The sequence below is a fragment of the Agrobacterium sp. O3.4 genome, assembly GCF_041414895.1.
Classification (GTDB): Bacteria; Pseudomonadota; Alphaproteobacteria; order Rhizobiales; family Rhizobiaceae; genus Agrobacterium; species Agrobacterium cucumeris.
Window position 1 is genome coordinate 1363116 of the sequence record NZ_JALPZP010000001.1, and the last position, 112898, is coordinate 1476013.

Genomic DNA, 112898 nt, shown 5'->3' on the forward strand with positions numbered 1-112898 from the left:
CGGATCAAACTCCTCCAGCTCATAGAGCTTCATGTTTTTCGCGACCTGCTTGATGAGGTCGACCGATTGCAGGATCTGCACCTGGCTGGAGACGGTCAATTCATCAAGCACCGGCTCGGCCGGCGCATTGGATTGCTGTGAAGCACCGAAAGAGGCCGCGCGGGATTCGATGAGGACACGCGCTTCACCCTTATAGGCGGGCGCCATCATGCTGGCGATCACGAAGGCGGCGCCGCCGGCCAGAAGCGTGACGGCCGCGATCCGGCCCTTGCGCCGCCATATGGCTGCAACAAGCTGTGCCAGATCGATATCCACATCCCTGTCGTCCATGCGATCGCCGTTCATGTGGGCTCCGTAACCGAGACAAACCTCGGGCGCTCAAATATAGATGGCCAATTTTCGCGAATTGTAAGTCTTGGCGGTAACACAACAGTTAATCCCGGCGAATCCGACAAAATAAATCGGATATTGCGACACTCCGGACTGACCGTTTACCGCGCATTAACCCTAACAGAACGATAAGAATGCTCATAGATCGACTCGGAGCCAGATGAGATGCCGCTCGCCGGATCACGACATGTCACCGCACTGACGCTTGCCGTTCTGACGGCCCTTTCCGGTTGCGCGGCATATCAACCCGCGCCGCGCTCGTTCAATGAGGCGGCCTTGCAACCCTATCATGTCGATAGCGGCGACAGGCTGCGCATCAACGTCTTCGAACAGGTGGGGCTGACCAATACCTATACGGTCGATCAGGCCGGTTATGTCGCCTTCCCGCTTGTCGGTCAGGTTCCTGCGCGCGGCAAGACGCTGCCGCAGCTCGAAGCCGCCATTGCCGCGAAATTGCGCCAGGGTTATCTGCGCGATCCAGACGTGACGATCGAGATCGACCGTTATCGCCCCGTCTTCATCATGGGTGAAGTTGGTCGTCCCGGCCAATATTCCTATGTGCCCGGCATGACGGTGCAGAACGCCATCGCCATCGCCGGCGGGTTCACCCCGCGCGCCAATCAGGCCGATGTCGATCTTACCCGCAAGATCAACGCCGAGGTAATGACCGGCCGGATCGGCATCACCGCACCCATTCTTGCGGGCGATACGGTCTATGTACGTGAACGCTTCTTCTGAAAACGGAGTGGCACACGTGTCGGATGACGGCCCTCCCCTGCGCATCATTCACTGTTTCCGCTCCCCCGTCGGCGGTGTCTTCCGCCATGTGCGCGACCTGATAGAAGAACATGTCAAACAGGGTCACAAGGTGGGTATCGTCTGCGACAGTTCGACCGGTGGCGCACATGAGGAACGGCTTTTCGCCCAGATCGCCCCGATGCTGGAGCTGGGGCTTACCCGCCTGCCCATCAGGCGCTCCATCGGCCCGGGTGACCTGCCGGCACTCTGGAGATCCTACAAGCAGATAAAAAGTTTGCGGCCGGACATCTTGCACGGGCATAGCGCCAAGGGTGGCGCTCTTGCCCGGCTGATCGGCTCATTGTTGCGGGCGAACAGGTATCGCGTAGCCCGCCTCTACTCGCCGCATGGCGGCAGCCTGCATTACGACCGCAAGAGCCTGAAGGGGCAGCTGTTCCTGCGGCTCGAAAGGTTTCAGGAACACTTTACCGACGCGCTCTGCTTTGTCTGTAATTTCGAACAGCGAACCTATGAAGCCAAGGTCGGCAAGCCGCGCACCCGAACGGCGATGATCTATAACGGCGTGCAGGAAAGCGAGTTCGAAACCGTGCCGGCCCGCGAGGACGCAGCCCGTTTCCTCTATATCGGCATGTTGCGCGATCTCAAGGGCCCGGATGTCTTCATCAAGGCCTTCGCCAGGATGGAGCGTAGCATCGGCCACCCCATGTCCGGCGTTATCGTCGGTGACGGGCCGGACAGGGACAAATATGCGGCGATGATCGACAAATCAGGGCTTTCCCAGCGGATTGCCATGCATGCCGCCATGCCCGCCAGACAGGCCTTCGAGCTGGCGGAGACCGTGGTGGTGCCCTCGCGCGCCGAAGCCATGCCCTATATCGTGCTTGAGGCGCTGGCGGCGGGCAAGACGGTCATCGCCTCACATGTCGGCGGCATTCCCGAGGTTCTGGGAGAGAACAGCGAGGCGCTGGTTCCGGCCGGAGACGCCGAGGCGCTGGCGAAGATCATGGTCAGGGACGCTGAAGATGGCGATTGGTCAAAGCGGGTGATGCCCCCACCAAACAGCTTTAAGGCGAAGTTTTCAACGCCTGTCATGGCCGATGACATGATGAAGCTGTATCGCGACCTGCTTTCACGCTAAAGCGCGCCTGACGTCTAAAGACATTTTAAAAACACGATTTTTAATTGTATATTCCGCCATCCTGTAGAAAAGCATCATAAACGTTTCTTAGCATGTTTCGGCTAGTTTCCTGCTCGTAGAGCGCGTGTGTCCGTTCGGACGCTACGCAAGGACGCTTTACCACTTTGAAGTTGCGCATCGTTCCCATCGAAAATCGATTTCGATTTTCGGGCCGATCCGCTAGAGGGTGCGGACCAAGTAATGACCAAGGCTGACAAGGACAGACTGCAATTCGATCTGGCGTCGTTGCGCAAGCAAATCTCCGAGCGTGAAGCCGGTGAGCCTTCGCCGTCCGAGACCGTCGTTCTCAATCCTCTTGCGCGGCAGATCGCCAACCAGCTGCGTGCCGGCAACCATTCACCCAACATGGTGATCGGCCAGTTGCGGCTGCTGGAATTCTCGATGCTCGTGGTCATCGCCGCCATCGTCAACGGTATCGCCGCCGATAGGGGTCTCGAAACCTTTCTTTCGGTTTTCAGCGCCGGCGTACTGGGTGCGGCACTCTGTGTGTTCCTGCTGCAGGCGGGCGACTGTTATCAGTTACCGACGCTGCGCACGCCGCTGAAAATGTTTGCCCGCATTCAAGGCGCCGTCTGTCTGTCTTTCGTGGGCGCCGCCTGTTTCCTGCTCGTGGTTTTTCCCAATGCGCTGCATTCCTGGCCGGCTTTCGGCATATGGTATGCGATTGGCGCGGTAGCCATTTTCACCGGACGGCTGATCCTTGGCTTTGCCATTCGCCACTGGGGCCGCAATGGCGTCATGGAACGCCGCGCCGTCATCGTCGGTGGTGGCGATGCTGCCAGAGACCTCATCCGTTCGCTCGAGCAGCAGTCGGACAATGATATCCGCATCTGCGGGATTTTCGACGACCGGAAAAGCGAGCGCTCTCCCGATGTCGTCGCCGGTTATCCCAAGCTCGGCACCTTTGCCGAACTGGTGGAATTTGCCCGCCTGACAAAGCTCGACATGCTGATCATCGCCCTGCCGCTAAGCGCAGAGGCCCGCATTCTCCAGCTCTTGCGCAAACTCTGGGTGCTGCCGGTCGATATTCGCATCGCCGCTCACGCCAATAAATTGCGGTTCCGTCCGCGCGCCTATTCGCATGTGGGCAATGTGCCGATGCTCGATGTGTTCGACAAGCCGATCCGCGACTGGGATTCGGTGGCGAAACGGATATTCGACATCACCTTTAGCCTCCTCGGCATCGCCCTTTTCTGGCCGGTGATGCTGGGCGCCGGGATTGCCGTCAAGGCCACGTCCAAAGGCCCCATCCTCTTCAAGCAGAAGCGTCACGGCTTCAACAATGAGACGATCAACGTCTGGAAGTTCCGTTCCATGTATACGGAACTCAGCGATCCCACCGCCAAGAAGGCCGTCACCAAGAACGACCCGCGCGTCACACCGGTCGGCCGTTTCCTGCGCAAATCGTCGATGGACGAGCTGCCGCAGCTCTTCAACGTTCTCTATGGCGATCTCTCGCTGGTCGGCCCGCGCCCGCACGCAGTCCATGCCCAGACGGGTGATCTGAAATATACCGAAGTGGTGGAGCATTATTTCGCGCGTCACAAGGTCAAGCCCGGCGTGACCGGTTGGGCGCAGATCAATGGCTGGCGCGGTGAAATCGACCATGGCGACAAGATCAAGTTCCGCACCGAATACGATCTTTATTACATCGAGAACTGGTCGCTTTTCCTCGATCTCAAAATCCTGTTCCTGACGCCGATACGGCTGCTCAAATCGGAAAACGCCTATTGACCCACGTCGGTTACCAGCACGCACCGGGTTTTGATGCGCCTCTGGCCGCCATGCGGCTCGTCGGTTCGTTCTTCATTGCCTTCGGCGTGTTCCTCTCCGGCTTCGTCATCTCCGAACCGGCGCCTTACGAACTGATGATGGTCGGGCAAGTGGCCATCTGGTTCCTGCTGGGCCTGCTCCTTTCCCGCACCGTCGTGCTGCTGCTGTGCCTGCTGCTTGCCTTTAATGTCGGCGGTTATCTTTCGCTCACCACCATGGCTGACCTCGACGAGGGGCCGCTTTATCTCGCCGTCTCGACCTTTCTGGCGCTGACCTCGGTTTTTTACGCGGCGATCATCGAGGATAAATATCAGCGGCTGCTGCTGATTTTTCGCGCCTGGCTCGCCGCGGCGCTGATCACCTCGCTGCTCGGTATCATCGGATATTTTCATGCCCTTCCCGGCTTCGAGGTATTCACGCTTTATGATCGCGCCAAGGGTGCGTTTCAGGACCCGAACGTCTTTGGTCCCTTCCTGGTGACACCGTCGCTTTACCTGATCTATGGCCTGCTCACCGGCAAGGCGATGCATGCGCCGTGGCGTATCCTCGGCCTGCTGATCCTGTCGCTTGGCGTGTTCCTGTCATTTTCGCGTGCGGCATGGGGCCTGTTTCTGTTCGCCACCCTGCTGCTCGTCTTCGTCATGCTGCTGAAGGAGCGCACTGCCGCGTTTCGGCTGAAAATTCTCGTGCTGTTTCTCGTTGCGGTCGCGCTCATGGTCGCAGCCGTCATCATCGCGCTGCAATTCAAACAGGTCTCGGACCTGTTCTTCAGCCGCGCCTCTGCGGTGCAATCCTATGATGGCGGGCATCTGGGGCGTTTTGCCCGTCACTATCTTGGTTTCCTGCTGGCGATGGAACATCCACTTGGCATCGGGCCAATGGTGTTCGACAATATCTTTCCCGCCGCCGAACATAATATCTGGCTGAAAAGCCTGACAACGCATGGCTGGTTCGGTTTCGTGATCTATCTGACGCTGATCTGCTGGACGATCGCTGCCGGTTTCAGGCATCTGCTGCGGCCGCGGCCGTGGCAGCCGTTCCTGATCATTTCCTGGGTGACCTTTGTCGGCCACGTCATGATCGGCGCCGTCATCGATACCGATCACTGGCGGCATTTCTTCCTGCTGCTCGGCATATTGTGGGGCTGCATGGCGCTGGAAAAACGTGAAAACCTGCGCCGCCGCACTAGCCACGCCTAAAATACCTGCCCTTACGGAACCCTGCGCGATTTCATGCGTTTAGCCCGCGATTATGATCGTCAAACGGGGAGACATCTTATGACGCAGACCAATAATCTCTATCTCATCATCGGCGCACTCCTGGTGGTCCTTGTTGGCCTTGGGGCCTATGTCTGGCACGAGGAAAGCAAGCCGAAGGGCATCGAGATGAATATCGGCCCGAACGGCGTTTCCGTTCAGGAAAATTAAGGCGCAAGCGTCGCGCAAACTTCCTTCATTAGACCGGGTTCACCCCAAGCCCAAGCGGCGTGGGACGCACCCGGTCTTCTTATGAGAGGAGACGAAAGGCGGGATCAACAATCCGCGCCAAGCCGGTTCGGTACGAATGATGCGTATCGGGCTGATCATGGAAAAGTTATCGAAATGGTCTCCTCCGTCGACCTGTCCACCCGCCTCACCGCCACCAGATTAGCCCTCAAGGCCATCAAGGAGCAGGATGACAACTCCACCGCGACCTCATCTTCCTCGTCGCGGGCAGCGCTGCTTGGCGCCTATGGCGTCGATACGTCTTCTTCTTCCACAAATTCGAGGCTGACACAGCTTCTGGCGCAATATGCGCAGACCTCCGGCGAAGAGACGCAGACCGAGACTACACCTCAGGCTTCATCCGGCGATATTACGCAGGCCGGTTTCATGAAGGATCTGAAGGAGATGCTGGAGGATTTGTCCAAGAACCCGGACAAGGCCTCGCAGGCAAAGGCGATTCTGGAAGCACTGGCCGCCGGCACGCTCACCGTATCCGATCCATCCGAAGGCGCGCAGATCAAGGCGTGGGACGTGAAGGCCGATTCGAAAACCACCTCGAAACCGGCAACCGAGATCGCCACGACGGGCTGGAGCGATTTTCTGAAGGATCACCTCAAACGCGACGGCTCAGCCTATAGCAAGAGCGCCAGCGGCGCTTATGTTGACAGGATCTCCGGCGACAACGCGTTTTTCGGCAGCGTCGGCAGTCGCTATTATTATCTCACCTGGCCGCAGGCTAAATCCGGCACGCTGACCGTCTAAGCGGCCGCTTCCGAACCCATCTGGACAAAACGCTGCGGCATCGATCATGCCGCAGCGTTGTTCTTGCCATTCAAGCGACGGGCGCAGCTGCCTGCGCGGTTTCACCCGACAGAGCTTTTTGCAATTGCGCTTCCTGCTCCGGAGACAGTGAGGTCTTGATGACCCGGCCGCGCAGCCCTTCCAGTTCCGCCAGCACCTTTTCCGGCTGTACCTTGCGGATCAGCACGAACAGTGCCGAAGAGCCATTCGGGATGGTTTCGCCAAGGGATTTGATGAAATCGTCATCGATGCCGAAATCGGTCAGCGAACCCGCCAGCGCGCCCGTGCCGGCACCAATTGCGCCGCCAATTGCAAAGCCCGCCAACGGATTAAGGAACAGCAGGCCGACAAGGCCGCCCCAGAGGCCGCCGGACAGAAAACCGGAACTTGCACCAAGCGCCGTCAGGTTGACGCTCTGCTTCAGATGCACCTTGCCGTTTTCATCACGAACAACGACCACGGCGTCTTCCAGATCGACCAGATATTCCTTTTTCAGGCCGGCAAGCTTCAGAAGAACGCGGTCGGCCTCTTCCGTTCCATCAAAACCAACAACGACGAGTTCGGACATATTTATCTCCCTGAGTTTCAATTCCGCTGCAATTGAACGCTGAAGTTCACCGCAGGTTCCAGCCATGATGGAAAGAGGATGTGTCATGCGTTTGACGGAAGCAACCGGCAGAAAGCGGAACGACAGTCTGTCCCCTGCCCGCCATCCACACCCTTTGTTCCTTTTTTTGAGAAAAGGCGATTTTCCGCTTGCGCCCTAACAGGCTTATATATAAACGGCTTTCAGGTTCGGAGCGTAGCGCAGCCCGGTAGCGCACTTGACTGGGGGTCAAGGGGTCGTGGGTTCGAATCCCGCCGCTCCGACCATAAAAATCAGATAGATAGCCAGTTCCCCCAGAGCTGGCTATATTTGTTTTAGCGACATTGCAGCCCTTGGGTCCACTCTCGCAACTGCGCGTTAGGCTTTGCGTGGTGCTTGGTTCTTCCCGCCCTGACGGCGGGCATTTGATTTGCTGGGGGCTGATTGATTGAGCGCTAGACCAAACTTGTTCTTACCGCCATCGCTGTCCCCCTGACGGTTATCGTGTTGAAGTACGCCCCCAGCACCCTGAAGAAGCCTGAGCCTGAAGGACATAGACATGGCGAAGAAATCAAAAATCGAACACTCCGAATTTTCAGGCGAATTCGAAGATGACGGCATCACGGTCCTCGTCGATATTTACCGAGCCGCCGGCACGCAGCAGGATTGGAAGCTTGAGGTCATAAGCGAAAATGACCTTGTCACCACCTGGGACGAGCCTTTCGCCACCGATAAAGATGCATGGGAAGAATTCCTTGCCACGTGCGAAAAGGACGGCATTCGTAGCTTTCTTGAAGACGAGGATCCCGCAGTCCATTAGGGCTTGCCCACACGAACCACGTCGCAGCATAATTGTGGGGCCACCGACCGTATCACCACCCTGCGGAGGACAAGAGCTTTCGGCGTTAGCGCCTGTCGCAGCTATTACTTCGCCATGGAGTGGTGATTTGCCCCTCGAAACTTATCAAACGCAAAGATCGCCCATTGTGGTGACTACGGGGATTCTGTCGCGGCACTAGCGTTTATAAGTCAACGCATAGCGATGACAGCGAACGGCTGACGGGATCAGAATGATTTTCGAGCGGCAGTCGCTGGAACAGGTGTTTGAGATGAAGGTGCGCGTGAGGCGTCACGAGTGTGTCCGGCGGGCGTTTACGATCCGCTGGTTTCTTTTTCCTTCTTCGCCTGATCGTGATGCCACTTGATGGCGAAGTACATGCCTGTACCCAATACGATAATCTTGAACGGGAAGAAGACTATAGGGAACAAATCCACCCAATTCCAATCCGTCATTTTGAATATTTCCAGTCTATTCTTGACATAATCTCCCGCGACTAGAGCTACGTCAAAACTGCTGTTTCAGCAACTTCATTCATGCACGCAAGCACGGTCTTTTTGACGCAGCCCAGCCCGGTTTGTTTCATCCAGGGCGCTTGCGTAACGCCCCAGCCGCCCCCGCCAATCGCCTTTCGTCAAAGAGAATGATTGCACGCATTGCTTTGTTGACTCTTCGCTAAAATTAGAACATTTAGTGAACAAAAGAGAGGTCAACGAGATGTCCGATGCTGCGAAAACCACCCCCGTACGGCCGGACGACATAGCCGGATACGTCATCCAGTGTCACGATGGCGATGCGAGAGCGGCCGTCGAAACGCTGCTTGGTGAAATCGAGCATTTGCAGGAACAGCTTTCCCTTGCGGTTGCCATCATGGGCAAAGGATATACGCGCGGCTGGACGCCGGATATGGCAGGCGATTGAGTCGGCTGTTTGCTGCTGGATGCGGTTTATCGGATGATGAGACCGTAACTTTGACGGACCATGCCTTTGATGTGGATGGAGCTCGCACCTGCCAGAATCGCCCTCCGGCAAGATATTTCCGACAAGATAGTGCGTTGCGGGTCGCGTCGATTACGGACCGGATCCTGGTCCGCCTTATCACCGCTCCGCCGCTGTTATGGCCTCGCCAATTGAGCAAGCCCGCACCGAGAATTGCGTGCAGCCTGATCACATCGGCAATCAAGACAGAACGCAAATCCCTGTGCCGGGAACGATCCGTGATTTACGCAGGATCAGCTGAAAGCGCCCTCAGAACTCGTTTGAGGCGATGGCGAAGTCGTCCGTGATTGGCATGCGCTCTACATTCTCCCATGTTCTGTCCATGGCATAGGTTGCCGAGAGATAGGGAATGCCGATGTGGCCGTAACGCACCGAAAGCTGGCTTTCCGCCTCCTTTTCACCGAGACGCGCGACGCGGCTGAGGTAAAGAGCGGTGGCGAGGCCTGTCCGGTCAGCGCCGGCCTTGCAATGGATGAGGATCGGTTTCGGCGCATCGCGCATGATCGCGACGAGCTGGTTGACCTGGTCCATGTTGAGTTCCCGGCTGGCCGACATGCCGAAATCGATGTGCTTCAACCCAAGTTCGCGCGCTGTTTCAACCTCGTCCCGGTACCAGGCCTGGGATTCATTCGGTCCGCGCAGGTTGATAACCGTTTTGATGCCGTGATCCCTGGTGTAACGGACAAGCTCTTCATTGCTTGGCTGGTTCGAGCGGTAAAGCTGACCGGCCACCACCTCGTGAAAGTTGCCGAGGAGCTGGATGGCGTAAAGATATCCACCTGCCGCAAGCACAACAAAGCCCATGCCCCCAAAGGAGCACTTCCAAAATCTTCGCATAATAAAACGGTTCCCTTACTCGACAAGAGAACCGATACAGACGGATTCTGACAGCAAGCTGAAAGTTATGCGACAGTATTGTAAGAGTAAAAAAATGCGTTCGATCAACGCACGAAAACGTAAACCGCATAGACCGCGATGAGCGCCGCAGCGGCCGCCGCCGTGATGACGCCGAGACGTTTTTCGATGAAATGGCGCACTGAATCACCATATCTCTGCAGCAATCCGGCAAGGATGAAAAAGCGGGCGCCACGTGTGACGACGGCTGAAAGAATGAAGAGGCCGAGGCTGATATTGGCCGCGCCTGAGAGGATCGTCACCACCTTGATCGGCGGCAGGTGCGCCAGCCCCGATGTCACCAGCAGGAGAACGATGGTTTCGTAGTCCACCGAGTTCTTCAGCTGTTCGAAACTGTCGAGCTTGCCGTAAAATTCGAGGATGGGCCGCGCGATGCTCTCGAAAGCATAATGGCCGAGGAACCAACCGGCGATGCCGCCGAGGACCGAGGCGACCGTCGCCACAAACGCATAAAACATCGCCTTTTTCGGCTTGGCCAACACCATGGGCAGGAAAAGCACATCCGCGGGCACGACGAAGACGGAGCTCTCCACAAAAGCGACGATCGCCAGCCACCATACGGCGGTTTTGCGCGCCGCAAGCGCCATCGTCCAGGCATAGATGTTTTTCAGCATTTCATGTCCCCGGGGAAGAGTGTGGAGCGAAGTCAAGGCGGGAGTGCCGAGGCATCTCAGCGGTGATTGAGGCGATTTACGGCGGCGCGCAGCGGACGGAGAAAAGCCAGCGCCGCAGCAGGATTAGACACAACGCAAGAGAATGGCAAATGTTGGAAGATTTATTTTTGCATCGCGGAAAATGAGAAATCCCAGCAATTCCAGTCCACACCGGCAATCGGTTGCTGCGGTGCAAAATTTCACCCTATGGTAGATAACCTCGCCTTTTTGCTGTAGAATAAAGGCCGTAAGAAGTGGAGGAAGTTATCATGGACTATGTAAACTTCATTACGTCGATCAATCCGGTGATACTCGCCATCCTGCTGGTGGTTCTTCTCGCCGGCGCCTATAGCCACTGGGTCTCGCACTAATAAAGCGAAAGATACGACGAACCATGACGATGCCGATTTCTATCGGCGATAGGCATGTGGCCGGATGAATGTTATCAAACCCGGAGTTAAAACAACTTCCGGGAAGCGGCATGACGAACGAATTCGCATTCACTGATACGTCTGAAAAGCTCAGCACCACGCTGGAGAAGCTTATAGGCAAGCTGCAGGGCCAGACGATCACGTTGCGCGAACTGATGGAAGCAATCGGCGAACAGGGCCTGTTGCTTATCTGCGCAATTGCGTCACTGCCCTTTCTCATTCCGGTCTCCATTCCCGGCGTCAGCACGGTGTTCGGCGCGGCGATCATCCTCGTCAGTCTCGCAATCACGCTGAACCGCCTGCCATGGCTGCCGGCGAAAATCCTCGACCGGCAGATGGAAACGGCAAAGCTGGTACCGGCGCTTCAAAAAGGTGTCGCCATCGTTTCCAAGCTGGATGGATTTATTCGCCCGCGTATACCGGCGCTCACCACCGGCATTGTCGCCAACAGAATAAACGGTCTGGCGCTGATGACGGCAGGCGTGTTGCTGATGATGCCACTCGGCTTCATTCCCTTTTCCAACACCCTGCCCGGTGTCGCCATCCTGCTTTTATCTGCGGGCATGATTCAAAGAGACGGCGTCACCGTGCTCGGCGGTTATCTGTTTCTCGGCCTGACGGCGATTTATTTCGCAGCGCTTGCCTATGCCGCCTTCTGGGCCGGACAGGGCATCAGCAGCTCGATCGGTGGATAAACCTACTGCCCCCTGTTACGACGGGCCTCGCGGCCGTTCTGCCGCGATGCCCACCAGACCGCGAGCCTTCGCCGCCTGCGACGCACCGCCGGCAGATCGTGCGAAAGTACGACAAGACCGAGCGGAATCATCCAGAAACCGAGAACGGGCAAAAACCCCAACGTTCCGCCAACCACCAGAGCGGAGCCGGTTGCGATCCTGCCAACCCGCGAACGCGGCATGGCAAGGCTCCATTTTCCGACATGGAGGCGACCCGTCTTGTGGTTCATTCCGAATTTCATTCCATCCTGCCCTTCAGCGTCTGGCCTGTGGATAATTTTTTGAACGTCGATAAGCCCGGAAAATCGGGGCTTCAGAGGGATAAAACAAGAGGAATGCGTTTTTTTTGAAAAAACCGCTTGGCAAATCGGAAAAGCATTTGTATTACCCCGCTCACACCGCGCCAAGCAGCGCACGTTCCCTGGTAGCTCAGCGGTAGAGCATTCGACTGTTAATCGACAGGTCGCCGGTTCGAATCCGGCCCGGGGAGCCATTTCTCTCAAAAACGTGTTTTGAAGAGCGAAGTGCAGCTGCATTCGCCCGATCCGGTTCGTGGCATTTTTCGCCCACCTGACCGGCGGGCCTTCCAGTAATCAGCTCTTCTTGACCGCGCGCTTCGTTGCCTTTGCGGCGTTGGTGAGCGCCGGCGGATCGCTGGCCGGGAAACTTTCCTCAAGGCTTTCCGTGAGATCGTCGACTTTGTCCTTGCCCGTCGACTTCTGCTCCTTCTCAAGCGATTTTACCGCCGGGGATTTGGCCTTTGCTGCCGGAGCCTTCTTCGCTGGTGTTTTCTTCGCCGGCGCCTTGTCCGTTGATGTCTTGCCTGCCGAGGTCTTGGCAGCTGCGGATTTTTTCACGCCATTCTTGCCCGTCGTCTTTGCGGCTCCGGCACCGGCGGAGACTTCCCGTTCCGCCTCGCTCCAGTGGCGCTCATGATGCCCGTCAGGTCTGCCTTCCTTCTCCCATATTGCGCGCGCTTTTTCACGGATTGCGGCTTCGCGATCATGGCTCATAACAGGCCTCCCTCTTTGCGTTGCACCGGTTTTGATTGTGCCACTGAAAAAACAGAAAAAGCCAGACTTTGTTCCTCGCAGACCGACTGTGAATGAGCATTTCTTCGAAAAAGGGAACCGTCATGGATGCGGGATCGTTTGCCCCGCGGAAACCCCGCAGGAGAATTACTCAATGAGCACCCCGAAAAAGCCGAAGAACGAACCGCTCGATATTCGCGACGAGGATGTGGCGCGTTTCGAAACCGACAGCGAGCTCAAATCGAAAGACGGTGAGATTTATCCGGATGAGACGATGAGCCTGCGCGCCCGTCGGCAGGCAGCCCGCCAGCATGAGGACGCCTTTATCGTTGCCACCGACCTTGAGGATGATGACCAGCGCGACGCCGCACCCGGCACCAGGGAGCAGCCATAGGCCCCTTGAAACGGATAAGGCGGGTCATGGCCCGCCTTTATAAGAATATATGCTGTGTGGTCTTCAACGGCGAACGGAAACGATGGCCTTGCGGTTGAAATTCGATACCTGCACCCGGCCAGACTGGTTACCGCCGAGGATCTGGGCGGTCTTGCCGCTCATGCTCTTCAGAATTCCGGCGTGATAACCGCGACCGTTGCGGATGACGACGATATCACCGGGCTTGGCCTGGCCAACGGGAACGGCGTAACCGAAAGACGTCCAGGACTTCGCAAATCCGTAGGATTTCGGAGACTGCCGGCCGGCCTTGCTGGCGACGGCATGCAGGAAGAGGCCACACCAGGGGGTGCTGCGGGGATTTGCCCCAAGAATATTCTTCAGGCTCTTATTGTTCTTGGACTCATGCAGCCCGGTGTATTTTTCTGCCTGGTTCAGCATGCCGGCAGAGGCCGGCGCCGCGACTGTAAAAGCCAAGGCAGCGGATAGAATTAACGCGGATACTCTCAAACGTCTCGCCCTTATGTTGGAGGGCGTCCGTGTATTGTGACAATTTAGCGACAATTTGACGAGAAATGGGCAGAAATCAGACGCCTATTCATGCGGCCTGATCTGTCATTGCTTTAAAACAGGCTGCCCTGCGCCTCATCGGCGCGGCTGCGACCGGCATTTTCGAGATCCAGCATGCGCAATTTGGTGGTGGTTCCGCCCGGTGCGGAGAAACCGCCCAGCCGGCCGCCGGCCGCCAGAACGCGGTGGCAGGGAATGATGAGCGGCACCGGATTTTTCGCCATCGCCTGGCCGACGTCGCGGGCCTTTTCCATGCCGAGGCCGAGATCCTTCACGATACCGCCATAGGTCGTCGTGCGGCCCCAGCCGATCTGGCGTGCAACATCGTAGACATCGAGAAAAAACCGCTCCTGCCCGGAGAGATCCAGTTCGACGGGGGTAAAATCGATCGCCTCACCAGTGAAATAGCGGGTGATCATCGCGATCACTTCACGCGTGCGTGTGTCGGGAACCGCAATCGTGGACGATGGAACGCGTTTAAGGAGAAGCTTTTCGGTTTCCCCTGCATCAGCAGCGGGCAATTGCAGACGGGCGATGCCGCGCCCCGCCCATGCAAGGCCGCAATGGCCAAGCGCGGTTGGAAAAACAATATAGCCGTAGTGGTTGGTCATCGCATTCATTCATCCGCTTCGGGCGCACACGATGCCATATCCTGCGTCCGAAACAACCCGTTTCCTGATCTTCAAAAAAAACAAGGCCACCCGGTTCGGCGGGTGGCCTTTTCCATGCCAGTCCTGAAAAACAGCTCAGGATGCGATTTTATTCTGCGTCTCCGCCCTGTCCTCCATCAGGCATTGCGCCTGCCGGCTGGCCGCAACGAAGGCCGTGCGGGCAATTTCACCCGCCACATCACCCATCAGCGAGGCGCGGCACAGACGAAGCGCCTGCTCATGCGCCTTGTCGCCGCGTTCTGGCCATTCGTGCTGCAGAAAATCGAAGGCTTCGTAAACGCCGTTGAAAATTCGGGGCGCACCGTTTTCAAGGGAAATGGTAACGGGCTTTTCCCACTTAACGTCTTTCAGCAACATTGATTGCACTTCCATGCTCTATTAACCCGCGACAAACGCCGGCTCCTCCAGTTGGTTCCCTTCACCTGCCGTTTCAAGAGCGAAAAAATAACCCTCGAGAAACCATGTGCCCCATCTTTCCATTCTAGCCGATTTGCGGAACAAAGCGTTTCAACACTCGTTCAAGCGGAAGTGAACCGGGTTCTTTCATGCCGACAACAGCCTCCCCCGTCATCGTCTGGTTCCGCAGGGATCTGCGCCTTTCGGACAATCTTGCCCTCCTCGCAGCTGTGGATCACGGCGGCCCCATCATCCCCGTCTATGTCAGGGAAAAATCCTCTGGTCCGCTGGGCGGTGCGCAGGAGTGGTGGCTTCACCATTCGCTTGCCGCGCTTTCCGCTGTGCTGGAAAAAACGGGCAGCCGCCTTCTGCTTTTAAGTGGTGATGCCGAAAAGATGCTGCGACAGCTGATATCGGCAACCGGCGCAGACTCGGTATTCTGGAACCGCCGGTATGATCCGGCCGGCATGGCCACGGACAGGGCGTTGAAACAGAAGCTTCGCGACGATGGTCTGACGGTTCGCAGCTTTTCCGGCCATCTTCTGCACGAACCCTCCCGGTTGAAGACGAAATCCGGCGGCCCCTACCGGGTCTATACGCCCTTCTGGCGGGCACTGGAGGGTGGCGAGGAGCCGCATGCCCCGGCGGAGGTGCCAAAGAGCCTCAAAGCACCGAAGACATGGCCGACATCGGAAAAGCTTGATGGCTGGAAGCTGCTGCCCGTCAAGCCGGACTGGGCGAAGCATTTCAGCGATATCTGGGCGCCCGGCGAAGACGGCGCGCAGGAGAAACTCGACGACTTCATCGATGGCGCCCTGAAAGGCTATGAAGAAGGCCGCGATTTTCCGGCAAAGGACGCGACCTCGATGCTCTCGCCGCATCTGGCCTTGGGGGAAATATCGCCCGCCACCGTCTGGCACGCGACGAAGGGGCTTTCCCGCCACATCGCCTCAAACGATATCAGCCGTTTTCGCAAAGAAATCGCCTGGCGGGAATTCTGCTATCACCTGCTGTTTCATTTCCCTGAATTGGACGAGAAGAACTGGAACGACAGTTTCGACGCCTTTGGCTGGCGGGACGATCAGAAGTCCTTCAAAGCCTGGACGCGCGGCATGACGGGCTATCCCATCGTCGATGCCGGCATGCGACAATTGTGGCAGCACGGCACCATGCACAACCGGGTGCGCATGATCGTGGCCTCCTTCCTCATCAAACATCTGCTGATCGACTGGCGGAAAGGCGAGAAATGGTTTCGCGATACGCTTGTCGATGCCGACCCGGCCTCCAACGCCGCCAACTGGCAATGGGTGGCGGGTTCCGGGGCGGATGCCTCGCCATTCTTCCGCATCTTCAACCCCATCCTGCAGGGCGAAAAATTCGACGGTGATGGCGACTATGTACGCCACTTCGTGCCGGAGCTGGAAAAGCTCGAGCGGAAATACATCCACAAGCCGTTCGAAGCGCCGAAAGACGTGTTGAAAAAAGCGGGTATCACGCTTGGTGAGACCTATCCATTGCCAATCGTCGACCATGCAAAGGCGCGGGAAAGAGCGCTTGCGGCCTATGCGGCAGTGAAGAACAACGCATAAAACTGGGTATCGGCAAAATTTTGCGTGGCGAAGCCAAAGCCGGGAAGATAATTTCTTGCCTAAAGGCGGTTGTAACGGGACATAACGGCACCTAATTTCCGCTCAGACAAGAAGGCTCAATCATGACCATTCATCCCTCTGCGCTCAGTGCTATCGGCAACACGCCACTCATCCGTCTGAAAGCCGCTTCTGAAGCGACGGGCTGCGAAATCCTCGGCAAGGCGGAATTCCTCAATCCCGGCCAGTCGGTGAAGGATCGCGCCGCGCTCTACATCATTCGCGACGCCGAGCGGCGCGGGCAGCTGCGCCCGGGCGGCACCATCGTCGAAGGCACGGCGGGCAATACCGGCATTGGCCTGTCGCTGGTCGCCAATGCACTCGGCTACAAGACCGTCATCGTCATTCCCGAGACGCAGAGCCAGGAAAAAAAGGACGCGCTGAAGCTGCTTGGCGCCAAGCTGGTCGAAGTTCCGGCCGCCCCCTATTCCAATCCGAATAATTACGTGAAGGTTTCCGGCCGGCTGGCAAAACAGCTTGCCGCAACCGATGAAAACGGCGCGATCTGGGCCAACCAGTTCGACAATATCGCCAACCGTCAGGCCCATATCGAAACCACTGCTCCCGAAATCTGGGACCAGACAGATGGCAAGGTCGATGGTTTCATATGCTCGGTCGGTTCAGGCGGAACACTGGCGGGCGTGGCCGATGGCCTGCGCGATTTCAACCCTGACATCAAGATCGGCCTTGCCGACCCTGAAGGTGCCGCCCTTTACGAATTCTACAAGCACGGCGTCCTGAAGTCCGAAGGTTCTTCCATCACCGAGGGCATTGGGCAGGGCCGCATCACCGCCAATCTGGAAGGTTTTACGCCGGACTTTTCCTATCGGGTCTCGGATGCGGAAGCGCTGCCGGTGCTGTTCGATCTAGTTACGAAGGAAGGGCTTTGCCTCGGCGGTTCTTCCGGCATCAACATTGCCGGCGCAATCCGCCTTGCCCGCGAGCTTGGTCCGGGGCATACAATCGTGACGATACTATGCGATTACGGCAATCGTTATCAGTCGAAGCTGTTCAATCCGGATTTCCTGCGCTCCAAGGGGCTGCCGATTCCGCAATGGCTGGCGACGAAAAGCGAGATTGCGGTTCCGTACGAAACCGTTTGAGGACATGCCGAAATGCCTGTGAATGCCCTGTTCCGTGACGATTTTTATCTCTCAACCGTAGAAGCAATCGTCACGGCGGTGCATGAGGATGGTGGCATAGAATTCGACCAGACCTGCTTTTATGCCACCTCCGGCGGCCAGCCGGGCGATAGCGGGTTTCTCGAGCGGGCGGATGGTTCGCGCATCGACCTCGGCGTCACCAAGAACGGTGCCGACAAGAGCGTCATCATCCATGTGCCGCTCGGAGGCCAGCCTTCTCCCGACGTTGGCGAGAAGCTGACCCTGCATGTGGACTGGCCACGCCGCTACAAGCTGATGCGCATGCACACGGCCTGCCATCTGCTCTCCGTTGTCTGCCAGTGGCCAATTACCGGCGCTGCCGTCGGCGAGGAGGAATCGCGTGTTGATTTCGACATGTCGGAAACCATCGACAAGGATGAGGTGACTGCGAAGCTGATGGAGCTGGTGAAAGCCAACCATCCCGTCTTCCTGCAATGGATTACCGACGAGGAGTTGGCTGCCAATCCGGGCATCGTCAAATCCAAGAATGTGCGCCCGCCGATGGGCCTTGGCCGCGTCAGCCTCGTCTGCATCGGCGAAAATTCCAGCATCGACAGCCAGCCCTGCGGCGGCACCCATGTTTCCGAAACGCAGGAAGTGGGCGATATTCACATTGCCAAGATAGAAAAGAAGGGCAAGGAGAACAGGCGGTTCCGCATTCGTTTCGGCGCGCCTGAAGCTGTTACCTGAGATCGGGAGAGACATCGTGAGCACGGATAAGAGCCGTTTCGTCGTTTCGGCGGACTGGGTGGAAAAACAGCTTGGCACAGCCCGGTTTCGTCTCGTTGATGCCTCGTGGTATCTGCCGGCGCACAAGCGCAATGGCGCGGAGGAATTCGCGGCCGGCCATCTGCCCGGCGCAGTGTTCTTCGATCAGGACAAGATCGCCGATCACACCACCGGTCTGCCGCACTCGCTGCCCTCGCCGGAATTTTTTGCGCAGGAGGCCGGCGAGCTTGGTCTCAGCGAGAATGATACGATCGTGGTCTATGACGGCCCCGGTTTCTTTTCCGCACCGCGCGTCTGGTGGATGCTGCGGGTGATGGGCGTGCGCAAGGCCTATGTGCTGGATGGCGGCCTTGATGGCTGGAAGCGCGAAGGCCGGCCGCTTGAAACCGGTACGCCGGAGATCGAGCCTGCGACCTTTACGCCTGACTTCAACGAGAAACGCGTGACATCGCTGTCGACCATGCGTGGCATTGTCGATAGCGGCGAAAAACAGATTGCCGATGCCCGCGGCGCGGGGCGCTTCACCGGTGATGAAGCCGAACCACGTGCCGGCATGCGGTCGGGCCATATGCCCGGCGCGCGCAGCCTGCCGGCGACAGCCTTTTCGGAGAACGGCCACTTCAAGGACCTGACCGCGATCCGCAAGATGGTGACTGATGCGGGCATCGATCTTGGAAAGCCGGTGGTGACGAGCTGCGGCTCGGGCGTTACCGCCGCCGTCATCACGCTTGCGCTGGAATCGCTCGGCCATCAGGATAATTCGCTCTATGACGGTTCCTGGTCGGAATGGGGCGGGCTGGAAGACACGCCTGTCGCCACCGGCCCCGCCGAGCCTGTCCCCGTTGTGTCGCATGGGCCTTTGAAGGCGCATGTAACGCAGCTGGAAATGACGTCGCCGCCGAAGGTCAGTCTGCCGATCCCCGTCAACATCCAGACGGCACTGATGCGGGTCACCGATATTCCCCTGCACTTCTATCGCTATCTTTACTGGCGGGTGGGGAAACGCTGGCATTGGCAGAAGCGCATGCGCATGAGCGATGCGGAGCTGTCAGCCGTCCTCAAGGACCCGAAGAACAGCGTTACGGTTCTTTATATGAACGGTGCGCCTGCCGGTTTCTTCGAGTTGCACAAGGCGAGCGACGAGGTGACCGAGCTTTCCTATTTCGGCCTGCTCGAAGAGGCGATTGGCGCTGGCGTCGGCAAATGGTTCCTGTTGCAGGCGCTTTACGCGGCCTGGCAGGATAATCCGAAACGGGTGACTGTCACGACCAATACGCTCGATCATCCGCGTGCGTTGCAACTTTACCAGATGATGGGCTTCTCGCCCGTCGGCACCTATGAGGCCTGGGTGGAGCCGCTGTCCGATACCGAGCTTCTGGAAATTTCGCTGCGTAATTGAGTAGCGCCATTGAGAGCAACGCGTGCCATTCGCCGATAGGGAGTGTCTGGTTCCCACTGCCTCATTCCTGTGCTCGTCACAGGAATCCAGTCAGCCCAAGTCCTTGCGCTGAAAAGGACTCTCTCGCCGCGCAGACGCGCATCGGCTGGATTCCTGTGACAAGCACAGGAATGAGGGAGTGAGGGAAATGTCAGCGCAGGAACTGCTGCGCAATGTTGGTGGGGATACCTTTAACGGCGCAGCATTCATGCCCGGTCGATAATCAGATGGGTAGCACCCTCGCCCGCCACCGTTCCTGTGCAGCGATAGCCAAGTGCCGGCAAGTCCAGCCCTTCGAACAGATTTTCGCCCTTGCCGAGAAACACCGGCGCGAGCGCCAGATGCAATTCATCGATCATGCCTTTGGCCATATATTGCCGGATGGTGGAAACGCCGCCGCCGATGCGGACATCCTTGCCATTCGCTGCCACAAGCGCGCCATCGAGGGCCGCCTCGATGCCGTTGGTAACAAAATGGAATACCGTGCCGCCTTTCATGGTAAGGGACGGGCGCGCATGGTGCGTCAGTACGAAAACCGGGACGTGATAAGGCGGTTCCTCGCCCCACCAGCCTTTCCAGCTTTCATCCGGCCATGCGCCGCGGATGGGACCGAACATGTTGCGGCCTAAAATCCATGCGCCGATATTTTCGAAGCTCTTTTCGGAAAAATCCTCATCCGTGCCTGTCGAGCCGCCTTCCTTGCCGAACATGCGATGAAAGGTGCGGGTCTTGAAGGCCCATTGATGCAGCTCTTCGCCGTTCACGCCCAGTGGGTTCTGCAGGCTCTGGTCCAGCCCCGCGCCATATCCATCAAGCGAAATGGAGAAATTGCGAACGACAACCTTGGGCATGGCACTTTCCTCCCGTTCAGGAGGCCAGATCGCCAGCGTCAGGCAATCGACCTCAGATTTCCCGTTCCAGATTGACCGCTGTGGGGATTTGCCCGCCGGCGGCGCCCTTGTCTTCCGTGACGGTGTTCAGCAGATGATCGGCAATCAGCTCCGCCTGGAATTTACCAAGCTCATAACAATAGGTGATCTCACGCTTTTCAGCCGACCAGTAAACATCAGGACGGCCGCAGGTCCTGGCCGTGAGCTTGACGTCACCCTTCAGACCGTAAGCGCCGAAACTGCGACTGATGAGATCGAGAACCTTCGATTCCCTGATCATGATGGCATAGGGTTCAAGCTCGGGATCGCGTGGCGGCATGTAGCTGACGGTGAATTTGGACGGCGTCTGGCTGCGATGCGGGCTCAGAAAATTCTCCCAGGCCGAAGCGACACGCGGATAGGCGGCAGCGCATTTGTCGAATTCGGCATTGTCCAGACCCATCATGGCGGCCAGATCGCCATAACCATCCTTGTCGCGGCCGACCATCAGGCAGGCCATGTTGCGATCACGGCTTTTGTCGGGAATGAGCGCGGAAAAGACTGGTGCTTCGTGCTCTGGCAAGGTTTCCGCCTCGCGTCCCAGATACCAGCTGTCGGTGGCGTTGACGAGCGCGGTATCGAGCCATTCCTCATTGGCCTGAAGAATGAGCGTGCCCGCCAGCTGGTCCGCCGGGGCCTGCGCACTACCGGTCTCCACCGTTCCGAAATCCGAAATCAGCATGCGCGCGCCTTCGTGATACAGCGAGAAGATGGCGTTGCCGATGACGAAGTTGACCGCCTGCTGCAGCTGGTCGTCGGACAGGCCATCGAGACCGGCGGCAGTCTGTGCCTGGGCCGGGGCCGTCAACGAAACGAAAGCCAGCGGAATGGCGGCCAGAAAACGACGCAACATAAAATCAGACCTTCCGGGAACGAGGAGCGTCACTGATTCCCGATGCAAACGAGTCATGCAATGGGCTGGTTGCATCACCTGGCAAGAATCGGGTGGATAGCACTCTGTTTGGAGATCATAGCTGCAAAGAAGCAACGCCGATCCAAACCAGAAAGAACCCGCCATGACCGATCTCGTCTTTATTGCAATGCCGGCTAAGGAAGCCGAAGCCTTCCGGGCAGGCGCTGCCGACGCCTATGGCAATCCGCCCGAACGGCGCTTTTCTCCCGGAGGCATGCCCTGCCGCCACTGTCTTTCCCAGATTGGTGAAGGCGAAGGCATGCTGATCCTTGCCTACAGGCCGTTTCCGTCGCTGCAGCCCTATGCGGAGACGGGACCTGTGTTTCTGCATGCCGAAGCCTGCGAGCGCTATCCGCAAACGGAGACCGTTCCGCCGATGCTCAACAGCCCGGATTACATCGTGCGCGGATATGGCGCCGACAACCGCATCGTTTACGGTACAGGCGCTGTAACGGCGACGAACGAGATCACGTCTCGCGCACGACATCTTCTGGAGCGCACAGACGTTGCTTATGTGCATGTCCGTTCCGCCCGCAACAATTGTTATCAGTGCCGTATCGCCAAAGCATAATCACAGCATTGTCTAGAATTTTAACCGAACAACTAAACCGGTCTCAAACTTTTGCAGCCTATGGTGCTCCTGTCGGAAACAATTGATTTGAGCAGCAAAATGGCAAACAACCTCAATATGGCGACCCGCACCGCGCCGCGCAGCAAGACCAGGATTTTTGCGACCGTGCACTACTTCAGCCAGTCGACCAGAGCCCGTGTCCTTGATCTCTCGGCCACGGGCATGGCGCTGGAGCTGGACGGACCTTTCGCTGCCGCCAAGGGCAGCCGGGTCAAGGTGCAGAGCGAGGATCTGGGCTTCATCGAAGGCGTTGTGCAATGGCAGCACCAGAACCGCCTTGGCCTGCAGCTGAAGCTTTCCACCAACACGCTGGCGCAGCTCTCGTCCTATTTCCGCTTCTTCCATGAAGAAGTGAAGCCGACGCTCGCCCGCTGAGTTGCTTTTCCCCAAAGCCGGAATGGGCTGCCCGGACGAGGCACCTTTTCCGATGTGGAAGCGTGCGCATCACGCTCCAATGACAAAAAATTTATCAAACGGTTGAAAACGGGCCTATCTGTCACCGGCTTGTCATTTTGGTGATGGACTCCTCGGCGATTGCTTCTACCCTGTCCGCTTCTCAAGACAGAGCAAGCTTCATCCGAAGGAGTTCCCATGTCGCCGCTTCTCGCTCTCCACCCCATTACCCGCCGTTCGCTGCTCGGCGGCATTGCGGCCTCTTCGGCGCTGGTGCTGCTGCACCCCTTCGCCGCCCGTGCGGCCGCCAATCAGGCGCATCTGCGCATCATGGAAACGACTGATATCCACGTTCACGTCTTTCCCTATGATTATTACGCCGACAAGCCGAACGACACGATGGGTCTGGCGCGCACTGCCTCGATCATCGGCGCCATCCGCGCGGAGGCCGGAAACTCGATGCTGGTGGATAATGGCGACTTCCTGCAGGGCAACCCGCTCGGCGACTACATCGCCTATGAGCGCGGCATGAAGGCCGGCGACAAGCATCCCGTGATCAATGCCATGAACGTGCTGGGTTATGATTGCGGCACGCTCGGCAACCACGAGTTCAATTACGGTCTCGACTATATGTCGAACACGCTGGCCGGCGCCGGCTTTCCCTTCGTCTGCGCCAACCTCACCAAGGGTCAGCTGGCGTCTGATCCCAAGCAGGACGATCTGTTCTTCAAGCCCTATATCATTCTTGAAAAACAGATCCGCGACGGCGGCGGCGTCATCAGCCCGGTCAAGGTCGGCATCATCGGTTTCGTGCCACCACAGATCATGATGTGGGATTCCAAGAACCTTGAAGGCAAGGCGCAGACGCGCGACATCGTCGAAGCCGCCAAGGCCTGGGTTCCGGCCATGAAGGAAGAAGGGGCCGATATCGTCATTGCGCTTTCTCATTCCGGCATCGATGGCAAGGGCCAGAGCGACCGCATGGAGAACGCCTCGCTTTATCTGGCGGGCGTCGAAGGCATTGACGCCATCTTCACCGGCCACCAGCATCTCGTTTTCCCCGGTCCGAAGACCTGGGACGGTATCGAGGGTGTTGATGCGGTCAAGGGCACGCTCCTGGGCAAGCCGGCGGTCATGGCCGGTTTCTGGGGCTCGCATATGGGCCTCATCGACCTGCTGCTCGAAAAAGACGGCAAGAGCTGGAAGATCGTCGACTTCACCTCCGAAGCACGGCCGATCTATCACCGCGACGAAAACCGCAAGATCGTTGCCGACTTCACGGACAAGCCTGAAGTCATCGCCGCCGCCAAGGCTGATCACGAGGCAGCCCTCGCCTATGTGCGCCGCCCGGTCGGCAAGACCTCCGCGCCGCTTTATTCCTATTTCGCGCTGGTGGCTGACGATCCTTCCGTGCAGATCGTCTCCAACGCCCAGACCTGGTACATCAAGGACATGCTGAAGGAAGGGGAATATAAGGACCTGCCCGTGCTTTCGGCAGCAGCGCCCTTCAAGTCCGGCGGTCGCGGCGGCGCGGATTATTATACCGATGTCCCCGCCGGTGACATTGCCATCAAGAATGTCGCGGACCTCTATCTCTACCCCAATACGGTGCAGGCGGTGCTGATCAATGGCGCGCAGGTGAAGAACTGGCTGGAAATGTCGGCGGGCATGTTCAACACGGTCGAGGCCGGCGCCAAGGATGCACCGCTGCTGAACGCCGATTTCCCGTCCTATAATTTCGACGTCATCGACGGTGTCACCTATCAGATCGACATTTCCAAGCCGGCGAAGTTCGACAAGGACGGCAAGGCGGTCAATCCCGACAGCAACCGCATCGTCAACCTTCAGTTCAATGGCAAACCGATCGATCCCGAGCAGAAATTCGTGGTGGCCACCAATAATTACCGCGCCGGCGGTGGTGGCAAGTTCCCTGACATCGCTGCCGACAAGGTTATCTTCGTGGCGCCCGACACCAACCGCGACGTGATCGTCCGCTATATCGTCGATCAGGGCACCATCAATCCGTCCGCGGATGCCAACTGGTCCTTCGCGCCGGTGGCCAATACCTCGGCAATCTTCGAGACGGGTCCAAAAGGCCGCCATTACGCCGCCGAGATCAAGGGCGCAAAGATCGAAGATGCCGGCGACGGCGCGGAAGGCTTCGCAAAGTTCCGTCTGGTTCTTTGAGGGCTTCGGCCCTCCCGGCGAAACATCGCCGGGAGGGCCGACTTATTCACGACGTCTCCATCAGCTCAACGTCATCCTCGGGCTCGACCCGAGTATCCATCGGCTCCCGTGGGTGTGGATCCTCGGGTCGAGCCCGAGGATGACGTCGAGTGTGATGAAGACTAGTCGCCCCATTGCTGACTATTTCTCAATTACGCCCACCCACAGCGCGCAACAGCAGCGGCAGCTCCATCGGCGGCTTCTGCTCGATGCGTTGGTAATCGCTACCATCGCGGTTGCGGCGGATGAGCTTCAGGCCGACCATGTCGCGACGCAACATCGCGGCATCGCCAAACAGATGCAGATCATTCAGGAAGCTACTAAATTCCCGTTCGGAAAAACTACGCCCGGCGGGAATTTTCGCCCATAGGTACCAGAGGCACAGTTCCTGCTGGGAGCGACGGGCAGGCCATTGCATCAGCCTGCCGGCGACATCAAAAATCCGCGCAGTCTTCAGCACCCTGCCCTCATTGGCAGCCGGCATTATCTGCGGCAACGGAGGGCTACTTTCAGCGGATGATGTGCGTGCGGCGCGCAGATGCTGGAAATTGCGGAACCCGGCGGCCCGGCTGAGAAGATTGAGCATCTCCACATGGCTTGGCTGGCTCTCCAGCCTGCCGATCTGTTCGCGAACGGATTTGGCAAAGGTCGAGAGGTCGGCGATATCAATGGAAAGGATCGAACGTGGCATGACTTATCCTCACGTGCCATTCCGAAGAGGTGTCGCTGATCGCCGGCTTCCGACAAGGCACGGGATAAGTGCTGTCAATTATTCGAGATGCAGGTTTAGCTTCCCTTGCGGGACGGCGATGCCTCGGTGAACTGCTGACCGTGGTTTACGTATAGGCAGACCGTTCGTTGCCGTCAATTGGCCCTATCGTGGTGTAACGCGAGGTTGCCGCCCGTTTCTTCTCCCCGGCGGGGAGAAGGTGGCCCGAAGGGTCGGATGAGGGGGCAACGCCAGCGATAGACCGCACCCTTTCCCCCCATGACCCCGCTGCCGCGACCTTCTCCCCGGCGGGGAGAAGAAGCTCGCGGCACCCGCTCGCTCCACATGCAATAGTCAATGTCACTCTGCGGCGACAGCAATATTCCTCTGCTTGTTCGCTTCCAGCATCCCACTGAAATCCTTGTGGTTCGGGCAGGCCGACAGGCGCTGCTGGAACGCCTCGGCGAGCCACTGACCTGCAGGACCTGCGGGTGAATCCACCCGCCGCAGTGCAAAGAGCGGATATTCGCCCTGTTCATAGGCTTCGAGTTCAAGAGCCTTCAGGCTGCCATTGGTCAGGTCGTTGCGGACGATTGATGCGGGCAGGCCGCCCCAGCCCAGACCTCCCTTGATCAGCTGGTATTTCGTGGCGATATCGCTCACCCGCCATGTCTTGTAGGAGAGCACATTAAAATCGCGTCCTTTCGTGAGGCCGGAGGCATCGGTGACGACGAGCTGGACCTCCTCACGCACATCCGCCAGGGTCAGCGGTCGCTCGATCTGCGCCAGCGGATGATCCGCAGCGACGACCGGCAGCATGAAGGAATGGCCGACTTTTTCGACGACGAGTTCATCATCCTGGCGCATCAGCGCCCCGCCGATGCCGATGCCCGCCTTGCGGGAGAGCACCATCTCCATCACCATACCCAGCTCACCGACATTGAGGCTGAGGGTGACGGTGGGGAACTGCTGGCGAAAATCCCGCAGCACCGCGACGACAGCCTCTGCCGGCACCATGGTGCTAATGGCAACAGAAAGCTCCGCCTCAAGCCCCTGCTTCAGCCCCTTGGCACGGGCGCGCATTTCCTGCAGGCCGGCGACAATGCGCCTTGCATCCTCCAGCATGGCACGGCCCTCATCCGTCAGCTTCGGCTGGCGCACGCCGCTGCGCTCGAACAGGGTGACTTCCAGCTGGGCCTCGAGATTGGCGATGGTGTAGCTGACCACCGACTGGGCGCGATTAAGCGCCCGCGACGCGGCGGAGAAACTGCCGGTCTCGGCAACGGTCAAAAATACCTGCAACTGGTCGAGTGTGGGGTTCGCGTCCATGTCCCATCCATTTCATCGATAGATTACTTCCACATTATCACAGTTTTCTTGATGGCCGTAATTTTTCATATAGGGGCCACGAAAGCGCCCGTAGCTGTTTCACGCCCTCCCAAGGCACCCCGTCAAACCCATTGCATGCAAGGAAAAGACCATGTCCAACATTCTGCTCATCACCTCCAGCCCGCGTGGCGACGAATCGGTTTCGAACAAGTTTTCCGGTGAACTCGCGAACAAGCTGAAGGCCAAGTCGGCGGCGAATACCCTTGTCCACCGCGATCTCGCCGCCGATCCCATTCCGCACCTCGACACCGTCAAGACGGCTGCAATCCGCAAGCCGGCCGACCAGCGCACCGCTGAAGAAGCGGTTGCAGCTGAATATTCCGACAAGCTGGTTGCCGAGCTTATGGCTGCCGACACCGTCGTCATCGGCACCGGCCTCATCAACTTCAACATCTATTCCGGCCTGAAGTCGTGGATCGACAATGTCGCCCGCGCCGGCCAGACCTTCCGCTACACCGAAACCGGTCCGGAAGGCCTCGCCAAGGGCAAGAAGGTCTATATCGTGCTTGCCGCTGCCGGCGTTTATTCCGAAGGCCCTGCCGTATCGATGAACCATGCCGTTCCTTACCTCAAGACCGTTCTCGGTTTCATGGGCATGACCGACGTGGAAGTGATCTATGTCGAAGGTCTGGCATTCGGCCCGGAAGCCGTCGAGAAAGCCATTGCCGCCGCCGGCGCGAAGGTTGCCGAACTGGCACAGGCCGCCTGAGGCATAGAGAATGGCAGGCTGATGCCGGCAGGATGCCGGTCTCAGCCGACCCACATTCCAAAACGGCCGTGGACCTGATCCCGGCCGTTATTTTTTGCCGCATACAGCCGCGCATCGGCTTCCGATAAAAGCGCGCGGAAAAGCTGCCCGTCCTCAAAGGCCGTGGCGACGCCAATGCTGACCGTCAGCGGCGAACCGTCAGGGCGGCGCAGATCCGCCAGGATCGCCACCCGCAGCCCCGCGGAAAAGGCTAGCGCCGCCTCATGTGCCATTGCCGGCAGGAGTGCCACGAATTCCTCGCCACCGAAGCGGTATAGATGTCCATGCGGCTGTACGCTGCGTTTCAGCACGGCGGCGAAGTCCCGCAATATCTCGTCGCCCTGCAGGTGGCCGAAAGTATCGTTGACGGTCTTGAAATGATCGATATCGACGATCAGCACGCTGACCGGCCGCTGTTTCTCCAGGCACTCCACGACGACCGAGGGCGCATCGAGTTCCATGCGGGCGCGGTCCGACACGCCAGTCAGCATGTCGCGACCCGAGCGGGACAGAAGCTCCTCGTAGCGTTCCCTGAAAGTGAGGTCGTTGAAGACATCGGCAACGCTGCGGCGTGTCAGGAAACGCCCCTTGGTCGATGTCAGACCGAGATAGAGGGCGAACAAGACCGAATAGATGCCAACCGCAGCCATCTTCGCCTTCCAGCCATCGTAGAAGACATTGACCGGCGCATCGAACAAATATCGCAACGCCCCGTAAAAAGCCGCCTGATCGAAGCTTAAGATGACGACGCCGCAGATCGCGAAGCGCAGCACGATGTGGCGCTGCAAATACCGCCCCAGCTTTTCGTAAAGCAGGATGATGGCGATGGCATCGACATAAAGAATGCTGGTGCCCCAGACCATCAGCACGCCCATCTCATCAAGAAAGCCGGTATCGACCGACTGCCCGGGGACGATCGCCACCGTCTGATGAAACCGGATGATCTGCGCCATGATGACGGTCAATATATTGCCGAGCAGCAGGCCGTAGATCGGCTGGCGCACGACCGCCGCATCCTCGCGCATATAAAGCATGAGGATCATCATCAATTTGCCGGCAAAAAGGATGGAGGAACCCGGCGAGGCCACGCCGAAAGGCAGGCCGACATAAAAGACGGCGGCCAGATAGGTTTCCATGAAATGCATGACACCCAGCGCGGTGAGAAAAACACCGATGCCGAGAATATGCCGGTAATGAAGGAATGCCGTCATTACCGAAAAATAGACGATGGCCTCCGTAAGGAAGAGGGCCAGATTTGCCCATTGCATCGGCACACGCCCTATCGATCCACATCACGCCGGTCTATCGGCGCAACTCCATGCCCTTCAAGGACGATAGGCCTAAGCAACCAACGGAATCTTAATTTGGAGAGTAAGAAAACGTCATCATTTTCCTGGGAAAAGCGATGAACCGTTCTGGTCGATGATCAGCTTCGCCTTGCGGATCGTGAACTCCACCGCATCATCCATGCTGCTGAAGACATCGGCGCGCACGAATTCATGCACCAGCACTTCCTCGCCAGCCTTTTTCTCGATGCGGCCGGCCAAGCGGAACTGGCCGCCTTCCTTCAATGGCGTCGCATAGATCAGATAGTCGCCATGCGCATGCGGCTCCACCTGCGCCGTCTTCTGCGGTGCGTCGGACGACTGGCCGGAACCGAAGGCCGAAAGGATTTTGGAAAAAAACGATGCCATGGTTTTCACTCCCTGATCTATCTCGCATTTGAAGAGCGGATATGCTCCGCCCTTCCCTGTCGTTCGTCCCCGATCAGATGATCAGGTTCGACAGGATTTCGTTTTCGGTAATATCCTCATAACCAAGGCCTGCGGCCTCGAAGCGCTCCAGAAGCCCTGCGAAATTCTCCTGCGCGTTGGTCTCGATACCGATCAGGATCGAGCCGAAATTGCGGGCCGATTTCTTCAGATATTCGAAGCGGGCGATATCATCGTCCGGGCCGAGCAGATTGAGGAAATCGCGCAGCGCGCCGGGGCGCTGCGGCAGGCGCAGGATGAAATATTTCTTGACGCCGGTGTAACGCATGGCGCGTTCCTTGACATCCGGCAGGCGCTCGAAATCGAAATTGCCGCCGGAAACGACGGCGATGACCGTCTTGCCTTCCAGCCTCTCGCGGCCAAGCTTTTCGAGTGCGGAGATCGCCAGTGCGCCGGCGGGCTCCAGCACCACGCCCTCAAGGTTCAGCATTTCAATGATCGTCACGCAGATGGCATTTTCCGGGATAAGCATGACCTGCTCGGCGGGAAAATCCTTCAACGCCTTGAAATTCAGATCGCCGATGCGGGCGACGGCCGCGCCATCGACAAAATTATCGACCTTGTTCAGCGTCACCGGTTCGCCGCGTTCAAGGCTCTTTTTCAGGCTCGGCGCGCCTTCCGGCTCGCAGAACACGAAGTTCTCCTTACTGACGGTGCCGGCGAGGAAACCCGTGAGGCCGGCCGAAAGCCCGCCGCCGCCAACCGGCATGACGACGATATCCGGCTTCGTGCCTTCCGGAAGCTGATCCATGATCTCGGCGGCGACCGTCGCCTGACCCTCGATAATATCCTCATGGTCAAACGGCGGTACCATGTAACCGTCATTGTCCTGCACATGCTGACGCGCGGCTGCATAACACTGGTCGAATATATCGCCCACCAGCCGGATTTTGATGAATTCTCCGCCGAAGATGCGGGTTTTTTCGATCTTCTGCTGCGGTGTCGTCACCGGCATGAAAACCACGCCGTGAACGCCGAAATGGCGGCAGGCGAAAGCAAAGCCCTGGGCGTGGTTGCCGGCGGACGCACAGACGAAAACCTTGTCCTTGCCGGCCTTGGCCACCGCCTTGCGGAGAAAGTTGAATGCGCCTCTAATCTTGTAGGAACGGACCGGGGACAGATCTTCACGCTTCAGCCAAATCGACGCGCCATACCGACGGCTGAGATGTTCATTCAACTGCAACGGCGTTTCCGGGAATATTTCCCGCACTTCCCGCCGCGCTGCTTCCACAAGCTGCTTGTCCACGATAGTCAATCCATTGAAATTCATAATGGCACCCGCTATGCCATAGGAAGGCGTCGGAGACAAAGACTCATTTCAGCGCGGCCACGAACTCTGGGTTTCATCTCTTGAACAGCAACCTTCTGCGCTCCGTCATCTATGTAGCGTCCATCTTCGGGCTCTACCTTGCAACGGCCATGTTCCTGCCGGCGCTTACCGACCTTTATTACGGCAATGACGACTGGATGGTGTTTGCGCTTTCCGGCTTCATGTGCGGCGGCTTTGCGCTGGCCTGCGCGCTGGCGACCCGCGGACCGATCGCCTCTTTCAACAAACGTTTCGGCTTCCTGCTCGTCAACCTGCTCTGGCTGGTATTTTCGCTGGTGGGGGCCGTGCCGCTTTATCTTTCCAAGCTCGACCTGACGCTCGGTCAGGCGATATTCGAATCCGTCTCCGCCATCACCACCACCGGATCGACCGCGATTTCCGGCCTCGACAATGCGCCGCAGGGCATTCTTCTCTGGCGGTCGCTGCTCTGCTGGCTCGGCGGCGTCGGTATCGTCGCGCTCGGCCTGTTCATCCTGCCGCTGCTGCGCGTCGGTGGCATGACCTTTTTCCGCATGGAATCCTCCGACACCGGTAACGACAGGCCCTTCGCGCGGCTGGCAAGCTTCACCAAGGCTTTCGTGGCGATCTATATCGTCATGACGATTGCCTGCACGGTGGCTTTCGACTTTGCCGGCATGTCGCATTTCGATGCCCTCAACCATGCCATGTCGACCGTCGCGACCGGTGGTTTTTCCACCCATGACGCCTCCTTCGCCTATTTCGACAATACCGCGCTGCTGTGGATCGCCACCATCTTCCTGATCTTCGGCAGCCTGCCCTTTTCTGTCATGATCCTGCTTGCCGTGCGTCGCCGGCTGGAAACGCTGCGCGATCCGCAGATCGCCGTCTTCCTCGGTTATCTCTGTGCGATTTCGATTGCGGTCGGCGTTTATCACCACCTTAGAAACGGCGTGCCGCTGGATGAAGCGCTCAGCCATTCCTTCTTCAACATGACCTCGATCCTGTCGACCGGCGGCTTTGCCAGCGACGATTATACGCTCTGGGGTCCCTTCGTTGTCGTTGTCGCCTTTTTCGCCACCTTCATGGGCGGCTGTTCCGGCTCGACGGCGGGCGGTATCAAGGCCTATCGTTTTCTCATCATCTTCAATGTGGCGCGGGCCGGGCTGAAGAAGCTGATCTACCCGAACGCCGTCTATTCGGTGCGATACGGCCAGCAGGTGGTCGATCCGGAAACAATCCGCACCATCTTCCTGTTCATCAGCTGCTTCATCGCCCTGTGGATCGCCGGCAGCCTTGCCATGAGCCTGATGGGTTATGATTTCCTCACCGCCACTTCGGGTGTTGCAACAGCGCTTGCCAATGTCGGCCCCGGCATCGGCCCGATCATCGGGCCTGTCGGCAATTTCTCCACGATCAGCGACCCGGCGCTTTATCTGCTCTCAGTGATGATGCTGCTCGGACGTCTGGAAATCCTCACCGTTCTGGTGCTGCTGATGCCGATTTTCTGGAAGAGCTGAGATCGCTGCATCAGTGCAAATAAAGCGCTTGACCTTCCCACGTTGGAATAGTCCAGGCTCTCCCTGTTAGAATTCCAAACCATGGAGAACAGCCTATGTGCAATGGCCATCAGCACCACCACGAAACCACCACTGCTGCCCCTGTCGGCGCAGATCTTTCCTTTCACGTTGAAGACATGACCTGTGGTCACTGCGCCGGTGTGATCAAGGGCGCGATCGAAAAGACCGTTCCCGGTGCTGCCGTGCATGCCGATCCTGCAAGCCGCACCGTTGTGGTCGGTGGCGTCTCCGATGTCGCGCGTATCGCCGAAATCATCACCGCTGCGGGCTATACGCCGGAAGCACGCGCCTGAACTGAAAAGAGACCGGCGGCGCTTTATCGCAGCTGCCGCCGGATCGCCCTGCTCGCTTCACGCTGACGTAAGTGATACTTCAAAACGTTCGTCACGCTTACCTCCCCCAGACGGCGGATGCGCTCTCCCTTTTTGATCGAGGGATGACGGTGGAAGTTCTTCAACTTCTGGAAATCGCCTTTTCGCCGCGCATCGGCCATATCGCATCTGACGCTAAGAGCTGCTGTCGCACATGCTTTGAGGCTGCAAATAAGTCCTGCACGAGTGACGATTGAGCGACGCTGCATCATCGGCATGATGACGGAAAGAGTCCTGCATTCGTATCATAATAAAGGCCCGGCTCTTTCGAGCCGGGCTTCTATTTTTCGGCCAAATCCCGCCAACTTACTTTGTCGCCAGATCCTTGGTCATGACGAAGTAGTTGAGCGGATGCGGCTTGTAATTTTCGAGCTTGGCGGAATAGGCGTCGAAGACCGTCTCATGGATAAGGAAGACGGAGACGGCTTCGTCGTAAATCTTCTGCGCCGCTTCGCTGTAAATCTCATAACGCTTGGCGGGTTCGGCCGTCGCGTAGGCGGATTTGATCAGCTTGTCGGTCGCCTCATTGCAATAATGCGAGATGTTATAGCTGCCGCCGCAGGTATAATCGGCATTCAGGAAACCGGCGGGTTCGGCAACATCCGTGGCATAACCGCGCGACAGCAGCGCCATATCGAACTTGCCGGCCAGAAGGTCGGGTTCGATCGCGCTGTAATCGGCAACGCGGACATCAACCTTGATGCCGAGTTCCTGCAACTGCGCCTGAATGATCGCCGCGACATCCTTCAGTTCCGTCTTTGCCGTATAGGCAAGCAGCGTCACCTTTAGGCTGCCGGGTGCAATGCCCGCTTCCTTCAGCAAATCCTTGGCTTTTTCCACGTCATAGGCAGGCTTGCCCTCTTTTGCAGCCCATGGCTCACCCGCGGCAAAGGGCATGACGGCGCCTTTCACCGCACCTTCATAGATGCTGTCGGCGATGCCACCGGTATCGATGGCGGCCTGGATTGCCTGCCGCACCTTGAGATTGTCGAAAGGCGGCCTGGAATTGTTCAGCAACAGCTCCGTGATGCGGGGCGACGGGATGGGCGCGACCTTGACGCCGTCGGTTGATTCGATGGTCTTCACGGTCCATGGCGGAACGAGGCGCGAAATCTGTGCTTCCCCGGTTCTTGCCTGGGTGGCGCGGGTGTCGGCATCGGGCACGAAATTCACGCGGCCACCCGCAAGTTTCGGCATGCCGCCCCAATAATCATGATTGGCGGTCAGCATCATATGCTGGCTCGGATCGACCTCCGTGATCTTGAAAGGTCCGGTACAGGTTCCCACTGGATCGACCTTGCCGTCCTTATAGGCTGATGGCGCGAGAATGGAGGTTGCGGGGCTCGCCATCTGCGCCGGAAGCAACACCGATGGCTCGATCGTCGTTATCTTCACGGTATCATCGCCGGCCGCTTCGACGGCAGCAATCAGCTTGGGTGAAAAGGCACGGGCCGGAACCGGGGCCTGCAAAAGATTGGTAAGCGCATTAACTGCGGCCTTGGCATCGAGCGTTTCGCCGTTCTGGAACTTGACGCCCTTGCGCAGTTTGAATTCCCATACCTTGGGGCCGGTCTGCGCCCAGGATTCAGCCAGACTCGGCTCCAGCTTCATGTCGTAGCCAACACGTATCAGGCTTTCGAAACAACCTGCACGGGAGCCGAGATAGGCATCGTCGGATGCCATCTGCCAGCCGGTCTTCACCCCGAAATTATCGTCATAGGTAATCGTGCCGGCCTTAGCCGCATCGGCTCCAAACGCAGTCACGATGGCGCAAGTCGCCAAAAGTGCGTGCTTCATCATAGAATATTCCCCTTTTATTTTTGATGATAACGCTCACAATTCACTTATTTTCATAAAATTCCCGATTAAACTTTCTCAAGTCAGAAGACAAAAGAATATCCAGTGGATATTCGACGAATATCCATCTGAATATTATTTATTTTAATGCTCTATACTCGGAATTTAATTCCGATATTAAACCTCAGACACACGATTCATCTGTTTTTACCAAAGCACAAAACCGCAACTGCTTCATGTTTCAACCCCATTCACGCCAATGGTGGCAACGGGCGAAATGCGCGCCCGCGACGCCCTCCAGAACCGGCTCTTTTTCACTGCAAATCGGCGTCGCATATTTGCAGCGGGTGTGAAATTTGCAGCCGCTGGGAGGATTGAGCGGGCTGGGCAAATCGCCGTCCAGCAGCATTTCAGGCGCATAAAGGCCGGTTTCATCCAGCATCGATGAAGCGATCAAAGCCTTGGTGTAGGGATGTTTCGGCGCACGAAAGAGCTCTTCCCGGTCGGCGATTTCAACGATCCGGCCGAGATACATCACCGCGATGCGATCGCAGAGATAACGCACCACGCGAAGGTCGTGGGAAATCATCAGAACCGTCAGACCATGGCGGCGTTTCATGTCCATCAGCAGGTTGAGTATCTGCGTGCGCATGGATGCATCGAGCGCCGAGGTCGGTTCGTCGCAGACAAGGAAGCTTGGATTGAGCAGAAGTGCACGCCCGATGACGACGCGCTGCAACTGCCCGCCGGAACACTGGCTCGGATAACGATCGAAAAACGATGCATCGAGACCAACTTCTTCCAGCATCCTGAACACACGCGCCGTGCGTTCTTCACGGGTGCCGATGCCGTGCTGGGCGAGCGGCGCTTCCATGCTTTGCCCGATGCGCATGCGCGGATCGAGCGCGGAATATGGGTCCTGAAACACCAGCTGCACGACCCGGCGCATGCGCCGCAGCGTCTCGCCCTGCATGTGCAATATGTCGTGTTCGCCGATGCTGACCTCGCCTTTGGTCGCGTGGGTCATCCGGGTGATCAGCCCGGCGACGGTGCTTTTACCGCATCCGGATTCGCCGACAAGGCCGAGCACTTCCCCTTCGCCGATGGTCAGGGACACATCGTCGACCGATTTCACCACCCGGTGACCGAGGCCGGATATCGGATAATATTTGCAGAGGTTCTTCGCGACCACATAGGGGCGAGTGTCGCTATCGACCGATGGCGGGGTCTGTTTTACAGCTGTCAATTGCATCATACCCTCCTTCAGCAGACCGCGTGGCTGGTATGGTCGCCGGCATGATCCTCACCGACCGCCCAGCACCGCGCCTTGCGCCCTTCCGGCAATGCATTCAGATCCGGTTCCGACGCCATGCACCGGCTGCCCATACCCTCCGACTTGGCAAGCGCGCAGCGCGGATGAAACCGGCAACCGCAGGACATGTCATGGGCCTGCGAGCTTGATCCGGGGATCGTCAGCAACTGTCCCTCGCTGTCGGTGGTCAGAAGCGAGCAGCTGATCAGCGCCTTTGTATAGGGATGTTGCGGCGCCTTGAGGATCGCCTGTGTCGGCCCCTCCTCGACGATGCGGCCGGCATACATCACCGCAATCCTGTCTGCGAAAGCGGCAACCACCGACAGATCATGGGTGATCAACAGGGTGGCGAGTCGACGCTTGCGGCGTTCGTCATCAAGCAGGCGCAATATCTGTGCCTGGACGGTGACATCAAGAGCCGTCGTCGGCTCATCGGCGATCAGCAGTTGCGGATTGCCCGAGAGTGCCGCGGCAATCATGACACGTTGCGCCATGCCGCCGGAAAGCTCATGCGCGAAACATTGCGCCCGCGCCGATGGGTCTGGAATGCCGACATCCGACAGGAGACCGACGACCCGGTTGAGCGCAGCACTCCGGCTCATCTTGCGATGGACCCACAGCGGCTCGGCAACCTGCGTCTTCACCCGGCTGGTCGGATCAAGCATGGCCTGTGGCTGCTGGAACAGCATGCCTATATCGGCGCCACGCAGCGCATCGAGTTCGGACGATGAAAGCGCGAGGATATCGCGCCCGGCAAAGGAAATGCGACCGGAATTGATTTCCGCGCCCTGCGGCAAAAGCCGCATCAGCGACAGGGCCGTCATGCTCTTGCCGGAACCGGATTCGCCGACGAGTGCGACCACTTCACCGGCATTGACGGAAAGCGTGAGGCCAGAAATGACAAATTTTCGGCCATTTTGCGCCGGCACCGAAACGTGCAGGTCCTCTATTTCCAGAAGCGGTGCGCATTCGGGAGACAGGGCCGTAATGGCATGCGTTTGTCCTTCGATATTCATAAGAGTTCCCCTTATTTTTATTGAATCGGAGGCATTTGCGTATTTTCATGCGGCTTCAGACGATATTACTCTCCTTCCAGTTCCTTTGCCTCAGCTATGTTTGACGATGATCAAGCCGGCCACTACCTGCCGACAGGCGTCAATGACCATTCTGTTTTTTGGTCTCCAGGTTCAGCCCGTGGCCGATCCAGGTCACGCTCAGCGCCGACAGGAAAATCGCCAGACCGGGTGCGATGACGAGAATGGGCATGCGCTCCGCATAGGCCTGTGCATCGGCCAGCATCAGCGCCCAGTCGGCGGCCGGTGGCTGCACGCCGAGACCCAGAAACGACAGGCCGCCCACCGTGATCAGCTTGTGGCCAAAACGCAGGAACGCCACGGCCGCAATCGGCCAGATCGTGTTCGGAATGATATGCCGGAAGATGATGAAGCGCCGCGTGCAGCCAAGCACTTCCGCCGCGCGGATATATTCGCGGGAATTGATCGACAGCGTCAGCCCGCGCGCCAGACGCGCAAAGGGTGTCCAGCCGACAATCGTCAGCGATGCGATCAGGGTTCCATATCCCGGCCCGAATATGGCGACGAGGAAGATGGCAATCACCACGTCCGGAATGGCGATGAGCAGGTCGACCACGCGCATCAGGACTTCGTCGAGGATACCGCGGCTGCGGCCGCTGATGATGCCGACAAAGGTGCCGATGGCGACCGAGAGAATGACGGTGATGGCGGCAATCGTGACCGTGAAACGGCCGCCGATCAGCAACCGGCTGAGCACGTCGCGGCCGAGATGGTCCGTTCCCAGCCAGTAGGTGGCGCCTGGCGCATTCAGCCGCAGGCGAAGGTTCTGCTGTGCGGGATTATAGGGCGATATCCATGGCGCGATGACCAGCAGCAGGATGATGACGAGAAAGATCGCCGAACCCGCATAGAAGGTCCAGTGCCGCCGGCTGATGAAGTCCGTGAACCGGCTGAAGGCCGACGGGCGCTTGGGGGTAGCGGTCATTGGCGTGTTGGTCATGGGCGTATTGCTCAGGGGCGTGTTGCTCAGGGGCAAGGCGGCTACCGGCGCGCTCGGGAACTGGCTAATGGTCATTGTGACCTCGCATTGCTGGATTGATCAGGACATAAAAGCCGTCGGCCAGGGTATTGATCAGGATGGACAGGGCGACGATGCAGATGAAACCACCCTGCAGCATCGGGATGTCGCGATTGACCACGGCGTCATAAAGAAGCCGCCCCATGCCTGGGATGGCAAAGATGACTTCCACGACCACTGAGCCGCCAAGCAGGCCCGCGAGCCACAATGCAAAGAAGGTGACGACGGGCAGCGAGCCGTTGCGGACACCGTGCCGCAGGACCGTGCTATGCATACCGAGACCCCGGCTGCGGGCGGCGGTGATATAGGGCGCGCGCAGAACCTCGGCCATTGCTGCGCGTGTCACCTGCGTGAAGTAAGCGAGCGGGCGCAACGTCAGGGTCAAGGCGGGAAGCACCAGGGAACGCCAGCTGTCCCATCCCGCCGACGGCAACCAGCCGAGATAGAGCGCAAAGACCAGCGCCGACATGGGCGCGAACCAATATTCCGGCGTCGCAACGAAGGTCTGGATCATCAGTGTCGCGAAATTGTCGAGCCGCCCGCCCGGGCGCATCGCCGCCAGCGTGCCGAGCGGCAAGGCAACGGCGACCGCGATTGCCAGCGCCGTCAGCGCCAGCGTTACCGACACGCCGAGGGAGCGCAGAAGCTCACCGGCCACCGGCTGGCTGCTGGTGAAGGAAAAGCCCAGATCGCCGCGCAGCGCGTTTGAGAGCCATGCGAAATATTGCACATAGAGCGGCCGGTCGAGCCCGAGGCTTACTCTCAGCGCCTCGACCGCATGCGGATCTAGCGCGGTATCGCGCATGCGGGAAAACAGGATGGTGCGGGCCGGATCGCCACCCGCCATATAGGGCAAAAGAAACGCGATGACGGAAACGATCGTCAGCATCAGGCACAGAATAAGGAAGCGTTGCAATATCTGTATCCACATGGCCCGGTTTCCTTCACCACAATTGGCATTTGCTGCAATCGACGATCAATTCCCGATGGGAACGGCTGTTTATTTCATGAGACGCGACAATTCCGTCGCCACGCCGGAGGCGCCCTTCAGCATTCCGGAGCGCTTGGGTACAACCGCCACCGGAACAAAATCAGGATCTTCCGATTGCGCCAGATCCTGAATGATCGGGCAATCCGGCTCGCCATTGTCGGGGCAATAGGTTGCGAGATTTCGAAGCGTGTCGGCCATGTCGCGGAGCGAATGCATCTTCGCTTCCAGATCCACGACATGCTCCATGACGATGCGTTTTACATCGCAGGACGCACCACCGGGATCGCGCCACAGCGTCATCAACTGCCTGATCTTTTCGATCGAGAAACCAAGGTCGCGTCCACGCCTGATGAAACGCAGCGTCTCCAGATCATTGGCCGTATAGACCCGATATCCGGAATCCGTGCGGTTTGCCGATTTGATCAGACCGATCATCTCGTAATGACGGATCATCTTCGCAGAAACACCTGAGGCGGTGGCGGCTGTGCCGATATTCATGGATCCTGCTCCTATCTGTCCGGGGTGAAAAACACGTCTGCATGAATGTCGGCGGTGCGCATGCCCCGCGCCACCAGTTGCTGCACGGTTGCCTCGATCATCGCCGGCGGGCCCGCGAGATAGGCTTTCCAGCCGTCAAGGTCGTCAAAATCATCCGCCACCGCGTTGCCGACATAACCGCACCGCATCTGCGCATGTGGCTCATTGGAGAGAACCGGAACGAAACTCAGATTGCCGTGGCGCGCGGTAAGCGCTTCGAAATACTCGACCATATAAAGATCGCGCAGGGCGCGGGCGCCGAAATAGACATGGATGGGGCGATCCCGGCCCGTCATTTCCCCCGTTGCGAGAGCAGCCTCGACAACCGCCTTGACCGGTGCCAGACCCGAGCCGCCGGCAATGCCAAGGATTGGCCCACAATGTTTTTCCCGCAGGAATGACGAGCCGAAAGGCCCCACCAAAGTGACAGGATCGCCCGCCTTGGCCTGCGCGAATATATGGCCGCTTGTCAGGCCGCCCGGCACATGCCGGATGTGGAATTCGATCAACTCTTCGTCGATCCGGCTGGCGATGGAATAGTCGCGCGGCGAACAGTCCGGGTAAAGCAGGCGCACATATTGACCGGGTTTGAAGGTAAACTGCGCGCGATCGCCGAGCCTGATGCGGATGAGCTTGATATCATGTGTCGCATCCACGGCTTCCGCCACCACGCCCTCAAAGCGGCCGGTCGGAATATCGGCAAATTCGTCCTCACCGTTGAGCCAGCCGATCGTCACGTCGCTTAGCGGCACGGCGCGGCAGGCGAGCGTCAGGCCTTCCGCCTTTTCCTCTTCGGTCAATGAAAATGGCGTGTGCTTGAGAAGATCGATCTCGCCCGAAACGAGGTGCGATTTGCAGGCCCCGCAGCGGCCCATGCGACAGCCGTGCGGATAGGTGATGCCTGCCGCAAGCGCGGCCTGAAGCACGGTCTCGCCTTGCGCCGCCATGATGCTGCGTCCGATCTGCGGCAGATAGATTGTGTTGCCAGGCGTCATCATATCCGCCCTCCTATTCGGCCGCTGCGAGCTGCATGCCAGCCGCTTTGTCCACCAGCGGCGCACGGAAGCTTTTCAGGCGCAGCGCATTTGTCAGGACAAATACGCTGGAAAGCGCCATGGCTCCGGCGGCAAGGACAGGCGAGAGCAGAACGCCGTTGACAGGATACAATATTCCGGCCGCGACGGGAACGAGTGCAGCGTTGTAGGCGAAGGCCCAGAACAGGTTCTGGCCGATATTGCGGATGGTCGCCTTGGAGAGCGCGATGGCATTGGCAACGCCGCGAAGATCGCCCGACATCAGCACCACATCGGCGCTTTCAATCGCGACATCCGTGCCCGTGCCGATGGCAAGGCCGACATCGGCCGCAGCAAGCGCCGGCGCATCGTTGATACCATCGCCAACAAAGGCGACGCGTCGCCCGCCAGCGGCCAGTCTCTTCACGGCCTCGACCTTGCCGTCCGGCAGCACTTCCGCCACCACCTCATCGATGCCAAGACGGCGAGCGATGGCTTCGGCAGTGCGGCGGTTGTCGCCGGTAATCATCGTGACCTTGAGACCCAGCGCATGCAGCGCCGCGATTGCTTCCGGCGTCGTCGGCTTTACCGGATCGGCAACAGCAATGATCACGGCCAACCTGCCATCGACGGCGGCATAAAGCGGCGACTGCCCTTCCCTGCCCAGCCGTTCAGCATCGCCGGCGAACATGGAAACATCGTAACCGAGCTTCGTCATGAAGCGATCCGCACCCGCTTCGACCTTGCGGCCATCGACTATCGCCGCCACGCCGAAACCGGGGGTGGCCTCGAAGCCCTCCGCATCGGCAAGCGTCAGGCCGCCATGTTTCGCAGCCTCAACGATTGCCTCAGCGATCGGATGTTCGGAACGGTTTTCGAGTGAAGCAACGAGGCGCAGCACTTCATCCGCGTCGAACCCCTCAGTCGTGGTGAAATGCACCAGTTTCGGCTTGCCGAGCGTCAGCGTGCCGGTCTTGTCGACGGCGATGACATCGGCATCGCGCAGCGTCTGGAGCGCATCGCCGCGCCTGAACAGCACACCCATTTCGGCGGCACGGCCGGTGCCGACCATGATAGAGGTGGGCGTGGCAAGGCCCATGGCGCAGGGACAGGCGATGATGAGGACTGCAACAGCGTTGACAAGCGCGAAGGTCAAAGCAGGGTCCGGCCCGAACACGAACCAGACGATGAATGTGGCGAGTGCAGCCAGCATCACCGCCGGCACGAACCAGTTGGTCACCTTGTCCACCAGCGCCTGAATGGGCAGCTTGTCGGCCTGCGCTTCCTCGACCATGCGGATGATCTGGGCGATCAGCGTATCTGCGCCCACCTTGGTGGCGCGGAAGGTGAAGGAGCCGTTGCGGTTGACCGTGCCGCCGACAACCTCGGAACCTGCGGTTTTCGTCACCGGGATCGGTTCACCCGTTATCATCGATTCATCGACATAAGAGGAGCCATCGATTACCAGGCCATCGACGGGCACCTTTTCGCCCGGACGAACAACGATCACGTCACCGGTCTGTACGTCCTGCAACGGCACATCGACGGTTTCGCCATTGCGCAGGACGCGGGCCGACTTGGCCTGCAGGCCGACCAGCCGCTTTATCGCCTCGCTGGTGCGACCCTTGGCGCGCGCCTCGAGAAAACGGCCGAGCAGGATGAGCGTGACGATAACGGCCGCCGCCTCATAATAGACATTGGCCGTGCCACGCGGCAGAATTTCCGGCAGGAAAGTGGCGACCACCGAAAATCCCCAGGCGGCGGCAGTGCCCAGCACGACAAGCGAATTCATGTCGGGTGCAAGCCGCAGAAGTGCGGGTATGCCCTTTTCGAAGAAGCGCAGACCGGGTCCGAAAAGAACAAGCGTGGTCAGCGCAAATTGCAGATACCAGCTTTCCCGCATGCCGACCGTTTCCATCACGAAATCATGGATGGCGGGAACCAGATGCGAACCCATCTCCAGCACGAAGACCGGCAGTGTCAGGGCAACGGCAACGGCGAGGCTGATTTTCAGACCGCGCAATTCGGCTTCGCGCCGGTCCGGCTCATCACCCTTGGCTTTGTCCGTGGCGATTTCGCTTGCCTTGTAGCCAGCCTGGCTGATTGCTTCCGCCAGTCTGGCGGCAGAGACGGTATTGCCAGCAACGCGGACGGTGGCACGTTCCGTGGCCAGATTGACGCTTGCACCGGAGACACCGGCGACAGCCTTCAGCGCCTTCTCCACGCGTCCGACGCAGGAGGCACAGGTCATGCCCTCAATATCGAGTTCGATGGTTTTTTCGTCGACGCCATAACCCGCATTCCGCACGGCTGCGATGACAGCCATCACATCGGGCGGGCCGGAAAAGGCAATATCGGCGCGCTCGGTAGCGAGATTGACCGAGGCCTTGAGAACCCCCGGCACCCTGGCAATCGCCTTCTCGACACGACCGACGCAGGAGGCGCATGTCATGCCATCGATCGCAATCTGATGGCTTGCCCGGATCTCTGTTTGTGACATGCGTATGACCCCTCTTTTCTTTATATCGAAAAAGATAGGGCTTCCCATCGTGGCAAGGTCAATAGGTTCTTTTTGATGATTTTCAAGAAGAGATGACGCGCACGTGAACGGGCGTTTTTACGCCGGCTCAGGACTTGAGGTAGGGGAATAAATCAAAGGGAAGTTGGTGCGGACGGCGGGACTTGAACCCGCAAGACCAATGGTCGGCAGATTTTAAGTCTGCTGCGTCTACCGATTTCGCCACGTCCGCATTGCCGCGCCGCCTGCCAATCCGGCTCCGGCGCTGCAACTTGCCTCGTCATTACTCGGTGCAGGACTAAAAAGTTCCGATCCCGAATGCCGACAGCGCCTCATCTACACAGGCAGAACGGTTGCGGTCAACGGGGCCTCAGCCACACCAGGACTGATTTTTTGCAGATGCCGGATGTGCCAGTCCTTCGCGTACGAGCTGATCGGCAAAGGAGACACCCGAACGCGAAAGCCGTTTGCGTTCCATGGCTTGCCCGCTGGCACCTGCGGAAGAGGCAACATCGAAGGTGCCGGCATTCAGCATGTCGCGAAGCCTGACCTTGGCGACGAAACCGCGCTGGCGTTCTTCCATGCAGCGCGCCCGGTCGATCTGCGGAACCTCGATGCCGGCGAGCTGCATTTTCACGCCCTTCATCCAGAAGGTGTTGCCATCAGCCACGCAATTGTTAAGCCCGGAGCGGCCACAAAAGGCAAAGGCACCGCTCTTTTCACCGATCGAGATTTTTTCGACCGTGGGACGGGTTTCCGGTAGGATGGCTGCGACCTGGCTCTGCGAAGACGTGGAGGGCATGGCGATGGAGCGTGGTGGCACCGGCCCGTTGCCGGGCGAAACCGGCGATGCAGGCCGAATGCTCGCCACTTTTTCCGGCGCGGCCACTTCGCGTTTTGCTGCGGTTGCAAGTTTTGGAGAACTCGTTGTCGCGGGTGTCGCCTTCGCAACATGGCGTTGCGGCAGGAAACTGTCGCGATATTCGTAAGCCTGAATGCCACCGGCGACGACGCCAAGCATCAGCACCCAGGGCCAGACGCTGCCACCAGCCGATTTCTTCGCCGTGCGGCGTCGCCCTGTCGATTTTCGATTGCTCACGATCGGACTCCTTCTTTACGGAGCCGCATTATCGGCCAAAGGAGTTTCCGAAAGGTTGGCATTTTAGAGCATTCGCGTTTTCCTCGAATCGAGAAAACGCTCTAACTCTTTGTTTTGACGCGTTTCCAGACGGAGAACCGCGGTTCACTTTTCCTGAAAATGCTCGAACAGACCTGTGGATAAACGATCAGCGAACCTGATCGAGAAGTCGCTTGCATTCGAGCAGATCGAACAGGGCTTCCTGAAGCAGCGCCTGATCATCCTTGCCGATGCCCGACTTGCCGACCGATATTTCCGCATCGCTGTTGCCACCACCGAAACCGAAGAAACGACCGCTTGGCTTGGCCTTCGGGCGGCCGACCACCTCGTCCCCATCGGTATCGATGACGCGCGGTTCGGCGACTTCCTTCTCACCACTCGCCGCCATGATGGCTTCCATGGTCGCGAGATCACCCGAGGCAATGGCCGCCACGAAACGGTTGCCATTGGCTTTCAGCAGCTTCTGCACGCCCTTGATGGTATAACCGTGGTCATAAAGAAGATGGCGAATGCCTTTGAGGAGGTCGATATCGTCAGGGCGGTAATAACGGCGGCCCCCGCCCCGTTTCATCGGCTTGATCTGCGGAAAGCGTGTTTCCCAGAAACGCAACACGTGCTGCGGCAGGTTCAGCTCATCCGCCACTTCACTGATGGTCCGAAACGCGTCGGGGCTTTTGTCCAAATTTCCACTCCCATCCGGACCTGGAGCGCCATGCATCCAGCCGGTGCTGAACAGAACGCCTATCACCCGCCGAACATTCAACCGTCGCGAAAACCGTATCCGATCTTCACGCCGATGCCCGTTACGGCAAGATACCAACTACTAAAATTGATTATGATGCGAGTCGACCGGATTTCAACGGCTTGCACGTTGAAATTCAAGCATGTTCACAAGAAGAATGGGGAAAAGGGCTTGCCATATGGCAAAAATGCCGTGCCGCAGCCGGCTTACGCCCCGGCCTTTTGGCCCTTTTGCTTGGCCTTGCGGGCTGTGTGCGCCTTGAGAATGCGCTGCTTCAACACATTCGATGCCTTGAAGGTCATCACCCGGCGCGGCGAAATCGGAACTTCCTCGCCCGTTTTCGGGTTGCGGCCGATACGCTCGTTCTTTTCCCGGATCTGAAAGGTCGCGAAGGACGAAAGCTTGACGACCTCACCACGGGTGATCGCGTTGCAAATCTCGTCGATGATCGTCTCGACCAGTTCTGCGGATTCGGTGCGGGACAGCCCGACTTTACGAAACACAGATTCTGCAAGATCTGCGCGTGTCACTGTCTTCCCGGCCATTTTTCCCCACAAACCGTGTCTGAATTTTTCTCTAGGAGCCGCCGAGATTATTTCCCTTGTGGCGACCGGTCAAGGGATTGTTCCAGATTCATTTGAGGCTTTCGGCAATCAGTGCAAGGGCTTAGGGCGCTTGGTGCAGATTTGCCGCAACGACAGGGTGCTCAGGCGCAACGGATCAGGCCTCGACTGCGAAAAACACAACCGATTTCGCGTCAACGCCTGCCCGCGCAATGAATTTACCGTTACCAGCGCAGCAGCACCGCACCCCAGGTGAAACCGCCGCCCATGGCCTCCAGCATGACCAGATCGCCCTTCTTGATGCGACCGTCGCTTGCCGCAACGGCCAGCGCCAGCGGAATGGATGCGGCCGAGGTGTTGCCATGCTTGTCGACGGTGATGACAACCTTTTCCGGATCGATGTTGAGCTTCTTCGCCGATCCGTCGATGATGCGCTTGTTGGCCTGATGCGGCACGAGCCAGTCGAGATCATCAGCCGTCGTGCCAGTTGCTTCGAAAGCCTGCTCGATGACGTCGGTGATCATGCCGACGGCATGCTTGAATACTTCGCGGCCTTCCATGCGCAGATGGCCGACAGTGCCTGTCGTGGAAGGTCCGCCATCGACATAAAGCTTTTCCTTGTGCGAACCGTCGGACCGCAGCTGCGCGGTCAGGATGCCGCGATCGTCAGAGGTCCCCTCGCCTTCGCCAGCTTCCAGAACAAGCGCGCCGGCGCCATCGCCGAACAGAACGCAGGTGGTGCGGTCTTTCCAGTCGAGAATGCGCGAGAATGTTTCAGAGCCGATGACCAGAACGCGCTTGGCCATGCCACCGCGAATATAAAGATCGGCGGTCGAGACGGCATAGACGAAACCGGAACAGACGGCCTGCATGTCGAAGGCGAAACCATGGGTCATGCCGAGACGATTCTGGATGTTCACCGCCGTTGCCGGAAAGGTGTTGTCCGGAGTGGAGGTCGCCAGAATGATGAGGTCGATATCATCAGGGGTCAGGCCGGCATTGTCGAGCGCGGCACGGGCCGCAGCTTCGCCGAGCGAAGCGGTCGTTTCGCCTTCGCCGGCGATATAGCGCTGCCGGATACCGGTGCGCTGCACGATCCATTCGTCGGATGTCTCGACGACACCTTCGATTTCGCTGTTGGTCATGACACGCTTCGGAAGCGCTGCCCCGAAACCACGGACTATAGAGCGGATCATTCCCTTATTCCTCGTCAGCCACGAGAGCTTCGGGCGCCGGGGGCGGAAGCCGTCTTGCGTGGTAAATTTTCAGATCATTTTCAATCTTGGCCGTCAGGCCATTGTGAACCATGTCGTAGCCAACATCCACGGCGGAGGCAAAACCGATGGCATCAGTGCCGCCATGGCTCTTGATGACAATGCCGTTCAGGCCGAGAAACACGCCACCATTGACCTTGCGCGGGTCCATCTTTTCCCTGAGCACGTCAAAGGCGCTTTTCGCCAGGACATAACCGATCTTCGCAAAGAAGCTGCGGGAAATCGCCTCACGCAGCAGCGTGGTGATCTGGCGTGCCGTCCCTTCGGCGGCCTTGAGCGCGATATTGCCGGTGAAACCTTCGGTCACCACCACATCCACGGTACCCTTGCCGATATCGTCGCCTTCGACGAAACCGCGATAGTCGATGGTACCGAGGTCAGCCTCGCGGATCAGCCGCCCGGCCTCACGCACCTCTTCCTGACCCTTGACCTCCTCGACGCCGACATTCAGCAGGCCGACGGTCGGGCGGTCGATATCGAACAGCGCACGCGCCATGGCACCACCCATCAGGGCGAAATCCAGCAATTGCTGGGAATCGGCACCGATCGTTGCGCCGACATCGAGAACGATGCTCTCACCCTTCAAAGTCGGCCAGATGCCGGCGATGGCCGGACGTTCCACGCGCGCCATGGTGCGCAAACAGAATTTGGCCATGGCCATCAGCGCGCCGGTATTGCCGGCGGAGACGACGACATCCGCCTCGCCGAGCTTCACGGCCTCGATGGCGCGCCACATGCTGGAGACGTAGCGGCCGCGACGAAGCGCCTGGCTCGGCTTTTCGTCCATGCTGACCGAGACTTCACAATCGTGAAAGACCGACTTTTCCCGAAGTGCGGGATATTGTGCCAGAATGGGGTCGCATTTGCTCTTCTGCCCGTAGAGCAGAAAAGTTACATCGTTGTGCCGTTCAAGCGCCTTGGCGGCACCGGGTATGGCAACATCTGGGCCGAAATCGCCACCCATGACGTCAATTGCAATTCTGATCACTCGTCCCTTATCCTTTTTGCCGCCACTCAAGCGGATTTTGCGCGAAAATACCTTTTCCGGCTTTTGTTACAATAAAATTATTTCAGCCCAACCGGGCCATTCAGTCTTTTTTCCAATCTTTTAACGCGGCGAAAGGCGACGGGCGCTTTTCTTCTTCCGGCTCCTTGTCTGCGGTTTCTGGAAATTCCGCATCCGGCTTGCGCGGATAGGGGTCGATCGCCAGGGCAGCGAATTCGGCAACCGCAGCGCCGACATCGATGCTGTCGCCGGTGAACTGGTCGGGGATGTCAGGACCATCGGGGTCGAGTACGATCTCGCCTTCCTCATTGGTGACCATCCGCGCCAGCTTCGATCCCTCCGGCACAAAAATATGCTCAACAGGCTCGTCGATCTTGCTCGTGACCGGCTCCAGCGTCACGACGCAGGACTGGGTCACGGCCGCATGCACCTCGCCCTTGATCTTCACGCCGTCCTTCTTCCAACGGGTAACCTGCAATTCCGCCTTCAGATATTCGACAGAAACCACATTCCAGAATTTCGCCAGCGCCTTCAGCTCCTCGGCGTTGGCTTCCAGACCAATCCTGACGGGATTGGCGGAAATATGGCCTACCTTTACGGGATAGGAAAAAGGCAGGTCGTCATTTGCGGCGTGTCGCGTGTTCATGGTGAACCTCATCGTCCAGGCAAGGGCAGCGTCAGGCTTCCGGTTGCTATTGTTTCTTCGGAGACGGCGGAAAGGGCCGAAGAGGCTTCCATCATCCAGCCCGCCAGCCCGTCCAGCGCCGGCGCCGTCTCGTCTGCCTGCGGATATATATTGCGCCGAAGCGCTGCGGCAAGGGCAACGGGGTCGGATGCGTCCAGCGCCGCCGCATAGGATTCGAGCCGTCCGTAAAACATGCCGGCGAATTTCTTCATGCGTTTCGGCACGCCCTGGTCACCGATACCGAGTTCACGAATGGAATGATCGATATCCTGAAAAAAGGCGTCAACGATCTCCTGCGCGATCTCCTGACCGCTAACCCCGGAGGACTTGGTGCGACGGAAATAGAGAATCATGATGACCGACAGCATCTCGAAACGGCCCATCACGGTATCGGGAACGCCGAGATCGAGATAAAAACCGGGCGTGCGGGCGGCCGCCGTCAAGGTCTCATATTGCCGGTCTACTATGGCGCGATTGTTGTTTTTCTTCTTGAACAGCCCGAATATCATCGTTTTTTTCCGAACGTGACCGGTGAATTCACTTACCGCCCCTCGCACTTGTTGCATGATCGTCAAAGCTGGTTTACCGAAGCATCCACGAATTGCAATGCTGTCGCGGTCACGTTCGTCTTTCGGCTGAAACAGTCGAAGAGAACCGGAGGAGTTCCAAAAGACCGGGAAAGCATTGAATTTGGGGGGTGATCGGGATTTTCCGTCCCCGGATTGACACAATCATGTGCACAGACACTGTGCACCACGCAATGCCGGAAGGTGCCATTCATGATCGCAGTCGGGGAAAAGCAGTTGAGCAAGCAGAAATCCGCAAGTCACGGCAAAATTCTGAGCAAGACGGCCATCGCAATCGTGCTCGCATCCGGCCTGCTTTCCGCCTGCACCAGCACCACCGACGTGTTCCACAACGGCTACGTCATGGACGAGCAGTCGCTCCAGCTGATCCCGGAAGGCTCCAGCCGCGAACAGGTTCTGCTGACCATGGGCACGCCCTCCACCACTGCGACCTTCGGCAACGAGGTGTTCTATTACATCTCGCAGAAGCGCGTGCGCCGCGCCGCCTTCATGAAGCCGACGCTAGTCGAGCAGAACATTCTCGCCATCTATTTCAACAAGGACGGCGTGATCGAGCGCAAGGCAAATTACGCGCTGCAGGACGGCAAGGTCTTCGACACGATTTCGCGCACCACCCCGACGGGCGGCAAGGATCTCACCTTCCTGCAGCAGCTGCTCTCCGGCGGCACCTCGGGCGCCAACATCGCCAAGAGCATTCTCGGCCAGGGCAACAACACGCCCTGACCGGCAGGCAAAAGAATTCGCAAAAATCAAAGGCCCGAGGATTGCTCCCCGGGCCTTTTTCGTTTGTCAGGCATCAAGCTTTCAGTGGGCAAGAATTGCCAGCAGCAGCAGCGCCACGATATTGGTGATCTTGATGGCTGGATTGACGGCGGGGCCGGCGGTGTCCTTATAGGGGTCGCCGACGGTATCACCCGTCACCGACGCCTTGTGGGCGTCCGAACCCTTGACGTGGCGCACGCCGTCCTTGTCGATGAAACCATCCTCGAAGCTCTTCTTGGCGTTGTCCCATGCGCCGCCGCCCGATGTCATGGAAATCGCCACGAACAGGCCGTTGATGATGACGCCGAGCAGCGATGCCCCGAGTGCGGCAAAGGCTGACGCCTTGGAGCCCGAGATCAGCAGCACGCCAAAATAAACGACGAGAGGGGCGAGAACCGGCAGAAGCGACGGGATGATCATTTCCCGGATCGCCGCTTTCGTCAGCAGATCGACCGCCCTGCCGTAGTCAGGCTTTTCCGTGCCCGCCATGATGCCGGGTTTTTCGCGGAACTGACGACGTACCTCCTCAACGATGGCACCTGCCGCCTTGCCCACCGCCGTCATGGCGATGCCGCCGAAGAGGTAGGGGATAAGGCCACCGAACAGCAGACCAGCAACGACATAAGGATTGGCAAGGCTGAAGGAAATCTCGCCCATGTCCTTGAAGTAGGGATAGGTATCGCCATTGGCGGCGAAATAGGACAGGTCATTGGCATAGGCGGCAAACAGCACCAGCGCGCCGAGGCCGGCAGAGCCGATGGCATAACCCTTGGTCACCGCCTTGGTGGTGTTGCCGACTGCATCCAGCGCGTCGGTCGCCTTGCGCACATCCGGATCAAGGCCGGCCATTTCGGCAATGCCGCCGGCATTGTCCGTGACCGGGCCGAAAGCGTCGAGCGCCACGATCATGCCGGCAAGGCCAAGCATGGCGGTGACCGCGATGCCGGTGCCGAACAGGCCGCCGAGCTGGTAGGTGCCGATGATGCCACCGACGATGACGATGGCCGGCAGCGCCGTCGATTCCAGGGAGACGGCAAGCCCCTGGATGACATTGGTGCCGTGGCCGGTGACCGATGCCTGGGCGATGGAGTTGACCGGGCGCTTATTGGTGCCGGTATAATATTCGGTGATGACGACGATCAGCGCCGTGACAACCAGGCCGACCAGCCCGCAAAGGAAGAGGTTGGTGCCGGTAATTTCCATTCCGGCGACCGTGCCTATCGTTCCCCAGCCAACCGTTGCATAGGTTGCGACCGCAAGACCGGCGACCGAGAAGATGCCAGTGGCGATAAGCCCCTTATAGAGGGCGCCCATGATGGAATTGTTGGTGCCAAGCTTGACGAAGAAGGTACCGGCAATCGAAGTCAGGATGCAGGCGCCGCAGATCGCCAGCGGATAGACCATGGCGCTTTCCAGGATCGGCGTTCCGGCAAAGAAGATCGCGGCGAGAACCATCGTCGCAACAACGGAGACGGCATAGGTCTCGAACAGGTCGGCCGCCATGCCGGCGCAATCGCCGACATTATCACCGACATTGTCGGCAATGGTTGCCGGGTTGCGCGGGTCATCCTCCGGAATGCCGGCCTCGACTTTGCCGACGAGGTCACCGCCGACATCGGCGCCCTTGGTGAAGATGCCGCCTCCGAGACGGGCGAAGATCGAAATCAGCGACGCGCCGAAGCCGAGCGACACCAGCGCATCGATAACCGCACGCGATCCGGGCGGATGGCCAAGGACCGAGGTCAGGATGTAATAATAGATGGAAACGCCAAGCAGCGCGAGGCCGGCAACCAGCATGCCTGTAATGGCGCCCGACTTGAAGGCGATATCAAGGCCCGCGCCAAGGCTGTGGGATGCGGCCTGCGCGGTGCGCAGATTGGCGCGCACGGAAACATGCATGCCGACGAAACCGGCAACGCCGGACAGCACCGCGCCGATAACGAAACCGATGGCCGCGATGGCCGACAGCAGATACCAGGCAAGAACGGCAACGATCAATCCGACGATGGCGATGGTGAGATATTGACGGGTGAGATAAGCCTGCGCACCTTCACGGATAAAACCTGCTATTTCACGCATACGCTCGTTGCCCTGATCGGCATCGAGAACGCTCTTGGTCGTCCACACCGCGTACACCACGGACAGGACCCCACATAAAATCACTAACGGTATTACGGTCATGCGCACTTACCTCCCAAAAGGCCGGGTCTCACTCCCTCCCCGGCGCGGCGAACCATGTGCAAGGACATGGGCGTTCACACGCGCACCAGGTCCTGTCGGGGTCGTTTATTCCCCTCCCAAGGAAAAACGACCTGCGCGGCAAGATTGCGTTGGCGAAAGGTGCGGCGTCAAGCCCACAAATTTGCCTGAAACATGAAAGGGGTAGAGAAGGAGCGCGACCTTACGCGGCGGTTTTGCGCTGCCTCAGCAGCAGCGAGAGGACGAGCAGCAGGCAAAGCCCCGCAACCGGCCAGATGACAAGGTTCATCACCGACCAGCCCCATGCCGTAAACACCTTGCCGGAAGAGAAGGATGACAGCGCTACCGTGCCGAACAGCACGATATCGTGGAAGCCCTGCACCTTGTCCGCCTCATGCGGGCGATAGCTTGACGTGATGATGGCGGTTGCGCCGATGAAGCCGAAATTCCAGCCAAGCCCGAGCAGGATGAGTGCGGCCCAGAAGTTCCACAATTCGATGCCCATATGGGCGATGACGGCGCAGGCCATCAGCACGATGAGGCCGAATGCAACGATTTTTTCCGCACCGAATCGGGAAATCAGCATGCCGGTGAAGAAGCTCGGCGCGAACATGGCCAGAACGTGCCACTGGATGCCGAGCGTGGCGAGTTCTGTGGGGAAACCGCAGCCGACGACCATGGCAAGCGGCGCACCGGTCATCATGAAGGTCATCAGCGCATAAGAACCGATACCGCAGACCATGCCGGTGATGAAACGCTGGGTGCGGACGATTTCCGACAGCGGACGCGCAGCCTCCGTATGGGTGGATGCGGCCTTCGGGTCGGGCAATTTCAGGAATGCCAGAATGGCGATCGAGACAAGGCCGAGCGGCACCAGTGCGATGAATGCGCCGGCAAAAGTGACCGGTGCGAGCAGATCCTTGCCGAGGATAGCCAGTTGCGGCCCGACGATGGCCGAAATGATGCCGCCTGCCAGAATCCAGGAAATAGCCTTCGGCTTGTAAAAGGATGGCGATGCGTCGGCTGCGGCGAAACGGATTTTTTGCGTGAAGCCGCCTGAGATACCGATCAGCAGCAGACCGACGGCAAACAGCCAGAAATCCGTGCGGAAGAGCGCGACTGCGGCGATGCCACCGCCGATCGAGCACATCAGCGCGCCGACCATGAAACCGGCCTTGCGGCCGAGGAAACGGGATGCCGCCGCAACGCAGATGGCGCCGAGCGCCACGCCGATATTGAAGCCGGTGAGCGGCGCGGTTGCCAGCGACTTGTCGGCGCCGAGCAGCTGATAACCGGCAAGCGCGCCGACCGAAAAGCTTAAGGGCGCGGCCGACCCCATGATCGCCTGCGCCATGGTGAGGAGGAAGACGTTGCGCTTGGCCTCGCCCAGTTGAACTTCAAGTCCGGGGACGGAAACGGCGCTCATGTCTTCCTCACATAATGTATTTTAGCGTTTTGCCTCGCCGCGCACCTGCTTGGCGATGCGGTCAAGCACCGCATTCACCAGCTTCGGCTCGTCGTGTTCGAAGAAAGCACGGGCGATTTCAACATATTCCGTGACGATGACGGCGACCGGCACGTCATTGCGCTCGAGGATCTCGAAGGTACCGGCGCGAAGAATGGCGCGCACGGTGGCATCGAGACGTGAGAGCGGCCAGTCTTCCAGAAGGGCGGAACGCACCAGGGGGTCGATCTTCGTCTGGTCACGGACGACGCCGGAGACGATGGAGCGGAACCACGACGGATCGGCCTTCAGATAGGTATCGCCATCGACTTCCTGACCGAGACGGTGCGCCTCATATTCGGCCACCACTTCCATCACGCCGGTGCCGCCGACATCCATCTGGTAAAGCGCCTGCACGGCCGCAAGGCGGGCCGCGCCGCGCTGGTTGGCCGGCTTTACCGAAGGCTGGCGCGGTTCGCCGCCATTATCAACATTCGACATGCGCTCAGCCACCCAGTTTCTTCTTCAACTCGATCATGGTCAGCGCCGCACGGGCGGCAAAACCGCCCTTGTCCTTGTCGGAACGGCGCACGCGCGCCCAGGCCTGCTCGTCATTTTCAACGGTGAGGATGCCGTTGCCGATCGGCAGCGATTCGCTGACGGCAAGATCCATCAGGGCGCGGGAGGATTCGTTGGAGACGATATCGAAGTGGTAGGTCTCGCCGCGAATGACCATGCCGAGTGCGACGAAGCCGTCATATTCCGTGCCGTCATTGTCGGCGCCATCAAGCGCCATGGCGATGGCGGCGGGAATTTCCAGCGCGCCGGGAACGGTGATGACGTCATAGGTGGCGCCGGCCTCATCAAGCGCGAACTTCGCGCCTTCGAGAAGGGCATCCGCCATATCGTCGTAAAAACGTGCTTCCACGATAAGAAGATGGGGTTTGGACATGTGAGGGTTCCTGGGGATTTTCCCGAAAAGCTTTACGCCGGATCATACCGGCTTTTGCGGCGGTCAAACCACGGCTGGCCGTTCTTGGCAAGTATTTTCATGCATCGCCCACGCAGCATGGCCCGTTTGCGGGGTATCCCGCAAGGCTTGATGTCTCTGCGGCGCGGCTGAAAAATCAGCTTTTCTGGAAAGCCAGATGCACGCCAAGCCCCATCAGCACCGTTCCGGCGGCGCGCCGGGCCAGAGCCTGCACGGCGCTCGACCGCTTCAGACGCCCGACCATCGCACCCGCCAGAAGCACGCCGACGAGATCGGCGGAGGAGAAAATGAAATTGACGGCGATGCCAAGGATCAGGAACTGCAGCCAGACCGGGAAAGCAGCCGCCGGATCGACAAATTGCGGCAGGAAGGCCAGAAAGAACAGCGCCGTCTTCGGATTGAGGACATCAACGATGATACTGTCGATGAAAGCCCGACGCGCCGATTTCGGCTCGATGGTCAGATTGACCGCCTCGCCTTCCAGCTTGCTGCGCAGCATCGAGAAACCCAGCCATATAAGATAAAGCGCGCCGCACAGCTTCACCGCGAGGTAAAGCCATGGCACCGCCTGAAACAGCACGGAGAGACCGGCCGCAGCGGCGAAGATATGAAAATAGCAGCCGACATGGATGCCGAGTACCGCCATCAGCCCGGCAAACCGACCCCGCGCCATGGTCTGTGCCGCCGCGTAAAGCATGGCCGGACCGGGAATATAGGCAAACAGGGCGGTGGTTATGAAAAAGGCTGTCAGCAGTTCAAAAGACGGCATGATGTATGTTCCCTACCCTGTTTGGCGCGCAGTCGATCTCGAACGGCCGAACGACGTCTTTACAATCTTTCCGGTTTGACCGGAAGTGTGGCGGCGACCAACACCGATCACGATCAAACTCGCTGCTCCTCCTCCGTCATGCCGGACTTGATCCGGCATCCAGCCGACGCGCGTCTGTGCGGCGAAAGGAGTCTTCTCAGCCCAAGGACTTGGGCTGACTGGATTCCGGCTCAAGGCCGGAATGACGGGAGAAGGAAGAGTCCGCGAACATAATAAAGCGCCGAGCCTCCCCAGCTTACGCCGAAGGAAATTCCGCAAGCCGTGCGGCATAGCGCGCCATCGTATCGACTTCGAAATTGACGAAGTCGCCGGGCTGGCGCTCGCCCCACGTCGTCACAGTGAGCGTGTGGCGGATGAGCAGCACGTCGAAATCCGTGCCTTCGACGGCATTGACGGTCAGCGAGGTGCCGTCGAGCGCCACGGAACCCTTGGGCGCCACGAATTTCGCCAGATGCTCCGGCGCGCGCAGGCGGATACGTACCGCTTCGCCTTCCGGCTCCACGGCCAGGATTTCCGCCTTGCCATCGACATGCCCGGAGACGATGTGACCGCCAAGCTCGTCGCCGATCTTCAGCGCCCGCTCCAGATTGACATGGGTGCCCTGTTTCCAGCCGGCAATCGTCGTCAGGCGCAACGCTTCTTCCCAGGCCTCGACCTCATACCAGCGCTCGTTGCTGCCGTCTTCCGGCAGCCTCGTCACCGTCAGGCAAATGCCACCATGGGAGATGGATGCGCCCATATCGATGGTCTTGGGATCGTAGTTGGTCGCCACCCGCAGACGAATGCCTTCAGCCAGGGCTTCCAGCTCGGAAACGGTTCCAACGTCGGTGACAATTCCGGTAAACATCAAATCGGCCTTTCATAATCGAAGCAGCGATCCGGCCCATAGGCGGTTTCACTGACCAAAGCATAATCGCCCGTGATATCGGCACGGCGGAGCGGCGTTTCAATGCCGCCCTCACCGATCACGACAGGGCTTTCAAACAGCATGATACGGTCCACCAGCCCGGCTTCAAGGAATGATTTTGCGGCAAAGGCACCGCCTTCGACCAGAAGTTCCGACATGCCGCTATCGGCAAGGATGTGGAGGAGGTTCTCGAGGGTTGTGGCTTCGAGGATCTGGACGCCAGCGTTGGTGAGGAGTTGGCGCTTTGACTCGCGGTTACCCCCCTCTGCCCTGCCGGGCATCTCCCCCTCAAGGGGGGAGATCGGCAAGGGGCTAGCCGCTCGCGCAAATTTTTTCCCGGTTTCCCATTCGCCTTCGTTGGAAAGCAGACTAGACGGCGCTCCGCCGAGGGCAGAGGGGGGTAAAGCGGCAACCACCACCGGAACCTCCCGCGCACTCCGCACCAGCTTCGACGTCAGCGGCAATTCAAACTGCCGATCCAGCACGATGCGCACCGGCGAGCGCTGCTCCATGCCGGCGATCCGCACCGTCAGTTCCGGGTCATCCGCAATCGCGGTCCTGATGCCGACGAGAATACAATCGCAACGCGCCCGCAGCTCATGCACGGCATGGCGAGCCTCGGGACCGGTGATCGCCACCTGCCCCTCGCCTTTCCTGCCGATCATGCCATCGGCGGAAACGGCAAGCTTCAGAATCACATGCGGGCGTTTTTTCATCTGGCGTGTGAGGTAACCGGCAAGCGCCCTCTTACCCTCATCACGCAGCAGGCCGGTTTCCACGACAATGCCGGCATCGCGCAAAATCGTATAACCACGGCCGGAAACACGCTCATCCGGATCATCCACCGCCACCACGACACGGGCGACGCCGTATTCCACCAGGGCATTGGCGCATGGCGGGGTCTTGCCCCAGTGCGAGCATGGTTCGAGCGTCACATAGGCGGTAGCACCACGGGCCGCCTCGCCGGCGATTTCCAGCGCCTGACGTTCGGCATGGGGGCGACCGCCGATGGCAGTCACCGCTTCGGCGATGATTTTCCCGTCCTTGACGAGAACACAGCCGACCGAGGGGTTGGTCAGCGTCTGGCCCTGGTGGCGAAGCGAAACCTCGATGGCGCGGGCCATGAACCTTTCGTCATCGGCACGGCTCGTCACGGCTAGACTCCGGCGTCCGTGTCGCGGGCGATCTTGGCGTTGATTTCGGCAATCACGTTTTCAAAATCCTCGGCATGGCTGAAATCGCGATAGACCGAGGCATAACGCACGAAGGCCACGTCATCGAGGCTTTTCAGCGCTTCGAGAACCTGCAGGCCGATTTCTTCCGAGGGAATTTCCGTCTCGCCGGAGCTTTCGAGACGACGGGCAATGCCTGACACGGCCCGCTCGATCCGGTCGCGGTCAACCGGGCGCTTGCGCAGCGCGATCTCGAAGGATCGCACCAGCTTTTCCCGGTCGAAGGGCAGCTTGCGGCCGCTTTTCTTGATGACCATCAGCTCGCGCAGTTGCACGCGCTCATAGGTCGTGAAGCGGCCGCCGCAATCGGGGCAGATGCGCCGCCGGCGGATGGAGGTGTTGTCCTCCGCCGGACGCGAGTCCTTGACCTGTGTGTCTTCGGAACCGCAAAATGGGCAGCGCATCGTCTTTTTTCCTTACATGTACGGGTACATCGGGAAACGGTCGGTCAGGCCGACGACCTTTTCACGTACCGCAGCTTCGACGGAGGCGTTGCCCTCGTCCGAATTGGCAACCTTCAAGCCGTCGAGAACCTCGACGATCAGCTTGCCGATTTCGCGGAATTCCGCTTCCTTGAAACCGCGCGTCGTGCCGGCCGGCGTGCCAAGACGGACACCGGAGGTGACGAAGGGCTTTTCCGGATCGAAAGGAATGCCGTTCTTGTTGCAAGTGATGTAAGCGCGGCCCAGGGCTGCTTCCGCACGCTTGCCGGTGGCGTTCTTCTTGCGAAGGTCGACCAGCATCAGGTGGTTGTCCGTGCCGCCGGAAACGACATCCAGACCGCCTTCGATCAGGGTTTCGGCCAGTGCCTTGGCGTTCTTGACGACCTGTGCGGCGTAGTCCTTGAACTCCGGCTGCAGCGCTTCACCGAAGGCAACGGCCTTGGCGGCGATGACATGCATCAGCGGGCCGCCCTGCAGGCCGGGGAATACGGCCGAATTGAACTTCTTGGCCAGATCCTCTTCATTGGTGAGGATCATGCCGCCACGCGGGCCGCGCAGCGACTTGTGCGTCGTCGTCGTTGCAACATGGCAATGCGGGAACGGCGACGGATGCTGGCCACCGGCAACGAGGCCGGCGATGTGGGCCATGTCGACCATCAGGTAAGCGCCGACTTCATCGGCGATCTCGCGGAAACGCTTCCAGTCCCAGACGCGGGAATAGGCGGTGCCGCCGGCGAGGATCAGCTTCGGCCGGGTTTCCTTGGCCTTGCGCTCCACTTCGTCCATGTCGAGCAGGTTGTCGCCTTCGCGCACGCCGTAGGACACGACGTTGAACCATTTGCCGGACATGTTGACCGGCGAACCGTGGGTCAGGTGACCTCCCGAGTTCAGGTCGAGACCCATGAAGGTATCACCCGGCTGCAGCAGCGCGAGGAACACGGCCTGGTTCATCTGCGAACCGGAATTCGGCTGAACGTTGGCGAAGTTGACGCCAAACAGCTTCTTGGCGCGCTCGATGGCAAGCTCTTCAGCGATGTCGACGAACTGGCAGCCGCCGTAATAACGTTTGCCCGGGTAACCTTCGGCATATTTGTTGGTCATGATCGAACCCTGCGCTTCAAGCACGGCGCGGGAAACGATGTTTTCCGAGGCGATCAGTTCGATCTCGTGGCGCTGGCGACCCAGTTCCTTCTCGATCGAGCCGAAAATATCCGGATCAACTTCGGCAAGCGGACGGGAGAAGAAAGCATCTGTGTTCGACATGGTGAAGGCTCCTGAAACAGTAATGCGATGGCGTCTTAGCGTTCCGCCCGGACAAGAGCAATACGAGGTGCGAGATTTGCCCGTCAAAACGCGACGTTGCGACAAAAAACGGCAGCTGTTCTCAGAAAATAGTCAAGAAAAAAGCCGCACCCGAAGATGCGGCCTGTTTTCATCGATAAAAGCGCCGATCAGTTGCGCGGCAGAAGGTCGTCATCAACAGCGCCGGCCGGCTGCTCCATGCCGCTCGTGGTGTTGAGCGCCAGTTCGGCGTTGCCATCCTTTTCATAGATATCGTCGCGGAACTGCACCACGCCGTCCTTCGCCGACCATGCGGTGATGTAGACGAAATAAACCGGCACTTCCTGCGCCAGCTTGATCGGCGTGTTGACGCGGGTGGCGATGACGCGTTCCATTTCCTGACGCGACCAGCCGGGCGTGTCGCGCAGCAGCCAGCTTGTGAGGTCGCGCACATTCTGAACGCGCACGCAGCCGGAGGATTCGAAACGCATCAGCTTGTTGAACAGGCCCTGCTGCGGCGTGTCGTGCATATATTCGTTGTTCGGATTGTGGAAGTTGATCTTCGTCGAAGACATGGCGTTGATCTTGCCGGGGTCCTGACGGAACATCAGGTTCGGGGCCTTCGGCGCGAACCAGTCGACCGCGGTCGGCGGCACTTCCTGTCCCTTGCCATCGATGAGGCGGATATTGTTCCGCTCCAGATAGGTCGGGTCCTTCTGCATCAGCGGCACGATATCCTTCTCGATGATCGAGCGCGGCGCGGTCCAGTAAGGGTTGAGGATGACCTCGTAAATCTTGGAATTGATGACATGCGTCGGGCGGCTGGCGCGGCCGACGACAGCCGTGTTGCGCAGGACGACGCGCTCATTCTCCACCGCTTCGATGGCAGCGGCCGGAATATTGACCATCAGGTGACGCGGACCGAGATCACCCGACATGGACTGAATGCGCACGAGGTTGGTCTGCAATTGCGCCAGACGAATCTGGGCCGAAACATTGAGCGCCTTGGTGGTATATTCACCGCTGACACCATCGGCCGGAAGACCATGGCGGGCCTGGAAGCGTTTCAGCGCACCATCGACGTAACTATCGAAGGCGCTGGAAATGCCAGCTTCGCGCGGCAGGTCGCCGGACACCATCAGTCGCTGGCGAAGCGCCTGTACGGAGGGGTCGGAGACGCCGATCTGAAGGCGCTGCTGGCTGACGGGCACATCCGGCCAGCCGCCATTCTGGACGATCTGCTGATATTGCATGATCGCCTGCTGCATGTAGACCGGGGCTTCCCGGCCGAGAACCGGATTGTTGGAAACGACGCCGACGGCGGAACGCGACGTATTGGCGTCGAACTGGTCATCCCAGTTGCCGCGGCGTGACGAACCCATGAGGTCGTTCAGCGCATTTTGCGCCAAGGCCGGCGCGGCAAGTGCTGCAACACCAACGGAAACGGCTGAGCGCAGAAGCGCGCGGCGCGATACGGAATCGGAAACGGATTTCTTTGTCATTCTACCTACCAGCCACTCTCTTCGGCATTCTCAACAATGCCTAAATCAATATGATTAACAAACACGTACAGCGTGCCTGCCGGCCGGTAATGCTCGAGGCCCAGTGTCTGGGCGCTACAGTCTGGCGGAACAGTCGGGACTTGCCGCGACAGCAGGAGAAACAGCCGGCTCCCTCACCCTTGCCGGTCCCATATCAATATGGCCAATTCGTGTCACGAGCCTTTTCTCACAAAGCTGTGTTGCCTGAAAATAAAGGCGAAGGCTCGGATAAGGCAACGGGCTTGACATGAAAAACAAGCGCCGGCGTTGCACGGAATCCGCAAGCCGGAGGCAAAGCGATGCCCCCGGCTTAAACAGTGAACCCGTCGCGGATATTAGAGACGATAAGCGATCGAGTCGTTCCAGAAGCGATCGAGGCGCTGCAGCAGCTTGTTCATTTCGGAGAACTCGCCGGTGCCGATGCCGCCGACCTTTTCGATCGAGCCGACGTGGCGTTCATAAAGGCGGGCAACGGTTTCGGCGATGGCCTGGCCTTCTTCAGTCAGGCTGATGCGGACCGAGCGGCGGTCGACACGCGAGCGCTGGTGGTTGATGAGACCGAGGTCGACCAGCTTCTTGACGTTGTAGGAAACGTTCGAGCCGAGGTAATAACCGCGGGAACGAAGTTCACCGGCCGTCAATTCGGAATTGCCGATGTTGAACAGCAGGAGCGCCTGTACGGCGTTGACGTCATCACGACCCTGACGATCGAACTCGTCCTTGATGACATCGAGGAGGCGGCGGTGGAGACGTTCCACCAGATGCAGCGACTCCATGTAGAGCGAACGGATGGTATCTTCGTGTGCGTCGGCAACAACGGCCTGCGGCTTAACTTTGCTATTGATCATGACTGCCTCACTGTTTTGTTTGGCGGTGTGTTTGTTTGTCTCCCGCCTTGAGTGAGAACCTAATCAATGCGCATAAAATTCTACTTAAAAGCTACGATTAACAAATGGTTACCTGCATTTTCCCAGGAGGACCCAACTTGTGGCGAAGCGGGAATGGTCAGAGGCCACGCATTATAAATCAATGACTTAGAGATAAAAAACGGCCTGAAAACAGGCCGCATTGCTTTATTCTTATGGTAAATCAATTCTTGCGCGTTCTTCATTCTGGCGGTGATCCAGCCAGAAAGCGACCAGAAATAGTATATAAATGGTTGCCACGAGACCGTGCATGACGGGTACCAGCGTGTTGGCGCCGAAGATATGTGGCCATACCTTATACATGGCGATCTGCGCGCCCGCCCCCATGACCCACATGACCGCGCCCCAGGAGGCGCCAAGCCAGAGACCAAGGGCCGCAACCGGGAAAATAACCGCCAGTGCACTGCCCGCCACCCGCCAGGGCAGGTTCAGCATATCGAACCGCCCCTGCCCGCCCAGCGAGTACCCCGTGAGCATTGCCCAATATTGCAGGCCGAACCAGAAACAGGAGACCGCGACCAGCCTCATGAAGACCAGAAAGAGGATTTCCGTAAGCGGACGCTTCGGCAGAGGTTGAGAATCAGGTTCCATGGCCGGAAGATACGGTCTCGACGGGCGGGCGACCAGCCCATATTGAATCCGGTGGTCTACCTTGTCAAAGCATCGCTTCCCGGCAAGGCAGGCAAGAGGGAAAGCCAGGGCGACATTGTCGCATTCGCACGGCGCATGCTTCATGTTATGCAGCTTGCGAAATTTGACCGAAGGACATTCTGACATGCAGGACAAAACGCATCTGGTCGACGAGATCACCGGCCATCGCCGCATGCGGCGCAATCGCAAGGCGGATTGGACGCGCCGTCTGGTGCAGGAGAACCGCCTGACCGTCGACGATCTCATCTGGCCGGTCTTCATCGTACCCGGCAGCAATATCCTCGATCCCATTCCGGCGATGCCCGGCGTCAACCGCATGAGTATCGACAAGCTCGTCGAAGCGGCGAAGGAAGCCGCCGACCTCGGCATTCCGGCAATCGCCACCTTCCCGAATATCGAGATGGATCTGCGTGACGAGACCGGCTCTAATGCGCTCGAGGCCAACAATCTCATCAATCAGGCGACGATCGCGGTCAAAAAAGCCGTTCCAAATATCGGCATGATCACCGATGTCGCGCTCGACCCCTTCACCAGCCACGGGCATGACGGCATTCTGCGCGGCGACGAGATCGTCAATGACGAGACGGTCGATCAGGTCGTCAGGGCGGCGATCCTGCAGGCCGAGGCCGGTTCGGACATTATCTCTCCGTCTGAGATGATGGATGGCCGCATCGGCGCCATTCGTCGCGGTCTTGATGCCGCCGGGCACCAGAATGTCGGCATCATGGCTTACGCAACGAAATTCGCCTCCGGCTATTATGGCCCCTATCGCGAGGCCATCTCCACGGCCGGCCTGCTGAAGGGCGACAAGAATAGCTATTACATCAGCCCTGCCAACGGCATGGAAGCGATCCGTGATGCGGCGCTCGATGTGGAGGAAGGCGCGGATATGCTGATGGTCAAACCCGGCCTGCCCTATCTCGACATCTGCTGGCGGCTGAAGGAGAATTTTGGGCTGCCGACTTTCGCCTATCAGGTGTCCGGCGAATATACCCAGATCAAGGCGGCGGCCATGAATGGCTGGATCGACGGCGAACGGGTGATGATGGAAACACTTCTCTGTTTCAAGCGCGCAGGCTGCGATGGCATCTTGAGCTATTTCGCCATCGAGGCTGCACGCAAACTCGCAAAGGGCTGACGGCCACCTCTTATTGTATTCGGTCGTTTTCTTCCCATATTGTCTGCTGACACGGCATATAAGCCGCGCTGTCAGACCTTTTCAGGAGAAAACGAAAGATGAGCCTCGACCAGAACCCCACTTATGCCGCACCGGACGACTGGCGCGCCTATAGCGGCGTCCTGAGCCGGCGCGTCTTCGCGTTCCTGATCGATTATGCGATCGTTCTGCTGCTTTGCATTCCGGCCGCCGTGATTGTCTTCTTTCTCGGCGTGATCACGCTGGGTCTCGGCTTTTTCCTCTACCCGGCGCTGTTCGTCATCGTCGCGGTGCTTTATTTCGGCGTATCGCTCGGCGGTCCCTCGCAGGCCACACCCGGCATGCGGGCGATGGGCATCGCCATGGCGCGCATGGATGGACGGCGAATCGATTTTCTGCTGGCGACCGTGCACATCGTGCTGTTCTGGGTCATCAACTCGGTTCTGACGCCTTTGATTCTTCTGGCAGGCCTGTTTACCGAGCGCTCGCGCCTCGTTCACGACTTCCTGCTCGGCACCGTCATGGTCAGGACACGCTGATATCGCATGAAGCCACGAAAACGTGCCTTTTAAAGGCGGTAAATACCTCATCCCGCAGTTGACGTTTTCCGTCATTTTGCCATTCTGTGACATTATGCATGTCGCTTGAAGCGCCGCCGCCAACCCCGTGAAATCGCGGCGCGCTTTCATAACAGACGCAGGAGGCGATCACGGTTCGATGAACACGCAGGCGACGCCCTCCCCCCAATTCTATCTTACGGCGCCGGCCACCTGCCCCTATCTGCCGAACCAGATGGAGCGGAAGGTCTTTACGCATCTGGTTGGCCCGCGCGCCTCGGAAATGAACGACCTTCTGACCCAGGGCGGCTTCAGGCGTTCGCAAAACATCGCCTATCGCCCGGCCTGCGAAAACTGCCGCGCCTGCGTTTCCGTGCGTATCCTGACCGAGCAGTTCCAGCCGACGAAATCGATGCGACGCGTGTTGTCCATCAACAAGGATGTCGTCGCCACCGTTCACGCCGCCGAACCTTCCACCGAGCAGTTCTCCCTGTTCCGCCGTTATCTGGATCACCGCCACCAGTCTGGCGGCATGTCCGACATGTCGGCGCTGGACTATGCGATCATGGTCGAAGACACGCATGTGAACACCCGCATCATCGAATACCGCGTGCGCGAACCGGGCTCCGGCATTGATTCCAGCAAACGCGGCGAGTTGCTGGCCGTGGCGCTCAGTGACGTGATGAGCGACGGCCTGTCGATGGTCTATTCCTTCTTTAATCCCGATCTCGAAAAGCGCTCGCTCGGCACCTTCATGATCATCGATCACATCACCCGCACCCGCGGGCTTGGCCTGCCGCATGTCTATCTCGGCTACTGGGTCGATGGTTCGGAAAAGATGGGCTACAAGACCCGCTACCACCCGCAGGAACATCTGACGCCGCGCGGGTGGGAGGTTTACGAGCCAGACCCCGTTTGAGCGCAGTGTTGCAACTCCGTTGCAACAACGCCTCAGCAATGTTATAACGCCGTTATAACATGGAGTATCTAGCTATGAACGTGACGGTGCGCAGAATCGGTAATTCCGAAGGCATCATTATCCCCAAGGAAGTTCTGGAGCGCATGGGCGTTAAGGCAGGCGACACGCTTGACCTCGACGAAAGCAACGGTGAGCTGCGTGTGCGCGTTGCAGACGAAGCCTTCGCACGTCAACTAGAACATGCACGCGTCTTCATGGATAAATACAAGGTAGCCTTGAAGAAACTCGCTGAATGACCGAGTTTATTTTCCTGGACGTCAAGACCGTCAAGCAGCTTCACAAAATGCAAATCGATAATTTCGGGGGCATTCACGGGCTGCGTGACGAAGGCATGCTGGATTCGGCTTTAAACCGACCCATCAACAAAGCTGACTATGGCTGCGGCCACGTTTGCGATCTCGCAGCGGCCTATCTTTTTGGACTGGCGAGAAATCATGCGTTTCTCGATGGCAATAAGCGGATCGCTATCGTGACCGCCGGTATTTTCCTGATGGAAAACGGCTTCATGATCCAAACGGAAGAAGCACATCTCTACCAATTCGTTATGGCCGTCGCTTCTGGAGAGATCGATGAGGATGGCGTGAGCCGGTTCCTCAAAGATCATATCGTCCCATACCCGTAACTCTTACCCGCCAAATTTCCCGCTACGTGGAAAACCCTTCGGCACGGTGCGGCCAACGGTGGCACGGTCGGCCAGCCATTCGCGCAGTTCTTCACCCACCTTGTTGAAGAGACGCCCGGCCGTGTCGGACCAGGACAAGCCTTCGGCAAGCGCGAAACATTTAACGTCGACAACGCCGCCATCCTTATAGCGCTGCAGGCGCACGCCCTTGCCGCGCGACATTTCCGGCACTTGCGACAGCGGGAAGGCCAACAGCTTGCGGTTTTCGCCAACGACAGCGACATGATCACCCGTCACCGGCACCGCGAGCTTGGCTTCGTCAGGCATGGAGACATTCATGATCTGCTTGCCCTTGCGGGTATTTGCGACCATTTCGCTTTCCGCCACGATGAAACCGTTGCCAGCGGTGGAGACGAGCAACAGCTTGCGTGAGGGATCATGGACGAAGGCGGTCAGGATGTCCTGATCGTTCTCCATGTCGACCATGATGCGGATCGGCTCGCCATGGCCGCGCCCACCCGGCAGCTTGTCGGCGCCGAGCGTATAGGCCTTGCCGCCGGTGGTCAAAAGCAGCAGCTTGTCGGTGGTCTGCGCCGGGAAGGCAAGCTTCGGGCCGTCGCCTTCCTTGAAGGTCAGGGTCGACGTATCGGACATGTGGCCCTTCAACGCCCTGATCCAGCCCTTCTGCGAAATGACGATGGTGACCGGTTCCTTTTCGATCATCGCCTGCTGGATGGCCTCGATATCGGCATCCGGCGCATCCGCGAACTGCGTGCGGCGACGGCCGATCTCGGTTGCCTTGGCATATTTCTTTTTGACCTCGCCGATTTCCCAGGCGACGGTCTGCCACTGCTTGTCGTCGGAGGCGAGCAGACCTTCGATTTCGGCCTTCTCGCTGCTGAGTTCATCGAACTCCTTGCGGATTTCGAATTCCTCGAGCTTGCGCAGATTGCGCAGCCGCATGTTGAGAATGGCTTCGGCCTGGTTGTCGGTGAGTGACCACTTGGCCATCATCACCTGTTTCGGCTCGTCCTCCTCGCGGATGATGCGGATTACTTCATCCAGATTGAGATAGGCGACCAGCAGGCCGCCCAGAATCTCGAGCCTGCGATCGATGGCGGCCAGACGGTGGCGGGAGCGGCGGACCAGCACGTCCTTGCGGTGCGCCAGCCATTCGCTCAGCACCTCGTTCAGCGCCATGACCTTCGGCACCTTGCCAAGCGACAGCACGTTCATATTGAGCGGCAGGCGGCTTTCGAGGTCGGACAGGCGGAACAGCGATTCCATCAGGAGCGTCGCATCGACGGTACGGTTCTTCGGCACCAGCACGATGCGCACATCTTCGGCGGATTCGTCGCGAACATCTTCCAGCAGCGGCAGCTTGCGGGCGAGCAGAAGCTCGGCGATCTTTTCGATCAGCCGCGATTTCTGCACCTGGAAGGGAATTTCGGTGATGACGATCTGGTAACCGCCGCGACCGAGATCTTCCGTTTCCCATTTGGCGCGCACGCGGAAACCGCCGCGGCCGGTCTTGTAGGCATCGAGAATATTCTCGCGGCTTTCGATGATCACGCCACCCGTGGGTAGATCGGGGCCGGGAATGAACTCCACCAGCTTTTCGACGGTCGCGTCGGGATGCTTGATAAGATACAGCGCCGCATCGCAAAGTTCGTGGGCATTGTGCGGCGGGATCGATGTCGCCATGCCCACGGCAATGCCAGAGGCACCATTGGCCAGAAGATTCGGGAAAGCGCCCGGCAGGACCACCGGTTCTTCGTCTTCCTCATTATAGGTGGCGCGGAAATCCACCGCATCCTCGCCGATGCCTTCCAGCAGCAGCGCCGCCACATCGGTCATGCGCGCTTCGGTGTAACGATAGGCGGCAGCGCCGTCGCCATCGATGTTGCCGAAATTGCCCTGCCCGTCGACGATCGGATAACGCTGCGAGAAATCCTGCGCGAGACGCACCAGCGCATCATAGACCGACTGGTCGCCATGCGGGTGGAACTTACCGATGACGTCACCGACGATACGGGCGCATTTCTTGAAGGCCGAGTTGGGACGAATGCCCATTTCGCTCATGGCGTGAATGATGCGGCGGTGAACCGGCTTCAGGCCGTCACGCACATCCGGCAGCGCACGATGCATGATCGTGGACAAGGCATAAGCGAGGTAGCGCTCTTCAAGCGCCGCCTTCAAATCGACCGGATGAATGTTATCGTCTCCGCCAGACGGAGGTACAAGATTTTTTCCCATGGTGCTTGACTAGCGGAAATGCCGATTCCCGGCAAGAAACTCAGGGGTTTGCCCTGTGGATGAAAACACCTCTTTCGTGAGGTTTTTTGTTAACCGCGATCTAAATGCCGCAATGCCGCCGTCATGGGAATCGATCTAAATTCTGTAGACCTTTGAATAATCGTGAATATAAGTATCACCATTAGCATTCTGACAGGGTGCACATCCGTACGTTGAGGGAAGAAACATCATGAGATTGAAATCCACCCGGCAGGTTCTTTTCGCGAGTGCCGCGCTTCTTACGCTTTCGGCACCGGCTTTTGCGCTGGACGGCGGGGATGTGCTGAAGAAGATCAATGCAGCCTATGCCGCCCAGGGCGGTGAGATCGCCGCAGGCTCGGTTGCCGTCAACGGCTCGACGGTAACGCTGAACAGCGTGACCTTCAACGCCGCCGCTGATCCGGCCAAGAAAATCCCGGTCGGCAACATCACGCTTGAAGGTGTCGAGGAAAACAACGGCGGTTACACGATCAAGAACGCCCGTTTCGACAATATCGACTACAAGCAGGAAAACGTGGAGATCAAGGCAAGCGACATCTACATGTCGGGCCTCGTCATTCCCGCTGATGCGACCACCGGCACCGTCGATGCGCTGATGTTCTATGACGAAGCACATAGCGGCCCGGTTTCGGTTTCCATCGATGGCAAGCCGGCTTTCTCGCTTGAGGAAAGCACCGCGACGATGTCGGTCAGCGATGACAAGGCCTCGATCGGTTTCGAACTTGATGCATCCGGCTTCAAGGCCGATCTCAGCGAAGTCACCGACCCGGCCACGAAGGACGCGATCGAGAAGCTCGAACTCAAGGCCCTTTCCGGCGACATGACCATGAGCGGCAGCTGGGAAGTTGCCTCCGGCACCGTTGATGTCGAGGAATATGCCATCAACCTCGACAATGTCGGCCGCCTCAACATGTCGTTCGGCTTCTCCGGCTACACGCTTGCCTTCATCAAGTCGATGCAGGAGACGGTGAAGGCGCAGGCCGCCAATCCGAACAAGGAACAGGCAGACCAGGCAGCCAGCCTTGCCATGCTTGGCCTGATGCAGCAGCTTTCCTTCGTCAATGCCGAGATCAGCTTCGAGGACGCCAGCATCACCAAGCGCGCCATCGATTACACGGCAAGCCAGCAGGGCATGACGAGCGACCAGCTCGCCCAGACCATCAAGGGCATGGCCCCGATTATGATGGCCTCGCTCAACGTACCGGAATTGCAGAACATGGTGTCGACAGCGATCAACACCTATATCGACAATCCGAAGAACTTCTCGATCACCGCAGAGCCGGAAAAGCCGGTTCCGTTCCCGATGATCATGGGCGCTGCGATGGGCGCGCCGAACACCCTGCCGAAAATGCTCGGCGTGACGGTGACGGCAAACGAATAAACAAAAAAGCCCCGGTTCTGCCGGGGCTTTTTATTTGTACTCAATGCAGCGGGGCTGCTGCCGCACCCTGCTTGTCGTGCAGGGCGAAACGGTCGATCATGTGGGCGCTTGCCTCATTGACGCCGATCACTTCGACCCGCCTGCCGACCTTCCGGAATTTCAGGACCACCTTGTCCAGCGCGCCGACTGCGGAGATATCCCACAGATGCGCCTCCGAGACATCAATCGTCACCGCCTCCACCTCTTCGGCAAAATCAAAAGCGGCGATGAAGCTTTCCGTCGAGGCGAAGAAAATCTGGCCATCGACGCGGTAGATCCGCTCGCGACCATCGGCTGAAAGCTCCGGTCTGACGTGGAAAAGCTTGGAAACCTTGCCTGCGAAAAACACGCCGGAAAGAAGCACACCCGCCAGCACACCTTTTGCAAGGTCATGGGTGGCGAGCACCGTGCCGACGGTTACCAGCATGACGATGCTTGACGATGGCGGGTTGCGGCGCAGATCAAGGATCGAACGCCACGAGAAGGTGCCGATGGACACCATGATCATGACAGCCACCAGCGCCGCCATGGGAATGATGCGCACGAGATCATCCAGCACCAGAATGAGGAACAGCAGGAACGCACCCGCGACGAAAGTGGACAAGCGGCCGCGACCGCCGGAGCTGACATTGATGACGGACTGGCCAATCATGGCACAGCCGCCCATGCCGCCGATGAGGGCAGATGCGATATTGCTCGTCCCCTGCCCGATGCATTCCTGGCTCTTGTTGCTGCCCGTATCCGTCATGTCGTCGACGATCTGGGCCGTCAGCAGCGATTCCAGCAGGCCGACGGCGGCGAGCGCCACGGAATAGGGAAAGATGATCTGCAACGTTTCGAAGGTCAGCGGCACCTGCGGCAGGGCAAAAATCGGCAGCGTCGAGGGTAACTCACCGAGATCGCCGACCGTGCGGATGTCCATGCCGGAGAACACCGCCACGCAGGTCAGGGCAACGATAGCGACCAGCGGTGACGGGATGATCTTCGTGACCAGCGGAAAGAGATAGATGATCGCAAGGCCGGCGGCGATCATGACATAGGTTTCAACCGGCACGCCGATCAGTTCGGGCAATTGCGCCATGAAGATCAGGATCGCCAGTGCATTGACGAAACCGGTCATGACAGAGCGTGACACGAAACGCATCACCCGGCCGAGTTTCGCAAAACCCGCCGCGATCTGCAGCACGCCCATGAGAATGGTGGCGGCAAAGAGATATTGCAGGCCGTGCTCCTTAACGAGCGTGACCATCAGCACGGCTGTGGCTGCGGTTGCCGCCGAAATCATGCCCGGCCGGCCGCCGGTGAAGGCGGAAACGCAGGCGATGGCGAAGGAGGCGAACAGCCCCACTTTGGGATCGACACCGGCAATAACGGAAAAGCCGATGGCTTCGGGAATGAGGGCGAGCGCCACGACGATGCCGGAAAGAAGATCGCCGCGAATATTGGAAAACCACTCACGTTTGTAAGTATGAAATCTGTTCATCTGATTTTTTCGCAAAGAATGACGCACCGGCCGGAGCCATGTCCGGTAGATTGAAAAGGAATGTCGGTGCTTTGCGTTGTCTGGCGGATCGGCGGCCAGAAGAGCCACCCGGGATTTCACCGGGTCCGTGGTGAGTACCCCACCTATAAACAGCAAAAAAGCGGGCGGCAAGTTGCGCGCCCGCTTTTCGATGCAGCAAAATGAGGTATCAGGCCGCTTCGCGCAAGCCATGCTCCTCCACATCCATATCGCTCAGCCGGAACTGACAGACCAGATCCTTGAGACGGCCCGTCTCGCTTGCCAGCATGGCGCTGGCGGCATTGTTTTCCTCAACCATGGCGGCATTCTGTTGTGTGCCCTGATCCAGATTGTTGACGGCGGTATTGATCTCGGAAAGCCCGAGCGACTGCTCCTTTGTCGCAACGGCGATGGCTTCGATATGGCCGTTGATTGTCTTGACCGAGCCGCCGATGCGCGACAGGGCTGCGCCGGTTTCCCGCACGAAACGCGCACCGTCCTTCACCTCGGTGCTGGAGTTGCGGATCAGCACCTTGATCTCGGCCGCGGCTTTTGCAGAGCGCTGCGCCAGTTCGCGCACCTCCTGGGCGACGACGGCGAAACCGCGTCCCGCCTGGCCCGCACGGGCTGCCTCGACGCCGGCATTGAGCGCAAGAAGGTTGGTCTGGAAAGCGATCTCATCGATGACGCTGATAATGCTACCGATCTTGCCGGATGACTGTTCGATCTTTTCCATGGCCATGATCGTATCAACGACGAGGTCAGCCGTGCGGCTGGCATCCTCATCGGCCGAATGGGCGACCGTGCGGGCTTCCACAGCACGCTCCGCCGAGATGCGGATATTCGCGGTCAGCTCATCGAGAGCGGCGGCGGTCTCTTCCAAAGAGGCGGCCTGCTGCTCGGTGCGGCGGGCAAGATCGGCAGCGCTCTGGCTGATTTCCTGGCTACCGCCGTCGATCGCCACGCTCGACTGCACGACGCCGGACATGGCGGCATCCAGCTGGCGGATGGTGCGGTTGAGATCGTGGCGCAGCGTCTCGAAATCCGGAGCGAAGGGCTCGTTCAACTCGAAGGAGAGATCACCGGCGGCAAGACGGTGCAGCGCTGCCGCAAGACCGCTCGTCGCCTGCATCAGCCGCGCCTGTGCCTCCGCCTCCGCCTCGCGCTGGAAACGGGCCTTTTGGTCTTCCGCCTGCTGCCGGGCCGCAAAAGTCTGGTTCTCCAGTTCGATCTTGGCGATGGCGGCCTGCCGGAAAATTTCCAGCGCCTGCGCCATGGCGCCAAATTCATCCTTACGGCGCAGGCCAGGAACATCGAATTCGGTTTCGCCTTCGGCAAGGCGACGCATCGCACCGGTGATCAAGGTCGCGGGGCGGGTTATCGAACGGCCGATGAAATAGACGCCGGCAAAAAGGATCACGACGGTCAGGGCAATGAGGGCGACGACGATCGAAACCGTGGTTTCCGCCGCATTTTTGTTCTGCAGCGCACTTGCCTGCCGCTCCTGCCGATAGGCCGAGGAAATATCGGCGACGAGCGGCAGCAATGCGGTATAGGCCGTGGCAACCGTTTCGCGTGCCGCCTGCTCCTCCAGCACCGCCTGCGCATAAAAGCGGAAGGAGGCGGTGTAGATTTCCAGCGCGTCCATGATGCGCTGGCGCTCGACGCCTGGCCGGTACTCCAGCTTCACCAGCGCCTTGAAGGTTTCCACCTCAGCGGCGTGTTTTGTCGCATAGGTTTCGTCACGCCGCAGGATGAAATCCTTCTCGTGCCTGCGCATCATCAACATGCTGGCCCGGATTTCGGCATTGGCAACGGTGTCGATGTGTTTTTCAATGGAATGCACACCATTGCGCATCGCGCCTTCAAGACCTTCCGCGGGGGTGAGACCCAGTTCCTGATTTTTGGAAACCAGCGCTTTCATGCGTTCTCCATAGACAGCAACACCCTGCGCCAGCGCATCAAGTTTCACGCGGGCCTGCGGCGTGGCGCTGCCTTCGAGAGAATTGACGGACTGCCCAACCTTGCCCATCGTCTGGTCGAACTGCGCAACGGAATTCATGTCCCTGGAAAGCAGGAAGTCCCTCTGATACAGGCGGCTTTCATGCAGAGCGTCCACCAGCGTCGTCAACACCCCGTCCCTCTGGATCAATGTGTCTTCAGCGATGCGATAACGCTCCTCCATCTGCCGTTGCCACAACAGCATGCCCGCGATGACGGCGATACCGCACAGCGCAGCCAGCGCCAGCATGGACACGCGATGCGCTATTTTGAACGTCGAGACCAGCGAAAACATTCAACCCTCATTTGTGACATTTCATGGGGGCGATGAATGATCGACAAGACTTAAGAAGTTCTCTACCGGATTTGTCAGTTTGATTAAGTTTTTATGACAATCCACAGGTTAAGCAGAATAGACAGGAGATCCCCGCAAGCAAAAGGTTTGCACGATTAAGATACCTTCCCGGAAAACCGAGTAGACAGGAGGCGAGAAAGTGCTGCTTTCCCGCCTCAGTATTGCCCCCCTGCTTTTATCATCTGAAGCCAAGCCGGATAAGGAAAAACAGGGAGTTACGTCGATTGAGATCAATCCGGCCGGAGCATGCCAGACTATGCCACCTCGTTTGCGGAGTTGCGCATCTGCGAAGCGCCTGCCCCCGACCAATCGACCCGGCGGGTGGCGTACATGGTTGCGGCTATGGCAATGAAGGAGATCACAGCACCTGCCAGCAACGCATATTCGTCTTCGTTCAAAACCAGATACATGACGCCGTAGGCGACCGCCAATACGGTAAACAACGCCACACCATTCCTGCGACTATTGGTTGCACTACCGAGATAAAACGCGATCAGCGCCGCCGTCGCTGTTGATGCCGTGATATAGGCAACCGTGAAGCCCGTATGCTCGGAGAGCGCCAGCAGCAACACGTAGAAAATAATCAGCGCCAACCCCGTCAGCACATATTGTATCCAGTGCACGACAGTGCCGCCCTTGAGTTCAACGATGAAGACGGCAAGGAAGACCAGTGAGATGAAACCGATCGAATATTTCAGCGTTCGGGCGATGATCTGGTAAAATTTCACGGGTTCGACGAGGTTGATCGTCATCAGGCTGCCCGACAGTGGCAGACGCGTGCCCTCGACCACCCGGTCTATGCCTCTCGCAAGATAAGGAATGGTCCAGTTCGCCTTGAAATCCGTAGCGGTGACGGTCTTCTGCTCGGGTAGGAACAGGCCTTCGAAGCCGGGATGTGGCCAATCGGCGTTTGCCGCAAAGCTCGTCGTCTGGCCGGCCGGCGCCACGGCGAAACTGCCTGAACCATTCAGGGAAAAGGCGATATCGAAGGCGAAGCCGGTTTCGATGAGGTTTCTCTCAATCGGCCTGTGCACACCGGCATCGGACCGGATCGATACCTCTGGACCGGCGCGGTTGGTCATTACCGAAATATCCCGCATGCCGGGATCAAAAGGCAGAACCGGGCCGCCATCGATTTTGACGCCGGCGCTGGAGCGTATGCCGGTCATATCCTGTATGCTGAGGACGAGAATGGCGTTTTCCAGTCGTGGCGTGCCGGAAAAGCGCGCGAGGTCCTGCAGGATGCCGGAACCGAAGCGGCCTTTCAGCGCGATGTTGCCGTTATAGACCGGCAGGCTGTAGATCGACAGCTGCTTTTCCTCGGTCTTCAGATCGGCCGCGACATCAAGCGTTTCCGGCATGACCAGCACCCATTCCGTCGTGCGGTCGACGATGCTCTGGCCATTCACCTCACGGCGGCGGTCCACGTCGAAAGGCACGGCAAGATAGGGACCGTTCACCACCTGATCACCGCCCCAGCCATTGGCAATCCGCCCCGACACATCTTCCGCCCGCGAGGCGCGCTCTTCCGTCAACCCCCAGACAAGCAGGAGCGGCACGAGCAGAACCATGGATATGAAGCCGATCATCAGGAACTTGGCGCCCGGCGAGCGCAGGCTGACGGCGAAATTGCCGCGCGGCGGGGCTGGAGGTGCATATCCACCCGCCGGCGCGATATCTTTTTCCGTTTCATGTACCATTCTGAAATCCTTATAAATATGATCGCGCCGAAACCGAAAGCGAAGTTCGGCCGGCGCTGTCCCAAGTTTAAAACCCCAAATAGTCTTGCGTCCCCCAGGTGAACGCGGAACCTATACTGGAAGCGGATTTCGGCTGATTGTGCGCGGAATTCGGTTTAACTCGCGGTAAAATTGTGACTTTGCCGCGTTCGTTGCAAAAACAAAAAGGGCCGGCGTTGCCGCCAGCCCTTTGTTTGAACCTGAATAAATCCAGATCAGTCCTTTTTGGACGGAATAACGCGCAGCGCCAGTTCGCGAAGCTGCGTCGGCGTTGCCGGCGACGGGGCGTTCATCAATAGATCCTGCGCCTGCTGGTTCATCGGGAACAGCGTGATTTCGCGCAGGTTCTTGGCGCCGACCAGCAGCATGACCACACGGTCGATGCCGAATGCGCAACCGCCATGCGGAGGCGCGCCGTACTGGAAGGCGCGGTAGAGACCGCCGAAGCGCTCTTCCACATCGCTCTGCGACAGGCCGACCTTTTCGAAGGCCTTGACCATCAGCTCAGGCGACTGGTTACGGATCGAGCCGGAGGCGATTTCGAAGCCGTTGCAGACCGCGTCATACTGGAACGCCTTGATGGAGAGCGGATCCTGCCCTTCCAGCGCTTCCATGCCGCCCTGCGGCATGGAGAAGGGGTTGTGAGCAAAGTCGATCTTCTTTTCTTCGTCGTTGTATTCGAAGAAGGGGAAATCGACGATCCAGCACATTTCGAAACGGTCGCGATCGATCAGGTTCAGCTCGTCGGCGGCGCGGGTGCGCGCCTCGCCGGCGAACTTGTAGAACTTGGCGGGATCACCGGCGACGAAGAAGCAGGCATCACCCGCTTCCAGGCCGAGCTGCTGGCGCAGCGCCTCGGTGCGTTCCTCGCCGATGTTCTTGGCAAGCGGACCGGAGCCGCCGACCTTGCCGTCTTCTTCCTTCCAGAAGATATAACCGAGGCCCGGCTGGCCCTGAGACTGCGCCCAGGCGTTCATGCGGTCGCAGAATGCGCGCGAGCCGCCGGTCTTGGCCGGGATTGCCCAGACCTGAACCTTGGGGTTGGAAGCGATCATGTTGGCGAAGACCTTGAAGCCCGAACCATCGAAATGCTCGGTCACGGCTTCCATGACGATCGGGTTGCGCAGGTCCGGCTTGTCGGAGCCGTATTTGCGGATCGATTCGTCATAGGGAATGCGCGGCCACTGTTTCGTCACCGGCTTGCCGTCGGCAAACTGTTCGAACACGGCCGTCATCATCGGCTCCATCGTGGTCCAGACATCTTCCTGGGTCACGAAGCTCATTTCAACGTCGAGCTGGTAGAATTCACCCGGCAGACGGTCGGCACGCGGGTCTTCATCGCGGAAGCACGGAGCGATCTGGAAGTAGCGGTCGAAACCGGCCACCATCAGAAGCTGCTTGTACTGCTGCGGCGCCTGCGGCAGCGCGAAGAACTGGCCTTCATGGATGCGCGAGGGAACGAGGAAGTCGCGCGCACCTTCCGGCGAGGATGCGGTGAGGATCGGCGTCGTGTATTCGGCAAAGCCCAGTTCACCCATGCCCTTGCGCATGGAAGAGATGATCTGCGTGCGCTTGACGATGTTCCTGTGCAGCGTCTCGCGGCGCAGGTCGAGGAAGCGGTACTTGAGGCGAACGTCCTCAGGATATTCCGGCTCGCCGAAGACAGGCAGCGGCAGTTCCTTGGCAACACCCAGAACCTCGATTTCCTGCGCGTAAAGCTCGATCTCGCCGGTCGCCATGCCCTTGTTGATGGTGTCCTCTGAACGCGCCTTGACCAGACCGTCGATGCGGATCACCCATTCGCCGCGCACCGTCTCGGCAACCTTGAAGGCCGGGCTATCGGGATCGGCCACAACCTGGGTGATGCCGTAATGGTCGCGAAGGTCGATGAAGAGAACGCCGCCATGATCTCGCACGCGGTGAACCCAACCGGAAAGGCGAACGGTTTCGCCGACGTCGGACTTGCGAAGAGCGGCACAGGTGTGGCTGCGGTAACGATGCATTTTTATATCCTGGAACGTGTCGTGGGCCAGATCAGCCGCACTGTCGAATTTGGCCGGAAAAACGCATGACCAGCCTGATTTGTCAAGGCAAAGCGCAAGATTGTCGCCTCCTGACTGTCCTTTCCCCCGCCTTGGCTTTAGATAGTGCTTATTCAGCCCGCCAAACCGAGTCGGCCCGCAATGAGCCAGATCAGACCCCTTATCCCGCTTCTCGTCACCGCCGGCATCCTGATCGGCGGCAATGGCCTGCAAGGAACCTATATCGCGCTGCGCGGCCTGTCCGAAGGGTTTTCGGCCAGCACCATCGGCCTCATCAGCGCCGCCTATAGTCTCGGTTTCGCGCTCGGCTGCATTTCGGTGACACGCCTGCTGCGCAAGATCGGCCATATCCGCACTTTTGCCACCATGGCGGCCGTGGCGTCGGCTGCGTCGATTGCCATGCCGCTCATCCTGCATCCGCTGTTCTGGCTAGCGATGCGCTTCATCATCGGCATTGCGGTTGCCTGTCTTTTCGCGGCCATCGAAAGCTGGATCAATGCGCAGGTGACGAATTCCAACCGGGCGCGGACACTCTCCATCTATCGTTTCGTCGATCTCGGCTCCGTCACTCTTGCGCAATACATCATACCCGTCGCCGGCATCGATGGCCCCGTGGTATTTTCGCTGATCGCCATGGCGCTTTCGCTGTCGCTGGTGCCGATCTCGCTTGCCGACAAATCCAACCCCGCCCCGCCGAAACAGATACCTTTCAATCTTTTCGCCGTCTGGCGCATTTCACCACTTGCCGTCGTCGGCTGCGTCGCCGTCGGTCTCAGCATGGCGGCTTTTCGCAACATCGGCCCGATCTACGCCGAACAGATCGGCCTTTCGGTAACGGCCATCGCCACCTTCATGAGCGCCGGCATCATCGGCGGCGTGGTACTGCAATATCCGCTCGGCGTTTATTCCGATCGTTATGACCGGCGCATCATCATTCTCGCCACCACCGCCGGCTCGGTGATCGTCGGCCTGTTTCTCGCCTTCTTCGCCGGCACCGACGAGTGGAGCAACATTATCGGCGTCTTCGTGTTCGGTGCATTCGCCCTGCCGCTTTATTCGCTCAGTTCCGCCCACGGCAACGACCATGCCAAGGAAGGCGAACATGCGATGGTTTCGGCCGGGCTCTTGTTCTTCTGGTCGGTGGGTGCGACCGTCGGACCGCTGCTCGCTTCCGTTCTGATCGACCAGTTCGGCCCGAAGGCACTGTTCAGCTACACCGCCGCGATCCAGATCGTTTTCATCGCCTACACCATATATCGGCTGCGGGTGCGCGAGGGTGTTCCCGTGGAAGAGAGGAACTGGCGGTTCCGTTCGCTTTTGCGCACATCCGCCTATTTTCAGAAGCTCGCGGCCCCCATGCCGCCCAAAAAGGACGGGACGGAGCCCAATCCGCCCGAGAAAAACGATCCTTGAGCCTTCAAAGGCGGGCTTTGTATTGACATGCGCCCGGCAAAGGGAAAGTAAGACGGATAATTTTCACGAGTGGCCATTTGCAATGATTGAAACGACTGCCGCCCTCGCCGAAGCCTGCACGGAACTGGCGAAATCGGAATTCATCACCATCGACACCGAGTTCCTGCGGGAAACGACCTTCTGGCCGGAGCTTTGTCTCGTGCAGATGGCAAGCCCGACGCTTGAAGTGCTGGTCGATCCGCTCGCCAAGGGTCTCGATCTCACGCCGCTTTTCGAGCTGATGGCCAATCCTGCTGTCGTGAAGGTTTTCCATGCCGCGCGGCAGGATATCGAAATCATCTACCATCTCGGCGGGCTCATTCCGCACCCGATCTTCGACACCCAGGTCGCCGCCATGGTCTGCGGTTTCGGCGATTCGATCTCCTACGACCAGCTGGTGCAGAAGATCAAGAACGTGCAGATCGACAAATCTTCGCGCTTCACCGACTGGAGCCGCCGCCCGCTGACCGAAAAGCAGCTGGATTACGCGCTGGCCGACGTGACCCATCTGCGCGACGTCTATCTCTCGCTGAAATCACAGCTGGAGCGCGAAGGCCGCTCTCTGTGGCTGACCGAAGAGATGGACATTCTGGAATCACGTGACACCTATGACATGCATCCCGACGATGCGTGGCTGCGGCTGAAATCGCGCCTGCGCAAGCCGACCGAGCTCGCCATCCTCAAATTCGTCGCCGCCTGGCGCGAGCGTGAGGCGCGCTCGCGCAACGTGCCACGTTCGCGCGTCCTGAAGGATGATGCGATCTTCGAAATCGCCCAGCAGCAGCCAAAGGATGCCGAGGCGCTGTCGCGCCTGCGTACAATCCCGAAGGGCTGGGAACGCTCCACTTCGGGTACCGCCATCATCGAAACCGTAAATGCGGCGCTGGCATTGCCGAAAGAGGAAATGCCCAAGGCGCCGCGCCACAGCCACGCGCCAGAGGGTTCCGGTGCTGCCGTGGAACTCTTGAAGGTTCTGCTGAAGCTGACGGCCGACAAGCACGGCGTTGCCGCCAAGGTCATCGCCAACAGCGACGATCTGGACAAGATCGCCGCTGAAGGTGAAAACGCGACCGTGGGGGCACTGACCGGCTGGCGGCGCGAACTCTTCGGCGATGTGGCGCTGAAACTCATCAACGGCGAAGTGGCGCTGCGTTTTGCCGGCAAGAAGGTCGAGGCGGTTGAGGTTGCTGTGAGCGGCGAGTAACCCCTCGCTTTTAACCCCAATTTTGCCCGTATCGCGGTCCATCCCTGTGCACATCGTTGCGCTTTGAGGGTCTTGTGATGAAACCTGCCCGCATCCTGCTGCTGGCCGCCCTTGTGGCGGCCGCAGGCATTCTCCCCGCCCCTTTTTCCGCGCGCGCCGATGACGGCAAGGTCGATCTTCAGGGCGAATGGACGACCGACTGCCTGAAGATCGGCAAGAACGACCGGCATGGCATCGTCACACGCATCACGATACGCGGTGATCGCATGCACGCCGTCTCGCAGATCTATGCCCGCAATGGCTGCCAGCAGCCCACGGTGCAGGTACGTTATGAAGGCACGCTTGATGGTGGCCTGAGAGACCATGACAGCATGCTCTTTGCCCATACCGTCACCGCGATTACCATGACACCGAACGACGCCGACGTCGTTGCGCACTATAATGGCGACCCGAAGGGCACCGGCTGCGGCCTGAATGGCTGGAAGGAGAATGTTCCCTTTGATGTCGATGGCCGGACCTGTGCAGCCATCACCTTTGCCCACAAGGGAGAAACCCTGTTCGACCGGGCCTGGATTGACGGCAAGCGGCTGCGTTTTGCCGCCTTTCCAGTCAAATGGTCGAACCGTTCGCCGGATGACCGGCCGCAATCCCCGCTTGAAACTGTCTATTACAGAACATCATATTAGACGTAGTGCCGCCTGTGCGCCCGTTTTGCGGCAACAGGGCAACAACCTTTCCAATCCTTCATGTGACCTTACCGAAAGGTCACTTTTTGCAGCGCATTTTCCACATTAATGTCGCATATGACCGCAACAGAAGCTTCTCCGACGGGAGCGGCCAGTTCTTCCTTCCCGAGGCCAAGCCTTCCCTGCCCGAGACCCAAGAACCGACATGAGAAAATTGCTGCCCATTCTGGATTACGTGGTGCTCTTCGTTGCCGTGGCCGGCGCCGGGGTGGCCTACGCATTTCTGGAATATGGCGGCGGCGCATTGATCGGCGCGACCTATGCGCTGTTTGCCTGCGCACCCATTCTCGCTTTCGAGCGCGGTTACATCATGCCCGGCCTGTCGCGGCGGGTCAGCGCATTGCCGACACCAGTCTATATCGCCGTCGGTCTGATCATCTATGCCGTTCTCGTTTTCTGCGGCTTCGGGCTTGGCGGCACCATCCTGTGGCTGAGCGGGATATTTCCCGGCACCTGGAAACGGGCAGTGCATGCCGAAGTGCAGACGCTCGTCTTCACGCTCATCGTCTGCGGCATCATCGTTTTCATCATGCGGGTGCGCGAGCTTCTCGGCCGCGACATCTTCATCGATCTCATTCTCGGTCGCTATCGCCGCCCCGTCAGCGAAGACCGCGTCTTCATCTTCATCGATCTTGTCGGCTCCACCTCCTTTGCCGAAACCAATGGCGACCTGAAGGCCCAGGAGTTTCTCGGCGAAATCTTCGCGAGCTATGCCGCACCGGTCCGGAAACATGGCGGCGTTATCGATGACTATATTGGCGACGCCGCCATCATTACCTGGCCCTATCACATGGCGATCAGGCGGGCGGCCTGCGTGCGCTGTGTCTTCGATATTCTGGCGACCATCGAGGAAAAACGCGACATGTGGATTTCCCGATTCGGCGAAGTGCCGCGCCTGCGCTTCGCCATCCATGGCGGGCCGGTCATAACAGCGGAAATCGGCGTCGATCACCACAAGATCACCTATTTCGGCGATACGGTGAACACGACCTCGCGTCTCGAATCACTGAGCAAGATGCTCGGCCACCCGGTGCTGATTTCCGCCGACCTTGCCCATCAGCTGGTGCTTCCAAAGGGTGTGCGCAGCGAATATCTCGGTGAACATGCGGTCAAGGGCCGTGGCCAGACGCTGGGTGTATGCACGCTCAGCCAGTATCAGGCCCCTGCCGCATAAGGGCAATTGGCTGGAAGAAACCGTGCTGGCCCGTTTGGAGACGGCAGCCGTCATCAAAATTCATCAAAGCTTCAAACGACAATCACCTGCCTGTCATGGAGCGCCCCTATCGCCTCAATCCTGTCTTCAACAGGTATCGAGGGGTCTTATCCATGAAGCACATTCTTTTCGCCTCCTGCGCAGTTCTCGCGCTTGCCACCACGTCTTATGCGGCCGAGAAGGAGTTTCCGGCAAAGCTGGTCTCCCACGCCATTCTGCCGGCCAACACCATCATCCCTGCACCATCAGATGCGCCGGAGCACCTCAAGACCTCCGCCAAGTTCACGACGGCCGACCGCAAGCGCGCCGAGGGTCTCGGCACCGTGCCCGGCAAGGACGGCGTTCGCCTGACCGGTCTTTCCATGCCGTTCAACGGCCAGCCGATGCAGGGCTTTTCCGGTATCAAGGCCATGGCCGACGGCAGCTTCTGGAGCCTTTCCGACAACGGCTTCGGTTCCAAGCTGAATTCCAGCGACGCCATGCTGATGCTTCACCATCTGAAGTTCGACTGGGACGCCGGCAAGGTCAACGCGCTTGAAACCGTGTTTCTCTCCGACCCTGACATGAAAGCGCCCTTCCCGATCGTTCTCGAAGGATCGAGCAAGCGTTACCTGACGGGCGCCGATTTCGACGTCGAATCCATTCAGCCTGTCGCCGATGGTTTCTGGGTGGGCGAAGAGTTCGGTCCTTACATCCTGAAATTCACCCGTGACGGCAAGCTGACCGACGTCATTGCCACCAAGGCTGGTGACATCGACGTGAAGTCACCGGATCATCCGACTCTGGCCCTGCCCGGCAACCCGACGCAGAAAATGCCTGCCTTCAACCTGAAACGTTCCGGCGGTTATGAAGGCATGGCGCTCTCCAAGGACGGTTCGAAGCTCTACGGTCTGCTGGAAGGCCCGCTCTACACCGCCGATGGCCAGGTGGAGAAAACCGAAGACGGTTCGACCGGCCTTCGGATCATCGAACTCGACACCGCCAAGAAGGAATGGACCGGCCGCACCTGGCTCTATCCGCTGGCAGAGGGCGGCGAAGCCATCGGCGACTTCAACATGCTTGACGACAGCACGGCGCTGGTCATCGAACGTGACAATGGCGCCGGCACCGCCGACAAGGCGTGCGCCGATCCGAAGAAGCCGGAAGCAAACTGCTTTGCCGTGCCCTCCAAGGTCAAGCGCATCTACAAGATCGAGTTCAATGACGCCAATGTCGGCAAGGCCGCCCGCAAGATCGGCTATATCGATCTTCTGAAGATCTCCGATCCTGACAACAAGAAACGTCAGGGCGGCGGCAACGGCTATTACGACATGCCTTTTGTCACCATCGAGAATGTCGACCGCGTTGACGCCACGCATATCATCGTCGGCAACGACAACAACCTGCCCTTCTCGGCAGGTCGTGCGCTGGACAAGGCTGACGATAACGAATTCGTCCTCTTGGAAGTCAAGGACCTGCTCGACGCCAAGTAAGAAAAACGGTGCCGGAACTGGTTCCGGCACCACCCGCGCGACCGCGCATATTCAACAGGGCGGAGCGTCGTTGCAGCCTCCAGAGGAGGCGCGGCGCTCCGCTTTTTTCCAGTCATGCCTGACCCGGAGCCCGGCTCCGAAACGGGAAAGACCCCTTCATGCAGGATCATGCCGAACGACTTTATTATGCGCTGAGGAAAAGCTGGTCGGGCGAGACCAGCAGTCTGTGGTCGCGGGAAAACCCCGCCCGTGGACAGGGCAGCGTCACCGCTCTGGTGGTTCAGGATATTTTCGGCGGTGAGATCGCCAAAACCGCCGTCAGCGGCGCCGAACATTTCTACAATATCGTCGATGACATTCGCTGGGATTTCACCTTCGCCCAGTTTGATATTCCCGTCGGTTATCAGGACAGACCCGCCACCCGCACCGAAGCGATGGCAAAGATTACGCCGCTGCAATATGCCTATCTCAGCGCCTGCATCAGGAAGGCGCTGGGGCACGGTTGATCCACTTAAAAATATGGTGGGACTGGCTTTCCCGCAATGCGGACACAATCCATGACATATGATCGGGCAGCGAAACGAGGCGCACCAAGAGGAGAAATGCCCCGTGAATGACAGCTGCCCCATCCTGACACCGGCCGAACGGCAAGCTCAGGATATATTTGAACAAACAGAAGAAGCTTTGATGGCTGCAATTTACGCGGCGCTTGAGCGCGCCAGCACGAAGGCCGCCGAAGAGCTGCAGGCCATTGGCTCCGATATTGAGCCTCCCGCCTATGAATATTTTGTCGCCACCGCGCATCAGCAGCTCTTCCTGCGGTTATGCGGAGCCGACGGGGAAACCTTCGAAGGCGGAGACCCTGAAGTCGCATCCCACATCATCCGGAATGCGCAAAACATATCCGACCATTACTGGACCAAGAGCCAGGCGAAGGCGGATGCATCTCACGACTGACGGCACATGCCCTCTTCCTGACTTTCAGTCTGAAGGCAGGTTTTGCACGATACGAGTGACCAACAGGGTTGATCTTTAACAGCAGCAGCTGGCGCAACCGGGCTCCTCTTAAGATTTACCGTCACAGGCCCTTCATCATCTCCGGATAGGCAGACGCAAATCCGGAGACTGACATGGATTCGACCGCACAATTCAATCGCCCAAAAATCGCAGAAACCGTTGTCCATTCAACAGCGAGTATCAGGGATTCAGGCATCGGCAAATGCTGTGAAATCTTGGCGGATACAGCCCTGAACAATACCGATCTCGGCGACTACTCGTATCTGGGACCCCGTTGCATGGTTGGTGATGCGACGATCGGAAAGTTCTGCGCCATTGCCGCGGAGGTGCGGATAGGCGCTCCCAACCATCCGATGGACCGGCCTTCCATGCATCGTTTCAGCTACTGCCCGGAATATTACTCGGCGGATGCCGTTCGTGACGACGCGTTTTTCGACCGGCGAAAGCAGGACCGATCCGTCATCGGTAACGATGTCTGGATTGGACACGGAGTTATTGTGTTGCCGGGTGTAAGGGTTGGAGACGGCGCCGTGCTGGCAGCCGGTGCGGTCGTTACCAAGGACGTGCCGTCCTACACCATCGTTGGCGGTGTTCCCGCGAAAATCATTCGCGAGCGGTTTTCGCGATCCATAGCGCGCCAGCTCGCCGCCATCGCGTGGTGGGACTGGCCATTCGAGACAATCATGGCGCGGCTTGCCGATTTTCAGTCGAGCGACATCGAAGCCTTTTGCGAGCGCTGGTCTGCGTCACCCACGCCTGTCGCAAAATAAAACTCTTATTACTCGAACACGAACGCCAGCCGCTTGCCCGTCAGCTTCGCCAGCTGCTGCAAACGCCCGTCCAGACGCTCGCCGGCAAAATCGCAGTAATCATGCGGCACCACGAATTCCAGATCGAGATCGGGATTGGTGGATTTGCGGAATTTCAGATGGTCGACAACGCCCGGCATCGAGGCCGAGAACAGGTAAACGACGCGCAGCAGGCCGCCGAGCAATTTGCCGAGTTCCAGCAGCCGGTCACCTGCCATGGCCGCCAGCGGCTCGGTGGTGCCGTTGTCGTTCAGTCCCTCGAAGCGATAATAATTGGCAAGCGCTATATAGGCTCGGCCAGGATGGGTAATTGCGACGAAGGAGGAGTGGGCGATGATATTGAGCGCCTGCAGGCCGCGATAGTCAGGATGGGCGCGCCAGCTGATATCGGCGAGAAGGCAGGCCGCCTGGCGGTAACGACTTTCTTCTTCCGTCTCGTCGATGCCGAAGACAGGAAAGGTGCGGCCGCTCCAATCCGCCAGTTCACGCGCATGTTCGGGCGAACGGGCGCGCAGGATGGCAAGTTCGTCGGCCGTGACCAGCAGCGGGTCCAGATCACGCTCCGTTTCCGTCAGCAGCGAATAGAGATAACCTTCGCGCACGCCCTGCGCGGAAAAGGCGATCTTTGCCGGCTTCATCACCTTCAGAACCTCGCGCATGGCGATGGCGCCGAAGGGCAGAAGCGAACGGCGGTTCTTGGAAACCGCCTGCCAGGCGGGATCCTTGCTGTCTCTGGAGAGAATGACCTCCTCCAGAAAATTCAGCATTTCCTCCAGCGGCAATTCATATCCCTGCATCATATGCAGCGGGTAACCGGTGATTTCCATGTGCAGCTTGGCGATGTTTCGCCATGTGCCGCCTACGGCATAAAAGGTGCGTCCCTCACCCGCCGTCAGCAGCTTTGCAAAGGATTTGACGTGCTTTCTGGCAATGGTCGCTGCTTTTTCGAGCGAACCATCCGATTGCTCGGAAAGCCTCAGGCCACCGAGCGGCAGGGTAATGCCCTCGCCGCAGCTTTTGCCCTTGATATCGATGAGTTCGAGCGAACCGCCGCCCAGGTCGCCGGCAATGCCATCCGGATCATGGAAACCGCTGATCACCCCGTAAGCGGAATAAAGCGCTTCCTTTTCGCCTGACAGCACCTCGACTTCGCAGCCGAGAATCGCTTCTGCCTCGCGGATGAAATCCGGACCGTTTTCCGCTTCGCGCGCCGCCGCCGTCGCCAGCACATAAAGTTCCTGTGCCTGCGCCTGTTCGGAAAGCGCATGGAAACGCCTGAGCGCCATCAGTGCCCGGCTGACACCTTCCTCATGCATGCGGCCCGTCAGTGCCAGTCCTTTGCCAAGACCGCAAAGGACCTTTTCGTTGAACAGCACCGCGGGCGCGCGGGAGAGACCTTCATATACGACAAGACGAACGGAGTTCGAACCAATATCTATGACGGAAACGGGGGCAAGGCCGGTCAGCCGCCCCTGTGCTTCTGATCGAGTCATTCAGCCTGTTTCTTGCGGGAAGAAATCAACCCGGCAATCAATTTGGGCGCACTGGATTTCAAGGCTTCACCACGTCCGGAAAGGCTGGGATTGGTCATGAAATAGTGCTGCGCGTTGAACGGTTCTTCGCCTTTACGCACCTCGATGCGCCTCGACGTTCCGTCCGCAAGTATCTCGTAGCTCTGCTGGTTGTCAATGAGATTGCCCAGCATAATCTGTGAAAGAACCTGCTCGTGCACGGTGGGATTGGTGAGCGGCACCAGCGTTTCCACACGGCGATCAAGGTTGCGCGGCATCATGTCGGCCGAGCCGATATAGACCAGCGCCTTGTCGGACGGCAGGCCGAAACCGTTGCCGAAGCAGAAAATCCGGCTGTGTTCGAGGAAGCGGCCGACGATGGATTTGACGCGGATATTGTCGGAAAGACCGGCCACCTGCGGGCGCAGGCAGCAGATGCCGCGGATCACCAGATCAATCTCCACACCCGCCGCACTGGCGCGGTAAAGCGAATCGATGATTTCAGGGTCGACCAGCGAATTCATCTTCATCCAGATCGCCGCCGGCGCACCGCGCTTGGCGTGCTCGATCTCTTCATTGATGTGCTTCACGATGCGTGAGCGCAGCGTATAGGGCGAAATCGCCAGCTTCATGCCCTCTTCCGGCTCACCATAACCGGTGATGAAGTTGAAGATATTCGCCATGTCGTGGGCGATCTTCGGGTTGCAGGTGAAGAAGGACAGGTCGGTGTAAATCTTGGCCGTGATCGGGTGATAGTTGCCCGTGCCGAGATGGCAATAGGTTCTGAGCTTGCCGTCCTCGCGGCGCACCACCATCGACATCTTGGCGTGGGTTTTCAGTTCGATGAAGCCGAACACCACCTGTACACCGGCACGCTCCAGATCGCGCGCCCAGCGGATGTTGGCTTCTTCGTCAAAGCGCGCCTTCAATTCCACCAGCGCGGTGACGGATTTGCCAGCTTCGGCCGCATCAATCAGCGCACGGACAATCGGGCTGTCATTGGAAGTACGGTAAAGCGTCTGCTTGATGGCGAGAACTTCGGGATCGCGCGCTGCCTGCAGCAGGAACTGCACGACCACGTCGAAGCTTTCATAGGGGTGGTGAACCACCATGTCCTTTTCGCGGATGGCGGCGAGGCAATCGCCGGCATGTTCGCGCACGCGCTCGGGGAAACGGGCGTTGTAAGGCTCGAATTTCAGGTCGTCGCGCGGCGCGCGGACGATTTCCGAAATGGTGTTGAGTGCGAGAAGGCCCGGCAGAACCGCGACGCGATTGTCCGGCACGCCAAGTTCATGCACCACGAACTGGCGCAGTGACTGCGGCATTTCGCTGTCGGTCTCGATGCGGATAACGGAACCGCGGCGGCGGCGCTTCAGCGCGCTTTCGAAGAAACGAACCAGATCTTCCGCCTCTTCCTCCACCTCGATATCGCTGTCGCGAATGATGCGGAAGGTGCCGAAGCCGCGGACCGTATAACCGGGATAAAGCCGGTGGATGAACAGGCCGACCACATCTTCAAGCGTGATGTAACGAATGGCGTTCTTGTCATCCGGCAGGCGCACGAAGCGGTCGAGTGCGGGTGGCAGGCGCAGGAGCGCGGTCATCGGCTCGCGGCCGTTGACGCTGTCGAGCTGCAGGCCCATCGAGAAGCCGAGGTTGGGAATGAAGGGGAACGGGTGCGCGGGGTCGATGGACAGCGGCGTCAGCACCGGGAAGATACGCTCTTCGAATTCGGTGCCAAGCCAGGTGCGGTCGGCATCGGACAGTGCGGCAGGCCGCACGACGAAGATTTCTTCCTTGGCGAGATATTGCTGCAGCACGGCGAGCGAGGCCTGCTGTTCCATCTGCAGATTGTCGATTTCCTTCAGAATGTCTTCCAGCTGCTCGGCCGGCGTCTTGCCATCCGGCGTCCGCACGGTGATCTTCTGGCGAACCTGGCCTTCGAGGCCGGCGACGCGGACCATGAAGAATTCATCGAGGTTGGCGGCAGAGATGGAGAGGAAACGCAGCCGCTCCAGAAGCGGATGATCCGTATTCAACGTTTCTTCAAGAACGCGACGGTTGAACTGGAGCCAGGAGAATTCACGGTTGACGAAACGGGCGGGGCTATCCCAGAGGCTCTCGCCCTCGGTCACCGGCTGAACCTTGTCGAAGTTGTCCTGCGCTACTGCGTCCATGCCCTGTTCCATCCCCTGACCAATTTTCGTCCCGTGATCCTGTTGCATCGCGTGATCGTCCTTCTTGCCCGTATAACAGTTTGACGACGGAACTGTGACAGTCGTCAATCGATGTCCAGCTCGCTGCCCGCCGCGGCGCTGTCCATCGCATTGAGGACTTCCGCTGCCAGCGGGCGGGTTATTCTCGTTCCGCGCGCAAGCGCCAGCCTGTCGATGCGGTCCACAATCGTCTGGGCCGTATCGAGCGAGCGCTCCATTCTATTGACGATGTAACCTATGAGTTTGTCATCCATGTAAAGCTGCCGGTCGGCGAAGAGTTTTACCAGCACCTGCGCCAGCAGCCCCTCATCCGGCTCACCCGTCTCCACCACTGTCACGGCCTTCAGGCGCGAGCGCAGGTCCGGCAGCGTTACCGGCCATGCGGCCGGCCATTGCCGGCTTGTCATCAAAAGCGTCGTGCCGTGCTGGCGCACGCTGTTGATGACATGGAAGAGTTCGGTGTCGTCAAAACCGCGGCGGTCGGCATCCTCGAAGAGAACGGGTCCGTTCTCGGCCGCACGCGCGGCATCACCGCCGGCCTGCGGGTCAATATCCCGGGCGCCGGCAATGTTTTTCCAGATATTGGCGAGATGCGATTTTCCCGAGCCGGGTGGCCCGGCCAGCACGACGACCGGCGCGCGCCAGTTCGGCCATTCATCGACAAGGCTGACGGCGGCCGCAAGTGACGCGGACACGAGGAGATCGTCCCGGTCGGAGGCGGCCTGGTGTGAGAATGCGAGCGGCAGCTGCTCGGCCTTCGACCGGGCGTTATCGGTTTTGATTGGGTCAGTCATCGTCAGCCCTGACCATCCACCTTGGCGGAGGACGTTTCCTTTTCTTCCAGGCCAGGATTGGCGTCCCAGGGAAGGTTGGCAGCGTGTCCGTGGTAGAGATCGCTTTCAAGATACCGCGACAATGCGAAGCGGACAAGCACGCCGACGGCAGCCGCCGCCGGAACCGCGACCAGAAGACCGACGAAACCGAACAATGCGCCGAAGGCGAACAAAGCGAACATCAGCCATACCGGATGCAGACCGACGCTTTTGCCCACGAGCTTCGGCTGCAGGATATTGCCTTCGATGAACTGGCCGGAAAAGAACACGGCAAGTGTGAGAAACACATAGATGTAATCCGGCCAGAACTGCACGATGGCGACACCAACGGCAAGGATGAGGCCGACCATGGAGCCGATATAGGGAATGAAGCTGATGAGGCCGGAGAAAAGACCGATCAGCAGGCCGAAATTCAAGCCCACCAGCGACAGGCCAACGGCATAATAAACACCGAGAATGATGCAGAGCGACCCCTGCCCGCGCACGAAACCGGCAATCGTCTTGTCCATGTCACGGGCGATCTGGCGGACGGTATGCACGTAGTCGCGCGGTATCCAGCTGTCGACCTTGTCGATCATCCGGTCCCAGTCGAGCAGCAGGTAAAAGGCGACAACGGGGGTGACGACCAGCAGCGACACGACATCGACCAGCGATTTGCCGGAGTTCCAGATCTGCGTCAGCAGCGTGCCGATGAAACCGGCGCCTTCGGTGAGGAGCTTGGAGAAATTCTCCTTCACGGCGTCGATCTGGTTGCTGACCCAGTCCGGCAGCAGGTTGGTATCGGCACCGGCAATCAACTGTTGCAGGGACGAGATATATTGCGGGATACGGGTGATGAATTCCGAGGCCTGGGCGGCGATGAGCGGAATGATGATGATGAGCGACAGCGCAAAGATCAGCACGAAGGAGACGAGAATGACGACCGTTGCCATCAGCCGGTTGAGACCGCGACGCTCCAGCCAGTCGGCAACCGGGTCAAGAAAATAGGCAAGCGCCATGCCGGCGACGAAGGGTAGCAGGATGGAGCTGAAGACCATCAGGAAAAGGACAAAGACGGCAAGCACGCCGATCCAGAAAAATACCTGCCGGCGCAGGCTCATGCCGCTTACATGGGGTTGCATTCACTCATCCTCTTGTCGCCGTGCCGTCACCGCCCAAGATGGAGATAGGATGCCCATATGCTTATGGTCAAGACCGCTGCGGCTGCACACGGGCCGCCGGAGCACCAAGGCCTGGTTATCTTTTTCCAATGCAAGCTCGTCCAGTCGGCAAAATCCCGCCTTTCCGGGGCTTTGGGTCGCAACGGCAGGTTGACCGACCGCCAATATTAGACAAATATCAAATAATAGTGGGGCGAGCCCGCAGCGCTCTGTGATGTCCGGCGACCGGAGGCACGATGCAAGGCACCAGTGAAAATGGCATCGCGGAACATAACGCCGGTCTTTTCGATCACCCCGACATTGCCGAGTGGTACGACAACCAGCAGCTTTACCCGGCCGAACGCATTATTCTAGACCAGTTTCGCCATGCCTATGCCGGCAAACGGCTGCTTGATCTCGGGGTCGGTACCGGACGGACGACGAAGCCGCTTCTGCCGCTGGTGGGTGACTATATCGGCATCGATCGTTCGCAACCCATGCTGGCGCTGGCGCGGCGCAATTTTCCGGCAGCCACCTTTCTCGACATGGATGTGCGGGCGATCGGGCAATTCGGTGCGGAGCGTTTCGACTGCGTGCTCGGGGCGCTCGCGATTTTAAGCGCCTTCGGCCATGAGGATCGGCTCGCCATCATCCATGCCATCAGCAGCATTCTGGCGCCCGGCGGTTATTTCATCTTCTCATTTCATAACCGGCAATGGAAGCGGGCCGGCGGCATGCCGTTGCATCGGCGATCCTGGCACCCGCGGGAAGTGGTGAATTCGCTGCATCCGCAAAGCTGGATAAACTATCTGCGCCTGCAGGCCGCCACCCGGCAGACACCTGAATATGCCATTCTGGTGGATCAGGCGCATCGCTGGAGCGGCCTGTTTTATTTCATCGACCTTGCCGCCCAAACCCGCCAGCTGGAAGCGGCAGGTTTCGAAATCGTCGCCCGTTTCGGCGAGAACGGCCGGCCGATCGAGGAAAACTCCGATACGTCCAATGACGGGTTGCTTAATCTCGTCTGTCGCGTCGCTTCGCCGGCATCATGAGTGTCTCACACCGCAAGCCCTGCCAAAGCCGTTAAAAACCGGAGCTTTTGCCACTCAAACCCTTGCATCAGGCCCCGTCCCGTGCGAATGGCGACGCCAAAGGAACCAGCGGAGACGAGAGCCATGAGCCAGTCGGGCAAGAACGGTCTTACCTATAGTGACGCAGGTGTGGATATCGACGCCGGCAATCTGATGGTCGAAAAGATCAAACCGGCGGTGCGCTCGACACGGCGTCCCGGCGCAGATGGCGAAATTGGCGGCTTCGGCGGCCTGTTCGATCTGAAGGCGGCTGGTTTTACCGATCCGGTTCTGGTGGCCGCCAATGACGGCGTCGGCACCAAGCTGAAGATCGCCATCGACGCGGATTATCACGATACGGTCGGCATCGACCTCGTTGCCATGTGCGTCAACGATCTCGTCGTTCAGGGCGCCGAGCCGCTGTTCTTTCTTGATTATTTCGCCACCGGCAAGCTCGACCCGGATCAAGGTGCGGCCATCGTTTCCGGCATCGCTGCCGGTTGCCGCGAATCCGGCTGTGCGCTGATCGGCGGCGAAACCGCCGAGATGCCCGGCATGTATTCCGACGGTGACTATGATCTCGCAGGCTTTGCCGTGGGTGCGGCCGAACGCGGCCAGCTTCTGCCGGCCGGCGACATTGCCGAAGGTGATGTCATTCTCGGCCTGTCTTCCTCCGGCGTTCACTCCAACGGCTTTTCGCTGGTGCGCAAGATCGTTTCGGTTTCCGGTCTTGGCTGGGACGCCCCTGCCCCCTTTGCCGAAGGCAAGAAGCTTGGCGAAGCACTGCTGACACCGACACGCATCTATGTGAAGCCGCTTCTGAAGGCGATCCGCGAGACCGGCGCGCTGAAGGCGCTGGCGCACATTACCGGCGGTGGTTTCCCCGAGAATATTCCGCGCGTTCTGCCCAAACATCTCGCCGCCGAGATCGATCTCGATGCGATCAAGGTTCCGGCGGTCTTCTCGTGGCTGGCGAAAACCGGCGGCGTCGAAGCCAATGAAATGCTGCGCACCTTCAATTGCGGCGTCGGCATGATCGTGGTGGTTTCGGCTGAAAATGCTGCCGAGGTTACCGATGCGCTGACGGCGGAAGGCGAAACCGTGTTCCCGCTCGGCCGCATGGTCGCCCGGCAAGAGGGCGCGCATGGCACGATCTACAAGGGTACTCTCGGCCTATGATGCGCGCCGCCCTGTCGTCCGGTCGCACACGTGTCGTCGTTTTCATCTCCGGCAGCGGCTCCAACATGGTGTCGCTGGCGAAAGCCTGCCAGGCGGCGGATTTTCCGGCTGAAATCGTTTGCGTCATCTCCGACAAGGCTTCTGCGGGCGGGTTGGGAAAGGCCCGGGATCTTGGCATTCCAACGCTCGTCTTCGAGCGGAAGACCTATGGCAGCAAGGCCGAGCATGAGGGCGCCATTCTGGCCGCACTTGGCGAAATCGCACCCGACATCATCTGCCTTGCCGGTTACATGCGGCTGATATCAGGCGATTTCATCGCTCCCTATGAAGGCCGCATCATCAATATCCACCCGTCGCTTCTGCCGCTTTTCCCGGGTCTCAACACCCATCAGCGCGCCATCGACAGCGGCATGAAGATTTCCGGCTGCACCGTGCATTTCGTGACCGAAGGCATGGATGAAGGTCCGACCATTGCTCAGGGCGCTGTTCCGGTCTTTTCCAACGATACGGCCGAGACACTCGCGGCGCGGCTTCTGAGCGTCGAGCACCAGCTTTACCCACTCGCCCTGAAGCGACTTGCAGAAGGCAGGGTGCGGATGGAAGGCGGCAAGGCCGTCTTCACGGATAACGAAAGTAAATCCGAGTATTCCAGTCTGATTTCCACTTTCTGATAAAGAAATCACTAAAGTACAAAAATACTTAAAGTGGTATTTCCGGAAAAATAAACCGATCATTTACCATAATCATCTCTAATGCCTGCAACGGCCCGTATTTCGGGCCCTCCGGTCAGTCAGGAGCGATTATGCTATTTCCGAGATTTTCCCTGCCGCTTACGGCAGTTTTGCTGATGGGCACCAGCCTGCCGCTCGCCGCCGAACAAAACGGCATTACCGCTTCGCTGGATGCCGGTGTTCTCAATCTTCGGGCAACGGAAACCGTTCATATCGGCGGCAGCAAGCTGAGCGAACTCGAATGGGAAACCAAAAATGCCATGGCGTTGCGCGGCTCTCTGGGGCTTGAGCTCGCACCCGGCTGGCGCGTGAAAGCCGAAGGCCGCGTCGGTTTTGAAGGCGACGGCTACATGACCGACCATGACTGGATAGCGCCTTTTTCCAGAGACAGCTCCAAAAACAACTGGAGCCATCGCTCCCAACACGATGATACGCGACTTGATCACTATTTTTCGGGAAGCTTCGAGCTTAACCGCATGCTGCTGGATGATCCCCAGCAATATCTCAGCGCCGGCGTCGGTTTTCGTTATACGGATGTGCAATGGTCGGCCTATGGCGGCAGCGCCGTCTACAGCCTTTTCTCTCGAAGAGATCTGAACATCAGGTTCAAGGACGGTGAAAAGGGCATTACCTATCGCCAGCAAATCCCCGCCTTCTACGGCAACCTGACCGGCGGCCAGAGATTCGGCAACTGGTCGCTCAATGCCGGCCTGGAGGGCGGCGCGATGGTTTTTGCCAAGGCGACGGATGATCACTGGATGCGCGATATGCGCTTTACCGACAAATTCGACGTTGCCGGCATGTTCGGGGTGAAGGCGGGTGTTGCCTATGACCTGACCCAGAATGCCTCGATCTACATAGATGGCGCCTATGAATATACCAGCCTGGGGCGCGGGGACACGCATTATAGCGGCGCGGGCGCTGGAAACCTGACTTCGGAAAAGAATGCCGGTGGCGGCGACCTGCAGTCGATTTTCGTGGGCGCCGGTATCAAGGGCCGGTTCTGACACCCAATGAGGTCTGCCCAGAAAACCGCGCCTCGTTAAAGGCGCGGCTTTGATTTATGGGCGCATTGCCCCGTCAGTATCTAAAACCAGTCTTGCTGCCAGATATAATCACGGTAGGCCCATGGCGGCGTGTTGGCCAAGGTTGCCTTGGAATATATCTTCAACAATTCGGCACCGAAGGTTGAAGCACCGGGCACAAGGCCGACCTCCCATTGAAAATGCCACCATTCAGCGCCGAGATAATCGCCACCCTTCTCGAAGGCTGCGCGTGCGCGGATTGGTTTGAAACCGTTCTTGGCAAAAAGGGCCGTCAAGTCGAGAAAATGGCCCGTGACGGACACTCCCTTGACGCGGTTCTTGTTGGTCACGACATCGGGGATCGTCTGCTGCGGCGGCAAAGCTCCTTTTTCAGCCCTATCCTGCCAGCAACGGGCATAAACATTGTATCGTCTCTCGCCGATCCGCTGGGCGACATAGGCGTCGTTCGACGGATCCTGCATACCGCTCCAGATGAAAAGATCGAGCGCCCGCCCTGAGTAGTGAAAGGAAGTGGCGCTGCGGTTTTTGCTGACCGTGGCGTTTAAATCGCGGACGCCGCCGGAAGAGGTCATCAATCCACCCTGGCGACGAACCTCCTTGTAGACCTGCTTATAGGCGGACATGACGTCGCTGCGCAGCCTGACACGCGGATACCCTTTTTCCTTTCCCGTTCCGAAAAGGTCCGCCTCACCTATCTCAATGCTGTAGCTCGCATCGCCTGCCAGTGATAGCGGCGAGACCAATTCCCGCTGCCGTGTTTCATATGCCTGCTGCAAGGCAGCGAGCGTTACAGGCCCTATGCGACCATCTTCATAAAGTTGATTGTCCGCCTGAAATGACAGTACGGCTTCTTCCGTATCCGCACCGAAGACGCCGTCCGTCTCGAGGCTTTCATAATCGGCCGAGGCCGATTTTCGTCCCTCGAAATGCAGAAAATTCAAAATTTCCTGGACCGCCTGCACGGCACTGCCGCGCGAACCCTTTTCCAAAATCATAGCCAGCCCCCCAGCCGCTTGTGAACCTAGACACACAAAGCTTACCGGGGTTGATTAATTAATCAACAACAATTTTTAATTGAATTTAAAGTAATTTAGAGTATAGTTCGAAAGACATTCCCTGTTTTCGCACAGCCTTTAATATTAAAGGCTGTGACGGTTGAGCATTGCCCATTGCAAGAGGATAATCGTCTTGGAATCGGTGATTTCGCCGGATGCGATCATCGCAAAGGCTTCGTCGAGACCATAGGTCAAAACTTCCAGATCCTCGCCTTCGCTTGCCAGACCGCCGCCGTTACCGGCCTGCACGTCGAGATCGATATGCGCGACGAAGAGGCTGACCTTTTCCGTCAGGGTTCCGGGGCTGGCATACATATCGAAGAGATAATCGACCTTCTCAACCGCGTAACCGGATTCTTCCATCGCCTCACGGCGAATGGCGTCGGCCGCATTGTCGTCATCGAGAAGGCCGGCCGGGACTTCGATCATGAAGCTTGGATCGCCGTTTACGAAGGCGGCGGGGCGGAACTGCCGCACCATCACCACGCTGTCGCGCTTCTTATCGTAAAGCAGAATGGCCGCGGCGCTGCCGTGGTCGTGCACTTCGCGCACGATGCGGATCGTTTTGCCATCCGGCATGCGCTGGTCGAAAATAAGCTTCTGCATATGCACGAAGCCCTTCCAGACCGTCTCTTTTTCCACCAGCCGTATTCTGTCCGCCTCGCCGGCAGCAGTCATTTTCAATGAACGGTCCATAATCACTCCGCAGGCAATTCCGTCACAGGGTGAGGGACGATTTGTTCAGGGCCGCCCATTGCAGCAGCATGATCGTCTTTCCGTCGCAGATATCGCCGGTTTCTATCATCTTCATGGCATCCGCCAGTGAAAACTCCAGAACCTCGATGTCCTCGTCCTCATGTGCGGCACCGCCGCCCTCCTCCACCCGATCCGATGAATCGATGATGGCGGCAAAAAAGTGCAGAATTTCGGTCACGGAACCGGGCGACATGAAGGATTTGAACAGAAACCGCACGTCTTTTACGACATATCCTGTTTCTTCCATCACTTCGCGGCGAATGGCCTCGGCCGGGTCGTCACCATCCAGCAGGCCGGCGGGCGCTTCCAGAAGCCAGCCGTGATAGCCGTTCACGTAAGTGGGCACGCGAAACTGCCGCACCAGCACTACCGTCTCGCGGCGCGGATCGTAAAGCAGGATGGTCGCGCCATTGCCGCGATCATAGGCCTCACGCCGGATGACTTTCGTTTCACCCTTCGAATTGGTGTAATCATAGGTGATGTTGCGGAGATGGTACCAGTTCTTCGAGAGCGTCTCGTCTTTCAGAATTTCAATCTTCACATTGTCGAACTTGCTCATTCCATGTCCCGTCAGTCTTTGCGCAGCCAAACCTTGTTGTCATGGAAAGCCGCGCCACCATAGGGGGCAACGGCATCGGCGCCGGTGAGAACATTGATACCCTCGCCATCCAGATGCGCCTTGTTCGGCCACAGACCTTCGGCAATCAGCACACCTGGCCTGGCACCCTCAACAATCTTCGCATGGAGGCGTACTTGGCCGCGTGCATTGCCAATGCGGACGACGTCGCCATCGGCGATACCGTGACCGGCGGCATCCTCGGCGCAGATCATCAATTCCGGGCGGCCTTCCTTCTGCACGGAGGTCTTGGTTTCCGCGAAGGTGGAGTTCAGGAAATTGCGGGCCGGCGATGTCGCCAGCCGGAAGGGATGATCCCCGTCGGCGGTCTCGATGACATCCACCTGATCCGGGAATTTCGGAAACTCGGATACCGGCCCCATGACACCGATATTTTTCGGCGGTTTGTTCGGAGACGGCCCCGTTGCCCAGTCCGGGCTGAACCGGAACTTTCCGTCGCCATAACCAAAGCCCTCGAGATAATGCGCTACCTCGAAAGACGGCTGCGCATCGATCCACTTCTCCTCCGCCAGCGTGTCGAAATCACCCCAGCCGCTGACTTTCAGCATACGGTCGACATGCTCGCGGGCCGAAAGGCCGAAACCGGGCATATGATCGACGCCGAGGCGTTTCGCCAGTTCCTCGATGACGAAGAGGTTGGTGCGCACCGTTTCCGGCGGCTCGACAAGTTTGGGCCCAAGCAGAATATGGTTCTGGCCGCCGGCGCGGTAGATATCGTCATGTTCGAGGAACATGGTGGCCGGCAGCACGATATCGGCCACATCAGCCGTCTCGGTCATGAATTGCTCGTGCACGGCAACGAAAAGATCGTCGCGCAGGAAACCCTGCTTCACCAGCCGTTGTTCGGGCGCCACGTTGACGGGGTTGGTGTTCTGGATGAGCAGCGCCGTCACCGGGCCGCCGTGGCGCAGCGCATTGGCATCGCCCGTCAACACGGGGCCGATCTGCGACTGGTCGAGCTGGCGCACATCGGGGTCGGCATAGGCCGTGCCCATCAGTTCCGCCTTGTTGAGCCTGAAAATATCGCCGTTATTGTGGAACGCGCCGCCGCCCTCATATTGCCAGGAGCCGAGCACGGTGGCGATCGACAGGGCCGCGTGCATGGCGACCGCGCCGTTGCGCTGGCGGGCAAAACCGTAACCCAGCCGGAAGAACGTCTTTTTCGTCGTGCCGACAAGCCTTGCGAAATCCTCGATCTCGTCAACGGAAAGGCCTGTAATCTCCGACGCCCATTGCGGCGTCTTTGTCTTCAGATGCGCTTCGAGACCGGCCGGATCGTCGGCAAAGCGGGCCATATAATCGCGATCGGCATAATCGTCCCGGAAGGCGATGTGCATGATGGCGCAGGCGAGCGCCGCATCCGTGCCGGGGCGAACAACGATGCGCATATCGGCCTGTTTCATCGTCGGATTGTCGTAGATATCAACGACAACGATCTTTGCGCCGCGTTCCTTGCGGGCCTTGACCGCATGGGTCATGACATTGACCTGCGTGGCGACCGCATTGGTGCCCCAGATGACGACGACATCGGCCTTGCCAATCTCGCGCGGATCGGGACCACGCAGCGCACCCGTGCCCATCACGTAACCCGTCCAGGCCATGTTGGTGCAGATCGAGCCGAAAAAGCCGGAATATTTCTTGGCGTGGCGCAATCGCTCGATGGAATCGCGCTGCACCTGCCCCATGGTTCCGGCGTAGAAATACGGCCAGATGGCCTCGGCGCCATGCCGGGCCTCCGCCTTGACGAAAGCATCCGCCACCTCGTCCAGCGCCGCTTCCCAGGAAATCTCCTGCCAGTCACCCGCCCCTTTTTCGCCCTTGCGGCGCTTCGGGGTCAGCAAACGGCCGGGATGATAGATGCGCTCGGAATAGCGCGCCACCTTGGCGCAGATGACGCCGGCGGTGTATGTATTGCTATTGGCGCCGCGCACGCGGCCGATACGGCCTTCCGCGTTGATATCGACCTCCAGCGCGCAGGCGCTCGGACAGTCATGCGGACAGACGGTGTGGCCGATACGGAGTTCGGCCTTGGTGGCGGCTTTTTCAGCGGAGATCGGGGTCGCAACGTTCATGGCTTTTGTATATTGCATCAATGTTGCGGCCAAAAGGCCGAAGTGACGTCCATCAAGAATATTCATCCTGGCCATTTGCAAGCGAGACACATCCATGAACTACCGCCACATCTATCACGCCGGCAATTTCGCGGATGTTCTCAAACACGCGGTTCTTGCCCGCCTGGTGCGTTACCTGCAGAACAAGGACAAGGCGTTTCGGGTGCTGGATACCCATGCCGGCATCGGGCTTTACGACCTTACCTCGGAAGAGGCGCAGAAGACCGGCGAATGGCAGACCGGCATCGGCAAGCTGGTGGAGGCCGACCTGCCCGCCCCCATCGCCGAACTGCTCGAACCCTATCTCACCGCGGTGAAGGAGCTCAATCCGGCGGGCGGCATTCATTTTTATCCCGGCTCGCCGAAACTCGCACGCATGCTGTTTCGTCCGCAGGACCGGCTTTCGGCCATGGAACTGCATCCGGACGATAGCCGGGCTTTATCCCGTCTCTTCGAGGGCGACTATCAGGTGCGTGTGACCGAGCTGGACGGCTGGCTGTCGCTCGGCGCGCATCTGCCGCCCAAGGAAAAACGAGGCCTCGTCCTTGTCGATCCGCCTTTCGAGCTCGAAAACGAATATCAGCGGCTGGCCGATGGTCTGAACAAGGCCTATCGGCGTTTTTCCACGGGCACCTATTGCCTGTGGTATCCGCTGAAAAAGGGTGCGCCGATCAAGGATTTTCACGAGCGGCTGCAATCCTTCGACATTCCGAAAATGCTGTGCGCCGAGCTTTCCGTGAAAAGCGACCGGCTGGAAGGCCTGAGCGGCTCCGGCCTCATCATCGTCAACCCGCCTTATACGCTAAAGGACGAGCTGCACACGCTCCTGCCCTTCCTGAAAACGGTGATGGCGCAGGACCGCTATGCCTCGCACCGCGCCTTCTGGCTGCGCGGCGAGGAAAAGTCTGAGGAGGACTGAGGATTACCTCAATCCTTCCCGTTTCTGCGCCTCTGCAAGCTGTGACCGCTCGAAGAACAGGATCACGAACAGGGCCATGATGAACGGAATGATGAGGTAGAACAGCCGGAAAACCAGCAGCGCCGCGATCACGTCCGCCGGGTTCATATCCGGCAGACCGGTGACGAAGACCAGTTCCAGCACGCCAAGCCCGCCCGGCGCATGCGAGATGAGCGCCGCCGAGAACGAAATCAGGAATATCCCGAGGATGATCATGAAACCGGGATTTCCGGCCTCCGGCAGCGCAAAATAGATGATGCCCGCCGCACCGATCAGCTCGATCGGCCCGATGACCAGCTGTTGCGCCACCAGTTTCGGTGCCGGATAGGGCAGGAAAAACGAGCGGATTTTCAGCGGTTTCAGTTTCAGGAGACTGCCAAGCACGTAAAGGCCGACGATAACAAGCAGCAGGATGCCTGTTGTCGTGGAGGCCTCGACGGGAAGGATGCCGGTGAAGCGTTCGGTGATGTCAGGCTCGTAAAGCAGCACCATGCCGATGAGCATGATGGTTCCGATGATGAAGGTGAAGGAGCAAAGACCAACGAGAACGCCGACCTCGGCAGCGCTCAGACCCTTGGACGTATAGGCCCGGTAGCGCACCACGGCGCCGGAAAACACGGAAGCGCCGACATTGTGGGAAAGCGCATAGGTGGTAAACGAGGTGAGCGTGATGAAGAACCAGTTCACCTTGCGGCCGAGATGCTGGAGCGCAATGCGATCGTAGCCGGCAAGCGCGGCATAGGCCAGCAGTGTGGCCATGCCGGAGCACACCCAGTCCCGCACACGGATGGCCATGAAGCTTTCCCAGAGATCATCAAGCGAAAGACCGCGCAGCTCATGATAAAGCAGCCAGGCTGAAAACCCGATCGTCGCCAGACCAACGACGGGCCAGATATATTTCTTAAATCTCATGCGGTCATGCCGCCTATTTCCTCCAGCTTCACCCCAGCCTCCTTCCGTCTTTCGCGGAAGATTCGCCGGAGTCTATTCGTTATGCGGCGAAGCTTTCAACCTTTTCACAAAAAATTGCCTGTCACCATTTGTTGCCGTGTCACACTCCTACCCCACGTGGTCCTCACGCAGCATTCACAAGGCTGTAATCGTGCAAATATATGCACAGCAGAAATTGACCTTTCCGATTGCGAGTGCAAATATATGCACAGCGGAGATTTAATGGAAACAAATGCTGCTAAAGTCATCAAGCGGCTGAAAGAAGAAGGTTGGGCGTTCGACCGGCATGGAGCTGCCCACGACATCTATCGCCACCCAGAAAAGGGATTTGTACAGGTGCCGAGGCACCGTCAACTCAGTCCCGGCGTGGCGGGTTCCATTGCGAAGAAGGCCGGGTGGAACACTTAACGTTCCCGTCGCGAAAAACCAATGTTCAACGACCTATGGAACTGCGAAATGACTGTCAGATATCCCGCACTTATAGATGGAGAGAAAGGCGCTTATGGCGTGGTCTTTCCGGATATGGACGGCGTGGTCGCCATGGGTGAAACCATAGACGAAGCGATTATCAACGCCGAAGAAGCCCTGCGCGATTACGCGCTTGAAATGGAGCGAGACAACGCGCCTCTGGCAGAACCCAGCGCGCTCGAAGAAGTATCCGTGCCTGGGGGAAGCATGTTGACGAGTGTGCCACTCATTCGTCTTGCGGGAAAACCCGTGCGTGCCAACATGATGCTTGACGCCGACGTTCTCGATTTCATTGACAAGGAGTCCACCAGACGCAAGATGACGCGCACCAGCTACGTCAACTGGATGACGCGACGTATTGCGCAGATGGGCGGCTGAGGGATTGTGGGAAGTATTGGCAGCTCACACGAAACAACATTTGCCCCGTTCACAAGTTGATGTAAGACCGCTTTGTCGCCTTCAGGCGATGTGAGGTCATCCACTTTCCGGAGAGCGCGCACGGAATGAATCGTTATGCCGGTTTCATCGCTTTCGGTATTCTGTCGCTTGCCGCGCTGTGGTTTGCGCAGGGACGAACCGTTCCCACCAGCTCCAATCCGAGCCGCCAGCCACAATCGCAATCACAGCCCGCTGGAAATCCAGACGCACCTCGACGCGAGGCATCCCAACAGCATGCAGGCAACAACCCCGCCCCTCGCGGCACGGGTTTTGATTTTTACGTGCTATCATTATCCTGGTCGCCGGCATTCTGCGCCAGTTCAGAAGGTTCCGGCAATCGCCAGCAATGTCGCAGCGACAGGCGTTACGGTTTCGTCGTGCATGGGCTCTGGCCGCAAAACGAAAACGGTTATCCCGAATTCTGCAAAAGCAGCGAACCGGACCGTGTGCCAGACGCGATCGGCCGCAGCATGTTCGATATCATGCCCTCCATGGGTCTGATCGGCCACCAGTGGCGCAAACACGGCTCCTGTTCCGGCCTGTCGCAGAAAGATTATTTTTCAGTGACGCGGGCCGCATTTGAAGCCGTAACGCTGCCTGGCAAGATCGCCTCGGGCGCGCAAGCCGCCACCCTTTCCGCCGACGCCATCGAAACCGCCTTCACCGACGCCAATCCCGGCCTGTCGAAACGCGGCATCTCGATCAGCTGTGATGGAAAGCGCCTGGAAGAAGTGCGCATCTGCCTCAACAGGGACATGACATTTCGCGACTGCCCCGAGCTTGACCGCAAAGGCTGCCGCGCCGGCTCCACCGAAATCATCCCCATACGCTAATTCAACCCCATAGGACCCAACCATGGAACTGCTTTATTCGCCCGCCTCCCCCTATTCCGCCAAGGTGCGCATGGCCGCCCGCCATCTCGGCATCGAGATTACCGATGTGCGCGTCGACGCCAGCGCCGAGCCCGCAACGCTGATGGAGAATAATCCGCTCGGCAAGATCCCGGTCCTGCTGCTGGATGACGGCGGCTCGGTTTATGACAGCGTCGCGATCATGCATTATCTCAACCGTCTTTCGGGCGGCAAGCTTTACCCGAAAAAGGACGGCAAGCGCACGGAAGCGGAAATTCTGGAAGCGCTTTGCGACGGCATCATGGATTGTCTCCTGGCCATCGTTTACGAGCGCCGTTTTCGCCCGGAGGACAAGATCCATCAACCGTGGATCGACAAGCAGTGGAAAAAAGTGGTCCGGGGCCTCGACCATCTGAACGCCAACCTGCCCAAGACCGGCAAGAAGCTGCATGGCGGCCATTTCGCGCTGGCAGCCATGATCGGTTATCTCGACCTGCGTTTTGCCGGTGAATGGGCGGAAGGCCGCGATGCGCTGGCACAATGGCCGGAGATTTTCGGCAAGCGTTTCGAAGCCTATGCGGAAATGAAGGCAGCCGCCTGAGGCGAAGCGGAACAGTGCCCGGCCAGGTCGCCGGGCGCTCTCGGCAACCCACAAGAACAAAAACAAAAAAGCCGGGGTTTGCGCCCCGGCTTTTCCTTGACCGATCCGTGAAGGATCAGAACTTGACGCCGATACCGGCCTTGACGGAGTGATCGTCGAAACCGCGCGAGAATGCGCCGGAGTCGAGACCGTAGTCCTTCTTCTGGTAGTCGCTGTAGCGATATTCCAGACGGGCGGTGATGTTGTCGGTCACCATGGCTTCAACACCGGCACCAACGGTGTAACCGAGGGCGGTGGCGCTGTCCTTGGAGGTCGCGTCACGAACCTTGTTGTCGGAGACAGCAAGACCGGCCGTACCATAGAGCAGGAACGGGTTCATGTCGTAACCAACGCGGCCACGCAGCGAGCCGTTGACGCCCTGCTTGCCTTCGATGGCGCGACCGGCAACCGTACCGGCAGAGCCCTTCTCGTCGCCCAGGTTCACGTCTGCTTCCGCACCGTAAACGATCTGGCCGCTCTGCATGTTGTAACCACCGTAGAGGCCGCCACCGAAGCCCTTGGCGTCACGGCCGTCATTGCTGGAGCTGAAACGGCCCCAGTCATAGTTGACCGTACCACCGAGGTAAGCGCCGGACCAATCCTTGACCGGTGCGGGCTGGTCGTAGGACACCGGTGCCTGGGGCACTTCATTTACGGCGTCAGCGGCGTGAGCAGCCGAAAAGCCGGCAGCTGCCATGGTCGAAGCCATAAGGGTTGCTACGAAAATACGCATGCTATTCTCCTTTCAGGACCGCTCTGCACTCAAAACATTGTTTTCAGACGCGGTGTAAAAATCGTCGGGTTAATCGCCCCTCTGGAAACTGAACTTGATGGGAGAATGCGGAGATCAAAGAGCCAAAATGTGAATTGTTTGGGGCAGACACGTGACTAGAATTAGACGTTGCCTAATTGCCACAAGGGTTTTATTAACCCTAACAGAAGCCTAATCAGCAATAGATCGGCTTTAAACTTAGTTATATTTAAATTAAATCAAAATTGCATTGCGAATAAAAAATCGCCCAATTCTTTTAGGGCTGATGGACAGCTTGCGATTTGCATTTATATCCAGCACATAGGGCATGTATGAGCAAATGCAGGTCCGCCGTGAAAGAAGATATACAAAAGACAGTCTTGATAACCGGAGCCGCCCGAAGGCTTGGACGGGCAATCGCCACCGATATGGCCGCCCATGGCTTTGCGATTGCCGTCCATGCCAATGAATCGATGGCGCAGGCCGAGGAATTCGCTAACGAAATAAGGCAAAACGGTGGCAAGGCCGTTGCCGTTCAGGCGGATTTGACACAATCTGCGCCAACCATGGCGCTTGTCGAACAGGCAGCTTCCGCCCTCGGCCCCATCGGCGTGGTCGTCAATAATGCCTCGGTTTTTCTGGACGACAGTGCGGACAAACCCGATCCGGCGATCTTCGATGCACATTTTTCCGTGCATGTGCGGGCACCGTCCCTCATCGCCGCTGCTTTTGTCGAGCAATTGCCGAAGGACAAATCCGGTCTGATCGTCAATATCATCGATCAGCGCGTGCTGGCGCTCACACCCCGTTTCTATTCCTATACGCTTTCGAAATCCGCCCTCTGGACTGCGACACGAACGATGGCGCAGAGCTTTGCGCCGCGTGTGCGGGTGAACGCCATCGGGCCGGGTCCCTCCTTCAAAAGCGAAAGACAGGCGCCCGAGGACTTTCAGGCGCAGATCGACGGCCTTATATTAAAGCGTGGTCCTGCCCCGGATGAGTTCGGGCGGACGATTCGCTTTCTTTACGATACGCCGTCGGTCACCGGACAAATGATCGCGCTCGACGGCGGCCAGCACCTTGGCTGGGAAACCCCTGACGTGGCGGAGATACCTGAATGAACGGAAAGAAGCTGCCTGATGGCGGTATTCTCTTCGATGAAACCGACGATGAAGACGACGATGCAAGCCTTGCCGCGACAGAAGTGGCGGAGGCTCCGCGCGACGCCGTGGGCATGGACTGGAATGCGGGCTGGAAGAATGAATCCGGCCTGAAGGGCATGGACCTCATCGGCGAATTCGTCAAACACCTGCCCAACTCGCCGGGCGTCTATCGCATGTTCAACGAGGCGGGCGACGTTCTTTACGTCGGCAAGGCGCGCTCGCTGAAGAAGCGTGTGGGCAACTATGCTCAGGGCCGCGTGCATTCCAATCGCATCGCCCAGATGGTGCGTTTCACCACCCATATGGAATTCGTCACCACCCGCACGGAGACAGAGGCGCTTCTGCTGGAAGCCAACCTCATCAAGCGCTTGCGGCCGCGCTTTAACGTGCTTCTGCGTGACGACAAATCGTTTCCCTATATTCTCATCACCGCCGACAATCGTGCCCCGGCGATTTTTAAGCACCGGGGTGCACGGGCGCGCAAGGGCGATTATTTCGGACCCTTTGCGTCGGCCGGCGCAGTGGGGCGCACGATCAATTCGCTGCAACGCGCCTTTTTGATTCGCACCTGCACCGACAGTGTTTTCGAGACCCGCACGCGTCCCTGTCTTCTGTACCAGATCAAGCGCTGTTCCGGCCCCTGTACGCATGAGATCAGCGATCAGGGGTATGAGGAACTCGTCAAGGAAGCCAAGGATTTCCTGTCCGGCAAAAGCCAGAGCGTCAAGACCGCTATTGCGCGGCAGATGAACGAGGCGGCCGAGGATCTCGATTTCGAGCGCGCCGCCGTCTATCGCGACCGGCTGGCGGCGCTTTCGCATGTCCAGAGCCATCAGGGCATCAATCCGGCCGGCATCGAGGAAGCGGATGTTTTCGCCATCCACCACGAAGGCGGTATTTCCTGCATTCAGGTGTTCTTTTTCCGCACCGGCCAGAACTGGGGCAATCGTGCCTATTTCCCGAAGGCGGACCCTTCCCTGCCCGGCTCGGAAATCCTCAACGCATTCCTTGCGCAGTTTTACGACGACAAGCCGGTGCCGAAGCAGATCCTGCTGTCCGAAACCGTCGAGGAACAGGAATTGCTGGCCGCGGCACTCGGCGAAAAAGCCGGCCACAAGGTCACGATCAGCGTGCCGCAGCGCGGCGAGAAGAAGGACATTACCGACCATGTTCTTGCCAATGCCCGCGAGGCGCATGGCCGCAAGCTGGCGGAAACCTCTTCGCAGGCACGGTTGCTGAAAGGTTTTGCAGAAACCTTCAGCCTGCCCTATGTGCCGCGCCGCATCGAGATTTACGATAACTCGCATATCATGGGCACCAATGCCGTGGGCGGCATGGTGGTGGCGGGGCCGGAAGGTTTCGTGAAAAATCAATATCGCAAGTTCAACATCAAATCGACCGACATCACCCCGGGTGACGACTTCGGCATGATGCGCGAGGTGATGACCCGCCGTTTCTCACGCCTGCTGAAGGAAGAGGGCAAGCCGGACCGCGAGCGGACACCCACACCGGAGGAAGCGGCCGACATGCCTTTCCCCAGCTGGCCGGACGTGATCCTGATCGATGGCGGTCAGGGGCAGATGACGGCGGTGCGCGCCATCCTTGATGAACTCGACATTCGTGACTGTGTGACCGCCATCGGCGTTGCCAAGGGCGTGGATCGCGATGCCGGCCGCGAACGCTTTTTCGCGGATGGACGCAGCGATTTCTCCCTGCCGCCGCGCGATCCCGTGCTCTATTTCATCCAGCGCATGCGGGACGAAGCCCACCGTTTCGCCATCGGCTCGCACCGGGCGCGGCGCAAGAAGGAAATGATACGCAATCCGCTGGATGAAATCTCAGGCATTGGCCCCGGTCGCAAGCGGTCGCTGCTGCAGCATTTCGGCACTGCCAAGGCCGTTTCGCGTGCCGGCCTCAACGACCTGATGGCCGTCACTGGCATTTCCGAGGCGGTGGCGCGGCAAATCTACAATCACTTCCACGAGAGCGGCGGCGATTGATACCGAACCGTCGTGGCGAACTGCTAAAAAAACATAATCACATGTTGACCCTATGCGTCAGGGGCGGCATCAAGACAGCTGATCTTTGACTGACAGGTTTCCCATGGCTTCGCGCGCATACAGCATCCCCAATCTTCTGACCTATGGCCGCATTCTGGCGGTTCCTGTCATCGTTTTGTGCTTCTTCATCGAGGGCAAGCTGGAAAGCTCGGATTTCGCGCGCTGGACGGCGCTCTGGCTGTTCATCATCGCCTCGCTGACCGATTTCCTCGATGGTTATCTGGCCCGCATCTGGAACCAGACATCCAATATCGGCCGGATGCTGGACCCGATCGCCGACAAGCTGCTGGTCGCCTCCGTGCTGCTCCTGATGGCTGCGGACGGCACCATTGCCGGCTGGTCGCTCTGGGCCGCCATCACCATTCTCTGCCGTGAAATTCTGGTCTCCGGCCTGCGCGAATATCTGGCGGCGCTGAAGGTCAGCGTCCCCGTCACCCGCATCGCCAAGTGGAAGACGACGATCCAGATGGTCGCCATTGCCTTCCTGCTGGCAGGTCCGGCGGGTGACAAGGTCCTGCCCTATACGACGGAGATGGGCATTACGCTTCTCTGGCTTGCAGCTGCGCTCACCATGTATACCGGTTATGATTACTTCAAGGCCGGCCTCAAGCACATCGTGGACGAAGACTGATGACACGCATCGTTTATTTCGCCTGGGTGCGCGAGAAGATCGGCACCGATGAGGAAGAGCTGGACATCCCCTCCTCCGTCACCACGGCCGGTGAGCTGATCGCCTGGCTCATAACCCGTGGCGAAAATTACGAGGCGGCCTTCGAATTTCCAGATGTGATCCGCGTTGCGGTCAATCAGGAACATGTCGAGCATGACGAAAGCATCGTCGGTGCGCGCGAGATCGGTCTCTTTCCGCCGATGACCGGGGGATGAGCGGATGCAGAAAGCCGTGCAGCCGACGATCCGTGTGCAAAGTGAGGATTTCGACGCCGCGGACGAAACCCGGCGGCTGACGCAACGCGACAAAAGCATCGGCGCCGTCGTCGCCTTCACCGGGCTTTGCCGCGACGACGGCGGAACACTGGCAGCGCTGGAGCTTGAACATTATCCCGGCATGGCCGAAGCAGAAATCACCCGCATCGCCGAACTCGCCATCGAACGCTTCAACCTTCTCGGCCTCACCGCCATCCACCGCCACGGCAAGATCGCTGCCGGCGAGAATATCGTTCTCGTCATTGCCGCTTCCAGCCACCGGCAGGCCGCCTTCGACGGCGCAAATTTCGTGATGGACTATCTGAAGACCTCCGCCCCGTTCTGGAAAAAGGAACATGGCAGGGACGGAGCGGTGCGAGACTGGGTATCAGCCAAGACAACCGACGATGCGGCGAAGGACAAGTGGCGGTAATTCATCGCCTTTTCCCGCATTTCCGGGCGGAGAACCGCAGTCCGCTTTCGGAAATGCCTCAAGGCGCCTCCGCCCTGCTGCGCATGACAATCAACCAGCCGACCAGAAGCGCCAGCACCGCCGCATCACGCCAGACAACCGGGCCATAACCGGCCCACAGGGTTTCCGCAAATCCGACGGCCGCCGCCCCCAAACCGCAGATAAGCGGGCTGGCATAACCGCCCGCTGCCGAAATCAACACGATCTTGAGGCCGAAGACGAGGCCGGCACCAAAATCCATGGTGCCGTAATAAAAAGTGGCCAGCACACCGGCAATGGCGGCGACAAATCCTGCCGCGCAATAGGATAGCAGGAATACCCGGCCCGCATTTACGCCGCAGAACGATGCCGCAAGCGGATCATCCGATACGGCTTTCCACCGTCTGCCGAAAGCGGAACGGCCGAGATAAACGGATCCTGAGAGGACGAGCAGTCCAAACGCTGCCGTGTTCAGCATCTGCATTGGCGTCAGGGTCACGGCAAAGCCGCCATCGCTCCAGAAGCGCACCGGTTGCGACAAAAGCGGCGGCAGCCACAATTGCCTTGTGCCGGCGGCGAGCCTTGCACTTTCGGTAAGCGCAATAAGCACGCCGATGGAGGCGACCGTCACCGCATTGGGAGAGGCTTTCGCCAGCGGCCGCATCACCGCCCTGCCGACGAAACCCGCAGCCCACAACCCGCCGAACAGCCCTGCCCCCGCCCCAAGCGCCAGTGTGGCCGGCAGAACCAGCCATAACCGGTTCCAGCCGAAATCGGCAAATAACAGGCAGGTCTGGCCGGCGAAGGCGAATATGGCACCATAGGTGACATCGGCACGTTTGGTGACCGAAAAGGCGATGGCATAACCGAAGGCCAGAACCGCATAGAGGGCTGCGACCGGCACGGCATTCAGCAATTGTTGCAGGAAATAAGCCATGCGCGTCCTCCCCCTATTATTATAACTGTTAAAATACGTTTTGACAGTTATAATATGCGGCATGACCTTTCGCTGGACAGCTCATCGTTTCGCAGGCGGCGCATTGGCGCTTGATGTCGCCAATAGCGTGATCCTGCGCTCGGACGCCGCAAAATCGGTTGACCGTTTTGCAGTGCCCGAACAGATTGCCACTTTTGCCGAGGCATCGACACGGCTTGGCGCGGAGCGCGACAGGTTTCCCGCGCTCAACGCACCCGAAGCGGAGCAACGGCCAATCCTTCTCAAACTTCGAGAGGCGATCGACGATTATTTTCGCTGGTCGATCTTGGGTGCTGGCGGTGATGACGCCAGGCTGGCGGACCTTCTTTTCGCCTGCGGCACGGCCTTGCGCACCTTTCCGGCGGCCGAAAGCCTCGGCAACGCCACGGCCCATTCCGCCCTGTCGCTGCTTGCGCGGGAGACACGGGAACGGCTGCGGATCTGCGGCAATTGCGGCTGGCTCTTCATCGATCGCAGCAAGAACAGAAGCCGGATCTGGTGCGACATGGCGGTGTGCGGCAACCGGCAAAAAGCCAGCCGGCACTACCACCGGACAAAGGAGGCGCAGGCATGAACAGGATTGCCCTTCCATTGCTGGCGGTCGTGGCCGCGTTCGGTCTCTCCGGCTGCCAGCGCGACGAACCGCGCGAGGTCGCGAAGATTTCAGGCCGCATGTTCGTCTTCAATTACCGCGTGGCGATTGCCACCTATCTGGTGACCCTGCAGCGCGTCGCGCCCATCGCCGACGGCAGCACGGTGGAGGCCTCATTCGAAAATCCCCGTGGTGGTCCTGACCTGACGACGAGCGACAGGATTTTTCCAGCCGACGAAAAGATCGCCGTTCAGAGCCCGCCAGTCGAGTGCGTGAAGCAGGATCGGCCCTATAAAGTCACCATCCGCATCAAGGGGCCGGAGGGCGATATTCTGCAGACGATAGAGACCACGATCCACTCCGACACGGACCAGTCGCTTCTTCCCGCCAAACCGCTGGTGGTCGGGCCGCTCTACACGCCCAATCCGGAGGTGTTCAAACCTGACGGTACCACGGATATGCGGCCGGCCCAGGGGTGTCCGGCGTCGTGATTTGCTTCCCTCATTCCTGTGCTTGTCACAGGAATCTAGCCAGACCAAGTCGTTGGGCTGAAAGACTCCTCTCGCCGCGCATACGCGCGTCGGCTGGATTCCTGTGACAAGCACAGGAATGAGGATGGAGGCGGGTGCCGTATCCCCTTATCGTCAGCAAAAACAAAAAAACGGAGCCTTTCGGCTCCGTTTCCTTGAGTCTTTCCAACAGCTTCGTGCAATCGCCTGCAACAGCGATTCAAGCCGTTGATATTTTGAATCAGCCGACGATTTCGGTTTCGGCGAACCAGTAGGCGATTTCCTGTGCGGCGGTTTCCGGAGCGTCGGAACCGTGAACGGAGTTTTCGCCGATGGAAAGCGCGAAGGACTTGCGGATGGTGCCTTCAGCGGCCTGGGCCGGGTTGGTGGCGCCCATGATTTCGCGGTTCTTGAGGATGGCGTTTTCGCCTTCCAGAACCTGAACGATGGTCGGGCCGGAGGTCATGCCTTCAACGAGTTCGCCGAAGAAAGGACGCTCTTTGTGAACGGCGTAGAAGCCTTCAGCTTCGCGCTTGCTCATCCAGACGCGCTTGGAGGCGACGATGCGCAGGCCGTTATCTTCAAATACCTTGGTGATCGCGCCCGTCAGGTTACGCTTGGTTGCGTCCGGCTTGATCATCGAAAATGTGCGTTCAATCGCCATGTGTCCGTTTCCTTTTCCTATATAGAAAGTGGGCGGTCTTTACCCGCCCAAAGGCCCGAAAACAAGGGGGATCGACCATATTGCGATAACGGCGCGAGACATTTCACGCCGCTGTCACACTGCGGCCTCTTGCATCATAGAGATCAAGGCAGCCTTCGAACCAGTCCCGCACCGGGTCATTATCGGAAAACAGATCGGCGCCGGTGGTGATCCTTGCCCATTGCAGCGCCCCGAACACGATGTAATCGGCAAAAAGCGGCGACGTGCCGCCGATAAAGGGCTGGAAGCTCAACATGCGACGGATCGGCGCCAGCAATGCCGGAAAGGCCGCGATTTCCGCTTCGCGGTTCGACGCTACATCCTCAAGCGGGCGGCCAAGCGCTTTCGTCCTGCTGTCACGGAAATAACGGCGATCCGGCTCATCCAGCATATTGTGGATATCCAGCAGGGCGATACGGGTGATGGCCGGGTGAAGCACCGTCTGGGACCAGCTTTCAACGAAGCGGGCCATTGCCTTGCCGCCCTCCCCGTCAAACAGCGACGACCGCTCCGGATAGGCGTCATCCAGATAAAGCGCAATTTCGAAACTGTCGCTCACCAGCTGCTCGCCGTCGCGCAGGATCGGCACCGTCCGCGAAAAACCGTCCTCAACCGTGGGTATGACCGTGAAGGGCAAGGGGCGCTCCTCGAAATCCAGCCCCTTATGCGCCAGCGAAAGCACGGTTTTCCAGCAATGGGGAGAAAACGGCCTGGAAATGTCGCTTCCACACAGCGAGTACAAGGTTCTGGAGTTCGTCATGGGCAGCACCTTCTTTGGCTATATCGATACAACGATATAAGAACGGCAATGGCCTGAAATCAAATCAGCATTAATCATGTTATCGATCAAAAGCCGTCCACTCCCCGACAAACGCGAATTCCAGCATCAAGACGACAAAAACATCCCAGGAGTTTAGTCTATTTTAAACCGTGGCGTGTAGGAATAGCCGCATTCGGATACTGAATATTTCGATGAATCCATAAATACTATCTTTTTGGGGCTGACGGTGACGACATCTGCTGGCGATAAAAAACGCGAACAGTCAAAAAACGGTCTTGTCGTTACCAAGATCACGCAATTCATCGCCAAGATGAATATTGCTCCACTGCCGCGTAATTACGAATTGATCTACGAAATATTGTCGGGGCACAACCCGGCCATGGGGCGCGATATATTGGCGCTTGGCAACGCGCCGCAGCAGCATGAAATCGATATTATCGGCCAGAGACACAATCTGCCCGGCTTTTCAAAGATCGAGGCCGAGGCAATGGCCAACGAGGCCTTCGAAACGCTGAAGCAGATCTCAGCACGGCTGGAAGCCGGCGTGCAGCGGGCCGAGACATTCATCGCCAGCCTTGCCGAGGAAAATCATCAGGAGCCGCCGGCAACCGAGCGGCTCGCCCGATTGATGGGCGACATTCACGAGGAACAGACGAGCCTGAGGCACTTCATCGCCATGGGGCTGATGAAAATCCGCGAAGTTGAAAAACGCAGGGCCGAATTGCAGGCAAGTTCCCTGCGCGACGCATTGACGGCGCTTCCCAACCGCGCGGCTTTCCTCGAAAAACTCGC

114 protein-coding genes, 3 tRNA genes and 1 other annotated feature (2 of these 118 cut by a window edge) are annotated in these 112898 nt (G+C 58.8%); of the genes, 54 read left to right on the forward strand and 63 right to left on the reverse strand.

Features of this window, described 5'->3' with window-relative positions; all coding sequences use genetic code 11:
- On the reverse strand, positions 1-345 hold the beginning of the coding sequence (gene uppB, locus M0412_RS06560; RefSeq protein ID WP_269698101.1) for a polysaccharide biosynthesis protein UppB. The gene continues 1935 nt to the left of window position 1, outside the view; only the first 345 of its 2280 coding nucleotides appear in the window; the start codon lies at positions 343-345; its stop codon lies beyond the left edge, outside the window.
- A gap of 210 nt (positions 346-555) precedes the next feature.
- Here uppB and uppC point away from each other — a divergent pair, with 210 nt between their 5' ends.
- The 6 genes from uppC (at position 556) to M0412_RS06590 (ending at position 6366) form a co-directional block, all read left to right on the forward strand.
- Positions 556-1128: a polysaccharide export protein UppC gene (gene uppC, locus M0412_RS06565; protein WP_046800338.1), complete on the forward strand. Its 573-nt coding sequence runs from the start codon at positions 556-558 to the stop codon at positions 1126-1128.
- Between the two features lie 16 nt (positions 1129-1144).
- Positions 1145-2287 carry a polysaccharide biosynthesis type 4 glycosyltransferase UppD gene (gene uppD / locus M0412_RS06570; RefSeq protein WP_269698104.1) on the forward strand — a complete coding sequence of 381 codons (1143 nt, stop codon included), beginning with the start codon at positions 1145-1147 and terminating at the stop codon, positions 2285-2287.
- A gap of 240 nt (positions 2288-2527) precedes the next feature.
- Positions 2528-4081: a polysaccharide biosynthesis glycosyltransferase UppE gene (uppE, locus tag M0412_RS06575; protein ID WP_269698105.1), complete on the forward strand. Its 1554-nt coding sequence runs from the start codon at positions 2528-2530 to the stop codon at positions 4079-4081.
- Complete coding sequence (gene uppF, locus M0412_RS06580; protein ID WP_269698107.1) at positions 4078-5319, forward strand: polysaccharide biosynthesis O-antigen ligase family protein UppF; 1242 nt, start codon at positions 4078-4080, stop codon at positions 5317-5319. The genes uppE and uppF overlap by 4 nt, the downstream gene beginning before the upstream one ends.
- Positions 5320-5397: 78 nt before the next feature.
- Positions 5398-5547 carry a hypothetical protein gene (locus M0412_RS06585; RefSeq protein ID WP_003496532.1) on the forward strand — a complete coding sequence of 50 codons (150 nt, stop codon included), beginning with the start codon at positions 5398-5400 and terminating at the stop codon, positions 5545-5547.
- A gap of 174 nt (positions 5548-5721) precedes the next feature.
- Positions 5722-6366 (forward strand): hypothetical protein, encoded by a 645-nt coding sequence (locus M0412_RS06590; RefSeq protein WP_269698112.1) that lies wholly within the window; start codon positions 5722-5724, stop codon positions 6364-6366.
- Between the two features lie 70 nt (positions 6367-6436).
- On the opposite strand, the gene M0412_RS06595 is transcribed toward M0412_RS06590, so the two are convergent.
- Entirely contained in the window at positions 6437-6973 is a 537-nt protein-coding gene (locus M0412_RS06595; RefSeq protein WP_142839586.1) for a DUF1269 domain-containing protein, read from the reverse strand.
- A gap of 228 nt (positions 6974-7201) precedes the next feature.
- Between M0412_RS06595 and M0412_RS06600 the strand changes: the two genes are divergently transcribed.
- Both M0412_RS06600 and M0412_RS06605 read left to right on the forward strand, forming a co-directional pair.
- Positions 7202-7278: transfer RNA gene (locus M0412_RS06600), tRNA-Pro, on the forward strand.
- Positions 7279-7550: 272 nt separating this feature from the next.
- Positions 7551-7811, forward strand: coding sequence for a hypothetical protein (locus tag M0412_RS06605; RefSeq protein ID WP_269698115.1), 261 nt, complete (start codon positions 7551-7553; stop codon positions 7809-7811).
- Between the two features lie 332 nt (positions 7812-8143).
- Here M0412_RS06605 and M0412_RS06610 read toward each other — a convergent pair whose 3' ends face one another.
- On the reverse strand, positions 8144-8284 hold the full coding sequence (locus M0412_RS06610) for a hypothetical protein (RefSeq protein WP_137002497.1): 141 nt from the start codon (positions 8282-8284) through the stop codon (positions 8144-8146).
- A 262-nt stretch (positions 8285-8546) separates the two neighbouring features.
- On the opposite strand from M0412_RS06610, the gene M0412_RS06615 reads away from it, so the two are divergent.
- The gene (locus M0412_RS06615; protein ID WP_142839585.1) at positions 8547-8750 is read left to right on the forward strand and encodes a hypothetical protein; all 204 of its coding nucleotides are present in this window, start codon (positions 8547-8549) and stop codon (positions 8748-8750) included.
- A gap of 327 nt (positions 8751-9077) precedes the next feature.
- Here M0412_RS06615 and M0412_RS06620 read toward each other — a convergent pair whose 3' ends face one another.
- Both M0412_RS06620 and M0412_RS06625 read right to left on the reverse strand, forming a co-directional pair.
- The gene (locus M0412_RS06620) at positions 9078-9632 is read right to left on the reverse strand and encodes a dual specificity protein phosphatase family protein (protein WP_161991176.1); all 555 of its coding nucleotides are present in this window, start codon (positions 9630-9632) and stop codon (positions 9078-9080) included.
- 137 nt (positions 9633-9769) lie between these two features.
- Positions 9770-10357, reverse strand: coding sequence for a YqaA family protein (locus tag M0412_RS06625; protein ID WP_142839583.1), 588 nt, complete (start codon positions 10355-10357; stop codon positions 9770-9772).
- 520 nt (positions 10358-10877) lie between these two features.
- On the opposite strand from M0412_RS06625, the gene M0412_RS06630 reads away from it, so the two are divergent.
- Positions 10878-11522, forward strand: a complete 645-nt coding sequence (locus tag M0412_RS06630) for an exopolysaccharide biosynthesis protein (protein WP_269698120.1) — start codon at positions 10878-10880, stop codon at positions 11520-11522.
- Between the two features lie 2 nt (positions 11523-11524).
- Here M0412_RS06630 and M0412_RS06635 read toward each other — a convergent pair whose 3' ends face one another.
- On the reverse strand, positions 11525-11803 hold the full coding sequence (locus tag M0412_RS06635) for a hypothetical protein (protein ID WP_142839582.1): 279 nt from the start codon (positions 11801-11803) through the stop codon (positions 11525-11527).
- A gap of 176 nt (positions 11804-11979) precedes the next feature.
- On the opposite strand from M0412_RS06635, the gene M0412_RS06640 reads away from it, so the two are divergent.
- Positions 11980-12054 (forward strand) — tRNA-Asn (locus tag M0412_RS06640).
- Between the two features lie 100 nt (positions 12055-12154).
- Here the strand turns inward: M0412_RS06640 and M0412_RS06645 are convergent.
- Positions 12155-12574 (reverse strand): DUF2934 domain-containing protein, encoded by a 420-nt coding sequence (locus M0412_RS06645; RefSeq protein WP_269698121.1) that lies wholly within the window; start codon positions 12572-12574, stop codon positions 12155-12157.
- A gap of 172 nt (positions 12575-12746) precedes the next feature.
- On the opposite strand from M0412_RS06645, the gene M0412_RS06650 reads away from it, so the two are divergent.
- Positions 12747-12986 (forward strand): hypothetical protein, encoded by a 240-nt coding sequence (locus M0412_RS06650; RefSeq protein WP_269698123.1) that lies wholly within the window; start codon positions 12747-12749, stop codon positions 12984-12986.
- 63 nt (positions 12987-13049) lie between these two features.
- Here the strand turns inward: M0412_RS06650 and M0412_RS06655 are convergent, their stop codons facing one another.
- From M0412_RS06655 to M0412_RS06665, 3 genes are all read right to left on the reverse strand, one after another.
- Positions 13050-13493, reverse strand: coding sequence for a TIGR02594 family protein (locus M0412_RS06655; RefSeq protein WP_142839579.1), 444 nt, complete (start codon positions 13491-13493; stop codon positions 13050-13052).
- 113 nt (positions 13494-13606) lie between these two features.
- Entirely contained in the window at positions 13607-14164 is a 558-nt protein-coding gene (locus M0412_RS06660) for a methylated-DNA--[protein]-cysteine S-methyltransferase (protein WP_269698827.1), read from the reverse strand.
- 135 nt (positions 14165-14299) lie between these two features.
- Entirely contained in the window at positions 14300-14581 is a 282-nt protein-coding gene (locus M0412_RS06665; protein WP_046798901.1) for a DUF982 domain-containing protein, read from the reverse strand.
- Positions 14582-14769: 188 nt separating this feature from the next.
- Between M0412_RS06665 and M0412_RS06670 the strand changes: the two genes are divergently transcribed.
- From M0412_RS06670 to sseA, 4 genes are all read left to right on the forward strand, one after another.
- Entirely contained in the window at positions 14770-16209 is a 1440-nt protein-coding gene (locus M0412_RS06670; RefSeq protein ID WP_269698125.1) for a deoxyribodipyrimidine photo-lyase, read from the forward strand.
- A 122-nt stretch (positions 16210-16331) separates the two neighbouring features.
- Positions 16332-17369, forward strand: a complete 1038-nt coding sequence (locus tag M0412_RS06675; RefSeq protein WP_269698126.1) for a cysteine synthase A — start codon at positions 16332-16334, stop codon at positions 17367-17369.
- A 12-nt stretch (positions 17370-17381) separates the two neighbouring features.
- On the forward strand, positions 17382-18119 hold the full coding sequence (locus tag M0412_RS06680) for an alanyl-tRNA editing protein (RefSeq protein ID WP_269698128.1): 738 nt from the start codon (positions 17382-17384) through the stop codon (positions 18117-18119).
- 16 nt (positions 18120-18135) lie between these two features.
- Positions 18136-19557 carry a 3-mercaptopyruvate sulfurtransferase gene (sseA, locus tag M0412_RS06685; RefSeq protein ID WP_269698129.1) on the forward strand — a complete coding sequence of 474 codons (1422 nt, stop codon included), beginning with the start codon at positions 18136-18138 and terminating at the stop codon, positions 19555-19557.
- Positions 19558-19802: 245 nt separating this feature from the next.
- Here the strand turns inward: sseA and M0412_RS06690 are convergent, their stop codons facing one another.
- The gene (locus tag M0412_RS06690) at positions 19803-20447 is read right to left on the reverse strand and encodes a dihydrofolate reductase family protein (protein WP_269698130.1); all 645 of its coding nucleotides are present in this window, start codon (positions 20445-20447) and stop codon (positions 19803-19805) included.
- A 52-nt stretch (positions 20448-20499) separates the two neighbouring features.
- The gene (locus tag M0412_RS06695; protein WP_269698132.1) at positions 20500-21378 is read right to left on the reverse strand and encodes a DUF4344 domain-containing metallopeptidase; all 879 of its coding nucleotides are present in this window, start codon (positions 21376-21378) and stop codon (positions 20500-20502) included.
- A gap of 163 nt (positions 21379-21541) precedes the next feature.
- Between M0412_RS06695 and M0412_RS06700 the strand changes: the two genes are divergently transcribed.
- From M0412_RS06700 to M0412_RS06710, 3 genes are all read left to right on the forward strand, one after another.
- Positions 21542-22009 (forward strand): DUF1203 domain-containing protein, encoded by a 468-nt coding sequence (locus M0412_RS06700; protein ID WP_142839572.1) that lies wholly within the window; start codon positions 21542-21544, stop codon positions 22007-22009.
- Positions 22010-22108: 99 nt separating this feature from the next.
- Complete coding sequence (locus M0412_RS06705) at positions 22109-22444, forward strand: PilZ domain-containing protein (protein WP_046798894.1); 336 nt, start codon at positions 22109-22111, stop codon at positions 22442-22444.
- 216 nt (positions 22445-22660) lie between these two features.
- Complete coding sequence (locus M0412_RS06710) at positions 22661-24649, forward strand: bifunctional 2',3'-cyclic-nucleotide 2'-phosphodiesterase/3'-nucleotidase (RefSeq protein WP_269698137.1); 1989 nt, start codon at positions 22661-22663, stop codon at positions 24647-24649.
- A 187-nt stretch (positions 24650-24836) separates the two neighbouring features.
- On the opposite strand, the gene M0412_RS06715 is transcribed toward M0412_RS06710, so the two are convergent.
- Positions 24837-25379, reverse strand: a complete 543-nt coding sequence (locus M0412_RS06715; protein WP_269698139.1) for a DUF2087 domain-containing protein — start codon at positions 25377-25379, stop codon at positions 24837-24839.
- 378 nt (positions 25380-25757) lie between these two features.
- Positions 25758-26726, reverse strand: a complete 969-nt coding sequence (locus tag M0412_RS06720) for a LysR family transcriptional regulator (RefSeq protein ID WP_142839569.1) — start codon at positions 26724-26726, stop codon at positions 25758-25760.
- Between the two features lie 151 nt (positions 26727-26877).
- On the opposite strand from M0412_RS06720, the gene M0412_RS06725 reads away from it, so the two are divergent.
- Positions 26878-27495, forward strand: a complete 618-nt coding sequence (locus M0412_RS06725; RefSeq protein ID WP_142839568.1) for an FMN-dependent NADH-azoreductase — start codon at positions 26878-26880, stop codon at positions 27493-27495.
- A 41-nt stretch (positions 27496-27536) separates the two neighbouring features.
- Here M0412_RS06725 and M0412_RS06730 read toward each other — a convergent pair whose 3' ends face one another.
- The 3 genes from M0412_RS06730 to ilvA all read right to left on the reverse strand — a co-directional run bounded on the left by M0412_RS06730 (position 27537) and on the right by ilvA (position 30576).
- A complete protein-coding gene (locus M0412_RS06730; protein WP_142839567.1) occupies positions 27537-28802 on the reverse strand; it encodes a diguanylate cyclase in 1266 nt (421 codons plus the stop codon).
- Between the two features lie 117 nt (positions 28803-28919).
- On the reverse strand, positions 28920-29228 hold the full coding sequence (locus M0412_RS06735; protein WP_142839566.1) for an HlyU family transcriptional regulator: 309 nt from the start codon (positions 29226-29228) through the stop codon (positions 28920-28922).
- Positions 29229-29301: 73 nt separating this feature from the next.
- Positions 29302-30576, reverse strand: a complete 1275-nt coding sequence (gene ilvA / locus M0412_RS06740) for a threonine ammonia-lyase (protein WP_142839565.1) — start codon at positions 30574-30576, stop codon at positions 29302-29304.
- Positions 30577-30656: 80 nt separating this feature from the next.
- Between ilvA and M0412_RS06745 the strand changes: the two genes are divergently transcribed.
- Positions 30657-32114, forward strand: a complete 1458-nt coding sequence (locus M0412_RS06745; protein WP_269698141.1) for a TrkH family potassium uptake protein — start codon at positions 30657-30659, stop codon at positions 32112-32114.
- A 95-nt stretch (positions 32115-32209) separates the two neighbouring features.
- The gene (locus M0412_RS06750) at positions 32210-32467 is read left to right on the forward strand and encodes a heavy-metal-associated domain-containing protein (protein WP_269698142.1); all 258 of its coding nucleotides are present in this window, start codon (positions 32210-32212) and stop codon (positions 32465-32467) included.
- Between the two features lie 384 nt (positions 32468-32851).
- On the opposite strand, the gene M0412_RS06755 is transcribed toward M0412_RS06750, so the two are convergent.
- The 16 genes from M0412_RS06755 to M0412_RS06830 all read right to left on the reverse strand — a co-directional run bounded on the left by M0412_RS06755 (position 32852) and on the right by M0412_RS06830 (position 48742).
- The gene (locus M0412_RS06755; protein WP_269698144.1) at positions 32852-34345 is read right to left on the reverse strand and encodes an ABC transporter substrate-binding protein; all 1494 of its coding nucleotides are present in this window, start codon (positions 34343-34345) and stop codon (positions 32852-32854) included.
- Between the two features lie 238 nt (positions 34346-34583).
- Complete coding sequence (locus M0412_RS06760; protein WP_269698146.1) at positions 34584-35594, reverse strand: ABC transporter ATP-binding protein; 1011 nt, start codon at positions 35592-35594, stop codon at positions 34584-34586.
- An 11-nt stretch (positions 35595-35605) separates the two neighbouring features.
- A complete protein-coding gene (locus M0412_RS06765; protein WP_142839561.1) occupies positions 35606-36670 on the reverse strand; it encodes an ABC transporter ATP-binding protein in 1065 nt (354 codons plus the stop codon).
- Between the two features lie 139 nt (positions 36671-36809).
- Positions 36810-37763, reverse strand: a complete 954-nt coding sequence (locus tag M0412_RS06770; protein WP_142839560.1) for an ABC transporter permease — start codon at positions 37761-37763, stop codon at positions 36810-36812.
- Entirely contained in the window at positions 37753-38697 is a 945-nt protein-coding gene (locus M0412_RS06775; protein ID WP_142839559.1) for an ABC transporter permease, read from the reverse strand. Before M0412_RS06775 ends, M0412_RS06770 begins: the two co-directional genes overlap by 11 nt.
- A 69-nt stretch (positions 38698-38766) precedes the next feature.
- Entirely contained in the window at positions 38767-39255 is a 489-nt protein-coding gene (gene cueR / locus M0412_RS06780; RefSeq protein WP_269698148.1) for a Cu(I)-responsive transcriptional regulator, read from the reverse strand.
- Between the two features lie 11 nt (positions 39256-39266).
- Entirely contained in the window at positions 39267-40289 is a 1023-nt protein-coding gene (locus M0412_RS06785; protein WP_269698829.1) for a 2Fe-2S iron-sulfur cluster-binding protein, read from the reverse strand.
- Positions 40290-40302: 13 nt separating this feature from the next.
- Entirely contained in the window at positions 40303-42807 is a 2505-nt protein-coding gene (locus M0412_RS06790; protein WP_269698150.1) for a heavy metal translocating P-type ATPase, read from the reverse strand.
- 164 nt (positions 42808-42971) lie between these two features.
- Positions 42972-43057: transfer RNA gene (locus M0412_RS06795), tRNA-Leu, on the reverse strand.
- A gap of 138 nt (positions 43058-43195) precedes the next feature.
- Complete coding sequence (locus M0412_RS06800; RefSeq protein ID WP_269698151.1) at positions 43196-43924, reverse strand: nuclease; 729 nt, start codon at positions 43922-43924, stop codon at positions 43196-43198.
- A 187-nt stretch (positions 43925-44111) separates the two neighbouring features.
- A complete protein-coding gene (locus tag M0412_RS06805) occupies positions 44112-44645 on the reverse strand; it encodes a MerR family transcriptional regulator (protein ID WP_046798879.1) in 534 nt (177 codons plus the stop codon).
- A gap of 266 nt (positions 44646-44911) precedes the next feature.
- A complete protein-coding gene (locus M0412_RS06810) occupies positions 44912-45250 on the reverse strand; it encodes an integration host factor subunit alpha (protein WP_003502236.1) in 339 nt (112 codons plus the stop codon).
- 242 nt (positions 45251-45492) lie between these two features.
- On the reverse strand, positions 45493-46464 hold the full coding sequence (locus M0412_RS06815; protein WP_269698161.1) for a beta-ketoacyl-ACP synthase III: 972 nt from the start codon (positions 46462-46464) through the stop codon (positions 45493-45495).
- Positions 46465-46468: 4 nt separating this feature from the next.
- Positions 46469-47530, reverse strand: coding sequence for a phosphate acyltransferase PlsX (plsX, locus tag M0412_RS06820; protein WP_003496661.1), 1062 nt, complete (start codon positions 47528-47530; stop codon positions 46469-46471).
- Positions 47531-47630: 100 nt separating this feature from the next.
- Complete coding sequence (locus tag M0412_RS06825) at positions 47631-48194, reverse strand: DUF177 domain-containing protein (protein WP_269698163.1); 564 nt, start codon at positions 48192-48194, stop codon at positions 47631-47633.
- An 8-nt stretch (positions 48195-48202) separates the two neighbouring features.
- The gene (locus M0412_RS06830) at positions 48203-48742 is read right to left on the reverse strand and encodes a ubiquinol-cytochrome C chaperone family protein (RefSeq protein ID WP_269698165.1); all 540 of its coding nucleotides are present in this window, start codon (positions 48740-48742) and stop codon (positions 48203-48205) included.
- A gap of 270 nt (positions 48743-49012) precedes the next feature.
- Between M0412_RS06830 and M0412_RS06835 the strand changes: the two genes are divergently transcribed.
- Positions 49013-49543 (forward strand): outer membrane protein assembly factor BamE, encoded by a 531-nt coding sequence (locus tag M0412_RS06835; protein WP_046798876.1) that lies wholly within the window; start codon positions 49013-49015, stop codon positions 49541-49543.
- 81 nt (positions 49544-49624) lie between these two features.
- Here the strand turns inward: M0412_RS06835 and M0412_RS06840 are convergent, their stop codons facing one another.
- The 12 genes from M0412_RS06840 to M0412_RS06895 all read right to left on the reverse strand — a co-directional run bounded on the left by M0412_RS06840 (position 49625) and on the right by M0412_RS06895 (position 61966).
- Positions 49625-51763, reverse strand: a complete 2139-nt coding sequence (locus M0412_RS06840) for a sodium-translocating pyrophosphatase (protein ID WP_142839552.1) — start codon at positions 51761-51763, stop codon at positions 49625-49627.
- Positions 51764-51983: 220 nt separating this feature from the next.
- Positions 51984-53207 (reverse strand): MFS transporter, encoded by a 1224-nt coding sequence (locus M0412_RS06845; RefSeq protein WP_142839551.1) that lies wholly within the window; start codon positions 53205-53207, stop codon positions 51984-51986.
- A 21-nt stretch (positions 53208-53228) separates the two neighbouring features.
- A complete protein-coding gene (nusB, locus tag M0412_RS06850) occupies positions 53229-53726 on the reverse strand; it encodes a transcription antitermination factor NusB (protein ID WP_046798873.1) in 498 nt (165 codons plus the stop codon).
- A gap of 4 nt (positions 53727-53730) precedes the next feature.
- A complete protein-coding gene (locus M0412_RS06855; RefSeq protein ID WP_020809943.1) occupies positions 53731-54177 on the reverse strand; it encodes a 6,7-dimethyl-8-ribityllumazine synthase in 447 nt (148 codons plus the stop codon).
- Positions 54178-54352: 175 nt separating this feature from the next.
- Positions 54353-54985: a LysE family translocator gene (locus M0412_RS06860; protein WP_065115375.1), complete on the reverse strand. Its 633-nt coding sequence runs from the start codon at positions 54983-54985 to the stop codon at positions 54353-54355.
- A gap of 295 nt (positions 54986-55280) precedes the next feature.
- Positions 55281-55892, reverse strand: a complete 612-nt coding sequence (locus M0412_RS06865; protein WP_174029251.1) for a riboflavin synthase — start codon at positions 55890-55892, stop codon at positions 55281-55283.
- Positions 55892-57106 (reverse strand): bifunctional diaminohydroxyphosphoribosylaminopyrimidine deaminase/5-amino-6-(5-phosphoribosylamino)uracil reductase RibD, encoded by a 1215-nt coding sequence (gene ribD, locus M0412_RS06870; protein ID WP_269698173.1) that lies wholly within the window; start codon positions 57104-57106, stop codon positions 55892-55894. Before ribD ends, M0412_RS06865 begins: the two co-directional genes overlap by 1 nt.
- Before the next feature lie 2 nt (positions 57107-57108).
- Positions 57109-57588: a transcriptional regulator NrdR gene (gene nrdR / locus M0412_RS06875; protein ID WP_006312828.1), complete on the reverse strand. Its 480-nt coding sequence runs from the start codon at positions 57586-57588 to the stop codon at positions 57109-57111.
- Positions 57589-57600: 12 nt separating this feature from the next.
- Complete coding sequence (gene glyA / locus M0412_RS06880) at positions 57601-58890, reverse strand: serine hydroxymethyltransferase (protein WP_269698174.1); 1290 nt, start codon at positions 58888-58890, stop codon at positions 57601-57603.
- Positions 58891-59078: 188 nt separating this feature from the next.
- Positions 59079-60410 (reverse strand): murein L,D-transpeptidase, encoded by a 1332-nt coding sequence (locus M0412_RS06885; protein ID WP_142839547.1) that lies wholly within the window; start codon positions 60408-60410, stop codon positions 59079-59081.
- Positions 60411-60784: 374 nt separating this feature from the next.
- Complete coding sequence (gene ldtR, locus M0412_RS06890) at positions 60785-61294, reverse strand: transcriptional regulator LdtR (protein WP_169539083.1); 510 nt, start codon at positions 61292-61294, stop codon at positions 60785-60787.
- 234 nt (positions 61295-61528) lie between these two features.
- Positions 61529-61966 (reverse strand): DUF6163 family protein, encoded by a 438-nt coding sequence (locus M0412_RS06895; protein WP_046798867.1) that lies wholly within the window; start codon positions 61964-61966, stop codon positions 61529-61531.
- Positions 61967-62150: 184 nt separating this feature from the next.
- On the opposite strand from M0412_RS06895, the gene hemB reads away from it, so the two are divergent.
- From hemB to M0412_RS06920, 5 genes are all read left to right on the forward strand, one after another.
- Complete coding sequence (gene hemB, locus M0412_RS06900; protein WP_046798866.1) at positions 62151-63164, forward strand: porphobilinogen synthase; 1014 nt, start codon at positions 62151-62153, stop codon at positions 63162-63164.
- Between the two features lie 98 nt (positions 63165-63262).
- Positions 63263-63721, forward strand: coding sequence for an RDD family protein (locus M0412_RS06905; RefSeq protein WP_046798865.1), 459 nt, complete (start codon positions 63263-63265; stop codon positions 63719-63721).
- Between the two features lie 178 nt (positions 63722-63899).
- Positions 63900-64658, forward strand: coding sequence for an arginyltransferase (locus M0412_RS06910; protein ID WP_142839545.1), 759 nt, complete (start codon positions 63900-63902; stop codon positions 64656-64658).
- A gap of 74 nt (positions 64659-64732) precedes the next feature.
- Entirely contained in the window at positions 64733-64954 is a 222-nt protein-coding gene (locus tag M0412_RS06915) for an AbrB/MazE/SpoVT family DNA-binding domain-containing protein (RefSeq protein ID WP_142839544.1), read from the forward strand.
- Positions 64951-65340 carry a type II toxin-antitoxin system death-on-curing family toxin gene (locus M0412_RS06920; protein ID WP_142839543.1) on the forward strand — a complete coding sequence of 130 codons (390 nt, stop codon included), beginning with the start codon at positions 64951-64953 and terminating at the stop codon, positions 65338-65340. The genes M0412_RS06915 and M0412_RS06920 overlap by 4 nt, the downstream gene beginning before the upstream one ends.
- A 3-nt stretch (positions 65341-65343) precedes the next feature.
- Here the strand turns inward: M0412_RS06920 and parC are convergent, their stop codons facing one another.
- Entirely contained in the window at positions 65344-67596 is a 2253-nt protein-coding gene (gene parC, locus M0412_RS06925; protein ID WP_142839542.1) for a DNA topoisomerase IV subunit A, read from the reverse strand.
- Positions 67597-67825: 229 nt separating this feature from the next.
- Between parC and M0412_RS06930 the strand changes: the two genes are divergently transcribed.
- Positions 67826-69016, forward strand: coding sequence for a hypothetical protein (locus tag M0412_RS06930; RefSeq protein ID WP_142839541.1), 1191 nt, complete (start codon positions 67826-67828; stop codon positions 69014-69016).
- 40 nt (positions 69017-69056) lie between these two features.
- On the opposite strand, the gene M0412_RS06935 is transcribed toward M0412_RS06930, so the two are convergent.
- The 4 genes from M0412_RS06935 to aspS all read right to left on the reverse strand — a co-directional run bounded on the left by M0412_RS06935 (position 69057) and on the right by aspS (position 76654).
- Entirely contained in the window at positions 69057-70538 is a 1482-nt protein-coding gene (locus tag M0412_RS06935) for a SulP family inorganic anion transporter (RefSeq protein ID WP_269698179.1), read from the reverse strand.
- Positions 70539-70612: 74 nt separating this feature from the next.
- Positions 70613-70668, reverse strand: a sequence feature (sul1 is cis-regulatory element that is thought to sense ions involved in sulfur or methionine metabolism; They are found in Alphaproteobacteria).
- 78 nt (positions 70669-70746) lie between these two features.
- The gene (locus M0412_RS06940) at positions 70747-72852 is read right to left on the reverse strand and encodes a HAMP domain-containing methyl-accepting chemotaxis protein (protein WP_269698180.1); all 2106 of its coding nucleotides are present in this window, start codon (positions 72850-72852) and stop codon (positions 70747-70749) included.
- Positions 72853-73166: 314 nt separating this feature from the next.
- Positions 73167-74612 carry a cell envelope integrity protein CreD gene (creD, locus tag M0412_RS06945; protein ID WP_269698182.1) on the reverse strand — a complete coding sequence of 482 codons (1446 nt, stop codon included), beginning with the start codon at positions 74610-74612 and terminating at the stop codon, positions 73167-73169.
- Between the two features lie 254 nt (positions 74613-74866).
- Complete coding sequence (gene aspS, locus M0412_RS06950; RefSeq protein ID WP_269698184.1) at positions 74867-76654, reverse strand: aspartate--tRNA ligase; 1788 nt, start codon at positions 76652-76654, stop codon at positions 74867-74869.
- Between the two features lie 180 nt (positions 76655-76834).
- Here aspS and M0412_RS06955 point away from each other — a divergent pair, with 180 nt between their 5' ends.
- From M0412_RS06955 to M0412_RS06990, 8 genes are all read left to right on the forward strand, one after another.
- On the forward strand, positions 76835-78106 hold the full coding sequence (locus tag M0412_RS06955) for an MFS transporter (RefSeq protein WP_142839536.1): 1272 nt from the start codon (positions 76835-76837) through the stop codon (positions 78104-78106).
- A gap of 82 nt (positions 78107-78188) precedes the next feature.
- A complete protein-coding gene (gene rnd / locus M0412_RS06960) occupies positions 78189-79349 on the forward strand; it encodes a ribonuclease D (RefSeq protein WP_142839535.1) in 1161 nt (386 codons plus the stop codon).
- Positions 79350-79426: 77 nt separating this feature from the next.
- Entirely contained in the window at positions 79427-80035 is a 609-nt protein-coding gene (locus tag M0412_RS06965) for a hypothetical protein (RefSeq protein WP_161991172.1), read from the forward strand.
- Positions 80036-80240: 205 nt separating this feature from the next.
- Positions 80241-81269, forward strand: a complete 1029-nt coding sequence (locus tag M0412_RS06970) for an adenylate/guanylate cyclase domain-containing protein (protein ID WP_052820378.1) — start codon at positions 80241-80243, stop codon at positions 81267-81269.
- A gap of 152 nt (positions 81270-81421) precedes the next feature.
- Complete coding sequence (locus M0412_RS06975; protein WP_142839534.1) at positions 81422-82780, forward strand: esterase-like activity of phytase family protein; 1359 nt, start codon at positions 81422-81424, stop codon at positions 82778-82780.
- A gap of 158 nt (positions 82781-82938) precedes the next feature.
- Positions 82939-83286, forward strand: coding sequence for a hypothetical protein (locus tag M0412_RS06980; RefSeq protein ID WP_142839533.1), 348 nt, complete (start codon positions 82939-82941; stop codon positions 83284-83286).
- A 103-nt stretch (positions 83287-83389) separates the two neighbouring features.
- The gene (locus M0412_RS06985; RefSeq protein WP_142839532.1) at positions 83390-83737 is read left to right on the forward strand and encodes a hypothetical protein; all 348 of its coding nucleotides are present in this window, start codon (positions 83390-83392) and stop codon (positions 83735-83737) included.
- Positions 83738-83910: 173 nt separating this feature from the next.
- Entirely contained in the window at positions 83911-84567 is a 657-nt protein-coding gene (locus M0412_RS06990) for a DapH/DapD/GlmU-related protein (RefSeq protein ID WP_142839531.1), read from the forward strand.
- A gap of 8 nt (positions 84568-84575) precedes the next feature.
- Here M0412_RS06990 and ppx read toward each other — a convergent pair whose 3' ends face one another.
- From ppx to M0412_RS07010, 4 genes are read right to left on the reverse strand one after another with little or no spacing between them, the layout of a single operon-like run.
- Positions 84576-86099, reverse strand: a complete 1524-nt coding sequence (ppx, locus tag M0412_RS06995; RefSeq protein ID WP_046798850.1) for an exopolyphosphatase — start codon at positions 86097-86099, stop codon at positions 84576-84578.
- Positions 86096-88342 carry an RNA degradosome polyphosphate kinase gene (locus M0412_RS07000; RefSeq protein WP_269698832.1) on the reverse strand — a complete coding sequence of 749 codons (2247 nt, stop codon included), beginning with the start codon at positions 88340-88342 and terminating at the stop codon, positions 86096-86098. The genes ppx and M0412_RS07000 overlap by 4 nt, the downstream gene beginning before the upstream one ends.
- A 56-nt stretch (positions 88343-88398) precedes the next feature.
- Positions 88399-89127 carry a DnaA regulatory inactivator HdaA gene (gene hdaA, locus M0412_RS07005; protein WP_269698191.1) on the reverse strand — a complete coding sequence of 243 codons (729 nt, stop codon included), beginning with the start codon at positions 89125-89127 and terminating at the stop codon, positions 88399-88401.
- Between the two features lie 2 nt (positions 89128-89129).
- Positions 89130-90287, reverse strand: a complete 1158-nt coding sequence (locus tag M0412_RS07010; RefSeq protein ID WP_269698193.1) for an AI-2E family transporter — start codon at positions 90285-90287, stop codon at positions 89130-89132.
- A gap of 275 nt (positions 90288-90562) precedes the next feature.
- Between M0412_RS07010 and M0412_RS07015 the strand changes: the two genes are divergently transcribed.
- From M0412_RS07015 to M0412_RS07030, 4 genes are all read left to right on the forward strand, one after another.
- Positions 90563-91357 (forward strand): class I SAM-dependent methyltransferase, encoded by a 795-nt coding sequence (locus tag M0412_RS07015; RefSeq protein ID WP_269698195.1) that lies wholly within the window; start codon positions 90563-90565, stop codon positions 91355-91357.
- A gap of 123 nt (positions 91358-91480) precedes the next feature.
- A complete protein-coding gene (purM, locus tag M0412_RS07020; RefSeq protein ID WP_269698197.1) occupies positions 91481-92554 on the forward strand; it encodes a phosphoribosylformylglycinamidine cyclo-ligase in 1074 nt (357 codons plus the stop codon).
- Positions 92551-93225 carry a phosphoribosylglycinamide formyltransferase gene (gene purN, locus M0412_RS07025; protein WP_269698199.1) on the forward strand — a complete coding sequence of 225 codons (675 nt, stop codon included), beginning with the start codon at positions 92551-92553 and terminating at the stop codon, positions 93223-93225. The genes purM and purN overlap by 4 nt, the downstream gene beginning before the upstream one ends.
- Positions 93226-93356: 131 nt before the next feature.
- Entirely contained in the window at positions 93357-94292 is a 936-nt protein-coding gene (locus tag M0412_RS07030) for an omptin family outer membrane protease (RefSeq protein WP_269698200.1), read from the forward strand.
- A gap of 80 nt (positions 94293-94372) precedes the next feature.
- On the opposite strand, the gene M0412_RS07035 is transcribed toward M0412_RS07030, so the two are convergent.
- From M0412_RS07035 to M0412_RS07050, 4 genes are all read right to left on the reverse strand, one after another.
- Positions 94373-95326, reverse strand: a complete 954-nt coding sequence (locus M0412_RS07035) for a peptidoglycan-binding protein (protein WP_269698201.1) — start codon at positions 95324-95326, stop codon at positions 94373-94375.
- A gap of 144 nt (positions 95327-95470) precedes the next feature.
- Positions 95471-96082, reverse strand: coding sequence for an NUDIX domain-containing protein (locus M0412_RS07040; protein ID WP_142839523.1), 612 nt, complete (start codon positions 96080-96082; stop codon positions 95471-95473).
- Positions 96083-96104: 22 nt separating this feature from the next.
- Complete coding sequence (locus tag M0412_RS07045; RefSeq protein WP_269698202.1) at positions 96105-96701, reverse strand: NUDIX domain-containing protein; 597 nt, start codon at positions 96699-96701, stop codon at positions 96105-96107.
- An 11-nt stretch (positions 96702-96712) separates the two neighbouring features.
- Positions 96713-98917 (reverse strand): molybdopterin-dependent oxidoreductase, encoded by a 2205-nt coding sequence (locus M0412_RS07050; RefSeq protein WP_269698203.1) that lies wholly within the window; start codon positions 98915-98917, stop codon positions 96713-96715.
- 28 nt (positions 98918-98945) lie between these two features.
- Here M0412_RS07050 and M0412_RS07055 point away from each other — a divergent pair, with 28 nt between their 5' ends.
- Complete coding sequence (locus M0412_RS07055) at positions 98946-99809, forward strand: 23S rRNA (adenine(2030)-N(6))-methyltransferase RlmJ (protein WP_269698204.1); 864 nt, start codon at positions 98946-98948, stop codon at positions 99807-99809.
- Positions 99810-99812: 3 nt separating this feature from the next.
- On the opposite strand, the gene M0412_RS07060 is transcribed toward M0412_RS07055, so the two are convergent.
- The gene (locus M0412_RS07060) at positions 99813-100760 is read right to left on the reverse strand and encodes a lysylphosphatidylglycerol synthase domain-containing protein (protein WP_142839520.1); all 948 of its coding nucleotides are present in this window, start codon (positions 100758-100760) and stop codon (positions 99813-99815) included.
- A gap of 261 nt (positions 100761-101021) precedes the next feature.
- Between M0412_RS07060 and M0412_RS07065 the strand changes: the two genes are divergently transcribed.
- From M0412_RS07065 to M0412_RS07080, 4 genes are all read left to right on the forward strand, one after another.
- The gene (locus M0412_RS07065) at positions 101022-101207 is read left to right on the forward strand and encodes a type II toxin-antitoxin system HicA family toxin (RefSeq protein ID WP_269698205.1); all 186 of its coding nucleotides are present in this window, start codon (positions 101022-101024) and stop codon (positions 101205-101207) included.
- Between the two features lie 48 nt (positions 101208-101255).
- Positions 101256-101645, forward strand: coding sequence for a type II toxin-antitoxin system HicB family antitoxin (locus M0412_RS07070; RefSeq protein ID WP_161991170.1), 390 nt, complete (start codon positions 101256-101258; stop codon positions 101643-101645).
- Positions 101646-101770: 125 nt separating this feature from the next.
- Positions 101771-102538, forward strand: a complete 768-nt coding sequence (locus M0412_RS07075; RefSeq protein ID WP_269698206.1) for a ribonuclease — start codon at positions 101771-101773, stop codon at positions 102536-102538.
- A gap of 22 nt (positions 102539-102560) precedes the next feature.
- Entirely contained in the window at positions 102561-103157 is a 597-nt protein-coding gene (locus M0412_RS07080) for a glutathione S-transferase (protein ID WP_142839516.1), read from the forward strand.
- Between the two features lie 115 nt (positions 103158-103272).
- Here M0412_RS07080 and M0412_RS07085 read toward each other — a convergent pair whose 3' ends face one another.
- A complete protein-coding gene (locus M0412_RS07085) occupies positions 103273-103929 on the reverse strand; it encodes an outer membrane protein (protein WP_142839515.1) in 657 nt (218 codons plus the stop codon).
- Between the two features lie 350 nt (positions 103930-104279).
- Between M0412_RS07085 and M0412_RS07090 the strand changes: the two genes are divergently transcribed.
- From M0412_RS07090 to M0412_RS07110, 5 genes are all read left to right on the forward strand, one after another.
- Positions 104280-105068 carry an SDR family oxidoreductase gene (locus M0412_RS07090; protein ID WP_269698207.1) on the forward strand — a complete coding sequence of 263 codons (789 nt, stop codon included), beginning with the start codon at positions 104280-104282 and terminating at the stop codon, positions 105066-105068.
- Entirely contained in the window at positions 105065-107110 is a 2046-nt protein-coding gene (uvrC, locus tag M0412_RS07095; protein ID WP_269698208.1) for an excinuclease ABC subunit UvrC, read from the forward strand. Before M0412_RS07090 ends, uvrC begins: the two co-directional genes overlap by 4 nt.
- 103 nt (positions 107111-107213) lie before the next feature.
- Complete coding sequence (gene pgsA, locus M0412_RS07100; RefSeq protein WP_046798832.1) at positions 107214-107801, forward strand: CDP-diacylglycerol--glycerol-3-phosphate 3-phosphatidyltransferase; 588 nt, start codon at positions 107214-107216, stop codon at positions 107799-107801.
- Positions 107801-108055: a molybdopterin converting factor subunit 1 gene (moaD, locus tag M0412_RS07105; RefSeq protein WP_142839513.1), complete on the forward strand. Its 255-nt coding sequence runs from the start codon at positions 107801-107803 to the stop codon at positions 108053-108055. The genes pgsA and moaD overlap by 1 nt, the downstream gene beginning before the upstream one ends.
- A gap of 4 nt (positions 108056-108059) precedes the next feature.
- Positions 108060-108527, forward strand: coding sequence for a molybdenum cofactor biosynthesis protein MoaE (locus tag M0412_RS07110; protein WP_269698209.1), 468 nt, complete (start codon positions 108060-108062; stop codon positions 108525-108527).
- Positions 108528-108585: 58 nt separating this feature from the next.
- Here the strand turns inward: M0412_RS07110 and M0412_RS07115 are convergent, their stop codons facing one another.
- Positions 108586-109482 carry a branched-chain amino acid ABC transporter permease gene (locus tag M0412_RS07115; RefSeq protein ID WP_269698210.1) on the reverse strand — a complete coding sequence of 299 codons (897 nt, stop codon included), beginning with the start codon at positions 109480-109482 and terminating at the stop codon, positions 108586-108588.
- A gap of 61 nt (positions 109483-109543) precedes the next feature.
- Between M0412_RS07115 and M0412_RS07120 the strand changes: the two genes are divergently transcribed.
- Complete coding sequence (locus M0412_RS07120) at positions 109544-110095, forward strand: CGNR zinc finger domain-containing protein (RefSeq protein WP_269698211.1); 552 nt, start codon at positions 109544-109546, stop codon at positions 110093-110095.
- Positions 110092-110604 carry a hypothetical protein gene (locus M0412_RS07125; protein WP_269698212.1) on the forward strand — a complete coding sequence of 171 codons (513 nt, stop codon included), beginning with the start codon at positions 110092-110094 and terminating at the stop codon, positions 110602-110604. The genes M0412_RS07120 and M0412_RS07125 overlap by 4 nt, the downstream gene beginning before the upstream one ends.
- Positions 110605-110863: 259 nt before the next feature.
- On the opposite strand, the gene ndk is transcribed toward M0412_RS07125, so the two are convergent.
- Together ndk and M0412_RS07135 are read right to left on the reverse strand one after the other, a co-directional pair.
- The gene (gene ndk / locus M0412_RS07130) at positions 110864-111286 is read right to left on the reverse strand and encodes a nucleoside-diphosphate kinase (protein WP_003502118.1); all 423 of its coding nucleotides are present in this window, start codon (positions 111284-111286) and stop codon (positions 110864-110866) included.
- 103 nt (positions 111287-111389) lie between these two features.
- The gene (locus tag M0412_RS07135; RefSeq protein ID WP_269698213.1) at positions 111390-112085 is read right to left on the reverse strand and encodes a glutathione S-transferase family protein; all 696 of its coding nucleotides are present in this window, start codon (positions 112083-112085) and stop codon (positions 111390-111392) included.
- A 247-nt stretch (positions 112086-112332) separates the two neighbouring features.
- Here M0412_RS07135 and M0412_RS07140 point away from each other — a divergent pair, with 247 nt between their 5' ends.
- Positions 112333-112898, forward strand: the 5' portion of a protein-coding gene (locus tag M0412_RS07140) for a GGDEF domain-containing protein (protein ID WP_269698214.1). Its footprint extends 481 nt past the window's final position; the window shows 566 of its 1047 coding nt (coding positions 1-566); the start codon lies at positions 112333-112335; its stop codon lies beyond the right edge, outside the window.

Excerpts from the sequence above, each read along its gene's own strand:
- uppC (WP_046800338.1), top strand. The coding sequence starts at position 556 with ATGCCGCTCGCCGGATCACGACATGTCACCGCACTGACGCTTGCCGTT.
- uppE (WP_269698105.1), top strand. The coding sequence starts at position 2,528 with ATGACCAAGGCTGACAAGGACAGACTGCAATTCGATCTGGCGTCGTTG.
- M0412_RS06585 (WP_003496532.1), top strand. The coding sequence starts at position 5,398 with ATGACGCAGACCAATAATCTCTATCTCATCATCGGCGCACTCCTGGTG.
- M0412_RS06590 (WP_269698112.1), top strand. The coding sequence starts at position 5,722 with ATGGTCTCCTCCGTCGACCTGTCCACCCGCCTCACCGCCACCAGATTA.
- M0412_RS06595 (WP_142839586.1), bottom strand. The coding sequence starts at position 6,973 with ATGTCCGAACTCGTCGTTGTTGGTTTTGATGGAACGGAAGAGGCCGAC.
- M0412_RS06605 (WP_269698115.1), top strand. The coding sequence starts at position 7,551 with ATGGCGAAGAAATCAAAAATCGAACACTCCGAATTTTCAGGCGAATTC.
- M0412_RS06610 (WP_137002497.1), bottom strand. The coding sequence starts at position 8,284 with ATGACGGATTGGAATTGGGTGGATTTGTTCCCTATAGTCTTCTTCCCG.
- M0412_RS06615 (WP_142839585.1), top strand. The coding sequence starts at position 8,547 with ATGTCCGATGCTGCGAAAACCACCCCCGTACGGCCGGACGACATAGCC.
- M0412_RS06620 (WP_161991176.1), bottom strand. The coding sequence starts at position 9,632 with ATGGGCTTTGTTGTGCTTGCGGCAGGTGGATATCTTTACGCCATCCAG.
- M0412_RS06625 (WP_142839583.1), bottom strand. The coding sequence starts at position 10,357 with ATGCTGAAAAACATCTATGCCTGGACGATGGCGCTTGCGGCGCGCAAA.
- M0412_RS06630 (WP_269698120.1), top strand. The coding sequence starts at position 10,878 with ATGACGAACGAATTCGCATTCACTGATACGTCTGAAAAGCTCAGCACC.
- M0412_RS06635 (WP_142839582.1), bottom strand. The coding sequence starts at position 11,803 with ATGAAATTCGGAATGAACCACAAGACGGGTCGCCTCCATGTCGGAAAA.
- M0412_RS06645 (WP_269698121.1), bottom strand. The coding sequence starts at position 12,574 with ATGAGCCATGATCGCGAAGCCGCAATCCGTGAAAAAGCGCGCGCAATA.
- M0412_RS06650 (WP_269698123.1), top strand. The coding sequence starts at position 12,747 with ATGAGCACCCCGAAAAAGCCGAAGAACGAACCGCTCGATATTCGCGAC.
- M0412_RS06660 (WP_269698827.1), bottom strand. The coding sequence starts at position 14,164 with ATGACCAACCACTACGGCTATATTGTTTTTCCAACCGCGCTTGGCCAT.
- M0412_RS06665 (WP_046798901.1), bottom strand. The coding sequence starts at position 14,581 with ATGTTGCTGAAAGACGTTAAGTGGGAAAAGCCCGTTACCATTTCCCTT.
- M0412_RS06670 (WP_269698125.1), top strand. The coding sequence starts at position 14,770 with ATGCCGACAACAGCCTCCCCCGTCATCGTCTGGTTCCGCAGGGATCTG.
- M0412_RS06675 (WP_269698126.1), top strand. The coding sequence starts at position 16,332 with ATGACCATTCATCCCTCTGCGCTCAGTGCTATCGGCAACACGCCACTC.
- M0412_RS06680 (WP_269698128.1), top strand. The coding sequence starts at position 17,382 with ATGCCTGTGAATGCCCTGTTCCGTGACGATTTTTATCTCTCAACCGTA.
- M0412_RS06690 (WP_269698130.1), bottom strand. The coding sequence starts at position 20,447 with ATGCCCAAGGTTGTCGTTCGCAATTTCTCCATTTCGCTTGATGGATAT.
- M0412_RS06695 (WP_269698132.1), bottom strand. The coding sequence starts at position 21,378 with ATGTTGCGTCGTTTTCTGGCCGCCATTCCGCTGGCTTTCGTTTCGTTG.
- M0412_RS06700 (WP_142839572.1), top strand. The coding sequence starts at position 21,542 with ATGACCGATCTCGTCTTTATTGCAATGCCGGCTAAGGAAGCCGAAGCC.
- M0412_RS06705 (WP_046798894.1), top strand. The coding sequence starts at position 22,109 with ATGGCAAACAACCTCAATATGGCGACCCGCACCGCGCCGCGCAGCAAG.
- M0412_RS06710 (WP_269698137.1), top strand. The coding sequence starts at position 22,661 with ATGTCGCCGCTTCTCGCTCTCCACCCCATTACCCGCCGTTCGCTGCTC.
- M0412_RS06715 (WP_269698139.1), bottom strand. The coding sequence starts at position 25,379 with ATGCCACGTTCGATCCTTTCCATTGATATCGCCGACCTCTCGACCTTT.
- M0412_RS06720 (WP_142839569.1), bottom strand. The coding sequence starts at position 26,726 with ATGGACGCGAACCCCACACTCGACCAGTTGCAGGTATTTTTGACCGTT.
- M0412_RS06725 (WP_142839568.1), top strand. The coding sequence starts at position 26,878 with ATGTCCAACATTCTGCTCATCACCTCCAGCCCGCGTGGCGACGAATCG.
- M0412_RS06730 (WP_142839567.1), bottom strand. The coding sequence starts at position 28,802 with ATGCAATGGGCAAATCTGGCCCTCTTCCTTACGGAGGCCATCGTCTAT.
- M0412_RS06735 (WP_142839566.1), bottom strand. The coding sequence starts at position 29,228 with ATGGCATCGTTTTTTTCCAAAATCCTTTCGGCCTTCGGTTCCGGCCAG.
- ilvA (WP_142839565.1), bottom strand. The coding sequence starts at position 30,576 with ATGAATTTCAATGGATTGACTATCGTGGACAAGCAGCTTGTGGAAGCA.
- M0412_RS06750 (WP_269698142.1), top strand. The coding sequence starts at position 32,210 with ATGTGCAATGGCCATCAGCACCACCACGAAACCACCACTGCTGCCCCT.
- M0412_RS06755 (WP_269698144.1), bottom strand. The coding sequence starts at position 34,345 with ATGATGAAGCACGCACTTTTGGCGACTTGCGCCATCGTGACTGCGTTT.
- M0412_RS06760 (WP_269698146.1), bottom strand. The coding sequence starts at position 35,594 with ATGCAATTGACAGCTGTAAAACAGACCCCGCCATCGGTCGATAGCGAC.
- M0412_RS06765 (WP_142839561.1), bottom strand. The coding sequence starts at position 36,670 with ATGAATATCGAAGGACAAACGCATGCCATTACGGCCCTGTCTCCCGAA.
- M0412_RS06770 (WP_142839560.1), bottom strand. The coding sequence starts at position 37,763 with ATGACCATTAGCCAGTTCCCGAGCGCGCCGGTAGCCGCCTTGCCCCTG.
- M0412_RS06775 (WP_142839559.1), bottom strand. The coding sequence starts at position 38,697 with ATGTGGATACAGATATTGCAACGCTTCCTTATTCTGTGCCTGATGCTG.
- cueR (WP_269698148.1), bottom strand. The coding sequence starts at position 39,255 with ATGAATATCGGCACAGCCGCCACCGCCTCAGGTGTTTCTGCGAAGATG.
- M0412_RS06785 (WP_269698829.1), bottom strand. The coding sequence starts at position 40,289 with ATGACGCCTGGCAACACAATCTATCTGCCGCAGATCGGACGCAGCATC.
- M0412_RS06790 (WP_269698150.1), bottom strand. The coding sequence starts at position 42,807 with ATGTCACAAACAGAGATCCGGGCAAGCCATCAGATTGCGATCGATGGC.
- M0412_RS06810 (WP_003502236.1), bottom strand. The coding sequence starts at position 45,250 with ATGGCCGGGAAGACAGTGACACGCGCAGATCTTGCAGAATCTGTGTTT.
- M0412_RS06815 (WP_269698161.1), bottom strand. The coding sequence starts at position 46,464 with ATGATCCGCTCTATAGTCCGTGGTTTCGGGGCAGCGCTTCCGAAGCGT.
- M0412_RS06825 (WP_269698163.1), bottom strand. The coding sequence starts at position 48,194 with ATGAACACGCGACACGCCGCAAATGACGACCTGCCTTTTTCCTATCCC.
- M0412_RS06830 (WP_269698165.1), bottom strand. The coding sequence starts at position 48,742 with ATGATATTCGGGCTGTTCAAGAAGAAAAACAACAATCGCGCCATAGTA.
- M0412_RS06835 (WP_046798876.1), top strand. The coding sequence starts at position 49,013 with ATGATCGCAGTCGGGGAAAAGCAGTTGAGCAAGCAGAAATCCGCAAGT.
- M0412_RS06840 (WP_142839552.1), bottom strand. The coding sequence starts at position 51,763 with ATGACCGTAATACCGTTAGTGATTTTATGTGGGGTCCTGTCCGTGGTG.
- M0412_RS06845 (WP_142839551.1), bottom strand. The coding sequence starts at position 53,207 with ATGAGCGCCGTTTCCGTCCCCGGACTTGAAGTTCAACTGGGCGAGGCC.
- nusB (WP_046798873.1), bottom strand. The coding sequence starts at position 53,726 with ATGTCGAATGTTGATAATGGCGGCGAACCGCGCCAGCCTTCGGTAAAG.
- M0412_RS06855 (WP_020809943.1), bottom strand. The coding sequence starts at position 54,177 with ATGTCCAAACCCCATCTTCTTATCGTGGAAGCACGTTTTTACGACGAT.
- M0412_RS06860 (WP_065115375.1), bottom strand. The coding sequence starts at position 54,985 with ATGCCGTCTTTTGAACTGCTGACAGCCTTTTTCATAACCACCGCCCTG.
- M0412_RS06865 (WP_174029251.1), bottom strand. The coding sequence starts at position 55,892 with ATGTTTACCGGAATTGTCACCGACGTTGGAACCGTTTCCGAGCTGGAA.
- nrdR (WP_006312828.1), bottom strand. The coding sequence starts at position 57,588 with ATGCGCTGCCCATTTTGCGGTTCCGAAGACACACAGGTCAAGGACTCG.
- glyA (WP_269698174.1), bottom strand. The coding sequence starts at position 58,890 with ATGTCGAACACAGATGCTTTCTTCTCCCGTCCGCTTGCCGAAGTTGAT.
- M0412_RS06885 (WP_142839547.1), bottom strand. The coding sequence starts at position 60,410 with ATGACAAAGAAATCCGTTTCCGATTCCGTATCGCGCCGCGCGCTTCTG.
- M0412_RS06895 (WP_046798867.1), bottom strand. The coding sequence starts at position 61,966 with ATGGAACCTGATTCTCAACCTCTGCCGAAGCGTCCGCTTACGGAAATC.
- hemB (WP_046798866.1), top strand. The coding sequence starts at position 62,151 with ATGCAGGACAAAACGCATCTGGTCGACGAGATCACCGGCCATCGCCGC.
- M0412_RS06905 (WP_046798865.1), top strand. The coding sequence starts at position 63,263 with ATGAGCCTCGACCAGAACCCCACTTATGCCGCACCGGACGACTGGCGC.
- M0412_RS06910 (WP_142839545.1), top strand. The coding sequence starts at position 63,900 with ATGAACACGCAGGCGACGCCCTCCCCCCAATTCTATCTTACGGCGCCG.
- M0412_RS06915 (WP_142839544.1), top strand. The coding sequence starts at position 64,733 with ATGAACGTGACGGTGCGCAGAATCGGTAATTCCGAAGGCATCATTATC.
- M0412_RS06920 (WP_142839543.1), top strand. The coding sequence starts at position 64,951 with ATGACCGAGTTTATTTTCCTGGACGTCAAGACCGTCAAGCAGCTTCAC.
- parC (WP_142839542.1), bottom strand. The coding sequence starts at position 67,596 with ATGGGAAAAAATCTTGTACCTCCGTCTGGCGGAGACGATAACATTCAT.
- M0412_RS06930 (WP_142839541.1), top strand. The coding sequence starts at position 67,826 with ATGAGATTGAAATCCACCCGGCAGGTTCTTTTCGCGAGTGCCGCGCTT.
- M0412_RS06935 (WP_269698179.1), bottom strand. The coding sequence starts at position 70,538 with ATGAACAGATTTCATACTTACAAACGTGAGTGGTTTTCCAATATTCGC.
- M0412_RS06940 (WP_269698180.1), bottom strand. The coding sequence starts at position 72,852 with ATGTTTTCGCTGGTCTCGACGTTCAAAATAGCGCATCGCGTGTCCATG.
- creD (WP_269698182.1), bottom strand. The coding sequence starts at position 74,612 with ATGGTACATGAAACGGAAAAAGATATCGCGCCGGCGGGTGGATATGCA.
- aspS (WP_269698184.1), bottom strand. The coding sequence starts at position 76,654 with ATGCATCGTTACCGCAGCCACACCTGTGCCGCTCTTCGCAAGTCCGAC.
- M0412_RS06955 (WP_142839536.1), top strand. The coding sequence starts at position 76,835 with ATGAGCCAGATCAGACCCCTTATCCCGCTTCTCGTCACCGCCGGCATC.
- rnd (WP_142839535.1), top strand. The coding sequence starts at position 78,189 with ATGATTGAAACGACTGCCGCCCTCGCCGAAGCCTGCACGGAACTGGCG.
- M0412_RS06965 (WP_161991172.1), top strand. The coding sequence starts at position 79,427 with ATGAAACCTGCCCGCATCCTGCTGCTGGCCGCCCTTGTGGCGGCCGCA.
- M0412_RS06970 (WP_052820378.1), top strand. The coding sequence starts at position 80,241 with ATGAGAAAATTGCTGCCCATTCTGGATTACGTGGTGCTCTTCGTTGCC.
- M0412_RS06975 (WP_142839534.1), top strand. The coding sequence starts at position 81,422 with ATGAAGCACATTCTTTTCGCCTCCTGCGCAGTTCTCGCGCTTGCCACC.
- M0412_RS06980 (WP_142839533.1), top strand. The coding sequence starts at position 82,939 with ATGCAGGATCATGCCGAACGACTTTATTATGCGCTGAGGAAAAGCTGG.
- M0412_RS06990 (WP_142839531.1), top strand. The coding sequence starts at position 83,911 with ATGGATTCGACCGCACAATTCAATCGCCCAAAAATCGCAGAAACCGTT.
- ppx (WP_046798850.1), bottom strand. The coding sequence starts at position 86,099 with ATGACTCGATCAGAAGCACAGGGGCGGCTGACCGGCCTTGCCCCCGTT.
- M0412_RS07000 (WP_269698832.1), bottom strand. The coding sequence starts at position 88,342 with ATGCAACAGGATCACGGGACGAAAATTGGTCAGGGGATGGAACAGGGC.
- hdaA (WP_269698191.1), bottom strand. The coding sequence starts at position 89,127 with ATGACTGACCCAATCAAAACCGATAACGCCCGGTCGAAGGCCGAGCAG.
- M0412_RS07010 (WP_269698193.1), bottom strand. The coding sequence starts at position 90,287 with ATGCAACCCCATGTAAGCGGCATGAGCCTGCGCCGGCAGGTATTTTTC.
- M0412_RS07015 (WP_269698195.1), top strand. The coding sequence starts at position 90,563 with ATGCAAGGCACCAGTGAAAATGGCATCGCGGAACATAACGCCGGTCTT.
- purM (WP_269698197.1), top strand. The coding sequence starts at position 91,481 with ATGAGCCAGTCGGGCAAGAACGGTCTTACCTATAGTGACGCAGGTGTG.
- purN (WP_269698199.1), top strand. The coding sequence starts at position 92,551 with ATGATGCGCGCCGCCCTGTCGTCCGGTCGCACACGTGTCGTCGTTTTC.
- M0412_RS07030 (WP_269698200.1), top strand. The coding sequence starts at position 93,357 with ATGCTATTTCCGAGATTTTCCCTGCCGCTTACGGCAGTTTTGCTGATG.
- M0412_RS07035 (WP_269698201.1), bottom strand. The coding sequence starts at position 95,326 with ATGATTTTGGAAAAGGGTTCGCGCGGCAGTGCCGTGCAGGCGGTCCAG.
- M0412_RS07040 (WP_142839523.1), bottom strand. The coding sequence starts at position 96,082 with ATGGACCGTTCATTGAAAATGACTGCTGCCGGCGAGGCGGACAGAATA.
- M0412_RS07045 (WP_269698202.1), bottom strand. The coding sequence starts at position 96,701 with ATGAGCAAGTTCGACAATGTGAAGATTGAAATTCTGAAAGACGAGACG.
- M0412_RS07050 (WP_269698203.1), bottom strand. The coding sequence starts at position 98,917 with ATGAATATTCTTGATGGACGTCACTTCGGCCTTTTGGCCGCAACATTG.
- M0412_RS07055 (WP_269698204.1), top strand. The coding sequence starts at position 98,946 with ATGAACTACCGCCACATCTATCACGCCGGCAATTTCGCGGATGTTCTC.
- M0412_RS07060 (WP_142839520.1), bottom strand. The coding sequence starts at position 100,760 with ATGAGATTTAAGAAATATATCTGGCCCGTCGTTGGTCTGGCGACGATC.
- M0412_RS07065 (WP_269698205.1), top strand. The coding sequence starts at position 101,022 with ATGGAAACAAATGCTGCTAAAGTCATCAAGCGGCTGAAAGAAGAAGGT.
- M0412_RS07070 (WP_161991170.1), top strand. The coding sequence starts at position 101,256 with ATGACTGTCAGATATCCCGCACTTATAGATGGAGAGAAAGGCGCTTAT.
- M0412_RS07075 (WP_269698206.1), top strand. The coding sequence starts at position 101,771 with ATGAATCGTTATGCCGGTTTCATCGCTTTCGGTATTCTGTCGCTTGCC.
- M0412_RS07080 (WP_142839516.1), top strand. The coding sequence starts at position 102,561 with ATGGAACTGCTTTATTCGCCCGCCTCCCCCTATTCCGCCAAGGTGCGC.
- M0412_RS07085 (WP_142839515.1), bottom strand. The coding sequence starts at position 103,929 with ATGCGTATTTTCGTAGCAACCCTTATGGCTTCGACCATGGCAGCTGCC.
- M0412_RS07090 (WP_269698207.1), top strand. The coding sequence starts at position 104,280 with ATGAGCAAATGCAGGTCCGCCGTGAAAGAAGATATACAAAAGACAGTC.
- uvrC (WP_269698208.1), top strand. The coding sequence starts at position 105,065 with ATGAACGGAAAGAAGCTGCCTGATGGCGGTATTCTCTTCGATGAAACC.
- pgsA (WP_046798832.1), top strand. The coding sequence starts at position 107,214 with ATGGCTTCGCGCGCATACAGCATCCCCAATCTTCTGACCTATGGCCGC.
- moaD (WP_142839513.1), top strand. The coding sequence starts at position 107,801 with ATGACACGCATCGTTTATTTCGCCTGGGTGCGCGAGAAGATCGGCACC.
- M0412_RS07110 (WP_269698209.1), top strand. The coding sequence starts at position 108,060 with ATGCAGAAAGCCGTGCAGCCGACGATCCGTGTGCAAAGTGAGGATTTC.
- M0412_RS07115 (WP_269698210.1), bottom strand. The coding sequence starts at position 109,482 with ATGGCTTATTTCCTGCAACAATTGCTGAATGCCGTGCCGGTCGCAGCC.
- M0412_RS07120 (WP_269698211.1), top strand. The coding sequence starts at position 109,544 with ATGACCTTTCGCTGGACAGCTCATCGTTTCGCAGGCGGCGCATTGGCG.
- M0412_RS07125 (WP_269698212.1), top strand. The coding sequence starts at position 110,092 with ATGAACAGGATTGCCCTTCCATTGCTGGCGGTCGTGGCCGCGTTCGGT.
- ndk (WP_003502118.1), bottom strand. The coding sequence starts at position 111,286 with ATGGCGATTGAACGCACATTTTCGATGATCAAGCCGGACGCAACCAAG.
- M0412_RS07135 (WP_269698213.1), bottom strand. The coding sequence starts at position 112,085 with ATGACGAACTCCAGAACCTTGTACTCGCTGTGTGGAAGCGACATTTCC.